This window comes from Mycobacterium sp. NGS16, assembly GCF_059813225.1.
The window spans coordinates 1-114123 of the sequence record NZ_JCALEE010000001.1 but is presented as its reverse complement, the minus strand read 5'-3'; the positions used below and the strand labels follow the sequence as shown (position 1 = coordinate 114123).

The following is a 114123-nucleotide window of genomic DNA, read 5'->3' as shown; positions in this document are numbered from 1 at the left end:
CATTCGGCGGCCTTGGCCAGTGGACCCGGCCCGGCGGCGCTGTTGTCGGCTGCCGGCGCATGGTCTTCGCTGAGCCTGGAGTACACCGCGATCGCCGAGGCGTTGCGGGCCTTGCTCGGCGCTGCCCAGGGGGCATGGCAGGGGCCCAGTGCGGAACGCTATGTCGCCGCGCATGTTCCGTACCTGGCATGGCTGTCCACGGCCAGCGCCGACAGCGCCGCGCTGGCGGCGCAGCACGAGACGGTGGCCGCCGCCTACGTCAGCGCGCTGGCGGCCATGCCCACGATGCCCGAACTGGCGGCCAACCACGCGATGCACGGGGTCCTGGTCGCCACGAATTTCTTTGGCGTCAATACCATTCCGATCGCGCTCAACGAGGCCGACTACGTGCGGATGTGGGTGCAGGCCGCCACCACCATGGCCACCTACGAAGCGGTGTCCGGGGCGGCGCTCGCGTCCGCCCCCCGCCCCGCCGCGGCACCACCGATCGTGCTGCAGGAGAAGGCCGATCACGACCACGACCACGACCACGACCACGACCACGACCACGACGGGATCCACGATGGCGAGTTGGATCCCTCCGATCCCGAGTGGTGGAAGGACTTCTTCGGTGAGCTCGGCGAATACGCCGACACCATCCTCACCGATCTGCTGACCGATCCGGCGGCGCTGCTGACCGATCTGCCGTTCATCCTGGCCGACCTGACCTTCCACGCCAGCCAGATCGCCTCGACGCTGAGCCAATTCGCGCCCGCCCTGCTGCAACCCACGCTGGGCCTGGTGATCGGCAACCTGGGATGGGCGGCCGGCCTGGCCGGACTGGCCGGCATTCAGCCCGGCCCGGCCGGTCTCGTCGCCGAGGGCCCGACCGCTGCCGAGCCGCTGGCCTGGCCGGGTGCCGCCAACCCGTCCACCACCGTCGCCAACACCGCCACGACGCCGGCCACGACGCCGGCGTCGATATCGGCCCCGACGAGCAGCGCAGCGCCCGCCTCGGCACCGCCGTCGGCTCCCCCGGCCGGCGGCAGCCCGGGGTTCTTCCCGCCGTACGTGATCGGGCCCGCCGGTACCGTCGGCCAGTCGAGTGCCAAGGCCCGCCGCTATGCCGCCAAGAAGGCGCCGAATCCGGATGACGCCGTTGAGGCGGCGGCCGCGGCCGCACGGGATCGGAATCGGGTCAAGTCCCGCCGGCGCCGACATGCCCGTGATGAGGCCAACGAGTTCGCCGACCTGGAGGTCACCAGCGTCTCGACGAGTGGGGCCGGTGCCCTGGGCTTCGCCGGGGCGCAAGCCCAACCGGATAGGACTGCTGCGGCAGGGCTGACGACATTGGCCGCTGACGGCTTCGGCGGCGGGCCGACGGTACCGCTCCTACCCGAAAGCTGGGACGAGACCAACGACGGTTGAGCGGCTCGGCCGAGCGTGAAGTTGGCTTCACCTTCGACCCCCAGCGTGAAACTAACTTCACGCTCGGCGGGCACGGGCGGCACGCACGCGACGGATGATGTCGCCTTCCCGGTCGCCCGCCAGCACTCGGACGACGATCCATCCGCAGCGCTGAAGTCGCTCATGACGCTTGGCGTCCTTGCGCCAGCGAATGGGATCCGTCCGATGCATGTCCCCGTCGTACTCGGCGGCGACTTTCAGCTCCGGCCAGCCCATATCCAGGAATGCGAACGGCTTCCAACCGCCGTCGTACACCGCGATCTGGGTGTGCGGTCGAGGCAAGCCGGCCCGGATGAGGGTGACCCGCAGCCAGCTTTCCTTCGGCGACTCCGCGCCGGCGTCGACCAGATCCAGCGACTCGCGTGCACGCACGATCCCGCGTCGTCCGCCGCAACGATCCATAATCCGTTGGACATCAACATCTTTGAAGCGACTGGCGCGAGCCAGCGCATCCAATCCCGCGACCGCTTCGGCGGGCCGATACCAGCAGGCCAGGTCCACGGCGGTGCGCGCCGGTGTGGTGACCGGAACTCCACCGATGACCTGGATCTCATCGAGCCGCAGCTCATCGCCGCGGATCACCAGGCCGGGAAGACGGTGCCGGTTGTCGTGGATGAGTTCGGCGGGCCTGTCGGCGTCTACCCACTCACTGCCGTGCAGAGCCGACGCGGAGAAGCCGGCGACCACACCTTGCCGCTTTGACCAGAGCCACGCCGCTCTGGCCCGGTCGACCGCGCTGATCTCGACGTCCCTGTGCAGATATACGTCACGAAACACCCGGACGTGGCCGGTGACCAGTTGCCCTGGTGTCACCAATCCGGCGTCGAGCGACTCACTGCCGATGAACGGATCTGCCACGGCGGCAGCGTCGCACCCGGGCCGCCAATCGTCATTTCACCCGCCCGAAGTTATCCACACCCTGCCGAACGTGAAGGTAGCTTCACGCTCGACCCCTGAGCGTGAAGCCAACTTCACGTTCGGCGAGAAGGGGTCAACCCAGGATCAGGCCCGACGTGGGCACGCCGGTGCCGGCGGTGACCAGCACGTGCTCGACGCCCTCGACCTGGTTGACCGACGTGCCGCGCAGCTGGCGCACCCCTTCGGCGATGCCGTTCATGCCGTGCACGTAGGCCTCGCCGAGTTGGCCGCCGTGGGTGTTGATCGGCAGCCGGCCGCCCAGCTCGATCGCCCCGCCGGCGATGAAGTCCTTGGCCTCCCCCTTACCGCAGAAACCCAGCTCCTCCAACTGGATCAGCGTGTACGGGGTGAAGTGGTCGTAGAGCACCGCGGTCTGGATGTCGGCCGGTGTCAGTCCGGACTGCGCCCACAACTGCTTGCCCACCAGGCCCATCTCGGGCAGCCCGAGCTCCTCGCGGTAGTAGGAGTACATGGTGAACTGGTCGGCGCCGGCGCCCTGCGCGGCCGCTTCGATGACCGCCGGACGGTGCTTGAGGTCGCGTGCCCGCTCGGGGGTGGTCACCACGATGGCCACCCCGCCGTCGGTCTCCTGGCAGCAGTCCAGCAGCCGCAGCGGCTCGGCGATCCAGCGCGAGTTCTGGTGATCCTCGATGGTGATCGGCTTGCCGTAGAAGTGGGCCTTGGGGTTGGTCGCCGCGTGCTTGCGGTCGGCGACCGATACCACACCGAAATCTGCACTGGTGGCCCCGTATTCGTGCATGTAGCGCTGGGCGATCATCGCCACCGACGCGGCGGGGGTGCTCAGGCCGTGCGGGTAGGACCAGCTGTACTCCACGCCACGGGAATCGGCGTTGACGGTCAGCCCGGTCATCACCTGGCCGAACCGGAATTCCGAGCGCTCGTTGAAAGCGCGGTAGGCCACCACGACTTCGGCCACCCCGGTCGCCACCGCCATGGCCGCCTGCTGCACGGTGGCCGCCGCGGCACCGCCGCCGTAACCGATCTGGGAGAAGAACGTCAGCTCACCGATGCCGGTAGCGCGCGCGACGGCGGTCTCCAGATTGGAGTCCATGGTGAAGGTCACCAACCCGTCGACGTCGGCCGGCGTCAGGCCCGCGTCGTCGAGCGCGTCGAGCACCGCCTCGGCGGCCAGGCGCAGTTCGCTGCGCCCGGATTCCTTGGAGAAGTCGGTTGCGCCGATCCCGGCGATGGCCGCCTTACCGGACAACATCACGCCTCCCCGATGGTCAGTGTGGCCGTGGCGATGACATGGTCGCCCAGGCTGTTGTTACCAACGACTTTCACCGTGACCAGGCCGTCCTCCACCGCGGTCACCTCACCGCTGAAGGTGACGGTGTCGTAGGCGTACCACGGCACGCCCAGTCGCAGCGCGATCGAGCGGATCACCGCGTTGGATCCGGCCCAGTCGGTGAGGTAACGCTGCACCAGGCCGGTGTCGGTGAGAATGTTGACGAAGATGTCCTTGGACCCCTTGGCCTGAGCCTTGTCCCGGTCGTGGTGCACGTCCTGGTAATCGCGGGTGGCGATCGCCGTGGAGACGATGAATGTCGGGTCGCCGTAGATCTTCAGTTCGGGCAGTGTGGTGCCCACTTCCACGGTCGGAGCGCTCATGCCCCGCCTCCTTCCACAGGCTCCCATGCATACAAGCTCCAGGCCGGACCGGCGTCACTGGCAGGGAAGTCGAGATAGGTTGCGCGAACCGGCATTCCGATCTTCACCGCAGCGGCGTCGACGCCGCGCAGCTCACCGAGCATCCGCACGCCCTGCTCGAGCTCGACCAGCGCGATCACAAACGGACATGCTCGGCCGGGGACTTTCGGGGCGTGGTGCACCACGTAGCTGAACACCGTTCCCTTACCGCTGGAAACGACGTAGTCGGTGGTCTCGGTCTTGTCCTTCCAGACCGCCGGCACCGGCGGGTGCTGCAGGCTGCCATCCGGACGGCGCTGGATGCGCAGCTCGTGGGCGGCCACCCCCTCCCAGAAGTACTGGGAATCCCTCGACCATGAGGGGCGCATCATCTTGTCCGGCTCGAGATCCTCGGGCACCGCGACGGACTCGGCGCGGTCTTTCGGCAGGAACTTCAAGATGCGCCAGTTCATGTCGGCGACATTCTCTTCGCCGACCCACCAGCGGATTTTCTGGGTGACGAAGTACCCCTCACCCAAGCCGGTCTGCTTGGGTCCCACGATGTCGGTCACCTCGGCGGTGACACTGACCTCTTCGCCCGGCCGCAGGTAGCGGTGGTAGGTCTGCTCGCAGTTGGTGGCCACCACGCCGACATAGCCTGCGCCGTCGAACAATTCCATGACCTTGCCGAGCGGGTCGTCTGCGGGACGCTCCCCGCCCAAGCCCATCATGGTCCACACCTGGATCATCGCCGGCGGAGCGACGATTCCGGGGTGGCCGGCCGCCTTGGCAGCTGCCTCGTCGATGTAGATCGGGTTCTTGTCGCCGATCGCATCAACCCAGTGCCGAATCATCGGCTGGTTCACCGGGTCCCGACCGGACCGTGGCTTGCTGCGGCCGGCCGCCAATATCTGCTCGATCCCCGAGCTCAGCTCGTTCATCGTGGCACCCGCGGAACCTTGAGACCTGAGGCGGCGATCATCTCGCGCATCACCTCGTTGACCCCACCGCCGAACGTGATGACCAGGTTGCGTTTGGCCTGCACATCCAGCCAGCGCAGCAGCTCGGCGGTGGCCGGGTCGGCCGGGTTGCCGTAGCAGCCGACGATCTCCTCGGCCAACCGGCCGGCGTACTGGATCCGCTCGGTGCCAAAGACTTTGGTGGCTGCCGCGTCGGCGACATCGATGATCTCGCCGGCCGCAGCGACCTGCCAGTTGAGCAACTCGTTGATGCGGAACATGGCGTGGATCTCGCCGAGGCCGCGCTTGACCGCGTCGTGGGAGATCGGGGTCACCCCGTCGCTGCCGGGCTTGGTGGCCCAGGCGTGCACCTTGTCGTAGATGGCGCCGAACCGGCCGGCCGGACCGAGCATCACGCGCTCGTTGTTGAGCTGGGTGGTGATCAGCTTCCAGCCGCCGTTCTCCTCGCCGACCAGCATGTCGACGGGCACCCGAACGTCGTTGTAGTAGGTCGCGTTGGTGTGATGCGCGCCATCGGACAGGATCATCGGCGTCCAGGAGTAACCCGGGTCCTTGGTGTCGACGATGAGGATCGAGATCCCCTTGTGCTTCACCGCGGTCGGGTCGGTGCGCACCGCCAGCCAGATGTAGTCGGCGTCGTGCGCGCCGGTGGTGAACACCTTCTGACCGTTGACGATGTAGTGGTCACCGTCGCGCACCGCGGTGGTGCGCAACGACGCCAGGTCGGTGCCGGCTTCCGGTTCGGTGTAGCCGATCGCGAAATGCACTTCCCCGGCCAGGATCGCCGGCAGGAACTTCTTCTTCTGCGCCTCGTTGCCATACACCTGCAAGGTCGGACCGACCGTCTGCAGCGTCACGGCCGGCAGCGGGATGTCGGCGCGCTGCGCCTCGTTGACGAAGATCTGCTGCTCGATCGGACCGAAGCCCAGGCCGCCGAACTCCTTGGGCCAGCCCACCCCGAGCTTGCCGTCGCGGCCCATCCGCCGGATCACGTCACGGTAGGCCTGGTTGTGCCGGTCGACGGCCATCGCCTTTTCCTCATCAGGGGTGATGAGGTTGGCGAAGTATTCCCGTAGTTCGGCTTGCAGCTTGCGCTGCTCGGGGGTCAGATCGACGAACATTGTGCTCCCACCAGGTCGAGACGGTGCGACCGTCCGCCCAGCAGGCGGTTCAGGTCCTTGATCGTGGAGTAGTAGCGGTCCATCGGGTAGTCCACGTCCATACCCATCCCGCCGTGCAGGTGATGGCAGAGCTGCATCACCGGGGGCGCCTGCGAGGTGATCCAGTAGCCGAGCACCCCGAGGTCGTCGGTGGCGTCCAGGCCGTTGGCCAGCCGCCACACCACCGACGTCGCGGCCAAGGTGATGGTGCGCGAGACGATGTAGACCTCCGAGAGCTGCGCGGCCACCGTCTGGAAGGTCGACAGCGGCCGGCCGAATTGCTCACGGCTGCCGACGTAATCGGCGGTCAGCCGCAGCGCACCGGCCACCAGCCCGGCGGCGTAGGCGCCGATCATGGCCAGCGCCAATTGGTTCACCCGATGCACCGAGGCGCTGTCGAGCACGGTGTCGACCTCGGCGTCGTCGAAGACGACCGTGTACTCGTCGCTGTGGTTGGCCGTCGGGGTCTTGTTCAGCGTCACCCCGGCCGCCGTCGGTGAGATCACCGCAACACCGGAATCAGCGGTGACCAGCATCCACTCGGCCTGCTCGGCGAAGGGCACCCCGATCTTGGTGCCGGACAAGCGATTACCGGTCAGCGTGACTGCGGGCTGCTCGGGGAGCGCGGCGGCCGGCTCGTCGAGCGCGGCGGTCAGCACCGCCCCTTTGGCCACGCCGGCCAGGTAGCGGTCCTGCTCGCCCTCGCTGGCCAGTTCCAGCAGCGGCACCAGGCCGAACCCGAGGGTGGCCAGTGCGGGGCTGACGGTCCCGTGCCGACCGATCTCGGTGAGCGCCGTGGCCACTTCCGACAAGCCGACCCCGTCACCGCCGAGCCGCTCCGGCACCGCGAGCGCGGTCACGCCGCCGGCGACCAGCGCCTCCCAGCTGTTGTCCCGGTCGAGCACCGACGTGACGACGTCGGCGACTGCCTGCTGTTCCGGATCTGGACTGAAGTCCACCGAATCTCCTTAAACCTAGTGGGCCACCGGGCATTTGCCGGTGTAGTCCATCTGCCAATGCTTGATGCCGTTGAGCCACCCGGACCGCAGCCGTTCCGGCTTGGCCAGCGGGGCCAGGTCCGGCACGTGGTCGGCGACTGCGTTGAAGATCAGGTCGATCGTCAGCCGGGCCAGGTGGGTGCCGATGCAGTAGTGCGCACCGGTGCCGCCGAACCCGACGTGCGGGTTCGGATCGCGCAGGATGTTGAACTCCTGCGGGTTGTCGAAGGCGTCCTCGTCGAAGTTGGCCGAGCGGTAGAACATCACTACCCGCTGGCCCTTCTTGATCTGCGCTCCGGACAGTTCGTAGTCTTCCAGCGCGGTGCGCTGGAAGCAGATCACCGGGGAGGCCCACCGCACGATCTCGTCGGCGGTAGTTGCCGGGCGCTCCTTTTTGAACAGCTCCCACTGCTCGGGGTGCTCGGAGAACGCGATCATGCCGTGGGTGATCGAGTTGCGGGTGGTCTCGTTGCCGGCCACCGCCAGCATCACCACGAAGAAACCGAACTCGTCGTCGGATAGCTTCTCGCCGTCGATGTCCGCGTTGATCAGGGTGGTGACGATGTCCTCGCCCGGGTTCTCCGCCTTGGCGGCGGCCAGTTGCATGGCGTACTGGATCAACTCGACCGACGAGGCCTGCGGGTCGATGTCGGCGTATTCCGGGTCCTCGCTGCCGGTCATCTCGTTGGACCACTGGAACAGCTTGTCCCGGTCTTCCTGCGGCACCCCGAGCAGCCCGGCGATCGCCTGCAGCGGCAGCTCGCAAGAGACCTGCTCGACAAAGTCCCCGGAGCCGGCCTCGGCGGCGGCTTTGACGATCGCCTGCGCACGCTCGTGGAGTTCGTCGCGCAGCCGCCCGATCGCTCGTGGGGTGAAGCCCCGAGAGATGATCCGGCGCAGCCGGGTGTGGTGCGGCGCATCCATGTTCAGCATCACGAACCGCTGAACCTCGATGTTCTCCCGAGCCATGTCGTCGGGAAACCGTGGGATCACACAGTTTTCGTAGCTTGAGAAGACATCGCTGCGCAGCGACACCTCTTTGACGTCGGCGAGCTTGGTGACCGCCCAGTAGCCCCCGTCGTTGAATCCGCCGCCCTTGCCGGGGGCTTGCTCGACCCAACAGACAGGCGCCGCCTTGCGCAGCCGCGCGAATTCCTCCTCCGGGATGCCTTGGACGATGACGTCAGGATTGAGGAAGTCGAATCCTGCGGGAAGTGTGGACATGGTGGAACTACCCTCCGTGTTCGTTCGGTGGTTCAGGCGGACTTGCCGGTGTAGTCGACCTGCCAGTGCTTGATCCCGTTGAGCCAGCCCGAACGCAGGCGTTCCGGGGCGGCCAGGGGCTTGAGGTTGGGAATCTGGTCGGCGATGGCGTTGAACATCAGGTTCACCGACATCCGGGCCAGGTGGGTGCCGATGCAGTAGTGCGCGCCGGTGCCGCCGAAGCCGACGTGCGGGTTGGGGTCCCGCAGGATGTTGAACTGCTGCGGGTCGTCGAAGACCTCGGGGTCGAAGTTGGCGGCGCGGTAGAACATCACCACCCGCTGGCCCTTCTTGATCTTCACCCCGGACAGCTCGTAATCGCGGGTGGCGGTGCGCTGGAACGACGTCACCGGGGTGGCCCACCGCACCACCTCGTCGGCGGTGGTCTCCGGGCGCTCGGACTTGAACAGCTCCCACTGCTCGGGGAACTCGGTGAACGCCATCATCCCCTGGGTGATCGAGTTACGCGTGGTCTCGCTGCCGGCCACCGCCAGCAGAATGATGAAGAACCCCAGCTCGTCGTCGTTGAGCTTCTCGCCGTCGATGTCCGCCTCGATCAACGTGGTGACGATGTCCTGGCCGGGGTTCTGCCGCTTCATCTCGGCCAGCTGCAGCCCGTAGGAGATGATCTCCATCGACGAGGTCTTCGGGTCGTAGTGGGCGTACTCCGGGTCGTCGTAGGACGTCATCTGGTTGGTCCAGTTGAACAACTTGCCGCGGTCCTCCTGCGGCACCCCCATCAGGCCGGCGATCGCCTGCAGCGGCAGCTCGGAGGCCACCTCCACCACGAAGTCACCGGTGCCCTTGGCGGCGGCCTCCTTGGCGATGGCCTGGGCGCGCTCCTGCAGTTCGTCGTGCAGCGGCAGGATGTGGCGGGGGGTGAAACCACGCGAGACGATCCGGCGCAGCCGGGTGTGCCGGGGCGCGTCCTGGTTGAGCATCAGCAGCCGGCCGACGTCGATGTTCTCCCGTTCGATGTCGTCGTTGTAGCGCGGGATGGCCCCATTGATCTCGCTGGAGAAGACGTCGTCGAGCCGGGACACCTCTTTGACGTCGTGGTGGCTGGTGATCGCCCAGTAGCCACCGTCTTTGAATCCGCCACTCTTGTCGTCCGGCTGCTCGATCCAGGTGATCGGGGCGGCGGCCCGCACTTGGGCGAACTCCGCATCCGGGAGCCGTTCGGCGTAGATCTCCGGGTCAGTGAAGTCGAACCCCGGCGGTAGTTTGATACTCGACATCGACGGACTCCCAAATGCAACGCGTTCTAGTAGCAGTAAAACATGGCCTCACCATAGACCAAAGGCGTCTTCACATCGTCGCTTGTCAGACTGTTGAAACGTGTTCTAGCCTGGCCGCATGGGTAAACCTGTCATCGTCGAAGCCACTCGTAGCCCCATCGGTAAACGTAACGGCTGGCTCTCCGGCCTGCACGCCACCGAACTGCTCGGGGCGGTGCAAAAGGCCCTGGTCACCAAGGCCGGTATCGACCCGGGCAGCGTCGAGCAGGTCATCAGCGGCTGCGTCACCCAGTACGGCGAGCAGGCCAACAACGTCGCCCGGCAGTCCTGGCTGATCGCGGGTCTGCCCGAGCACGTCGGCGCCACCAGCATCGACTGCCAGTGCGGCAGCGCGCAACAGGCCAACCACCTGATAGCCGGCCTGATCGCAACCGGCGCCATCGACATCGGCATCGCTTGCGGCATCGAGGCGATGAGCCGGGTGGGCCTGGGCGAGAACGGCGGCGGCGCCCGGGCGGCGTCCTGGGACATCGACCTGCCCAACCAGTTCGAGGCCGCCGAGCGGATCGCCAAGCGCCGCGGCATCACCCGCGCCGACGTGGACGCGTTCGGGTTGCGCTCGCAGCAGCTGGCCAAGCAGGCCTGGGCCGAGGGCCGGTTCGACCGGGAAATCTCCCCGATCGAGGCGCCGGTGATCGACGAGAACAAGCAGCCCACCGCCGAGTGGAACACCGTCAGCCGCGACCAGGGGCTGCGTGACACCACGCTCGAGGGGCTGGCCAAGCTGAACCCGGTGCTCGAGGGCGGCATCCACACCGCCGGCACGTCGTCGCAGATCTCCGACGGGGCGGCCGCGGTGCTGTGGATGGACGAAGACAAGGCCAAGGCGCTGGGCCTCAAGCCGCGCGCCCGGATCGTCAGCCAGGCCCTGGTCGGCGCCGAGCCCTACTACCACCTGGACGGCCCGGTGCAGTCCACCGCCAAGGTGCTGGAGAAGGCCGGCATGAAGATGGGAGACATCGACCTGGTCGAGATCAACGAGGCGTTCGCCTCGGTGGTGCTGTCCTGGGCCGCGGTACACAACCCGGACATGGATCGGGTCAACGTCAACGGCGGGGCGATCGCGCTGGGCCACCCGGTGGGTTCCACCGGCAGCCGGCTGATCACCACCGCGCTGCATGAGCTGGAGCGCACCGACTCCTCGACCGCGTTGATCACCATGTGTGCCGGCGGCGCGCTGTCCACCGGCACCATCATCGAGCGGATCTAAATGGCCCCCGTGCCAGAGACCGACCGCATCGCGGCCGCCCAGGCCTACATCGACGCGCTGGTCAGCCACGACGCCTCCGCGGTCCGGTTCTCCCCCGACTGCGTCCGCATCGAGGTCGGACTCAAGACCGGATTTTCCGGAAACCACTTGCGCCGCAGCCTCAATCGTGGGCCGCAGTTCCGGCTGATCTCGGCCGCCACTTTGCCGAAGTACAGCATCGACGGTGACGAGGTGCGCGCGGTCTACGACATCATCACCAAGCCGTCGCTGTTCGGCCGACGGATCTGCTCGCATGTCGACGAGGTCTTCGTCATTCCCGCCGACAGCCCCGACGGCACCGCCGTCATTCACCACATCCGGGCCGGGATCAAGCCGTTCGTGCAACGTTAGGGTGGTGCCGTGGAGACACCAGAGAAGCCGAAGTCGCTGGACTCACCGGTCACCGGCACCATCATCAAGTGGATGTCCCGGGCCAACACCTGGGCCTACAAGGCCACCGGCGGCCGGATCGGCGGCAAGTGGCGGCTGGGCACCAAGCATTTCGGGGAGGTCCCCGAAGTCGGGATCCTCACCACCACCGGGCGCAAGACCGGTCAGCCCCGTGAGTCCCCGTTGCTGTTCCTGCGCGAAGGCGACCGGGTGATCCTGGTGGCGTCGCAGGGCGGGCGCGCCACCAACCCGATGTGGTACCTGAACCTGAAGGCGAACCCGCAGGTGTCGTTCCGGATCCGCAACGAGGTGCTGACGTTGCGCGCCCGCGACGCCAGTGAGTCCGAGCGGGCCGCCTACTGGCCGAAGCTCGACGCGATGTATCCCGACTTCGTCAACTACCGCGCCTGGACCGACCGGGAGATCCCGATCGTCATCTGCGAGCCCTGATCCGCTATCGGGCCGGCCGGGGCTAAGCCCCGTAAACCGGCACCGGCTTGCGCGCCTTGGCCAGCAGATCGGTGACGACCGGCCCCAGCTCGGCGGGATCCCAGCGGGCGCCCTTGTCGGCCTGCGGGCCGTGCGCCCAGCCCTCGGCGACGCGGATCTTGCCGCCCTCGACCTCGAACACCTTGCCGGTGACGTCTTTGGATTCCACGCTGCCCAGCCACACCACCAGCGGGCTCACGTTCTCTGGGGCCATCGCGTCGAAGGCCTGGTCCTGGGTGTTCATCATGTCGGCGAACACGGTCTCGGTCATCCGGGTGCGCGCCGACGGGGCGATCGCGTTGACGGTGACGCCGTAGCGGCCCATCTCCGCAGAGGCGACCAGGGTCATCGCGGCGATACCGGCCTTGGCGGCGCTGTAGTTGGCCTGCCCGACGCTGCCCTGCAGGCCAGCCCCGGAACTGGTGTTGATGATCCGGGCGTCCACCGTCTCGCCGGCCTTGGACTTGGCCCGCCAATAGGCGGCGGCGTGCCGCATGGTGGCGAAGTGCCCCTTGAGGTGCACGGCGACGACGGCGTCGAACTCCTCTTCGCTGGTGTTGGCGAACATCCGGTCCCGGACGATGCCGGCGTTGTTGACCAGCACGTCCAGCCCACCGAAGGCGTCGACCGCGGTCTGGATCAACTGCTCGGCCTGGGCCCAGTCGGCCACGTTGGAGCCGTTGGCGACGGCTTCCCCCCCGGCGGCTTTGATCTCATCGACCACGGCCTGGGCGGCGCTGCCCCCACCGGCCGGTGACCCGTCGAGGCCGACGCCGATGTCGTTGACCACCACCCGGGCGCCCTCGGCGGCGAACGCCAGCGCGTGCGCCCGCCCGATTCCGCCGCCGGCTCCGGTGACGATGACCACGCGGCCGTCGAGAAGTCCCATCAGTGCTGTCTCCTTTTTTTGGGGTCGACTTACTTGTTCGCGCTGGATGCGTCGAGGTAGGCGGGGTTCTCGCCGCCACCGTGCACGGTAAGGCTGGCGCCAGTGACATAGGAAGCCAGATCGGAACTCAAAAATGCGGCTGTCCAACCGATTTCGGAGGGCTTGGCCAACCGGCCCAACGGCACGGTGGCGCCGACCGCGGCCACCGATTCGGCGTCGCCGTAGAACAGCTCGGACTGCTCGGTCTCGACCATGCCGACGACGATCGAGTTGATCCGCACCTTCGGCGCCCATTCGACGGCCAACGATGTGGTCAGGCTGTCCACCCCGGCCTTGGCCGCGCCGTAGGCCGCGGTGCCCGGTGACGGCCGACGGCCGCTGACACTGGTGATGTTGACGATCGAGCCCCCGCCGTCCTGGGTCTGCATGACCGCGTTGGCGTGCGTGGACACCAGCAGGGCACTGAGCAGATTCAGTTCGATGATCTTGCGACTGAAGTTGGCCGACGCATCGGCGGCAAATGCGAACGGGGACCCGCCGGCATTGTTGACCACGACGTCGATCCGGCCGTGGGTGGCCACGACCGCCTCGATCAGTCCCCGGACCGCGTCGTCGTCGCGCACGTCGCAGGCGTGGAACTCGTACGGCAGGCCCTCCACCGGGCGCCGGGCGCAGGTCACCACCGTCGTTCCCTGATCGGCGAAGACGGCGCTGATACCGGCGCCCACGCCGCGCACCCCGCCGGTCACCAGGACCACCTTGCCGGTCAAACCGAGGTTGATGGCGTCACGCATTGTGCTAGCGTACCAAGCAAGTGCTTGCTCAGGTACTGATGGCCCCCGACACGACAGGGAAAACCCGCCAATGCCGATCACATCCAAGACCGTCGAGCCCGGGATCGTCGCGGTCACCGTCGACTTCCCGCCCGTCAACGCGCTGCCGTCCCGAGCCTGGTTCGAGCTGGGTGACGTCATCACCGCCGCCGGCAACGACATGTCCACCCACGCGGTGATCCTGCGTGCCGAGGGCCGCGGCTTCAACGCCGGCGTGGACATCAAGGAGATGCAGCACACCGAGGGCTTCACCGCCCTGATCGACGCCAACCGCGGCTGCTTCGCCGCCTTCAAGGCCGTCTACGAGTGCGCGGTGCCGGTGATCGCCGCGGTCAATGGCTTCTGCGTCGGCGGCGGGATCGGCCTGGTCGGAAACGCCGACGTGATCGTGGCTTCCGACGACGCCAAGTTCGGCCTGCCGGAGGTGGAACGCGGCGCGCTGGGTGCGGCCACCCACCTGTCCCGGCTGGTGCCGCAGCACATGATGCGCCGGTTGTTCTACACCGCGGCCACCGTGGACGCGGCCACCTTGCACCAGTACGGCTCGGTGCACGAGGTGGTGCCGCGCGCCGAGCTCGACGAATCCGCCCTGCGGGTGGCCCGCGACATCGCCGCCAAGGACACCCGGGTGATCCGGGCCGCCAAAGAGGCGCTCAACCTCATCGACGTGCAGAAGGTCAACTCCAGCTACCGGATGGAGCAGGGCTTCACCTTCGAGCTCAACCTCGCCGGCGTCGCCGACGAACACCGCGACGCGTTCGCCGGTACCGAGAAGGGCGCCAAGAAATGAGCAAGCTGACCACACTCGACGACGCCGTCGCCGAGCTGCGCGACGGCATGACCATCGGCATCGGTGGCTGGGGGTCGCGGCGTAAGCCGATGGCGTTCGTCCGCGCCATCCTGCGCACCGACGTCAAGGACCTGACCGTGGTGACCTACGGCGGGCCGGATCTGGGGCTGCTGTGCTCGGCGGGCAAGGTGCGCCGGGCCTACTACGGCTTCGTCTCGCTGGACTCGCCGCCGTTCTACGACCCGTGGTTCGCGCGCGCCCGCACCACCGGCGCCATCGAGGCCCGCGAGATGGACGAGGGCATGCTGCGCTGCGGGCTGCAGGCCGCGGCCCAGCGGCTGCCGTTCCTGCCGATCCGGGCCGGTCTGGGCAGCTCGGTGATCGACTTCTGGGAGGGCGAGCTCAAGACCGTCACCTCGCCGTATCCCGTTGAGGGCGGCCACGAGACCCTGGTCGCGATGCCGGCGCTGAACCTGGACGCCGCGTTCGTGCACATGAACATCGGCGATGAGCGCGGCAACGCCGCCTACACCGGGATCGACCCGTACTTCGACGACCTGTTCTTGATGTCGGCGCAGCGCCGGTTCCTGTCGGTGGAGAAGATCGTGTCCACCGAGGAACTGATGGCCGCATCGATCCCGCAGACCCAGATCATCAACCGGATGATGGTCGATCGCGTGGTGGAGGCACCCAACGGAGCCCACTTCACCATTGGCGCAGCCGATTACGGCCGCGACGAGAAGTTCCAGCGGCACTACGCCGAGGCCGCCAAGTCCGACGAGACCTGGGCGGAGTTCAAGGCCACCTATCTGTCCGGTAGCGAAGACGACTACCAGGCGGCGGTTAAGGCATTCGGAGCGGAGGCCCAAGCATGACCGACTCACCCACTCGCGCCGAGATCTGCGCGGTCGCCTGTGCCGAGCTGTTCCGCGACGCCGGCGAGATCATGGCCTCACCCATGGCTACGGTGCCCTCGGTCGGCGCCCGGCTGGCCCGCCTGACCTTCTCCCCCGACCTGGTGCTCACCGACGGGGAGGCTCGCATCCTGGCCGACACCCCGGCGATCGGCAAGGTCGGGCCGCTGGAAGGCTGGATGCCGTTCAACCGGGTCTTCGAGACCCTGTCGTGGGGCCGGCGCCATGTGATCATGGGCGCCAACCAGATTGACCGCTACGGCAATCAGAACCTGAGCGCGTTCGGTCCGCTGCAGCAGCCCACCCGGCAGATGTTCGGGGTCCGCGGCGCCCCCGGCAACACCATCAACCACACCACCAGCTACTGGGTGGGCGCGCACTCGTCGCGGGTGTTCTGCGAGGCCGTCGACATCGTCTCCGGCATCGGCTACGACAAGGTCGACCCGGCCAACCCCGCGTTCCGGTTCTTCAACCTGGGTGGGGTGGTGACCAACCTCGGGGTGTTCGACTTCGGCGGCCCTTCGCATCAGATGCGCGCCGTCTCGCTGCACCCCGGCGTCACCGCCGACGAGGTCGCCGAGAACACCTCCTTCGAGGTGCACGGGCTGGCCGAGGCCGCCACGACCCGGCTGCCGGAGGTCGAGGAACTGCGGTTGATCCGTGAGGTCATCGACCCGAAATCGCTGCGGGACAAAGAAGTCCGGGCATGAGTCGGCTGAAGACCCCGCTGACCACACTGGTCGGCATCGAACATCCCGTCGTGCAGACCGGGATGGGCTGGGTGGCCGGCGCCCGATTGGTTTCGGCCACCGCCAACGCCGGCGGGCTGGGCATCCTGGCCTCGGCGACCATGACCATCGACGAACTGGCCGCTGCCATTTCGAAGGTCAAGGCCGCCACCGACAAGCCGTTCGGCGTCAACATCCGCGCCGACGCCTCCGACGCCGGCGACCGGGTGGATCTGATGATCCGCGAAGGCGTCAAGGTGGCGTCGTTCGCGCTGGCGCCCAAGGCCGAGCTGATCGCCAAGCTCAAAGAGGCCGGCTCGGTGGTGATCCCGTCGGTCGGTGCGGCCAAGCACGCCAAGAAGGTGGCGTCCTGGGGCGCCGACGCGGTGATCGTGCAGGGCGGCGAGGGCGGCGGGCACACCGGCCCGGTCGCCACCACGCTGCTGCTGCCGTCGGTGCTTGACGCCGTCGCCGGTACCGGGGTTCAGGTGATCGCCGCCGGCGGGTTCTTCGACGGCCGCGGCCTGGCCGCCGCGCTGTCTTACGGTGCGACCGGCGTCGCGATGGGCACCCGGTTCCTGCTCACCTCGGATTCGACCGTTCCGGACGCGGTCAAGCAGCGCTACCTTGCTGCGGATTTGAGCGGCACCGTCGTCTCGACCCGGGTCGACGGCATGCCGCACCGGGTGCTGCGTACCGAACTGGTGGAGAAGCTCGAAAGCGGTTCGCGGGCACGCGGTTTCAGCGCCGCCATCCGCAACGCGGCGAAGTTCAAGAAGATGTCGGGCATGTCGTGGCCGACCATGGTGCGGGACGGCCTGGCGATGCGACACGGCAAGGAACTCACCTGGTCACAGGTGCTGATGGCCGCCAACACCCCGATGCTCTTGAAGGCAGGCCTGGTAGAAGGCAACACCGAAGCCGGCGTGCTGGCCTCGGGCCAAGTCGCCGGCATCCTCGACAACCTGCCGTCGTGCGCGGAGCTGATCAGCTCGATCGTCGACGAAGCGGTCACCCACCTGCAGTCGGCCTCCTCGCTGATCACCTAACCTCGAGTCGGAATCTCACGACGCGACACGCGGTGGGTGCGTCACGAGATTCCGATTCGCGCCCCGGCCGGGCCATCCGGCCACGCGCATCGCGTCTTGCACCCGGGCGATCAACGTCGCCCGCCGGTAGCGCAGCAGCTCCGCGCTGACGCGGATGATCACCCAGCCGAGCTCGGCCAGCGCTGCCTGACGATCAATGTCTCGCTGCCGTTGCTTCGGGTCGGTCCAGTGCTGCGGGCCGTCGTACTCGATGCCGACCCTCAATTCCCGATACCCCATATCGAGCCGGCCCACGAATTCGCCGAACCCGTCATGGACCACGATCTGGGTCTCCGGCCACGGCAAGCCGGCGTCGATCAGCGCCAGCCGGGTACGGCTCTCCTGGGGCGACTCCGACCCGCTGTCGACCAGCGGCAGGATTCTCCGTAGCCCGTTGACACCACGGGCGCCGGGATGCGCGGCGATGACGGCCTCAACTTCAGCGATCCCGATGCCGGTGGCGTTGGCCAGCGCATCGAGGCGCTGCACGCCGGTCACCCGCGACCGCGTTCGGCGTCCGATGTCGAAAGCAGTCCGCGCTGCGGTGGTGACCGCAATGTCGTCGACGGTCGTCAACTCGCCGGGCTTGAGAACCTCATTGTGCGCGACAAGCTTCGGCGGCGCCTTCTGGTTGTCGTGGACCAGTTCAGCGGGCAGTGCTGCGTCCACCCACTTCGAGCCCAGCAGCGCCGCAGCGGAGTTACCCGCCACCACGCCGCGCCGCCGCGACCACAGCCACGCCGCCGTCGCGCGCTGCCGCGCGGTCAGCTCGATGCCCCACGGAACGTAGACGCCCGGGTAGACCGGCTGGTACAGCGTCCGCATCGTCCGCTCGGGAATGAGCCTGTCGGCCAATGCCTCGGGTCCCAGGAACGGCCAATCCAATTCGTCCACAGCCGAAGCGTGGCAGTCGGCGATAGCCGGTGCCGACACTTATCCACAGAGCCCGAGTCGGAATCTCACGACGCGACACGCTGTGGTGGCGTCGCGAGATTCCGACTCGAAGCAAAGGCCGTCGGGCTAGACCTCGACCACCATCAGGGTGTGCCCACTCGGGTCGCGGAAGAAGAACATCGGCGGGACCGGCGCCCCCATCCGGGCCACCTGTGCGTCGACGTCGACCCCGAGTTCACGCATCGCGGTGTGGGTGGCGTCGATATCGTCGGTGGTCAGCGTGATGCCCGTTTCCATCGGCACCACCGGCACGCCCTCTTGCGGCGGAGCCAGCGCGATACCGGTCGAGCCCTCGGGCGGGTAGACCTCGATCCACCGGTAGCCGCCGCCGAACTCCTCGTCGGTGCGCTTCTCAAAGCCAAGCGACTCGTAGAACACAACCGCCTTGTCCTGTTCGGGCGTCGCCACGCATACCAGGTTGATCGTCTTCAGGCCGATCTTGGTGGGACTCATCATGCTCCTTCTGGGTTGGGATTACTCGGTACCGTATGCTTGGGCGATCTCCGCAGAGCCCGCCCAGCGGCTGAAGGTGGGATACTGCGGCCAGCCGTCCGGAGATTCCTGCCATACCTCCTGGCGCCCGTAGGGCAGGACGTCCAGCAGGCCGAACACGTGGCCGAGCTGTTCGCAGCCCCGGCCGGTCGTGTGCCAGGTGCGATACACCGTGTCGCCATGGCGCAGAAAGACATTCAGTGCGAACTGGCCACCCGGCGGGGCGCCGACGTCGGCGCCGAACGGACTTCCGGCGGTGCTGTACCAGTCCATCCGGTTGCCGACCCGACGCTTGTAGGCGAGCGCTTCATCGATCGGGCCCTGGGTGACGATGACGAACCGTGCGTCGTAGTCGGCCAAAAACTCCAACCGGGTGAACTGCGAGGTGAACCCGGTACATCCCGGACACTGCCACTCCTGGCCGGGAAACCACATGTGGTGGTAGACGATCAGCTGGTGTTTGCCGTCGAAGACATCGGCCAGCCGCACCGGCCCGTTCTCGCCTTCGAGTACGTAGTCGGCCATGGCGACCATCGGCAGCCGGCGACGTTGCGCCGCGATCGCATCGAGTTCACGGGTGGCCGCCTTCTCCCGGACCCGCAGCGCATCCAGCTCCCGCTGCCACGTCGATTGGTCCACCACCGGCGGCAACCCCAAAGTCGTCGACACGAAAGCCTCCCGCGGAATGTGTACGGCGTCTACATTGAGTATGTTGACACCGTACACTTCGACTCGAGGGGGCTGTCAAGAGGTGGCTGGAACAAAGGCCGGTTATCACCATGGCGATCTGTGCGCAGCACTGATCGACGCCGGCTTGCAGCTCACCCGAACCGGCGGCCCGGAGGCACTGACCATCCGGGAGGCGACCCGGCGCGCCGGGGTGTCCCCCAACGCCGCCTACCGTCACTTCGCGGACCGCGAGGCGCTGCTCAGCGCCGTGGCAACAGCCATCCAGGACCGGATGGCCGCGCGCATGTTCCCATCGGTGAACCGGCGCGGGTCGGCACAGACCCGCGCGCTCAATCAGCTACGCGCAGTGGGCTTGGGCTATATCGAGTTCGCACTGGACGAGCCGGGGTGGTTCGCCGTGGCGTTCTTCGGCGGTTCAGCGAGCCTCGACGGAGGAGAGGCGAAGCTGGGACCGCCGCACAAATCCAGCGGTTCCGACCTCAGCGCACTCGGCGACGATCGGGTTCCACCGCCGTTTCGCGCCCTGGTGGATGCCCTCGACGCGATGACCGATGCCGGTGTGCTGCAACCGAACCGGCGCGCCGGTGCGGAGTGGCCGTGCTGGTCGGCGGTACACGGATTCGCCGAGCTGGCGCTGCATGGACCGCTGCGGGGCACCAGCCGCCGCGAGTTGGAAGCCCTGGCCCGACGCACCGTCGACGACGTCATCTCCGGGCTGGTGCATTAGCCCGCGTTCGTCAGTCGGTGGTGCTCGGCAGGTGGATCCCGTTGCCGACCGCGAGCACGAACGAAGTCAGGTCGTGGGTGAGGTCATCGATCGACCGCGGCGGGTCGGTGTCATGCAGGAAGTCAGCGACGGTCTCGAAACAGCCCCCCACGGTGGCGACCGCCATCGCCCGGTAGTCGACGCTGTCACCGGAGCGCGCCTTGCTACGCCAGAACGCCTCGAGGAAATCCGCCGCCCACTTGCGGTTCGCTCGCCGTTGCGCCTCAACCCGTGGCGAGATGCCGGTGCACTCCCTAAACGCCACCACCGCCACCCGCGGGTCGTCGACCAGCGCGTGGGCAAACGCGGCGAGGACGCGGCGCACGGTCGCCTCTTCGGGCTCACCGGGGGCCGCCCGCTGAAGCTGCTCTTCGACTTGCCGCTCGATGCCTTCACCGATCCCGTTCATCAGCGCCAGGTAGCAGTCTTCCTTGCTGTCGAACAGTTCGTAGAACGCCTTGTTACCGACATAGGCGGTCTGGCAGATTTGCTCGATCGAGGTGTTGACGTAGCCGTCCCGCGCAAACAGATCGAACGCCGCCGCCAAGATCTGATCGCGACGCTGTGCGCGGCGCTGGTCGGCGTCCAGTCCCCGAATTCTGCGGCCGCCAGGTGTGGGCGTTGCCATGATCGCTCCCATGGCGGAGAATTTTAGCTGCCGAGCCGTTCGATGATGGTGACGTTGGCCGTACCGCCGCCCTCACACATCGTCTGCAACCCATACCGGCCGCCCGTTCGCTCCAGCTCATGCAGCATCGTGGTGAACAATTTGGCGCCGGTCGCCCCCAGCGGGTGACCCAACGCGATCGCCCCGCCATTGGGGTTGACCTTTGCCGGGTCGATCGGGAACTCCTTCATCCAGGCCTGGACCACCGGCGCGAACGCCTCGTTGATCTCCACCACATCAATGTCGTCGATGCTCAACCCGGTCTTCTCCAGCGCGTAGCGGGTGGCCGGGATCGGGCCGGTCAGCATGAACACCGGGTCGTCGCCCCGGGCACTGATGTGGTGGATGCGGGCCCGCGGCGTCAGGCCGTGATCGGACACCGCCTGCTGGGAAGCGAGCAGCACCGCGCTGGCGCCGTCGGAGATCTGGCTGGCCAGTGCAGCGGTGAGTCGGCCACCTTCGACCAGAGGCTTCAACCCGGCCATCTTCTCCAGGGTCGATTCCCGCGGTCCCTCGTCGACGCGGAACGTCACACCGTCGACATCGACCGGGATGATCTCTCTGTCGAAGCGGCCCTCGGCGATGGCGGTGAACGCCCGCTCGTGGCTCTGCAGGGCGAAGCGTTCCATCTCCTCGCGCGACAGATCCCACTTCTCGGCGATCATCTCGGCACCGCGGAACTGCGAGATCTCCTGCTCGCCATAGCGTTCCAGCCACTTCTTGGACTCATTGGTCGGCGAGGTGAAACCGAACTGCTCGCCGACGATCATCGCCGAGGAGATCGGCACCCAGCTCATGTTCTGCACCCCGCCGGCCAGAATCAGGTCCGCCGTGCGGGACATGATGGCCTGAGCGCCGAAGGAGATCGCCTGCTGGGACGAACCGCACTGCCGGTCGACGGTAACCCCGGGAACGGCTTCGGGGTAGCCGGCCGCCAGCCACGCCAGCCGGCCGATGTTGCCGGCCTGGCCACCGATCGCGTCCACACAACCCGCGATCACGTCGTCGACGGCCGCAGGGTCGACGCCGACCCGGTCCAGGAGGCCGCGGAACGCCAGCGCGCCCAGGTCGACCGGGTGCACCCCGGCCAGCGACCCGTTGCGCTTACCGACGGCGGTGCGGGCAGCGTCGATGACGTATGCCTCAGAGATTTGTGCGGCCATTTGGGACTCCTTCACTGATTCCACCCAGCACGATAGCGAGGTATTGTCTGCCGACCTGTTCGGCGGTGAGCGGTCCGCCGGGCTGATACCAGCGCACCGACACCCAGGTGGTGTCGCGGATGAAGCGGTAGACCAGGTCGAGGTCGAGGTCCGGGCGAAAGCATCCGGCCTCGACGCCCTGCTGCAGCACGTCGATCCACATCTTGCGCTGCTGACGATTGCGCTCGTCGACGTAGGCGAAGCGCTCCTGCGACGACAGCCGCTTGGCTTCGTCCTGGTAGATGACGACCTGGGCGTGCCGGTGCTCGATGGCGTCGAACGACGCCAGGAACAGCCCTTCCAGGCGCGCCAGCGGATCGGATTCGGTGTCGATGATCTGCTGGTAGCGCCCGAAAAGCCAGTCGAGAAAGTCGCGCAGCACCTCGTCGACCATCTCCTCTTTGGAGGAGAAGTGGTGATACAGGCTGCCGGACAGAATCCCGGCGGCGTCGGCGATGTCGCGCACCGTGGTGGCACGCAGGCCGCGCTCGGCGATCATCGCCGCAGCCAGGTTCAGGAGTTCGTCACGGCGCGTCATGGGATCACGGGTGCTGGCTGGAAACCGAGATGATCTCGCCGGTGAGGTAGCTGGAGTAGTCGCTGGCCAGGAACGCGATGGTGGTGGCGATCTCCCACGGCTCGGCGGCCCGGCCGAACGCCTCGCCCTCGGCGAGCCGGTCCAGCAGTTCTGCGGAGCTGGTCTTCTCCAGGAACTTGTGCCGGGCGATGGACGGCGAGACGGCATTGATGCGCACCCCGTACTCGACCGCCTCGATCGCGGAGCAGCGGGTCAGGGCCATCACGCCGGCCTTGGCTGCGGCGTAGTGAGACTGGGAATGCTGTGCGCGCCAACCCAATACGCTGGCGTTGTTGACGATGACCCCGCCGTGGTCGACGCCACGGAAGTAACGCAGGGCAGCCCGGGTCGCCCGCATCACCGAGTTCAGCGTCACGTTCAGGACGCGGTCCCACTCGTCGTCGGTCATGTCGATCACCGGGGTCTGCCCGCCCAGGCCGGCGTTGTTGACCAGCACGTCGAGTCGGCCCATCTTCGCCACGGCGTCGGTGAACAGCGCATCCACGGCGGCGGTGGAGGTGACGTCGCAGACCACCGCCTCCACCCGGCCCAGGCCGAGGGCGGCCAGTTCGTCGCGGGTCTCACCGAGCCGGCGTTCGTGATAGTCGGAGACGACGACGTCGGCGCCCTCGAGCAGCGCCCGCCGCGCGGTGGTGGAGCCGATACCGGTACCGGCCGCCGCGGTCACCAGCACCGTCTTGCCCGCTAATAGGCCATGCCCGGCAATCTCTTCCGGCGCCTTGGACAGATCCGTTGCCGAGCTCATCCCTTTGCCTCCCGGGGTAGGCCGAGAACCCGCTCGGCGATGATGTTGCGCTGAATTTCGTTCGACCCGCCGTAGATGGTATCGGAGCGGGTGAACAGATAGAGCCGTTGCCACTCGTCGAACTCACCGTCGGCCAGCACCATCGAATCGCGCCCGATCACGTCCATGGCGAGCTCGCCCAGGTCGCGATGCCAGTTGGCCCACAACAGTTTCGAGACGTTGTCCTGGCCGGGCTGCTCGACGTCCATGGTGGCCATCGCGTAGGACCGCATCGCCCGCAGTCCGACCCAGGACCGGGCCAGCCGCTCACGGATCAGCGGGTCTTCGGCGGCGCCGTTGCGTGTCGCGAGTTCGGCCAGCGCGGAAAGCTCACGCGCATACCGGATCTGCTGGCCCAATGTCGACACGCCACGCTCGAAGGTGAGCGTGCCCATGGCGACCTTCCAACCGTCGCCGGGCTCCCCGACCACCAGGTCGGCATCGGTGACCGCGTCGTCGAAGAACACCTCGTTGAACTCCGAGGTGCCGGTCAGCTGCACGATCGGGCGGATTTCCACGCCGGGCTGATCCAGCGGCACCAGCAGGTACGACAGTCCGTTGTGCCGCTTGGAGCCCTTCGCGGTGCGGGCCACCACGAAGCACCACTGCGACAGGTGCGCCAGCGAGGTCCACACCTTCTGGCCGTTGATCACCCAGCGATCGCCGTCGAGCACCGCGGTGGTGGCCACATTGGCCAGGTCGCTGCCGGCGCCGGGCTCGGAGTAGCCCTGACACCACAGCTCGGTGACATTGCGGATGCCCGGCAGGAAACGCTGCTGCTGTTCGGCAGTGCCGAAGGCGATCAGCGTCGGCCCGAGCAGCTCCTCGCCGAGGTGATTGACCTTGTCCGGGGCGTCGGCGCGGGCGTACTCCTCGTAGAACGCCACCCGGTGGGCCACCGACAGTCCGCGTCCGCCGTGCTCCACCGGCCAGCCCAGGCAGGTCAGCCCGGCGTCGGCGAGATGGCGGTTCCACGCCATCCGCTCCTCGAAGGCCTCATGCTCGCGCCCAGGCCCGCCAAGGCCTTTGAGCTTGGCGAACTCCCCGACCAGGTTGTCGGCCAGCCATGCGCGGACCTCAGCCCTGAACTCCTCGACTGCTTGCACCCCTGTAGGCTAACCTACCAAGCACTTGCTCGGCTACGAGCCATCGAACCCAGGGAGCACTATGCCCAGCCAAGCGCGCACCACGCCCGCCGCGCTGGACCGCATCGCGGGTGCGCTCCCCGACCATGACGCGCTGATCGCCGAGGACAACCGGTTCACCTACGCCGAGCTGCGCGACGAGGTGCGCCGGGCCGCCGCCGCACTGATCGCGCTCGGCGTCGCCCCCGGCGAGCGGGTCGCATTGTGGTCGCCCAACACCTGGCATTGGGTGGTCGCCTGCCTGGGCACCCATTACGCCGGTGGCGTCCTGGTGCCGCTGAACACCCGCTACACCGCCTCGGAGGCCACCGACATCCTGGCCCGCAGCAAAGCCAAGGTGCTGCTCGGGATGGGCCGCTTCCTCAAGGCCGACCGCCTCGCCGAGCTCGACCGTGCCGAGCTGCCGGCGCTCGAGCATGTCGTCCGGATACCCGTGCAGGAAGGGGACGCGGCGGCGGCGGCATCCTGGGATGAGTTCATCGCCGCCGGGGCGTCGGTCTCCGATGACCAGATCGACGCGCGGGCTGCGTCCGTCGGCCCCGACGACCTGTCCGACATCCTGTTCACCTCGGGAACCACCGGCCGCAGCAAAGGCGTGCTCTGCGCGCACCGGCAGTCACTGGCCGGTCCGGCGGCGTGGGCGGCCTGCGGCCAGATGACCGCCGACGACCGCTACCTGTGCATCAACCCGTTCTTCCACAACTTCGGCTACAAGGCCGGGATCCTGGCCTGTCTGCAGACCGGGGCCACCTTGATCCCACAGCTGACTTTCGACCCGACCGACGCGTTGCGCGCCATCGAGGAGCACCAGATCACCGTGCTGCCTGGGCCGCCCACCATTTATCAGACCCTGCTGGATCACCCCGATCGTCAGCGCTATGACCTGAGCTCGCTGCGGTTCGCGGTCACCGGTGCGGCCACCGTCCCGGTCGTGCTGATCGAGCGGATGCAGACCGAGCTCGACATCGACATCGTGCTCACCGCATACGGTCTGACCGAGTCCGGCGGGTTCGCCACCATGTGCCGCGCCGACGACGACGCCGTCACCGTGGCCACCACGTGTGGGCGGCCGATCGCCGACTTCGAGCTGCGGATAGACGGTTCGGAAGCCGGGGAGGTGCTGCTGCGCAGCGCCAACATCATGCTCGGCTACCTCGACGACGCCGAGGCCACCGCCGCGGCCATCGACGCCGACGGGTGGCTGCACACCGGCGACGTCGGCACCGTCGACGCGGCGGGGAACCTGCGGATCACCGACCGGCTCAAGGACATGTACATCTCCGGCGGCTTCAACGTCTACCCCGCCGAGATCGAGCAGGTGCTGGCCCGCCTCGACGGGGTTGCCGACGTGGCGGTGATCGGGGTGCCCGACGAACGCCTTGGCGAAGTGGGACGGGCATTCATCGTGCGCCGGCCCGGGTCGGGCGAGGCCCTCGATGAACAAAGGGTGATCGCTTACGCCCGTGAACATCTGGCGAACTTCAAGGCACCGCGATCGGTGGTGTTCGCCGACTCCCTGCCGCGAAATCCCGGCGGCAAGGTGGTCAAGCATGAATTGAGAGAGTGGGCCTAGATGGACCTGACATTCGACGACGAGACCGAGGCCTTTCGCGCCGAGGTGCGTGACTTTTTGGCTGCGAACAAGGACAAGTTCCCTCTCCTGTCCTACGACACCGCCGAGGGTTTCGAGCAACACCGGCGGTGGGACAAGGTGCTGTACGACGCCGGGCTGTCGGTGATCGCCTGGCCGAAGCGCTACGGCGGGCGGGACGCCACCCTGCTGCAGTGGGTGGTGTTCGAGGAAGAGTATTTCCGCGCCGGGGCGCCCGGGCGGGCCAGCGCCAACGGCACCTCCATGCTGGCGCCGACGCTGTTCGCGCACGGCACCGAAGAACAGCTGGACCGGGTGCTGCCGAAGATGGCCAGCGGCGAAGAGATCTGGGCGCAGGCCTGGTCGGAGCCGGAGTCCGGCAGTGACCTCGCATCGCTGCGCTCGACGGCCACCAAGGTCGAAGGCGGCTGGAAACTCAACGGGCAGAAGATCTGGAGCTCGCGCGCCCCGTTCGGCGAGCGCGGCTTCGGGCTGTTCCGCTCCGACCCGGAGGCGCAGCGCCACCACGGGCTGACCTACTTCATGTTCGACCTCAATGCGCCCGGCATCACGGTGCGCGCCATCGAGCAGCTCGGCGGGGAGACCGGTTTCGGCGAGATCTTCCTCGACGACGTGTTCGTGCCGGACAACGACGTGATCGGCGTGCCGAACGAGGGCTGGCGCGCCGCGATGAGCACGTCGAGCAACGAGCGCGGCATGAGCCTGCGCAGCCCAGCCCGGTTCCTGGTGGGCGCCGAAAAGCTGGCGGCGCTGTGGAAGGAGCACGGCAGCGACCCGGCGTTCACCGATCGGGTCGCCGACGCCTGGATCAAGGCGCAGGCCTACCGCTTGCAGACGTTCGGCACCGTGACCCGACTGGCGGCCGGCGGTGAACTGGGCGCGGAGTCCTCGGTGACGAAGGTTTTCTGGTCCGAGCTGGACGTCGCGCTGCACCAGACCGGCCTGGACATCCGCGGCGCCGACGGCGAGCTGGCCGATGCCTGGACCCACGGCTACCTGTTCGCGCTCGGCGGCCCGATCTACGCCGGCACCAACGAGATTCAGCGCAATATCATCGCCGAGCGGCTGCTGGGCCTGCCCCGGGAGAAGAAATGAAATTCGATCTAGACCAAGAGCAGCGCGACTTCGCAGCCAGCATCGACGCTGCCCTCGGCGCCGCCGACGTACCCGGTGCGGTGCGCGCCTGGTCGGCCGGGAATACCGAGCCCGGCAAGCGGGTGTGGAGCCAGCTGGCCGAGCTGGGCGTCACCGCGCTGGCCGTGCCGGAGGAGTTCGACGGCATCGGCGCCCACCCGGTCGATCTGGTGCTGGCCATCGAAGCGCTGGGCCGCTGGTGTGTACCCGGGCCGGTGGTGGAATCCCTTGCGGTGGCACCGGTGCTGCTGGCCGGTGCCCCCGATGCCGCCGAGCGGCTGGCCGGGTTGGCCGCCGGGGAGCTGATCGCCACGGCGGCACTGCCGCCGCACGCCCCGCGGGCCGTCGACGCCCACGCCGCCGACCTCGTTCTACTGGCCGAGAACTCCCAGGCGGCCATCGCACAGATCGGCTCCGAGCACCGCTCGGTGGACCCGAGCCGCCGGGTGTTCGGCGTCACCGCGGCCGGCGACTCCTGGGAAGCGGACACCAGCCGCGCCTACGAGGTGGGCGCACTGGCCACCGCCGCGCAGCTGATCGGCGCCGGCCAGGCCATGCTGAATACGGCCGTCGACTACGCCAAGCAGCGCACTCAATTCGGCCGGGTGATCGGTGGCTACCAGGCGATCAAGCACAAACTGGCCGACGTGCACATCGCCCTGGAACTGGCCCGCCCGCTGGTGTACGGGGCGGCCTTGTCCCTGGCTGATGGCTCCGCCGACACCGCACGCGACGTCAGCGCGGCCAAGGTGGCCGCGTCCGATGCGGCATTGGCTGCCGCCCATTCCGCTTTGCAGACCCACGGTGCGATCGGCTTCACCAGCGAATGCGACCTGTCGCTGTGGCTGCTGCGCGTGCAGGCGCTGCGCCCCGCCTGGGGGGATGCGACCACCCATCGGCGGCGAGTGTTGGAGGCGATCTAAGTGGCCCACAACGAAGAACGCGAGCTGCTGCGCCAGACCGTCGCCGCGCTGGTCGACAAGCACGCCACCCCGGAAGCGGTCCGGACGGCGATGGAGTCCGAGCGCGGCTACGACGAGGCACTGTGGCAGCTGTTGTGCGAGCAGGTCGGTGCCGCCGCGCTGGTGGTGCCCGAGGAGCTCGGCGGGGCCGGTGGCCAACTAGCCGATGCCGCAGTGGTTCTCGAAGAGCTCGGGAAGGCACTGGTACCCACGCCGCTGCTGGGTACCGTGCTGGCCGAGCTGGCGCTGCTGGCCGCTGACGAGCCCGACGCCCAAGCCCTCGAGCAGCTAGCCGAAGGAGGGGCGATCGGGACGGTCGTCTTCGACGACGGTTATGCGGTCAACGGCGACCTCGCCGATATCGTTGTCGGCGCCCGGGACGGCCAATTGCAGCGCTGGACCGAATTCAGCGCTGAGCCGTTGACCACCATGGATCCGACCCGCCGGCTGGGCCGGATCACCGCCGCGCAGACCACCCCGATCGGAGCCGATCCGGGCATCGCCGACTACGCGGCGATCCTGCTGGCTGCCGAGCAGGTCGGCGCGGCCACCCGCTGCCTGGACCTGACCGTGCAGTACACCAAGGACCGGGTGCAGTTCGGCCGGCCGATCGGCAGCTTCCAGGCGCTCAAGCACCGTATGGCCGACCTGTACGTGGCGATCTCGGCCGCCCGCGCCGTCGTCGACGACGCCCTCACCGAGCCGTCGGCGACGTCGGCCGCACTGGCCAGAGTCGTTGCCAGCGAGGCGTTCTCCAAGGTGGCCGGCGAGGCGGTCCAGCTGCACGGCGGCATCGCGATCACCTGGGAAAGCGATATCCAGCTGTATTTCAAACGCGCGCACGGCAGTTCGCAGCTGCTCGGTCAGCCGGCCGAACACCTGCGCCGGTTAGAGGCCGAGGTTCTCTAAGGTCCCGTACGGTAGACACGTGTGCACCCGATTGGTTTACCTGGGACCCAACGGCAACATCATCACCGGGCGGTCGATGGACTGGAAGCTGGATCTGGCGACCAATCTGTGGGCGCTCCCGCGCGGCGTGCGGCGCGGCGGGCAGGCCGGGGCGAACTCCGTTGAGTGGACGGCGAAATATGGCAGCGTGGTGGCCACCGGCTACGACATCTGCACCACCGACGGCCTGAACGAGGCCGGGCTGTCGGCCAACCTGCTGTGGCTGGCCGAGTCGGAGTACCCCTGCTACGACGGTTCCCGGCCCGGGCTGTCGGTCGCGGTGTGGGCCCAGTACATGCTCGACAATTTCGCCACCGTGGCCGAGGCGGTTGCGACCTTGAGCACCGAACCGTTCGTCGTGGTGACCGACGGCGTACCCGGTGAGGACCGTCTGGCGACCCTGCATCTGTCGATGTCGGACGCCAGCGGTGACAGTGCGATCGTGGAATATGTTGGCGGCAAACAGACCATCCACCACAGCCGCGACTATCAGGTGATGACGAACTCCCCGGTCTTCGACCAGCAGCTTGCGGTCAACGCCTACTGGGAGCAGCTGGGCGGCACCGTCATGCTGCCGGGCACCAACCGGGCCGCTGACCGGTTCGCCCGAGCCTCGTTCTACGTCAACGCGATACCCAAATCCGAGGATCCGAAGATCGCGCTCGCGTCGGTGCTCAGCGTGGTGCGCAACGTGTCGGTGCCGTTCGGTATCACCACTCCTGACGAGCCCAACATCTCCTCGACGCGGTGGCGCACCGTCGCCCACCACGGCCACAAGCTGTATTGCTTCGAATCCGCGCTGACACCCAATGTGTTCTGGGTGGATCTGAAGAAGCTCGACTTCGTGCCGGGGGCCGCGGTGCGCAAGCTCGACCTCGGCTCCGATGACAGCAACGTCTTCGCCGGTGAGACGTCGGCGCGCTTTGCCGTCGCCGAACCGTTCACCTTCCTGGGCGTGGGCGCATGACCGCCCGTCTCGACCGCACGGCGCTGCGCGCCGGCATCCCGCCGTTTCACGTGATGGACGTGTGGCTGGCCGCCGCGCAGCGCCAGCGCAGCCATGGCGACCTGGTGAACCTGTCCGCCGGGCAGCCCAGCGTGGGCGCACCCGAGCCGGTGCGCTCGGCCGCCGCGGCGGCCCTGCAGGCCAACCAGCTCGGCTACACCGTTGCGCTGGGGATCCCGGAGCTGCGCGCGGCTATCGCCGGCTCCTACGCCGATCGCTACGGGCTCGACGTCGACGCTGACGACGTGGTGGTGACCACCGGGTCATCCGGCGGCTTCCTGCTGGCGTTTCTGGCCTGCTTCGACGTCGGCGACCGGGTGGCGATCGCCAGCCCCGGCTACCCGTGTTACCGCAACATCCTGACCGCCCTCGGCTGCGAGGTGATCGAGATCCCGTGCGGGCCGCAAACCCGCTTCCAGCCGACTGCTGAGATGCTCGCCGCGATCCCCGGGCCGCTGGCCGGGGTGATCGTCGCCAGCCCGGCCAACCCGACCGGGACCGTCCTGGAACCGGCGGAGCTGGCCGCGATCGCGACCTGGTGCGACGAGGCGGGCGTACGGCTGATCAGCGACGAGGTCTACCACGGGCTGGTCTATGAGGGCGCCCCGGAGACCAGCTGCGCCTGGCAGACCTCCCGCAACGCGGTGGTGGCCAACAGCTTTTCGAAGTACTTCGCGATGACCGGCTGGCGGCTGGGCTGGCTGCTGGTGCCGCCGGCGTTGCGACGCGCGGTGGACTGCCTGGCCGGCAACTTCACCATCTGCCCGCCGGTGCTGGCCCAGTACGCGGCGGTCGCGGCCTTCACGCCCGAGGCGATCGCCGAAGCGCAAGGCCACCTGCGGCATTACGCGGCCAACCGGGAACTGCTGCTGACCGGGCTGCGCGACATCGGTATCGACCGGTTGGCGCCCACCGACGGGGCGTTCTATGTCTACGCCGACGTCGCGGACTACACCGACGACTCCCTGGCGTTCTGCGCGCGGTTGCTCGCCGACACCGGTGTCGCCGTGGCGCCGGGTGTCGACTTCGACACCGAGCGCGGCAACACCTTCGTCCGGTTGTCGTTCGCCGGGCCGACCGCCGATATCTCCGAAGCGTTGCATCGAATCAGCGGCTGGCTCCCGCTCCGGTAGGTTTACCCACAAGCTCGACCTACCTGATCGAAGGGACCACAGCAATGCGCACAACCACGACGTCTCGCCTGGCGATCGGCGCGGCAGCCGTCGGCATCCTCGGCGCGGTGGCCGCCACGGTGACCTCCGGGTCCACGCCGCCGGCCGATGCCGCACCGGCGCCCTGCACCGCCGCCGGGCTGGCCAACACCGCCAGCGGCGTGCTGAGCCAGGCCGGTGGGTTCCTCAACGACCACCCCGAGGCCAACGACGTGCTGACGTCGGCGGCCACGATGCCGCCGGAGCAGGCCAAGTCCTCGGTGCAGGGCTACTTCATCGGCCACCTCGACCAGCTGTCGACCCTGCAGGGCATCGCCGCACCGCTGACCGACCTGAAGAACCAGTGCGGCATCACGGTCTCCCCGACCCAGCTGGCCACGCTGCTGGAGACCGTCAGCAAGTAGGTCGGGCCGATGGGCCTGTCGATCAGCGACCAGGAACGGGCCGCACTGGCCGACGCGGCCGGCTTCGGCCTGTTCGCCGCGATCACCGGGCGCCGGTCGCGCCGCTTCCCGGTCGGTGGCGCCATCCCGGCTGGCGCGCTGGCCTATACCAGCCGCCGGCCGGTGCAACCGCTGTCGGCAGTGGAGCGGGCGCTGCTGCTGTCACTGATGGGTGGGGTCACCGGCTGGCATGACGGTATCGCCCACCATCCCGGATACGCCCCCGCACTGCCCAACTACCCCGGCAGCGCCAGTGGCCGGGCGATGCCATCGGCGGCGGGCTTTCACACCAGCCAGCTGTTCTTCACCGACGACACCGGCTGCTATCTGTTGCCCACCCGCGATCAGCAACCACGAGAATTCGCCACCCTCGAGGATTGGATCGGCCATACTGCGGATTCGTATGTGCAGCTGTCGGATTCCCGCTTGGAGCTGCCCCGCGAAGAGCCCTATATGGAGGGTCACAACACCTGGATCGGCAATCACCCGGGCAGCCTGCTGGCGTTCGCGGTGGCCGACCTGGCCGAGCACCTGCTGGAGAACCTGTGGTTCTTCGCGGCCAACGGCTACCGCATCACCGACGACATCACCGGTCGTGCGATCCCCGGGCTGCAAGCATTCTCGGGTTTGGCGCACGCCGACGACCCGATCCCGCTGTCGTTCGTCGAGCAGTACAGCCTGACCGAGGCCAGCGCAGAGCTGTCCATCGCCGCCCACAATGGGGCGCTGGGGTTACAGGCGATGGGCTTGGGCGGCTGGATATTCGATGGGCTGGACCGGGTTTCGGTGCTGCGCGCGTTCGGGTTCGTCGCCGATGACGATCCGCGCTGGCCGTTGCCCAATGTGACCGGGCTGCCCGGCCATTTCGAGACGCTGAGCCCGCCGCATGTGCCGTCGGTGGCCGAGGGCGTGGCCAAGCTGGTGACCCGAAAGTTCGGTCCCGGCGGGCCGTCGCACCCGTCGACGCCGGGTCCGTGGTCGGATACGCCGCGGGTGCGCGGCTCGGCCCTGCCGCCGGACGGTATCGCCGAGCTGGTCACGCTGCAGGCGTCCTATATCTACGACACCTTCGGCAAGCTGCCCGGCAGCGTACCGACGGTGCATGCGCTGATGTACCTGCAGGCCCAGCATCTGGACACCGACTTCTACGACGAGTTCTTTCGCCCGGGCGGCTATCTGCGCACCCACGCCGAGCACCAGCAGCGCTGGCACTGAAGCTCTCCCGAGTCGGAATCTCACGACGCGACACGCCGGTTCGGCGTCGCCGGATTCCGACTCGGCGGGGGATTGGCTGCGGGGCTTACAGCCAGGTGTCGTCGGTGGTGGCGGTCAGGAACGCCTCCAGGTCGTCGCGCCACTGTGCGGGCGTGGTCTTCTCCGGCTCGATGCCGGTGTAGTCGCCGCGGTAGAACAGCAGCGGCCGGGGCTTGACTTCGGGTACATCGGAAAGCGATTGCACCGCACCGAAAACCACGAAGTGGTCGCCGCCGTCGTGCACCGAGGCCACCGTGCAGTCGATGTGAGCCAGCGACCGGGCCAGGATCGGCGAGCCCAGCGGGGACGGCGTCCAATCCACCCCGGCGAACTTGTCGGGTTCCCGGGAGCCGAACCGGGCGCAGACGTCCTTCTGCTCCTCGGCCAGGATGTTGACGCAGAACTTTCCGCTGGCCTCGATGGCCTGCCAGGACCGCGACATCTTGGTCGGGCAGAACAGCACCAGCGGCGGATCCAGTGACAACGCGGCGAACGACTGACAGGCGAACCCGATCGGCGCACCGTCGTGCACGGTGGTGATGATGGTGATGCCCGTGCAGAACTGGCCGAGTACGTTGCGGAACGCGCGCGGGTCGATCGGAAGCTCGTCGGTCACTATCGGCCGCTACTTCTCGATGCCCACCGTGAAGTCATGCCCCCACAGGCTGACCGCGGTGCTCTCCCGGGCCACCCAGTCGTCGTCGTCGACTTCCAGTCCCTCGCAACCGAATTCGATCTGAAAGCCGCTGGGCGACTTCATGTAGAACGACAGCATCTTGTCGTTGACGTGCCGGCCCAGGGTCGCGGCCATCGGCACCTTGCGGCGATACGCCCGGTCCAGGCAGAGCCCGACGTCGTCGGCCTCCCCCACCTCGACCATCAGGTGCACGATGCCGGTCGGCGTGGGCATCGGCAGAAACGCCAGGCTGTGGTGGCGGGGGTTGCAGCCGAAGAACCGCAACCACGCCGGGTCGCCGTCGGCCGGGCGGCCCACCATCTGCGGGGGCAGCCGCATCGAGTCACGCAGCCGGAAGCCGAGCACGTCACGGTAGAAGTGCAGCGCCTCGGCGTCGTCCTTGGTCGACAGCACCACGTGGCCCAGACCCTGTTCCTCGGTGACGAACCGGTGACCGTAGGGGCTGACCACCCGGCGGTGCTGCAGCGCCACGCCGTGGAACACCTCCAGGGTGTTGCCGGACGGGTCGGCGAAGGTGATCATCTCGACGACGCGGCGCTCGGCGAGTTCGGCGGCGTCCGCCTCCTTGTACGGCGTGCCCTCGACTTCCAGGCGCTGCCGGATGTCCTGCAGGCCTTCGGCGTTGGCGCACTCCCAGCCCGACGACAGCAGCCGGTCGGTGTCGCCGGGCACGATCACCAGCCGGGCGGGGAAGTCGTCCATCCGCAGGTACAGCGCACCCTCGGTCGCCCCGTCGCCCTCGACCATGCCGAGAACCTTCAGGCCGAACTCCCGCCAGGCCGCCATGTCGGTGGCCTGGATCCGCAGATACCCCAGCGAACGGATACTCATCGCGATACCTCCCGCAAGCTCGTCTATGTCCCGGGTCGGGGCCCGCTCAGACCATTGTGTCGCCGGGCGGCAACCCGAACTCGTGGTTACCGAAGATCATGTATGCCCGCTCCGGGTCGTTGGCCGCGTGCACCCGGCCGGCGTGCGCGTCGCGCCAGAACCGCTGCACCGGAGCGTCGTTGGAGAGCGCGGTGGCACCGGCCGCCTCGAAGAGCCGGTCGATGGAGGCGATGGCCCGACCGGTGGCGCGCACCTGGTCGCGCCGGGCGCGGGCCCGCAGCTCGAACGGAATCTCCTTGCCGGCCGCCAGCAGGGCGTACTCGTCGGCGACGTTGCCGATCAGCTGCCGCCAGCCGGCGTCGATGTCGCTGGCAGCCTCGGCGATCCGCACCTTGGCGAACGGGTCGTCCTTGGCCTTCTCCCCGGCGAACGCCGCCCGGACCCGTTTGCCCTGGTGCTCGACGTGCGCGGCGTAGGCGCCGTAGGCCATGCCCATGATCGGCGTCGAGATCGTGGTGGGGTGGATGGTGCCCCACGGCATCTTGTAGACCGGGGCGGTGTTGGTCTGGTAGCCGCCGGCGGTGCCGTCGTTCATGGCCCGGTAGGACAGGAAGCGGTGCCGGGGCACGAAGGCGTCCTTGACCACAACGGTGTTGCTGCCGGTTCCCCGCAGGCCGACCACGTGCCAGACGTCGTCGATGCGGTAGTCGGAGATCGGGATCAAGAAGCTGCCGAAGTCCACCGGCTTGCCGTCCTTGATCACCGGGCCGCCCAGGAAAGCCCAGGTGGCGTGGTCACAACCCGACGACCAGTTCCACGACCCGTTGACGATGTAGCCGTCGGCCGTCTCGGTGACGACGCCGGCGCCCATCGGTGCATACGACGACGAGATCCGGACGCTGGTGTCCTCGCCCCAGACGTCCTCCTGGGCCTGCTGGTCGAAGAGCGCCAGGTGCCAGTTGTGCACGCCGATGATCCCGGCGACCCACCCGGTGGAGCCGCAGGCGCTGGCCAGCCGGCGCACCGCCTCGTAGAAGATCGTCGGGTCGCACTGCATCCCGCCCCACTGTTCGGGCTGCAGCAGCCGGAAGAAGCCGATGTCCTCGAGCGCCTTGACGTTGGCGTCGGGCAGCCGGCGCAGGTCTTCGGCCTCCTGGGCGCGCTCGCGCAGCTGCGGAAGAAGGTCGTCGATGGCGGCCAGCACCGACTGGGCGTCACGCTGTTGAATGGACGTCACTAGATTGCCTCCCAGGAGTGAGCAGGTTAGCGGCCCGGTTTTTCAACCAGCCTAGAGTGAGATTAGAACACGTTCCGATTTGTGTCGAGCGGGGTGTTCCTGCGGCTGGTAGCGATACCGGGCCAGTTTTCTGTAACCTGTTCTAGTTATGACCAACGATGAGGGGCGGGCTGTGGCGGAGACCATTCCGGACGAACCACTGGGTAGTCACGTCCTGGAATTGCAGATCACCCAAGTCGTCGCCGAGACCGACGACGCGTGCTCGCTGGTGTTCGGCGTGCCGGACGGGCCCGACGATCCGGAGATCCCGGCGCAGCGGCTGAAGTACTCGCCCGGCCAGTTCCTGACGCTGCGGATCCCCAGCGATCGCACCGGCTCGGTGGCCCGCTGCTACTCGCTGTGCAGCTCCCCGTTCACCGACGACGCGCTGACCGTGACCGTCAAACGGACCGCGGACGGCTACGCGTCGAACTGGCTGTGCGACCATGCCCACCCGGGAATGCGGGTCCACGTGCTGGCGCCGTCGGGCACCTTCGTGCCCAAGTCACTGGACACCGATTTCCTGCTGCTGGCCGCCGGCAGCGGGATCACCCCGATGATGGCGATCTGCAAATCGGCGCTGTCGCAGGGCAGCGGCCAGGTGACCCTGGTCTATGCCAACCGCGACGAGCGTTCGGTGATCTTCGCCGCCGCGCTGCGCGAATTGGCCGCCAAGTACCCCGACCGGCTGACGGTCGTGCACTGGCTGGAGTCGGTGCAGGGCTTGCCGAGCACCGCCGCGCTGGCACAGCTGGCCGGCCCCTACACCGACCGCCAGGCCTTCATCTGCGGTCCGGGCCCGTTCATGCAGGCTTCCCGCGACGCCCTGGAGGCCTTGAACGTCCCAGCCGAGCAAGTCCACCTCGAGGTGTTCAAGTCGCTGGACAGCGATCCGTTCGCCGCGGTCAAGATCACCGATGCCCCCGAAGGGGCCGAGGGGGCCGCCCAGCCGCCCGCGACCGTCACCGTGGAACTCGACGGCGAGACCCATGAGGTGCAATGGCCCCGCCACGTGAAGCTGCTGGACTTGCTGCTCGACAAGGGTCTCGACGCCCCGTTCTCCTGCCGGGAGGGGCACTGCGGCGCCTGCGCCTGCGTTCTCAAGAACGGCAAGGTCACCATGGAGGTCAACGACGTGTTGGAGCCGCAGGACCTCGCCGAGGGCCTGGTCCTGGCCTGCCAGGCCCATCCGGAGACGGATTCGGTGGAAGTAACCTACGACGAGTGATCTCGGGTCTAGGTTGGTGCGACATGAAGCGGTTGCTGATGATGCCGGCGGCGTTGACGCTGCTGGCCGTGCTGATCCCGCCCGCACCAGCGTCGGCGGCCAGTGACACCAAGACCTCGTTGTTCCCGGTGAACGAGTTTGATCAACTGCAGACCCACAGCTGGGTCGACTGCGCCGCCCCGCCGCTGTGCCGGTTCACCGTCGGGGTGCAACTGCAGACGCCGGACGGCATGACCGGGTTCCCGCCCGACCTGTGGGCCCGCCAGAGCACCGAGATCCGCTCGTCGAAGCGGACGGCCTACCTGGATGTGCACACCGACGGCGGGGAGGGCTGGTTCAAAGACCGCGGCGGCCCCGGAACGAAGGTGTTCAAAGACGGCACCGGGGCGGTGATCCAGTCGATGTACTTCGGCGAAGGGCCGCCGGAGAAGTACCAGACCAACGGCAGCATCGACGTGCTCGAGTACTCCACCGGCCGGCCCAAGACCGATGCCAATGTGATCGTCTGCACCCATGTGCAGGTGGTCTACAGCGGGGTCAACCTGACCACGCCGTCCACCTGCGCGCAGACGGTGTTCTGACCCCGGCCTTAGCCGGCAGTTCGCAGCACCACGAACGATTGCCCGGGCACCTGCATCATTTCCTCGTCGAACCGCGGTGCGCCCCAGGCCAGCACCACCTCGCCGGACGCCGGCACACTGACCGGGGCGTCGTTCAGGTTGCAGGCGAGCACAAGTCGGCCGCGGCGCATGGTGATCCATCGCTGGTCCTCGTCGTAGTCGACCTGCAAGTCGCCCAACCACGGATCGGCCAGATCCGCGTCGCTGCGTAGCCGGATCAGCGCGTTGTAGACCCCGAGCAGTTGCAGATGCCCCTGCCCGGCGACCTCGTCCCAGTCCAGCTTCGACCGCTGGAAGGTCGCCGGGTCCTGCGGGTCCGGAATCTCGGCGGCGTCCCAGCCGTGCTCGGCAAACTCGGCTTTGCGGCCTTCGGCGGTGGCGCGGGCGATCTGCGGGTCCTCATGCGAGCTGAAGAACTGGAAAGGGGTAAGCGCACCCCATTCCTCTCCCATGAAAAGCATTGCGGTGTAGGGCGAGAAAAGCACCAGCGCCGCTTTGACCGCGAGCTGCCCGGCCGCCAGGTTCTGCGATGGGCGATCCCCCAGCGCCCGGTTGCCGACCTGATCGTGCGTGCAGGTATAGGCCAACAGCCGGGTGGCTGGAATCTGCGCGATCGGCAGCGGACGGCCGTGCCGCCGGCGCCGAAACGACGAATAAGTGCCCGCGTGGAAGAACCCGTTGCGCAACGTGGTCGCCAGGGTCGCCATGCTGCCGAAATCAGCGTAGTAACCCTGCCGCTCGCCGGACACCGCGGTGTGAATGGCGTGATGGATGTCGTCATCCCATTGCGCGGTGATCCCGTAGCCCCCGTCTTGGCGCCGGGTGATGGTGCGCGGATCATTGCGGTCGCTTTCGGCGATCAGCGACAGCGGGCGGCCCAATTGTGTGGCGAGCGCGTCGGTTTCGGCGGCCAGCTCTTCGAGAATGTGGATCGCGGTGGTGTCCACCAGCGCGTGCACGGCGTCCAGCCGTAGCCCGTCGGCGTGGAAGACCCGCATCCAGCGCAGCGCGCAATCGATGATGTAGCGGCGGACCTCGTCGGAGTCCGGGCCGTCGATGTTGACGGCATTGCCCCACGGGTTGCGCGCTTCGGCCAGGTACGGCCCGAAGCGCGGCAGGTAGTTCCCGGACGGGCCGAAGTGGTTGAAGACGGCGTCGATCAGCACACCCAGGCCGCGGCCGTGACAGGCATCGATGAAGCGCGCCAGCCCATCTGGGCCGCCGTAGGGCTCATGCACCGCGTACCACAGCACGCCGTCGTATCCCCAGCCGTGGGTCCCGGAGAACGCATTGACCGGCATCAGTTCCACGAAGTCGACGCCCAGACCGACCAGGTGGTCCAGCTTCTCGATGGCGGAATCGAAGGTCCCGGCCGGGGTGAAGGTGCCGATGTGCAGCTCGTAGATCACCGCACCCTCGACGCCGCGCCCCGCCCAGTTGTCGTCGGTCCAGGTGAGCCCGGTGTCGTCCCATAACGCGGAACGCGCATGCACGCCGTCGGGCTGGCGCGCCGACCGGGGATCCGGAAGGACCTGCGGGTCGTCGTCGAGTAGATACCCGTAGCGGGCATCCGGCGCCACCTCCAGCGTTGTGTGCCACCACCCGTCTCGGCCACGGTTCATCGGGTGCGACACCCCGTCGACATCGAGGGCGACGACGGCCGGCGTGGGCGCCCAGACGGCGAAGTCAGTCATCGACCCGCTCCAACAGGGCCACGGGTAGTTCGGCGAACAGCTCGGCGGCCCGCACCGGTCCGCTGTGTCGCCCGCCGGAGAGGGCGTCGGCCCAGATGCCCGCCGGCAGCGCAACGTCAGTACCGCGCCAGCCGCTCTCGGGCAGGCGCACCGTCCAACGGCTGACCGCCACCACCACGTCCTGGCCCCGGCCGAACGCGACGACATGTTCGGCGGCCGGGCCCGACGCCGGGATGGGGTGATAACCGCCGTGCAGGAAGGTGTCGGGACGCGCCCGCCGCATGCGCAGCGCTGCCGCGACCACCCGCATTTTCGGGTCCCGTAAGGAGGTGAGCGCCTCGCGGCGCGCGGCGTAGTCGACCGGCCGTCGGTTGTCCGGGTCGACCAGGCTGTCGTCGAACAGTTCGGTGCCCTGATACACGTCGGGGATGCCGGGAACGGTCAACGCCAAGAGCTTTTGGCCCAGGATGTCGGTTTCGATGTGCGGACGCAGTTCGGTGACGAGCTCGGTCAGTTGCTGCGCGACGGGCCCGTCGAGTATGCCGTCGAGCCAACGGTGGACCGCGGCCTCGAACTCGGTGTCGGGATCGTGCCACGAGGTGCGTCGAGCCGCTTCGCGCACGGCCTTTTCGGCATACGCGTGCAGCCGCTCGCGCAGTGCGGTGTTGACCCGGCCGTCGACAGGCCACACCCCGAAGATGTTCTGCCACAGGAAGAGCCCGGTAGCCAGATCAGGCGATGGGACACTGGACTCCCAACGGGCGACGAACTCGGCCCATAACGACGGCACCTGCGACAGCACGCCGATGCGGGCCCGCACGTCCTCGCCGCGTTTGGTGTCGTGCGTGGACAGGGTGGTCATGGTGTGCGGCCAGCGTCGAGCCCTGGTAGCGGCCCGCTGATGAAACTCGGCGGCCCCCACGCCGAAACGTTGCGGGTCCCCGCCGACTTCGTTGAGCGATACCAGCCGTGCGTCACGGTAGAACATGCAGTCTTCGGTTGCCTTGGCCGTCACCGCCCCGCACAGCTGTTGCAGCCGCACCGCGGATTCGCGGTCATCGGCGATCGCGGCAGCGACCAGCTCAAGCGGTTGGGCGAGTTCGGGTTTCTCTGCGCAGGTTTCGGCCAGCGCCATGGGCAGCCGCGCCGCCAAGCCCGGGTAGTCACTGCGATAGACGCCGACCTGACCGAGCAGTGCCACGATGGCCTCCGATAGCAGCGGATGGTCGGCACCGGTAGCGTTCACCATGCAACGGCGCAGCCGCGCCAGCTCGCTGCCCAGCGTCTCGGCAGCGGCGATCTCTTTCTGTTCGATCAACAACATCGGCATCGCGCGATAGTCGACACCGACGGTTTCAAACAACTCGGTCAGCGCCGCCTCACCAGTCGGGTCGATGAACAGCCCGCCGATCTCCCGCAGGACGTCGTACCCGGTGGAGCCGGCCACCGGCATGGTCGATTCCAGCGGTTCGTCCACGGCCAGAATCTTTTCGACGACGATCCAGGCGTCCGGACCCACCAGCGTACGCAGCCATTGCAGATATCCACACGGATCCGACAGCCCGTCCGGGTGATCGACCCGCACGCCGTCGATGAGACGGGCGTCGATCCAGCGTGACAGCTCGGCGTGCCAGGCGTCGAAGACCGCCCGGTCTTCTTGGCGCAGGCCGGCCAGCGAGGTGATCGAAAAGAAGCGCCGGTACCCGCACGTGCCGTTGCGCCACCCGACCAGCCGATAATGCTGTCGGTCGTGGACCTGTGCACCGCTACCGCTTCCGGTCCCGGGAGCAATCGGAAAGACGAGATCACCCAACCGCAGCACCTCCCCGTCGACGGCCAGGTCGGCGACGTCGGCGTCGGATCCCAACACCGGCAGGATGATCCGGCCATCGCCGAGCTCCCAGTCGATGTCGAAGAACGCCGAGTACGGCGAGGACCGGCCGTGCTTGAGCACGTCCCACCACCACGGGTTCTGCTCCGGCCGGGCCACGCCGACGTGATTGGGCACGATGTCGATGACCAGACCGATTCCGCGGGCGTGTGCGGCCGCCGACAGTCGGGCCAGGCCCTGCGGACCGCCGAGTTCAGCAGAGACCGTCGTCGGATCGACGACGTCGTAACCATGCGCCGACCCGCGTACCGCGGTCATGACCGGTGAGAGGTAAAGATGCGAGATTCCGAGTTCGTCGAAGTAGTCGAGTAGCTGCTCGGCGTCGGCGAAGGTGAATGCGAAACCGCTTTCCGGGCCCCGCAGCTGTAACCGATATGTGGACAGCACCGGGCGCGTCATGCGTTAGCGCACTTTCCGCAAGACGAGCAGCGAACGAGCCGGCACCGGGATCTCGCCGCCGGCCTGCACCGGCTGTTCGTCCGGGGACACCGGCGAGGCGGTGTCCAATTCGACGGTCCACTCTTGCGCGTAATCCCCTCCGGGAACGGCGAACCCGACCGTCTCCTCGTGCGCATTGAAGCACAGTACAAATGAGTCATCCACCACCCGTTGGCCGCGCACATCGGGCTCGCGGATCGCCTCACCGTTGAGGAACACCATGATGCACTTGTCGAAGCCGTTGTCCCAATCGTCTTGGCTCATCTCCTGGCCGGCCGGGGTGAACCACGCGATGTCACCGATCTCGTCACCGTGGCGGACCGGGCGTCCTTCAAAGAACCGCCGACGCCGAAACACCGGGTGGTCCTTTCGCAGCTGCGTCACCCGGCGGGTGAACGCCAGCAGATCGGAATTCTTCTCGGCCAGCGACCAATCCATCCAGGCGAGTTCGGAGTCCTGGCAGTAGGCGTTGTTGTTGCCGTGCTGGGTGCGGCCCATTTCGTCGCCGTGGGCGATCATCGGGGTGCCTTGGGACAGCATCAGGGTGGCCATGATGTTGCGCATCTGGCGGGCCCGTAGTGCCAGGATGTCCGGGTCGTCGCTGGGGCCTTCCACACCGCAGTTCCACGACCGATTGTGGCTCTCGCCGTCGGTGTTGTCGTCACCGTTGGCCTCGTTGTGTTTTTCGTTGTAGGAGACCAGGTCATGCAGCGTGAATCCGTCGTGGGCGACGACGAAGTTGATGCTGGCTCCGGGCCGGCGCCCGGTGGCCTCATACAGGTCCGACGAACCCGTGAGCCGAGAGGCGAACTCGCCCAGCGTCTCCGGCTCGCCGCGCCAGTAATCACGCACGGTGTCGCGGTACTTTCCGTTCCATTCGGTCCACAGGCCGGGGAAATTGCCGACCTGGTAACCGCCTTCGCCGACGTCCCACGGCTCGGCGATCAGCTTGACCTGGCTGACCACCGGGTCCTGCTGGATCAGGTCGAAGAAAGCCGAAAGGCGGTCGACGTCATAGAATTCGCGAGCCAATGTCGATGCCAGGTCGAAGCGGAAACCGTCGACGTGCATCTCGGTCACCCAGTATCTCAGTGAATCCATGATCAATTGCAGTGCATGCGGGTGGCGCGCGTTGAGGCTGTTTCCGGTGCCGGTGTAATCCATATACATGCTGCGGTCGTCGTCGACCAGCCGATAGTAAGCGGCGTTGTCGATCCCCCGGAAGTTGATGGTCGGGCCGAGGTGGTTGCCTTCGGCGGTGTGGTTGTAGACCACATCGAGGATCACCTCGATACCGGCTTCGTGGAAGGTGCGCACCATCGTCTTGAATTCCGCGACCGCTGCACCCGGCTGCTGGTTCGCCGCATACGCGCTGTGCGGGGCGAAGAAGCCGAACGTGTTGTAGCCCCAGTAGTTTCGCAGGCCCAGCTGCAACAGGCGGTCGTCGTGCATGAATTGGTGTACCGGCATCAGCTCGATAGCCGTGACATTGAGCGCCTTGAGGTGGTCGATGACGGCCGGGTGAGCCAATCCGGCGTAGGTACCGCGCAGCTCCTCCGGGATGCCCGGATGGGTCTGGGTCATGCCCTTGACATGCGTCTCGTAGATGATCGTCTCGTTGTAGGGCGTCTTCGGTGGCCGATCGGCTGCCCAGTCGAAGTACGGGTTGATCACCACGCTGGTCATGGTGTGTCCGAGCGAATCGACTCTCGGCAGGGTTTCGGCTCGCGGTGGGTCGTCACCGGCTGCCATGTCGTAGGAGAACAGCGCCTGAGAAAAGTCGAAGTCGCCGGCGAACGCGCGGCCGTACGGGTCGAGCAACAGCTTGCTGGAATCGCAGCGGTGTCCGGCCGGCGGGTCGAACGGTCCGTGCACCCGGTAGCCGTAATGCTGCCCCGGGGACACCGTCGGCAGGTAGGCGTGCCAGACGTACCCGTCCACTTCCTCGAGCGGGATACAGGTCTGGTCACCGCTCTCGTCGATCAGGCACAGGTCGACCTTCTCGGCGATCTCGGAGAACAGCGCGAAATTGGTTCCTCCGCCGTCGTAGGCGGCGCCCAGCGGCGCGCTGTTGCCCGGCCAGCTGGTGGGCGACGTCGGTGGGGTATCGGCTGGCTCCCTGACACCGGTGCCATCCCTTGCCGGATCTCGGGTAATGCCCATGTTCACCCAATCTCGTCAGGACTTTCGATAGTTCGACACCTTCGGCCGGGGTGTGGCTACCCGCCTGTCGGGCGGTCAAACTATCGCTGCCTACGACACTACGGTCAGCGCACCACAGACCGCCGCTTTCGCCGACGGCCGAGGCGGGTATAGCCGTTGTCGTGACCAGCTCGCCCGAACCCGTGCCCGACGACCTGCGCCGGCTGGCCGCGGCACACGGTGTTGCCACCGCCTACCGCAACGAGCGTCGCGAGGTGGTGCACGTCGATGCCGACGTCGTGATCCGGGTGCTGCGGCTGCTCGAGGTCGAGGCCCGCAGCACAACCGACCGCCGTGGCGAGTTGAAGAGGCTCGCAGAACGCGAGCACGCGGGTATATCGCCTCCGACGGCCGCGGTACGGGTCACCGGTGGGCCGCTCCCGTTTCCCGGGGCCGTTGCCCTGGCGGGCGAGGACGGCGAGCGTATCGCGGTGCGCGATGAACTGCCGGCCGGCCTGAGGCCGGGGTGGTATCAACTTGCGCTGCGCAACGACCAGCAGATCACCCTGGTGGCGGCCCCGGCTCAGGTCCCGTCGGCGCCCGCGACCTGGGGCTGGATGCTGCAGTTGTACGCGTTGCGGTCCGCCCGCTCGTGGGGCGTCGGCGATCTGGCCGATCTGCGGGACTGGGTGACGTGGACTGCCGCCGAGCACGCAGCCGGGGCGGTGCTGCTCAACCCGCTGCACGCCCCCGGGCCGACGCATCCGGTGCAGCCGTCGCCGTACACGCCGTCGAGCCGGCGGTTCGCCAACCCGCTGGCGCTGTGCATCGGCGACCTCGACGCGTATCGGCGCGCCGACCCGGACACCCGAGCGGAAGTCGATGCGCTGCGGGTCGCTGCGGACACCGCGCGAATCGACTACGACCTGGTCTGGGCGGCTAAACGCGCGGCGCTGGAATTGCTTTGGCGGGCAGAGGGCCGCCCCTGCCCACTGGACGAGTCGCCGGCCGGCGCGGCGTTGCGGGACTGGTCGACCTACTGCGCGCTGGCCGAGCGCCATGGCGCTCGGTGGACGGCGTGGCCGGCGCCGCTGCACGACGCGGCCGGCCCCGCGGTGGCAGCGGCGCGGCGCGACCTCGCCCCGCGGGTCGCGTTTCATGCCTGGGTGCAGCAGCGCTGCGCCGAGCAGCTGCTGGCGGTGCAGGCCGCCGCACACGGCTCGGGCATGGCGCTGGGGGTGCTGCACGACTTGGCCGTGGGCGTCGACGCCGACGGCGCGGACGCCTGGGCGCTCGCCGACGTGCTGGCCGGTGCAGCGAGCGTCGGGGCGCCGCCGGATACGTTCAGCCCGCTCGGCCAGGACTGGGGGCTACCGCCCTGGCGGCCGGACCGGCTGGCCGCCACCGGCTACAGCGCGCTGCGCGACATGTTGCGGGCCGTCCTGGCCCACGCCGACGGGGTGCGGATCGATCACGTCGCCGGGTTATGGCGGTTGTGGTGGATCCCGCCCGGTGAGGGTCCCGAGCGCGGCACCTACGTGCACTACGACGACGATGTCATGCTCGCGGTGTTGGCGCTGGAGGCCCATCGCGCCAATGCCGTCGTCATCGGCGAAGACCTGGGCACCGTCGAACCGGAAGTCACCCGGGCACTGGCCGACAACGGGATGCTGGGGTGCGCGGTCTCCTGGTTCACCCGCGACGAATCAGCACCCGGCCAGCCGTTGCTTCCGGCCGCGAAATGGCCGGCTCCGGTCGCCGCCAGCATCTCCACCCACGACCTGCCCACCGCCGCCGGATTCTTGGGCGCCGAGCACGTGCGGGCACGCGCCGAGCGGGGACTGCTCGACGACGTGGCCGCCGCACAAGCGGCCGCGGACAAGGAACGCGCCGAGTGGCTGGCGCTGTTGAGGGCCGAAGGCCTGCTTGAGCCCGGTGAAGGCCAAGGCACCGGCGACAGCGAGAAGATCATCGCCGCCATGCACCGCTTCCTGGCGGCCACCCCGAGCCGGCTCAAACTGGTCTCCCCCTACGACGTGCTGGCCGACCCGTGTCAGCCCAATCTGCCGGGAACCGTCGATGAATATCCGAACTGGCGACTGCCGCTGTCGGAGACTCTTGAGCAGCTGCGCACCGACCCGAGAGTCGCCCGCACCGTAGCGTTGTTCTCGGCCGGGCACGGCCGCGAACAAGCATCCGTCAAGTAATCGCGTCCCGAATGGGGTACAAGTCGAGACATGGCCGCCGACGTTGACGACGAGTTTGGTCAAGACCTCCCAGACCCCGCAGCGGGTAGCCATGTCGAGGACGGCGTCGTGGAGCACCCCACCGCCGACGACTTCGGCGACGCCGCGGCCCCGCCGGCGGACCCGGTCTGGTTCAAGCGTGCGGTGTTCTATGAGGTGCTGGTCCGGGCCTTCTACGACTCCAACGGGGACGGCATCGGTGACCTGCGCGGCCTGACCGAGCGACTGGACTACCTGCAGTGGCTCGGCGTCGATTGCCTGTGGCTGCCGCCGTTCTACGATTCGCCGCTGCGCGATGGCGGCTACGACATCCGGGACTTCTACAAAGTGCTGCCGGAGTTCGGTACGGTCGACGATTTCGTCGAACTGGTCGACGCCGCACACCGGCGCGGCATCCGGATCATCACTGATCTGGTGATGAACCACACCTCCGACAGCCATCCCTGGTTTCAGCAGTCGCGCCATGACCCGGAGGGTCCCTACGGCGACTACTACGTGTGGAGCGATACCAGCGAGCGCTACGCCGGAGCCCGGATCATCTTCGTCGACACCGAGGAGTCCAACTGGACGTTCGATCCGGTCCGCCGGCAGTTCTACTGGCACCGGTTCTTCTCGCATCAGCCCGACCTGAACTACGAGAATCCCGCGGTCCAGGAAGCGATGCTCGACGTGCTTCGGTTCTGGCTGAACCTGGGCATCGACGGTTTTCGGTTGGACGCGGTGCCCTACCTGTTCGAGCGAGAAGGAACCAACTGCGAAAACCTTCCCGAGACACACGATTTCCTCAAACGCTGCCGCAAGGTCGTCGACGACGAGTTCCCGGGCCGGGTGCTGCTGGCCGAGGCCAATCAATGGCCCACCGACGTCGTCGAGTATTTCGGCGATCCCGCGACCGGGGGGGACGAGTGCCACATGGCATTTCACTTCCCGTTGATGCCACGCATTTTCATGGCGGTACGCCGCGAGTCGCGCTTCCCGATTTCGGAGATCATGGCGCAGACGCCACCAATCCCCCAGCTGGCGCAGTGGGGCATCTTCCTGCGCAACCACGACGAGCTGACGCTGGAGATGGTCACCGACGACGAGCGCGACTACATGTACGCCGAATACGCGAAAGATCCGCGGATGAAGGCGAATGTGGGGATTCGGCGCCGGCTGGCCCCGCTGCTGGACAAGGACCGCAACCAGATCGAGTTGTTCACCGCACTGTTGCTGTCGTTACCCGGCTCGCCGATTCTCTACTACGGTGACGAGATCGGCATGGGTGACATCATCTGGCTGGGTGACCGCGACGCGGTGCGCACCCCGATGCAGTGGACACCCGACCGCAACGCCGGTTTCTCCACCGCGAATCCGGGCCGGCTCTACCTGCCCCCCATTCAGGACGCCGTCTACGGCCATCAGTCGGTCAATGTCGAAGCACAACGCGACACTTCGACGTCTCTGCTCAACTGGACCCGCACCATGCTCGCCGTTCGGCGCCGGTACGACGCCTTCGCCCTCGGCGAGTTCCGCGAACTGGGCGGCTCCAATCCGTCGGTGCTGGCCTACGTGCGGGAGATTCCGGGTGACGACGGGAATACGGTCCTATGCGTCAACAACCTGTCGCGGTTTCCCCAGCCCATCGAGCTGAATCTGCAGCACTGGGATGGCCACACGCCGGTGGAATTGACTGGGTCAGTGGAGTTTCCGCGGATCGGAAAGCTCCCCTACCTGCTCACCCTGCCCGGCCACGGCTTCTACTGGTTTCAACTGTGCGGGCCAAAGGAGGAGATGTCATGACTCGTGACACCGGCGACCCAGCGGGCCTGCCGTGGGCGGAATGGCTGCCGACCCGACGCTGGTACGCAGGGCGTAACCGGCAGCTGGCCGGCGCAGACCCCACCCTGGTGGTGGAGTTGGGTGACGGGCTGGATCTGGTGCTGATCGACGTCGCCTACACCGAAGGCCCCACCGAGCGCTACCAGGTGCTGGTCAGCTGGGATGTCGACCTGCCCCCGGAATACGCCCAGATCGCGACGATCGGAACTCACCGTGGGCACACCGCCTACGACGCGCTGTATGACGCTGGGGCAGTCCAGGCATTGTTGTCGCTGATCGATTCGTCGGCCGAACGCGGCGACGTCAGCTTCACACCGGAGGCAGGGGTGTCGCTGCCGGCCCGGGCGGATTCTCGGGTATCGGAAGCCGAGCAGAGCAACACCAGCGTGATCATCGAGGAGGAAGTGGTCCTCAAGGTGTTCCGCCGGCTCAAAGAAGGCATCAATCCCGACATCGAGTTGAACTCGGCGCTGGGCCAGGCCGGCAATCCGCACGTACCGCGACTGTTGGGCTCCTATCAGATCGAGTTGCCCGGCGACTCCCGCGCGGCGCCCTACGCGCTGGGGATGGTCAGCGAATACGCGGCGAACTCGGCCGAGGGTTGGGCGATGGCAACGGCCAGCGTGCGTGACCTGTTCGCCGAAGCCGACCTGTACGCCCACGAAGTCGGTGGCGACTTCGCCGGCGAGTCTTATCGACTCGGGGAAGCCGTCGCCTCGGTGCACCGCGCCCTCGCTGACAGTCTGGGGACATCCGAAGCGGTCTTCCCGGCGCAGGCTCTGCTGTCTCGGTTGACCGCGACGGCGGCGACGGTGCCGGAAGTGCGCCCGCACGTGGCCGCCATCGAAGCGCGATTTCAGGAGCTGGCTGGGGAGAAGATCACCGTGCAGCGAGTTCACGGCGATCTGCATCTGGGCCAGGTGCTGCGCACCCCGAACGGTTGGCTGCTCATCGATTTCGAGGGCGAACCGGGTGCACCGTTGGCGGAGCGCCGCCACCCGGATTCACCGCTGCGGGACGTCGCGGGGGTGCTGCGCTCCTATGAGTACGCCGCATACGGGAAATTGGCCGACCTGTCGCGGGACGGGCAAGACCGGCAACTGGCCACCCGCGCCCGCGAATGGCTGGACCGCTGTCGCAGCGCCTTCTGCGAAGGCTACGGCGCGGAATCCGGTTCCGACCCTCGTGATTACGCCGCGCTGCTGGCCGCCTACGAACTCGACAAGGCGGTCTATGAGGCCGGCTATGAAGCCCGGCACCGGCCGGCGTGGCTGCCGATTCCGCTGCGAGCACTGACCCAGCTCACGGCGTGATCGCGAGCGCGGCGGAGCCGGGCGAAGCGGGTCACGCCCATCAGCCCGGCGTGATCGCGAGCGCGGCGGAGCCGGGCGAAGCGGGTCACGCCCATCAGCCCGGCGTGACAGTGGGTTCCAGCCACAGCGCCGAGAGCGGGGGCAGAACCAGCACCGCGGAGGCCGGCCGGCCGTGGCGGGGTTCGTCCACGGCGTCCACGCCACCGAGGTTGCCGGCGCCGCCGCCGCAGTAGTCGACGGCATCGGTGTTGAGTAGCTCGCGCCACCGGCCGACGAACGGCAGGCCGAGGTGGTAGCCGGTGTGCGCCACCCCGGAGAAGTTGAACACCGCGGCCAGCGCGGAGCCGTCCGCCCCGTAACGCAGGAAGCTCAGTACGTTGTTGGCCGAGTCGTTGGCGTCGATCCAGGAATAGCCGGCCGGGCTGATGTCTTGGCTCCACAATGCGGGGTGTTCACGGTAGACGGTGTTGAGATCGCGTGTCAGGCGCAGGATTCCGGCGGAGAATCCGGCCGCCTCGCCTTCGAGCTGGAACCAGTCCAATCCGCGCTCCTCGGACCATTCCGCGCGCTGACCGAACTCCTGGCCCATGAACAGCAGCTGCTTGCCGGGGTGGGCCCACTGGTAGGCCAGCAGAGTGCGTACCCCGGCGGCCTTGGCGTGATCGTCGCCGGGCATACGGCTCCATAGCGTGCCCTTGCCGTGTACCACTTCGTCGTGGCTGATCGGCAGCACGAAGTTCTCGCTGTAGGCGTAGAGCATTGAGAAGGTCATCTCGTGGTGGTGGTAGGAGCGGTGCACCGGGTCATGCCCGAGATAGGCGAGGGTGTCGTGCATCCAGCCCATGTTCCACTTCATCGAAAAGCCCAGGCCGCCAAGGCTGGTCGGCCGGGAAACTCCCGGCCATGAGGTCGATTCCTCGGCGATGGTGGCGATACCGGGCGCCGACTTGTGTGCGGTGGCGTTCATCTCCTGCAGGAACTGCACCGCCTCCAGGTTCTCTCGGCCGCCGTAGATGTTGGGCGTCCAGCCGCCCTCGGGTCGCGAGTAGTCCAGGTAAAGCATCGACGCCACCGCATCGACGCGTAGCCCGTCGATGTGGAACTCGGTGAGCCAGTACAGCGCGTTGGCGACCAGGAAATTACGCACCTCGGGGCGGCCGAAGTCGAACACGTAGGTGCCCCAGTCGAGTTGTTCGCCGCGGCGCGGATCGGCGTGCTCATACAGCGCGGTGCCATCGAATCGGCCCAGCGCCCAGGCGTCTTTCGGGAAGTGTGCCGGCACCCAGTCGACGATGACGCCGATGCCGGCGCCGTGCAGCGCGTCGACCAGCGCACGGAAGTCGTCGGGCGTGCCGAACCGGGCCGTCGGCGCATAGTAGGAGGTGACCTGATAGCCCCATGACCCGCCGAACGGATGCTCGGCGACCGGAAGAAGTTCGACGTGGGTGAACCCTTGTGCCACCACGTATTCGGTCAGCTCGGCGGCGAGCTGCCGGTAACTCAGGCCGGGACGCCAGGATCCGAGGTGAACTTCGTAAATGCTCATCGCTTCGAACAGCGGGTTCCCGGCAGCGCGGCGGCTCATCCAGTCGCCGTCGGTCCAGGTGTACTCGCTGGTGGTCACGCGGGAGGCGGTCTGCGGCGGCGTTTCGGCCGAGAACGCCATCGGATCAGCCCGCTCGGTGACGACATCGTCGGCGCCGTGGACCCGGAACTTGTACAGGCCACCGATCGGGAAGCCCGGCCAAAACAGTTCCCACACACCGGAGGAGCCCAGTGCCCGCATCGGCGCACCGATGCCGTCCCAGCCGGTGATGTCACTGATCAGACCGACCCCCTTGGCGTTGGGCGCCCACACCGCGAACGACACCCCGGTCACCGTCCCGTCCGGGGTGGTGAACGTGCGGGGATGGGCGCCGAGCACCTCCCATAGCCGTTCGTGGCGGCCCTCGCCGAACAGGTGCAGGTCGATCTCGCCCAGCGTGGGCAGGAAGCGGTATCCGTCGGCGACGATCTGGGGTTCCGCGGCGCCGGGGTAGTCGATCTGCAGCCGGTAGTCGATCAGGTCGGCGAACGGCAAGGTCGCGGCGAACAACCCGTTACCCAGGGGTTGCATCGGCACCCGGTCGCCACCCACCCAGACCGTCGCGGCCTCCGCGCCCGGCCGCAGCGTGCGGATCACGGTGCGTTCACCGTCGTCGTGGGCACCGAGGATCGCATGCGGATCGTGATGCGCGCCGGACAGCAACCGGTCGACGTCCTCGGGTTTCACCGCCGGCCCACGGCTGGGCGTGTGCTTGCTTCGTGTCATCGAGTCCTCACCTCCGATGCACCAGGCTGGCTCGCGCGTCGGCATGAATCACCGGCATATTGACGATATGGGCGACCGCCCGGCTCGGCTCGAGTCGGACGTAATTGTCCTGCCCCCACTGGTATTCCTCCCCGCTGATCTCGTCGCGCACCCAGAACCGCTCGTAGGGCTCCATCCCCAACGCCGGCAGGTCCAGCGATAATGTCGCCTCCTCGGCAGTGAACGCGTTGAGCGTCACCACCACCAGCACGGTGTCGCCGGTGACCGGGTCGAATTTGCTGTAGGCCAGCAGCGCATCGTTGTCGACGTGATGAAAACGCAAGGTACGCAGTTGCTGCAGGGCGGGGTGTTGCCGGCGAATGGCGTTGAGACGGGCGATGAACGGCTCCAACGATCTGCCCTCGCGCATCGCGGCGGCGAAATCACGTGGCCGCAGTTCGTACTTCTCCGAATGAAGGTATTCTTCGCTTCCCTCGTGCAGCGCCTGGTGTTCGAACAACTCATAGCCGGAGTACACCCCCCACGAGGGGCCCATCGTCGCCGCCAGCACCGCCCGGATCGCGAACATGCCGGGGCCGTGATGCTGCAGGCTGGCATGCAGGATGTCGGGGGTGTTGACGAACAGATTCGGGCGGCGGAAATCAGCGAACTCGGCGATCTCTTCGGCGAATTCGGTCAGTTCGGCCTTGGATGTGCGCCAGGTGAAGTAGGTGTAGGACTGGGTGAAGCCGAGCTTGGCCAGGCCGTACTGGCGCACCGGCGGAGTGAACGCCTCGGACAAGAACAATACATCGGGATCGGCGGACTTGATCTTCGCGATCAGCCAGGCCCAGAAGCCGGGCGGTTTGGTGTGCGGATTGTCGACCCGAAACACCTTGACCCCGTGGTTGATCCAGTGCTGCACCACCCGCAGCACCTCGGCATACAAGCCGGCCGGGTCGTTGTCGAAGTTCAACGGGTAGATGTCCTGATATTTCTTCGGCGGGTTCTCCGCGTAGGCGATCGTCCCGTCCGGTAACTCGGTGAACCACTGGCGGTGCTGGTTGACCCACGGGTGATCGGGAGCGCACTGCAACGCCAGATCCAGGGCGACCTCTAACCCGAGTTCGCCTGCTCGGGCGACGAACCGGTCGAAATCGTCGAGCGTGCCCAACCCGGGATGCACGGCGTCATGACCGCCTTCGTCGCTGCCGATCGCCCACGGCGAGCCGACGTCACCCGGTTCGGCGACCGCGCTGTTGTTGCGGCCCTTTCGGTGCACCTTCCCGATCGGATGGATCGGCGGCAGATACACCACATCGAATCCCATCTCGGCGATCCGCGGTAACGCCGCCGCCGCGGTGGCGAGCGTGCCGTGCACCGGATTGCCGGCGGCGTCTCGCCCGCCGGTGGAGCGGGGAAACATCTCATACCAGGCGCCGAACCGGGCCAGCGGTCGATCCACCCAGACGTGAAACTGTTGGCCGCGAGTGAGCTGGTCACGCAGGGGGTGCGCGGCGAGCAGCTCGCAGACCTCATCGGACAACGCCGGCGCCGAGCGGGTTGCCGGGTCGCCGGGTTCGCGCAGCGCCGCAGCAGCCGCCAGCAACGGCTCACGCTCGCGGGCCGGCATCCCCGCGGCGGCACGGGCGAACAATTCCGCGCCGCTCAACAGATCGTTGGACAGCTCGGCCTCGCCTTGCCCGACGTCCAGCTTGGCAAGCACCGCATCGCGCCAGGTGCGGATCGAATCGGTCCAGCCCTCCACCCGAAACACCCACAAACCGACCCGGTCCGGGACGAACTGGCCGTGAAACACATACGGTTGTGCACCGGTCGCCATCGGAAACTGCAACGGTTTGGCCCGAGGCGCCACGGCGACGGGGGTCTGCTTGTCGGCGCGGATGCCCGGCGGTTCGGCGAGCCTCGAGGGAGGAGAGGCGAGGCTGGGACCGCCGCATGAACCGGACGGCTGCGGATAATCCGGTCCCAGGTAGCGCACGGCCAGGGTCGCCGCGACGACCTCGTGTCCCTCACGCCAGACGTCGGCAGCGACCGGCACTACCTCCCCGACCACCGCCTTGGCGGGATGCCTGCCGCAGGACACAACCGGCGTAACGCCATCGACCTCGATTCGGCCCGGCACCCACTCCTCCGTTCGTCGGCTGCGATTCGGTGAGTGGGTACCCGCGCCGACCGAAAGCTACCCCCGGGGCAGCCCCAGCAGCCGCTCGGCAGCCAAGGTGAGCAGGATCTGCTCGGTGCCACCGGCGATCGACAGGCAACGGGTGTTGAGGAAGTCGTGCACCTCGCGGCCGGCCACAGCGCCGGCCCCGTCGGTCAGATCCATCCGGTACTCGGCCAGCTCCTGGCGGTAGCGCACCCCGATCAGTTTGCGCACCGAGGACTCCGAGCCGGGGTCCTGGCCGCCGACGGCGAGCTGGGCGATGCGTTGATCCAGCAGCGAGCCCGCCTGCGCGGCGATGATCAGCCGGGCCAGCCGGTCCTGGCTGGCGGTGTCCGGTTCCCGATCCGCCAGGGTTTTCAGCAGTTCTTCCATCGGGTTGCCCAGCGCGGTGCCGCCGGCGATCGCGACCCGTTCGTTGGCCAGCGTGGTGCGGGCAAGCCGCCAGCCGTCGTTGACGCCGCCGACCACCAGCTCGTCGGGAACGAACACGTCGTCGAGGAAGACCTCGTTGAACAGGGCCTCCCCGGTGATCTCCCGCAGCGGCCGGATGTCGATGCCCTCGGCGGCCATGTCGACCAGGAAGTAGGTGATGCCTTTGTGTTTGGGCGCTTCGGCGTCTGTTCTGGCCAGGCACACGCCCCACTGCGAATCGTGGGCCCGCGAGGTCCACACCTTCTGCCCGGTCAGGCGCCAGCCGCCGTCGACCTTCACCGCCTTGGTGCGCAGCGCCGCCAGATCCGAGCCGGCGCCCGGCTCGGAGAACAGCTGGCACCAGAACACCTCGCCGGTCAGGGTGGCCGGGATGAACCGCTCGATCTGCTCGGGCGTGCCGTGCTCGAGAATGGTCGGCGCCGCCCACCAGCCGACCACCAGGTCGGGGCGTTGGACGCCGGCCGCAGCGAGTTCCTGATCGATCACCAGCTGCTCGGCGGGACCGGCCGCACGTCCGTACGGCGCCGGCCAGTGCGGCGCCAGCAGGCCCGACTCGGCCAGCGCCACCTGGCGCTGCTCCAGGGGCAGCGCCGCGATGCGGGCCACCTCCGCGGCGATCTCGGTCCGCACGTCGGACATCGCATCGTCCTGGCCGAGGTCGACCTCCAGCCGGCGCCGCACCCCGGCCCGGGTCAGCGCGGCGGTGCGGCGCAGCCAGCGCTCCGATCCGCCCAGGGCCTGGCCGATCCCGTAGGCCCGGCGCAGGTACAGGTGTGCGTCGTGCTCCCAGGTGATGCCGATGCCGCCGAGCACCTGGATGCAGTCCTTGGCGTTGGCCTTGGCGGCGTCGATGCAGATGGCGGCGGCTACCGCGGCCGCGATCGCGAACTGTTGGTCGTCAGAGTCGGCGGCGGCGCGCGCGGCATCACTGGCGGCCACCGCCGCCTGGTCGGCCCGACACAGCATCTCGGCACACAGGTGCTTGACGGCCTGGAAACTGCCGATCGGCTTGCCGAATTGCTCGCGCACCTTGGCGTACTCGACCGCGGTGTCCAGCGCCCAGCGGGCGACGCCGGCCGCCTCCGCGGACAGCACCGTGACTACCAGGTTCTCCACCCGGCCGCCCGACTCGAGCACCACTGCCGGCGCGGCGGTCAATGTCACCTTCGCCAGCGGCCGGGAGAAGTCGGTGGCGGTCAGCGGCTCGACCTGCACCCCGTCGGCACCGGCGTCCACCAGCACCCAGTTCTCGCCGGCCGGCAGCACCAGCAGCCCGTCGGCGGTCGCACCCAGCACCCGTTCGGCGGTGCCGGACACCTGCGCGCCCGCGACGTCGAGGTGCAGGTCGGCGTCGATCGCGACCCCGGCGACACGTTCGCCGCCGGCCAGAGCCTCGGCCAGCGGCGCATCGGTGACCACCAGGGTGGCCAGCGCGGTGGTCGCGACCGGCCCCGGAACCAGTGCCCTGGCGGCCTCGTCGACCATCGCACACAGGTCTTCGAGCCGGCCACCGGCGCCGCCGTACTCCTCGGGTACGGCCACCCCGAACAGGCCCAGGTCGGCCAGGCGAGCGAAAACCGGCTTCCAGGCGTCGGGTTGGCCCTGTTCGACCGCACGGATCGCCTCGGCGGTGCCGGCTGCGGCGGCCCAGTCGCGCACCAGCTCGCGAGCGGCGAGCTGTTCGTCGTTGATAGTCACGGACACCCTGGGCTCCTCGGGGTTATAACGGTGTTGAACTTCGCGAGTGAGGAAGTCCACCCCGCTCACTAGAACGTGTTCTAATAGTGCCAGCGCCCGAGCGTCAAGTCGAACCGTTGTGGCAGGACATGTCGCATCCTGTGCGTGTTGGGAGTGAGAGATTCAGCTGCGCGATGCGTATCGTTACTGGCGAGTAGGCCGATCAAAGGAGCTGCCCACCACATGTCGTCACCAGCCGACAGCAATCCAGCCCGCGGGTCGAGCACCCAGCCCCGCGAGGTCACCAGCGTGGCTGTGCTGACCGAATCCGACCTCGGCTCCGAGGCGCAGCGCGAACGCCGCAAGCGCATCCTGGATGCGACGCTGGCGATCGCCTCCAAGGGCGGCTATGACGCGGTGCAGATGCGTGCGGTGGCCGACCGCGCCGACGTGGCCGTCGGCACCTTGTACCGGTACTTCCCGTCGAAGGTCCACCTGCTGGTCTCGGCGATGGGCCGGGAGATCGCCCGCGTGGAGACCAAGACCGATCCGGCGACCTACGCCGAAATGACCCGGCACCAGCGGCTCAACCTGGTGGTCAACAAGCTCAACCGCGCCATGCAGCGCAACCCGCTGCTCACCGAAGCCATGACCCGGGCGTACGTCTTCGCCGACGCGTCGGCGGCCGGTGAGGTCGACCACGTCCAGAAACTGATCGACTCGATGTTCGCCGGGGCGATGAGCGACGGCGAACCGACCGAGGAGCAGTACCACATCTCGCGGGTGATCTCGGATGTCTGGTTGTCCAACCTGCTCGCCTGGCTGACCCGGCGGGCGTCGGCCACCGACTTCAGCACCCGGCTGGATCTGGCGGTCCGGTTGCTGATCGGCGACGACGACAGCCCCAAGGTCTAACCCGACGCCCCGATGCGCCTCAAGCCCGGCCGCCCCGACCTCGGCGGGTATGCGCACCGGTTCACCGTCCCGGCCGCGGCCCCGGATACACCGTTGTCGGTGACGTGGCTCGGGGTGTCCAGCATGCTGATCGACGACGGGTCATCGGCGTTGATGACCGACGGCTTCTTCTCCCGGCCGGGCCTGTTTCGGGTGGCGCTCGGCAAGCTGGCGCCGTCGCCGGCCCGCATCGACGGCTGCCTGGCCCGCGTCGGCGTGCAGCAGCTGGCGGCGGTCATCGCGGTCCACACCCACTTCGACCACGTGCTGGATTCGGCGGTGGTCGCCGACCGCACCGGCGCGGTGTTGGTCGGCGGGGAGTCGGCAGCCAACGTCGGACGCGGCCATGGCCTGGCCGAAGACCGTCTCGTCATCGCCACCCCGGGCCGGCCGCTCACGTTGGGCTCCTACGACGTCACCCTGCTCGAGTCACGGCATTGCCCGCCGGACCGCTATCCCGGACGGATCACCGCACCGGTCACACCGCCGGCGCCGACTGGGGCGTACAAGTGCGGTGAGGCGTGGTCGGTGCTGGTTTCGCACCGGCCCACCGGCCGAAGCCTGTTGATCGTCGGCAGCGCCGGCTTCATCCCCGGCGCACTGGCCCGGCAGCGCGCAGAGGTGGTGTATCTGGGTGTGGGCCAGCTCGGTTTGCAGCCCCGCCGCTACCTGGTGGACTACTGGTCGGAGACGGTGCGCGCGGTCGGCGCCAAGACTGTGGTGTTGACCCACTGGGACGACTTCTTCCGGCCGCTGTCAAAGCCGTTGCGCGCCTTACCGTATGCCGGCGATGACTTGGATGTCTCGATGCGGATTCTCAGCGAGTTGGCCGAGACTGACGGCGTCGCCCTGCACCTGCCCACGGTGTGGCAGCGCGAAGACCCGTGGACCTGAAGCCGGCCCTTGCGCTGCTGCTGCTCGCCGTGGTGCTGGGCTTCGCGGTGGCCCGGCCCCGCGGCTGGCCCGAGGTGTTCGCGGCGGTGCCGGCCGCTGCCGTCCTGGTTGCGACCGGCGCGATCTCGGTGCACGACGCGGCCGCCGAAGCGGCCACCCTGCTGCGTGTCGTCGCGTTCCTGGGTGCCGTGCTGGTGCTGGCGCAGCTCTGCGACGACGAGGGCCTGTTCGAGGCCGCCGGCGCGGCCATGGCACGCGCCGACATCGGGCCGCCGCACCATCTGCTGCGCCGGGTCTTTGTCATCGCTGCCGGTCTGACCGCGGTGCTGAGCCTGGACGCCACGGTGGTGCTGCTGACCCCGGTGGTGCTGATGATGGCCCGCCGGCGGCAGGCACCGATGCGCCCGCACGCGTATGCGACCGCGCACCTGGCCAACACCGCGTCGCTGCTGCTGCCGGTGTCCAACTTGACCAACCTGCTGGCGTTCCACGAGGCCGGCTTGTCCTTCGTGAGGTTCACCGCGCTCATGGCGGCACCGTGGCTGGCCGCGACGGCGGTGGTCTACCTGATCTTCCGGTGGTTCTTCCGCGCCGACCTGCGCGCGGCACCGGAGCACCGCCACGCCGGCCCGCCGCCGCCGGTACCGGTGTTCGTACTGGTGGTGCTGGGCCTGACGCTGGCCGGTTTCGTGGTCGCCGAGACGTTCGGTGCCGCCCCGGCGTGGGCGGCCGTCGCCGGGGCAGTCGTGTTGGCCGTACGCGGTTTGGCGCTGCGGCGCAGCACCCCGGCCGGCATCCTGCGGGCCGCCAATGTGGGTTTCCTGGTGTTCGTGCTGGCCTTGGGCGTGGTGGTGCGCGCTGTGGTCGACAACGGGCTCGGTGACCGGATGAGCACCGTGTTGCCGGCAGGCTCGGGGCTGGTGGCGCTGTTGGGTATCGCGGCGGTGGCCGCGGTGTTGGCCAATGTGGTCAACAATCTGCCCGCCACGCTGGTGCTGACGCCGCTGGTGGCACCGGCCGGCCCGGTGCCGGTGCTGGCCGTGTTGATCGGGGTCAACATCGGACCCAACCTGACCTACGCCGGCTCGCTGTCGAACCTGCTGTGGCGCCGGGTGCTGCGCAGGTATCGGGTTCCGGCCGGCGTCGGCGAGTACACCCGGCTGGGCTTGTGCACGGTTCCCGTGTCGCTGGCGGCGGCGGTGCTGGCCTTGTGGGCCGGCGCCCGGCTGTTGGGCGCCTAGCCTGGCCGATAGGCCGGCGGCAGCGGCATGCCGAGTTCGGCCATGACGGCACGCAGCCTTGCCGGGTAGTCGGTGATGAGACCCTCGACGCCCGAGTCGATCAGCGCGCGCATGGTCTCAACGTCGTTGACCGTCCACGGGATCACCTTGAGCCCCGCCCGGTGTGCCCGCTCGACGAATGCCCGATCCACCACCGAGTAGACCGGGGACACGGTATCAGCGCCGGCCGCCACCGCCCCGGCGATCGGATCCGATCCGTGTTCCCATAGCGCGACAAGGGGAATCGCGGGCGCAGCGGCGCGCACCAGCGGCAGGGCACGCCAGTCGAAGCTCTGGATCGCGACGACATCCAGCTTGCCGCCGGCCCGCACCGCCGCCAGCACGACATCGACGAGCTGTTGTGGGCTCTCGGCATCGACCTTCGTCTCGATGTTGTACCGCACTTCGGCGTGGTACGAGTCGACCAGCGCGAATACCTGCGGCAGGGTCGCGATCACGTTGCCGGGCACCGCTTCTGCTTCGGGGAACTGCGGCAGCAGCCGGCCGCAGTCCAGGGTGCGAACTTGCGCCAAGCTGAGGTCGCCCACCCGCTTGCCCACATACGGGTACTGCGGATCGCCGGCAACGGCAGGGCCGGTGTCGGCGCACTTGGAGGCCTCGATCACCGCATCGTGCCAGACCAGCGGCTGCGCGTCCCTGGTCAGCACGATATCCAATTCCAATGTGCTGACACCTGTTTCAAGGGCGTTGGCGAAGGCGCGCAGTGAATTCTCGGTGGCTTCGCCCCGGCCGCCGCGGTGCGCCTGCACATCGAACAGTTCCGGCGAGGCGTGCGCGGCTGACACCGTTGTCGCAACCGCCACCGCCGTCACCGCAGCAGCGGCCCAGCGGATCACCGCCGTTGACGCGCGATCTCGGCCAGCACCACCCCGGCGGCCACCGACGCGTTGAGCGACTCGGTCGGCCCGGCCATCGGAATCGACACGATCGCATCGCAGTTCTGCCGGACCAGCCGGGACAGGCCCTTGCCCTCGGAGCCGACAACCAGCACCATCGGGCCGGCGCCATCCAAGTCGTCGACCACGGTGTCGCCGCCGGCGTCCAAACCGACCACCTGCAGACCGCGATCGGCCCACGCCTTGAGGGTTTGGTTCAGATTGGAGGCGCGTGCGACCGGAATACGCGCTGCTGCACCGGCACTGGTACGCCAGGCCACCGCGGTGACCGACGCGGAGCGACGCTGCGGGATGAGGACGCCGTGCCCGCCGAATGCCGCCACCGACCGCACGATTGCCCCGAGGTTGCGCGGATCAGAGATGTTGTCCAGCGCGACCAGCAGCGCAGGCGCGACATCTTCGCGCGCGGCGGCGAGCAGGTCGTCGGGATGGGCGTAGTTGTACGGCGGAACCTGCAAGGCGATGCCCTGGTGCAGGCCGTTGGTGGTCATCTTGTCCAGGTCCGACCGGGGGACCTCCAAGATGGGCAACCCCGAATCTGCTGCCCGGGTGACGGATTCGGTCAAGCGCTCGTCTGCTTCGGCGCCGAGCGCCACATACAGCGCGGTGGCCGGGATCCCGGCCCGCAGGCATTCCAGCACCGGGTTGCGGCCCAGTACGGTTTCAGTTTCGTCGGTGCGCTTGCTGGCCCGGTAGGCCCGCTGCTTAGCGGCGCGCTTGGCGGCTTTTGCGGCCGGGTGGTACTCCCGCTTGTGTGCGGGCGGGGTGGCACCACGGCCCTCGAGCCCGCGGCGGCGTTGACCGCCGGAGCCGACGGTGGGGCCCTTCTTGGTCCCGGGTTTGCGTACCGCGCCCTTGCGCTTGGAGTTGCCGGCCATCTAGCCCGCCCCGTCCACCATCAGCGACCACTGCGGGCCGTCGCCGGTGTCGGTGACGTCGATGCCGGCGTCTTTGAGCCTGCCGCGGATCTCGTCGGCCAGCTGCCAATCCCGTTCGGCGCGAGCAGTTTCGCGGCGTTGCAGTTCCGCACGCACCAGCACGTCGACCGCCGCCAGCGCCGCCGACGTCTCGTCGCGCGATTCCCAGCGTTCGTCGAGGGGGTCGCAGCCCAACACGCCCATCATCGCCCGGATGGCGCCGGCGGCGGCCAGCGCGCCGTCGTGATCGCCGGCGTCGAGGGCGCGGTTGCCCTCCGCGCGGGTTCGATGTACCTCGGCCAGAGCGATCGGCACCGACAGGTCGTCGTCGAGTGCGGCGGCGAACCGGGGCGTCCAGTCACCGGGCAGCACCGCACCCACTCGGCTACACACCCGGTGCAGAAAGTCCTCGATACCGACGTAGGCGTTGACGGCGTCCTGCAGGGCGGTCTCGGAGAACTCCAGCATCGAACGGTAGTGCGCGCTACCGAGGTAGTAGCGCAGTTCGGCGGGCCGGACCCGTTGCAGTACCGCCGATATTGACAGCACATTGCCCAGCGACTTGCTCATCTTCTCGCCACCCAAGGTGACCCAGCCGTTGTGCAGCCAGTAGTTGGCGAACCCGTCACCGGCGGCGCGGCTCTGGGCGATCTCGTTCTCATGGTGGGGGAAGATGAGATCCATTCCACCGCAGTGAATGTCGAACTCGGGACCGAGGTAGGACCGGGCCATCGCCGAACACTCCAGATGCCAGCCCGGGCGGCCGGGGCCCCACGGCGTCGGCCAGCTGGGTTCACCAGGTTTGGCGCCTTTCCACAGCGTGAAGTCCCGCGGGTCGCGTTTGCCGGTGGCCAGCCCCTCGCCCTGGTGCACATCGTCGATCTTGTGACCGGACAGCTGGCCGTACTCGGGGTAGCTGAGCACGTCGAAGTAGACGTCGCCACCACCGGTATAGGCGTGGCCGGAGGCGATCAGCCGCTCGATCAGCTCGACCATCTGGGTGATGTGCCCGGTGGCGCGCGGCTCGGCCGAGGGCGGCAGCACGCCCAGCGCCTCGTAGGCGGCGGTGAACTCGCGCTCATGAGTGGCGGCCCACTCCCACCAGGGCCGGCCCGCCGCAGCGGCCTTGTTGAGGATCTTGTCGTCGATGTCGGTTACGTTGCGCACGAAGGCGACGTCGTAGCCGCGTGCGGTCAGCCACCGGCGCAGCACGTCGAACGCCACACCGCTGCGGATGTGGCCGATATGCGGCGGGGCCTGCACGGTCGCACCGCACAGATAAATCGACACGTGGCCGGGCCGCAGCGGAACGAAGTCACGAACGGCGCCGGTTGCCGTGTCGTGCAGCCGCAGGCTGGGGCGATCGGTCACGACGGGCCAGCTTACCGGGCGGGAAGGGCACGGCCGTCGTGGCCGCTGCTCCGCGATCGACGAACCCGGCTCTATCAGGCAATTACCAGGCGCGGACACCTCTTGCCACATGTGTGGACAGGTGCGCACCGGTCGCATATATTGCCAAAGTGACCAGACTTCTGGCGGCAGCCTCCGGGACCATCCTGGCTGTGGCCGCAATAGCCTCAGCAGCAACGGCATACGCCGATGAGCCAAACGACCACGGCGGGCAGGTTTCGACCCAGCCTGCGCCTGGGGCGAACCTGGCCGGGGCCGTTCAGCCGGCCGGCCCGGGCAGTGCAGGTCCGGCCGATGCCGGGGCGATAGGTCCGGTCGGCGGCATCGCGAACCCGGGCGCTGCGGGCACGGCACATCCGGGCAACGAGGGCGCGGCGAATCCCGACGGCACGGCACGGCCGGCCGAGGAGGAACCGGCACACCCGGGTGACGACGGTGTGGCGGCCGCGCCGGCCGCTGCAGGCGGGATGAACTCGATGGGTGCCTCCATCGGCACCTCGATGGCGATGATGGCCCCGATGATGGCGATGTATGTGCCGATGTTGGGCGCACCGATGCTGTTGTCGGGCTTGGGCGGTCTCGGTGCCGCTCCGAGCACCGGCGCGCAAGCCGCTGCGGCCGCGGCTTCAGATCTGGCCGGTTCGGCGGCGGCCACCGATCTGCCCGGTTCGGCCGCGGCGACCGACGCTTTGGGTCTGCCGTCGTCGGTTGCCTCGGACCTGTCCAATCTGGATCTGACCCCCAACTTCGATGCTGGGGATCTCGCGGGGACGACTACCGACGCGTTGGCCAGCTCGGTCCCCAGCGACTTGCCGCTCGACGCGCCGCTGCCGACCGATTTGCCCGACCTTGATGTGACCCCGCTGACGGACTCACTGGGCGACGTGCTGCCGGGTGTCGCCGAAGCCGGCGCGGGTGTCGGCACCGAGGCTGCCGGGAGCGGCGTGTGCCTGGGCCTCGCCATCATCGGCCTCTGCTAGCGCCCGCGGCGCGAACTACCCCGGTACCACCAGTGCGGTAGCGACTGCGGCGAGGCCCTCGCCGCGGCCGGTCAGTCCCAGCCCGTCGGTGGTGGTCGCCGACACCGACACCGGTGCACCCAGCAGGCCGGACAGCAGCTGCTGCGCCGCGCCGCGGCGCGGCCCGACCTTCGGCCGGTTCCCGATGACCTGCACCGCGGCATTGCCGATGGTGAAGCCGCTGTCGTGGAGCAGGCCGCGCACATGGCCGAGCATCACAGCACCGGTTACCCGTGCCCAGCGTGGATCGTCGACGCCGAAAACCGTGCCCAGGTCCCCCAGCCCTGCCGCTGACAGCAGCGCGTCGCACAGGGCGTGTACGGCGACGTCGCCGTCGGAGTGCCCGGCGCAGCCGTCGGCGTCGGGGAAAAGCAGCCCAAGCAGCCAGCAGGGCCGCCCCGGCTCGATCGGATGCACATCGGTGCCCAGCCCCACCCGCGGCAACACCGTCACCGGCTCACCACCGCCTCGGCGAGCACCGCGTCCAATTTGGTGGTGATCTTGAAGGCCAACGGGTCGCCGTCCACGATCTGAACCTGGCCACCGATGTGCTCGACCATCGACGCGTCGTCGGTGAACTGTATTCCGCCTCCAGCCTGCTGATAGGCACGCCGCAGCAGGTCGGCGGCGAACCCCTGCGGCGTCTGCACCGCCCGCAGGCCGGCGCGCTCCGGTGTGCCCAGCACCACCCCGTTGGCGTCGACCGCCTTGATGGTGTCGGGGACCGGCAGCGCCGGGACCACCGCGCGGTGCCCGGCCCGTAGCGCCTCGACCACGCGGACCACCAGGTCCGGCGGGGTCAACGGACGTGCGGCGTCGTGGACCAAGACGAAATCGGCTTCGCCGGCGTTCTCCAGCGCAAGCCGGACCGAATCGTCGCGGTTCGCGCCCCCGGCGACCACGGTGGCCGAGCCGCCGAGGATCAGTTTCGCCTCATCGGTCCGATCGGGGGGGACCGCGACGACCACCTGGTCGACGACACCGGATTCCCGCAGACCCGCCACGGCGCGCTCGACCAAAGTCTGCCCGCCGAGCAGAACGAATGCTTTCGGGACGTCGGCCCCCAGCCGCACACCCGAGCCCGCGGCCGGAACCACGGCTACTGTGCTTGCCACCGATACCCCGGTGGCTCAGGACGCCGCGGCCAGCACCTCGTCGAGGATGGTCTCGGCTTTGGCATCGTCGGTGTTCTCGGCCAGCGCCAGCTCGCCGACCAGGATCTGACGGGCCTTGGCCAACATCCGCTTCTCGCCGGCGGACAGGCCACGTTCCTGGTCGCGGCGCCACAGGTCACGGACGACTTCAGCTACCTTGTGCACGTCACCGGAGGCCAGCTTCTCCAGATTGGCCTTGTACCGGCGCGACCAGTTGGTCGGCTCCTCGGTGTGCGGTGCGCGCAACACCTGGAAGACCTTGTCCAGGCCTTCCTGCCCGACTACGTCACGCACGCCGACATATTCGGCATTCTCTGCGGGAACTCGAACGGTGAGGTCACCCTGAGCCACCTTGAGGACCAGATAGTCCTTCTGCTCGCCTTTGATGGTCCGGGTTTCAATCGCCTCGATTAACGCTGCACCGTGGTGTGGATAGACGACGGTGTCTCCGACCTTAAAGATCATCTGATTTGAGCCCCTTTCGCTACCCCATGCTAACACGTCGCTCAGACACCGGACGATCAACGGTGCAGGTCAGGGGCATCGCAGCCCCGGGCGGGGGCTTGACAGCAAGGATAAAGCGTGCATGACGTGGGCCACTTCGGGCCGGTCCGGGGCGGTCGATCACTCCTATGCGGCACGCCCCAACCCTGAGCTATCGCCGCTCTGGGCGTGCTACTACAGTGCATAGTCACAAACCGCAGCGCCCAGCAGGAGGCCTCACGTGAACCGCTTCAACAGGCTCGTTACCGCGTTGGCCGTCGCCGCGGCACTGGCCGGGTGCGGGACCGGCCAGATCTCCCAGACGGCCGACCAGGCGTCCGCGGTCAACGGCGCCTCGGCCACCGCGGGTGACCTGGCGCTGCGGGACGTGCGCATCCAGGCGGTGCAGGCCGGCGACGCGCTGGAGGCCGGCCAGACCGTGGACCTGGTGTTCGTCGCCAGCAACCAGTCGATGGACACCGGCGATGAACTCACCGGGATCACCAGCTCGGTCGGCAAGGTGTCGGTGACCGGCGGCAAGTCGATTCCCGCCGGCGGCGTGCTGGTCGTCAGTGCCCCGGCCGGCCCCGACCTGCCGACGGCACCGGCCTCCAAAGCGCTGCCCGAGGTCTCCAATGCCAGCACCGCGGCGGCCACGGTGACCCTGGACAAGGCGATCTCGAACGGGTTGACCTACGACTTCACCTTCGACTTCAAAAAGGCGGGCCCGATCCGGGTGGCCGTGCCGATCTCGGCCGGCGCACTGTCGCACCACTGACGCCTCGCGTCGTACGCCGCCGCTGTCGGACCCACCGGATACCGTCAGCGGGTGGCTAAAACCCCCAGGGCTCGATCGCTGTATCGCTGTTCGGAATGCGGCAACACCTGCGCGAAATGGCTGGGCCGCTGCCCGGAATGCGGCAGCTGGGGCGGCATCGACCCGGTGGCGGAGTCGGCCGCTCCGTTGAACGGACTGCGGCCGGCGGCGCCGGCCCGTCCCGCGGTTCCGATCAGCTCCATCGCACCCGGCCGCGCCCGTCACCAACCGACCGGCGTGGCCGAACTCGACCGGGTGCTCGGCGGCGGCGTGGTCCCCGGGTCGGTCACACTGCTGGCCGGTGACCCCGGCGTCGGCAAGTCCACGCTGCTACTCGAAGTGGCGCACCGGTGGGCGCTGGCCGGACGGCGGGCGCTCTACATCTCCGGCGAGGAGTCCGGCGGGCAGATCCGGCTGCGCGCCGAACGCACCGGGTGCAGTCACGACGAGATCTACCTGGCGGCCGAATCCGACCTGCAGACGGTGCTGGGTCACATCGAAGCGGTCCGGCCGACGCTGATGGTGGTGGACTCGGTACAGACGATCGCCGCCGCCGACACCGACGGCGTGGCCGGCGGGGTCACCCAGGTGCGTGCCGTCACGGCCGCGTTGACCGCAGCCGCCAAGGCCGGCGACGTGGCGCTGATCCTGATCGGTCATGTGACCAAGGACGGCGCGATCGCCGGCCCGCGTTCACTGGAACACCTCGTCGACGTCGTGCTGCATTTCGATGGCGACCGCAACTCGGTGCTGCGGATGGTGCGGGCCGTGAAGAACCGCTTCGGCGCCACCGACGAGGTGGGCTGTTTCCTGTTGCGCGACAGCGGGATCGAAGGTGTCGCCGACCCGTCAGGGCTGTTTTTGGAACAGCGCAGCGAACCGGTACCCGGCACCGCGATCACCGTCGCACTCGACGGCAAACGCCCGCTGATCGGCGAGGTGCAGGCGCTGCTGGCAGACCCTGTGGGCGGGTCGCCGCGCCGGGCGGTCAGCGGCATCGACCACGCCCGGGCCGCCATGATCACCGCGGTGCTCGGCAAGCACGCACAGCTGCCGATCGCAGCCGCCGACATCTACCTGTCCACCGTGGGCGGTATGCGCTTGACCGACCCGTCGACCGATCTGGCCGTGGCCATCGCGCTGGCATCGGCGTATTCGGGTCTGCCGCTGTCGGCGAGCACGGTGGTGCTGGGCGAAGTGGGGCTGGCCGGCGACCTGCGCCCCGTCAGTGGCATGGACCGCCGACTGGCCGAGGCGGCCCGGCTCGGGTTCACTACCGCGCTGACACCGCCGGGCGCCCCGGCCGCCGTCGGCGATCTGCGCACGGTTGCGGCGGCCAATATCGTTGCGGCGCTGCACCATATGGTCGGCCTCGCCGACCAACGCGCCGGCAGAGCGGCGCCGCTGCAACTACTGGACCGGGGTTAGGGCGATCAGTTACCCGGCGGCAGCGCTTCGGGTGCCGGGAGGTTCTCGACCGGGGGTGGGGCGTCCGGGGAGGGCTCGGCCAATATGAACGGCACCGGCGCCGATCTCAGATTGCCCAGTTGAACAACGAGGTTGTAGGTGCCCGGGCCGATCGGCTGCCGTGGCAGTGGGCATTGCGGCGCCGAACCCATTCCCGTCCAGGTCACCGTGGTTGTCACCTGTTCGCCGGGATCGAAGGTCTTGACCAGGGTCTCGTTTGACGGCGCGCAGTCCAGGTTCGACCACAGCCGCTGGTTGTCCAGTGAGTAGACATAGGCGGCCAGCACCGCCGCGCCCACATCCCGCTTGCAGGCGACCAGGCCGATGTTGGTGACCACCATGGTGAACTGGGGCTGCTCCCCCACCATGTACTGCGGACCGGTGATGCCCTTGACCGCCAGCGTGGAGTCAGGGCAGTCGTCACCCGCCTTGAGCACCGGCGGCGGGATCACCGCCGCAGTCGGGGTCGGCGACGGCGGTGGCGCCTGCTCGGCGGGCGGCACCACGGGCGTCTTGGCCTCTTCCGGCGAGGCGCCTTGCGACTTGGGGTGCTGCTGCGCGGCGGCCGTCTTCTGGGCGTCACCGTTCTCGGCGCCCGCGCTGCCGTGCATCACAGCGAAGATGATGGCCACGATCAGCCCGATCACGGCGACCGCGATGCCCAGCGCCAAGCCCCGGCGTCGCCAGTAGATCTGCGAAGGCAGCGGACCCTGCGGTTCCAAATCGAGCACGTTCTCACGGTAGGACGTGCTCACGCCGAGTTGTCCGACCCTTCCCGGCGTGTCGTTGCCGCGTTGTGACCTCGCCCGAGTATTCAGCGTGCGGCGCGGCGGCGCGTGCGCCGATCCGGGCCGGCCACCAGAACCAGCGGCCCAGCAGTCGCACCATCGATGGCATCACGAAGGTCCGCACGATCAGGGTGTCCAGTAACAGCCCGACGCAGACCGTCACACCGACCTGCGCGATGCTCAAGACGGTGCTACCCACCAGCGCCAACATCGTGACGCCGAAGATGATGCCTGCGGTGGTCACCACCCCGCCGGTACCGGCGAAGGCCCGGACCATCCCGGTGCCGATGCCGGCCCGGGCCTCCTCTTTGATCCGCAACGCCAGCAGCAGGTTGTAATCGGTGCCGACGGCCACCAACGCGATGAACGCCATCGGCGCCACGGCCCAGTGCAGTGGGCGGCCGAACAGGTGCTGCCAGAGCAGCACACAGACCCCCAGCGCCGACGCATACGACACGATGACGGTGCCGACCACCACCAGGGCGGCCACCGGACTGCGCAGCATCACCGCGACGATCGCGAAGATCAACGCCAGTGTCGCGGTGACCAGCAACACGATGTCGCCACGGACCAGCGCCTGCAGATCCCGGGTGGCCGGCCCCACCCCGGCCAGGTGCACCGACACCGGGGTCAGCGTTCCCTCCTTGGTCGCCTCCCGCACCGCGGTCTCGATGAGCTCCGCGCGCTGGGCCCCGTCGGCCCCCCATTCCTGTCCGTCGCCGTAGACCAGTAGCAAGGTCGCCCGGCCATCCGGTGACATCAGCGTGCGGAGCACTTCGGCGTACCTCGGGTCGGACAGCGCGCGGGCGGGCAGATAGAAACCGCCCGCCGCGCTGCCCTGGAAATCGCCTGCGACCGCGCGCAGGTACGCGGTGAGTTCATGCAACTGCGACGGCAACGCATCCACCACGGCACGCAACTCGCCGGTTGCGGCCCGGGCTTGGTCCAGCACCTCACGCATCGACGCCACAGCGGCCGGCAGCCCGGCCAACGCGGCCGTCGCGGTACCGGATCCCGACGCCAGTTTAACTGCGCCATCGGCCAATTCGGCCGAACTGCGGGCGACGTCGTCGACCGGCCCGACAACCCGGGCCGCCACCGAGCAGATCGGGTTGACCGCACAATCCGGGGTGTTGTCGACGAACCCCCGCAGCGGATCGAGATATCCCGACAGCGCGTCGACGTCGCGCCGCAGGCCGTCCATCCCCGAGCGCATATCGACAGCGGCCGAATCGATTTCACGCAGACCGGAGGCGCCGCCGGCCAGCCCGCCACCCAGCTGATCCATCGCCGCGGACACCTGCGACAACACGGCATCCACATCGCTCACCCGCGACAACCACTCGGCCAGCGCATCGACACCGGCGCCCAGCTGTTCGCCGAGCAGCCCGGACTGATGACTCAACGTCGCCTCATCCGGTACCGCGCCCGCCGGACGGCTCGCCGATTGCACACCTCGCACCCCGGGGATCGCCATGAGCGCCCGGCTGACTCGTTCGACGGCGAGCAGACCGGCCGGGTTGCGCAGATCGTGATCGGCCTCGACGGTGACCATATCGGGCAGCAATTGATTCGCCGCGAAATGCCGGTCCATCGCGGCGTAGCCACGATTGGATTCGACACCTGCCGGGGTCGCCGACGGCTCGTTCCAGCCGGTCTGCATGCCGATCAACGGCACCGTCAAGACCAGGACCAGCCCCACACTCGCCGCCATGATCGGGCCGGGCCAGCGTGCGACTACGACCCCGAGCCGACGCCACCGGCGAGCGATCAGCGACCGGCGAGGTTCCAGCAGGCCTCGCCGGCCGGCCAACGCGATCAGCGCAGGAGTCAAAGTCAGTGCTGCCGCCAGGACCACCAGAATCCCTATGCCGCAGGGTATTCCGGCGCTACGGAACATGCTGATCCGGGCCAGGCTCAAACACGCCAACGCCGCGGCGATGGTCAGCCCGGAGCCGACGATGACCGGGGCGACACCGCGGTAGGCGGCGGCCAGGGCGTCCGCGGGATCGATCCCGCGGCGGCGGCCCTCGTGGTAGCGACCGATCAGAAAGATCGCGTAGTCGGTGCCGGCGCCCAGGATCATCGCCGCGAGCAGCGCCACGGTGAACAGCGACACCTCGACGAGACCATGCTCACCGAGCAGAGCGACCAGCGGCCGGGCCAGCGCCAGCGCCAGGCCCACCGAGATCAGCGGGACCGCCGCGGCCACCGGCGAACGGTAGACGAGCAACAGCAGCAGCATGATCACCAGCACGGTCACCGCGGTGATCGCGAGCATCTGGTGGTCGATCGCCGCGAACTCGTCGACCAGGGTGGCGCCGGGCCCGGTGACGAACACCTGCAGGCCGGCGGGCGGGCCGAGCCGGGCCACCGCATCGCGGACCGCGGTGACCGACTCGGCGGCCGCCGACGTGCCCAGCGCCCCGGACAGCCGCACCATCATATTGACCGCCCGCTGGTCGCGACTCTGCGGCGCCGACGAGGTGAGCGGTGCCGTCCACAGGTCGGTGACGGCCTGCACGTGACGGGAATCGGCTCGCAGCGCGGCCACCAGCGCCTCGTAGTAGTGCCGATCCGCCGGCCGCAGCGATTGATCACGTTCCAGCACAACATAGTTGAGGTTGTTGCTGGGCGCGTCGCCGAACAGTTGCGCAGCCCGGCCGGCCGCGATGTTGTTGGCTGCGTCGGCGGGCATGAACGATCCGGAGTGCGACGCCACCACCCGTTCCAGCTGCGGCACGGCCAGATTGGCCAGACCGGCCGCGGCGATCCACGCCAGCACCACCGCGACCGCCCAGCGCTGGGTGAACCGGGCGACGAAGTCGGCCAGCTCAGGCAATGGTCTGCAATCCGAAGGGCACACCGTCGAACAGTTCCTCGAGCCTCGGTTCACGGTGCTGCAGCGCTCGGACCCGCACCGATCGCGCCGCGGCGGCATCCAAAAGGGCGCGAAGGCCCGGTTGTTGGGCGGCCAGTTCGGCTCTGGCCAGCTCGGCCGGCACACCGTCGTAGTGGGCCTGGTCGAGTTTTGCCGCCAATGCGGTCATCCAGCGCTGCTGCAATGCCAGCAGCAGGCTCTCCTCGCTGCCGAACAGCCGCTCGATGTCTGGGGCGTTGCCGTTGAAATGCAGTGCCGAATCAGGTGCTTCGGCGGCGCGGTCGATCAGGTCGGCCATAAACGCCATCCGCTGGTGAAACTGGTTCCACGTCATGTCAGCAACGCTAGGAATCATCACCGGGCTCGACATCGTGCCGCGGTTCGGTTTTGGTTCTCCCACTCCGGGCGCAGTGCGTCTCCACCCGCAGAAGGATGTGCGCGGGCGGACATGCCTTCTACGATGAGCCGATGTTGGGTGAGGTGGCCGGGTTTGTGCGCGATCGGATCCGGCAGCGCGCTGGGCTCATCCCAACCGGCTACTCCTGGTCGTTCGTCCTGCTGGTCGACGGCTGCATGGTGGTGAGCCTGGTCGCATCGGCCCTACAACGCACCCGCGCCGACATTCCCGCTTCCGCCGCCGCGGCGCTGCTCGCGCTCGCACCGTTGGCGCTGTTCTTTGCGGCCGGAGTCAAGTTCCTGCCCGGCTTGGTGTGGGCGACTTCGTTCGCGGCCACCGCCATTCTGCTGTTCGCGACCTCTACGCCGGTCGACGGCGATCTCGCCCCGGCCTTGCTGGTGGTGACACTGGGGGCGTTCGCGGCACTCGGTCCATCGCTGTACGGACCGCTTGCGCTTGTGTCGGCGGTGGCCCTGCTGGCGGCGGCGTCGGCGTTGCACCGCCTCGACGCGCTGCCGCTCTATCTGGGCATGGCCGCAATGGGCTGGCTGGTGGGGATTCTGACCCGGATCCAGGCGCAGCTGCTCGTCACCCAACAGGAGCTGCAGGCCGATCTGGCCGAGCACGCGGCCGCCGACGAACGGCGCCGCATCGCCCGCGAGGTGCATGACGTCATCGCGCATTCGCTGTCCATCACCCTGCTGCACGTCACCGGGGCCCGGCATGCCCTGCAGCAGGACCGCGACGTCGACGACGCGGTCGACGCACTCACCGATGCCGAGCGACTGGGCCGCCAGGCGATGGCCGATATCCGCCGCACGGTCGGGTTGTTGGAGGACGGTCCGGCGGGCACCGCCCCGGAACCGGCCATTGCCGACCTGGCGGATTTGATCGCCGATTACGCCCAGGCCGGGCTGAAAGTCACGCTGCGCAGCGAGGGGTCGAGCGATCCGGTGTCGGCGGCCACCGGGCTGGCGCTGTACCGCATCGCCCAGGAGTCGCTGGCCAATATCGCTAAGCATGCACCTGAGTCCAAAGCCACGGTGGCCCTTACTGTTTCGCCCGCCACCGCGCTACTGTCCATTGTCAATGAGATGCCGGTCGCGGTGGCCTCAGCATCTCGGGACGGTCGCGGGCTGGCCGGGATGCGCCAGCGTGTCGAGCTGCTCGGCGGCACCATCGATGCCGGGCCGTGCCCGCAAGGGTGGTCGGTGCGCGCCGAGATCCCGTTGACCGACCCGGGCTCGCGGTTGCGGCGGTGCCCGCTCTGACATGGCCGGCCCCGAGATCTCCGTGCTGCTGGTCGACGACCAGGACCTGGTCCGCTCCGGGCTGCGCCGGATTCTGCGTCGCAAGGACGGGTTCGTCGTCACCGGCGAATGCGCCGACGGTGACGAGGTTCCCGACGCGGTCGCCGAGCACCGCCCGGATGTGGTGGTAATGGATCTGCGGATGAAGCGCCTCGACGGGATCGAAGCCACCCGCGGACTTACCGCCACCCCGGGCTCGCCGCCGGTCCTGGCACTGACCACGTTCAATGAGGATGAGCTGCTGTCGGCGGCGTTGCGGGCCGGCGCATCCGGGTTCGTCCTCAAGGACTCGCCGGCGGAGGAGTTGATCCGCGCCGTGCGCGCGGTCGCCGGAGGCGACGGCTACCTCGACCAGGCAGTCACCGCCCGGGTATTGAGCACCTACCGCAACGTCACCGTCGAACATCGCGCGCAGGCCGTCACCGAGCTGACCGCACGCGAGCGTGATGTGCTCCGGTTGATCGCCCAGGGGCGGTCCAACGGTGAGATCGCCGACGACCTGTTCATCTCCGAGGTGACGGTGAAAAGTCACATCGGCCGCATCTTCGCCAAGCTCGACCTGCGCGACCGCGCCGCGGCCATCGTTTACGCCTACGACCACGGCGTCGTCACGCCGCGCTACGGCGGCTGAGCTGGGCTGGCTGTGCGGCTCGCCCCCTCGCCGCTGCGCGGCTGGGGGTACCCGCAGAGCCGGCTCGTCCCTGGCCCGCCTCGTCGCCGTCTACGCCGGCTGATCGCGGCGGTTCCAGCTTCGCCTCTGCTTCGTCGAGCCTCGCTGAACCGCCCTAGTCGCCGATGTCACCGAGGTGATCGCGGGCCTGCACCCGCCCGTCGGCCAGGTGGTAGGTCGCGCCGACGATCGCCAGCCTCCCGGCCGCGATCTGGTCGGCGATCACCGTGGACCGAGCGGCCAACTGCGCCACTGTCTCGTTGACGTGGCGGGTCTCGAACTCGTCGACGGCGCTCAGCCCGTCCCGCCGGCCCAGCAGGATCGACGGGGTCACCCGCTCAACGATGTCACGCAGGTAGCCGCCCGGCACGGCGCCGCCGTCCAGCGCCGACAGCGTCGCCTTGACCGCGCCGCAGCTGTCGTGACCGAGCACCACGATCAGCGGCACGTCGAGCACTGCCACCCCGAACTCGATGGAACCCAACACCGCCGAGTCGATGACGTGGCCGGCGGTGCGCACCACGAACATGTCGCCCAGACCCTGGTCGAAGATCAGTTCGGCGGCCACCCGGCTGTCACCGCAGCCGAACACCACCGCGGTCGGCTTCTGGCCATTGGCCAGGGCGGCGCGGCGCGCGACATCCTGGCTGGGATGGAGGGGTTCGCCGGCGACGAAGCGCTCGTTACCCTCCTTGAGTGCCTTCCACGCGGATATCGGGTTCGAGTTCGGCATACCCGACATTGTGCACGGCCGGCCGATGAGCATCGACGCGGGCAACCTACTCGGCTGGTTCGACGTCGCCGAACGCGACCTGCCGTGGCGGGCCGACGGTGTGACGCCGTGGCAGATCCTGGTCAGCGAGTTCATGCTGCAGCAGACCCCGGTGGCGCGGGTGCTGCCGATCTGGTCGGACTGGGTGGTGCGCTGGCCGACACCGTCGGCAACGGCGGCCGCGACCCCCGCCGAGGTGCTGCGGGCCTGGGGAAAGCTCGGCTATCCGCGCCGGGCCAAACGACTCCATGAATGCGCGACGGTGATCGCCCGTGACTTCGCCGACGTGGTCCCCGACGACGTCGAGGTCTTGGAACAACTGCCGGGGATCGGCAGCTATACCGCGCGGGCGGTGGCCTGTTTCGCTTACCGCAAACCGGTTCCGGTCGTCGACACCAATGTGCGCCGGGTGGTGGCCCGCGCCGTTCAGGGACGCGCCGACGCCGGGACGCCGTCGGCGAAACGCGACCATGCCGACGTCGCCGCCCTGCTGCCCGATGCCGCGCGGGCCGCCCGATTCTCGGCCGCCTTGATGGAATTGGGCGCCACGGTGTGCACGGCGCGGGCACCACGCTGCGCCGCCTGCCCCTTGCGTTCCTGCGCGTGGCGAGACCGTGGATTCCCGCCCGGCAGCGCCGCCAAACGGCCCGCCCAACGCTATGCCGGCACCGACCGCCAGGTGCGCGGACGCCTGTTGGATGTGTTGCGGGACAACGCGTTTCCGGTCACGAGAGCAGAACTGGACGTGGCCTGGCCGATCGATGAAGTTCAGCGAGAACGCGCCCTGGCCTCGCTGCTGGACGACGGGCTGGTCGAACGGCTCGCCGACGACCGCTTCGCGCTGCCCGGTCAGGACAGAAACGACTCGACGGCCTCGCGGTAGACCTGCGGCGCCTCGTCGTGCACCAAATGACCGGCGTCGGGGACGCGCAGGTAAGTGCTGGCCGAAGCGATGCGGTGCATTTCGCGCATCTGCCCGGGCGGCGTCACCGAGTTGCCGGCTTCGATGAGCAGCGACGGCGCCTGCACGGCGCGCCACTGCTCCCAATAGTCGCGGGTGCCCCACTCCGCGGCGATCTGCACCCAGCGCGCGGGTTGACCGTGCAGCCGCCAGCCGGTCTCGGTGCGGTCGAAGGCCTCCAGGAAGTACCGCCCGGCGATCTCGCCGAATTCGGCCACCACCTGCTCTGCCCGGGTGAACTCGACCGGCAGGGCATGCACCCACGGTTCCCAGGCTCCGGTGGTCCGGCCACGGAAGTCCGGCGCCATGTCCTCGACCACCAGCGCGGAGACCAGCTCCGGATGGCGGGCCGCCAGGCACCACGAATGCAGCGCGCCCATCGAGTGGCCCACCAGGCGCACCGGGCCTGGTAGCTGCTGCACCGCGACCGCCAGATCGGCCACGAAGCTTTCCGTGGCGATCGGATGCGGGTCGACCACGTCACGGCCACGATGCCACGGTGCGTCATAGGTGTAGACCGCCCCGAGCCGGGTCAGCCACACCCACTGCCGCGGCCAGGTGCTGCCGCGGCCCATAAGCCCGTGTACCAGCACCAGCGGCGCCCCGTGCCCACCGCGATAGGTCAGCAACTCACTCGACGCGGTATCCACCCGGGGCACGGTAGCCTAGGCCGCATGGCAGTGGTGAAGATCAACGCAATCGAGGTGCCCCCGGGCGCCGGTCCGGAACTGGAGAAGCGGTTCGCCAACCGTGCACACACGGTGGACTCTTCGCCGGGTTTCCTGGGCTTCCAGCTGCTGCGCCCGGTCAAGGGCGACGACCGCTACTTCGTGGTCACCAAGTGGGAGTCCGACGAGGCGTTCCAGGCCTGGGCGACCGGACGCAGCGCCGAGGCGCACGCCCAGAGCAGCAAAAACCCCGTCGCCACCGGTGCCAGCCTGTTGGAATTCGAGGTCGTGCTGGACGTTGCCGGAACCGCCGCACAGGCCTAGCCCCGTGCGGCGTCACCTGGCGGCATGGACAGCCACGGTAGGCCTGGCAGCCATCGCCGCGTCAGCCGCCGGCTGCGCCCCCTCCCCCGCAGCGCCGTCGGACCCGGACGCCGGCGGGGTGGCGATCTCCACCAAGACCCCGCCTGGTCTGCGCGCCAAGCAGACCATGGACATGCTGAACTCCGATTGGCCGATCGGCCCGGTCGGGGTGGCCACCCTGGCAGCGCCGGACAAGGTCGACCAGGTCGTCACGACCATGGAATCGCTCTGGTGGGACCGGCCGTTCCGGCTCGACGGCGTCGATATCCGCGCGGGCGCGGCCACTCTGCACCTGACGACCTCCTACGGTGCCCGCCAGGACATCCGGATCCGCACCGACGACAACGGGATGGTGGACCTGTTCAAAGCCACCACCGAGACGCCACCCATTCATTCCTGGCAGGACATCGACGCGGTGTTGAGCCGGACCGGCGCCCGCTACTCCTATCAGGCCTCACGCATCGAGGGCGGGGTGTGCAAACCGGTGGCCGGCACCAACGCCAGCCAGTCGCTGCCGCTGGCGTCGATCTTCAAGCTGTACGTGCTGCTGGCGGTGGCCAACGAGGTGAAGGCCGGCACGGTGTCCTGGGACGACCCGCTGACCATCACTGGCCGGGCCAAGGTGGTCGGGTCGTCCGGGCTGGAGGAGCTACCCGAGGGCGCCCACGTATCGGTGCGCAAGGCGGCCGAGAAGATGATCGCCACCAGCGACAACATGGCGACCGATCTGCTGATCGGGCACGTCGGCACTCGTGCCGTCGAACGGGCGCTGGTCGCGGCCGGGCACCACGATCCGGCCAGCATGACACCGTTCCCCACCATGTACGAACTGTTCTCGGTGGGCTGGGGCAAACCGGACCTGCGTGAGCAGTGGCAGCACGGTTCAGCCCAGGAGCGGGCAAAGCTGTTGCAACAGGCCAACTCCCGGCCGTATGAGCCGGATCCGGTGCGCGCGCACATCCCGGCATCGGCCTATGGCGCCGAGTGGTACGGCAGCGCCGAGGACATCTGCCGGGTGCACGTCGCGCTGCAAGCCGGTGCGGTGGGCAAGGCCGCACCGGTCAAGGAGATCCTGTCCGCAGTCCGCGGCATCGACCTGAGCCACGCCGACTGGCCCTACATCGGCGCCAAAGCCGGCGGGCTGCCCGGCGATCTGACCTTCAGCTGGTACGCCGTCGACGCGACCGGCCAGCCCTGGGTGGTCAGCTTCCAGCTCAACTGGCCGCGTGACCACGGCAAGAGCGTCGGCAGCTGGATGCTGCAGATCGCCAAGCAGGCTTTCGGCCTGCTGCCGGTGGGGCGCTAGGGCCTGAAACGGAATCTGGCGACGCGACCCGCCAGGTCAGCGTCGCCAGATTCCGACTCGCCGAGGATTAATCGCCGGCCGGCGCACCCGCCTGAGCGAGGTCCGCCTCGACCGGCTTCTGGCTGCCGGCGAAGGTGAAGACCGCATTCTCGTGCGCGCCCTCGCCGTCCCAGTTCTCCACGTCGACGGTGACCAGCTGGCCGGGGCCGACCTCTTCGAACAGGATCTTCTCGGAGAGCTGGTCCTCGATCTCGCGCTGGATGGTGCGCCGCAGCGGACGCGCGCCCAGCACCGGGTCGAAACCGCGCTTGGCCAGCAAAGCCTTGGCCTTGTCGGTCAGCGCGATGTCCATGTCCTTGGCCCGCAGCTGCTTGGCCACCCGCCCGATCAGCAGATCGACCATCTCGATGATCTCTTCCTTGGACAGCTGGTGGAAGACGATGATGTCGTCGATGCGGTTGAGGAACTCCGGACGGAAGTGCTTCTTGAGCTCGTCGTTGACCTTGAGCTTCATCCGCTCGTAGTTGTTCTCCCCGCCGCCCTGGGTGAAGCCCAGCCCGACCGCCTTGGAGATGTCGGAGGTGCCCAGGTTGGAGGTGAAGATCAGCACGCAGTTCTTGAAGTCCACCGTGCGGCCTTGGCCGTCGGTGAGGCGGCCGTCCTCCAGCACCTGCAACAGGCTGTTGTAGATCTCCTGGTGCGCCTTCTCGATCTCGTCGAACAGCACCACCGAGAACGGCTTGCGCCGCACCTTCTCGGTCAGCTGGCCGCCCTCCTCGTAGCCGACGTAGCCGGGCGGAGCACCGAACAGCCTAGAGGCGGTGAACCGGTCGTGGAACTCGCCCATGTCGATCTGGATGAGCGCGTCGTCGTCGCCGAAGAGGAACTCCGCCAGTGCCTTGGACAGCTCGGTCTTACCGACCCCGGACGGCCCGGCGAAGATGAACGAACCGGACGGGCGCTTCGGGTCCTTCAGCCCGGCGCGGGTGCGGCGGATGGCCTTCGAGACCGCGTTGACCGCGTCGTTCTGGCCGATGATCCGCTTGTGCAGCTCGTCTTCCATCCGCAGCAGGCGGGTGGTCTCGGCCTCGGTCAGCTTGAACACCGGGATACCGGTCCAGTTGCCCAGCACCTCGGCGATCTGCTCGTCGTCGACTTCCGCGACCACATCCAGATCACCGGAACGCCACTGCTTTTCACGCTCGGCCCGCTGCGCCACCAGTTGCTTCTCCCGGTCCCGCAGGCTGGCGGCCTTCTCGAAGTCCTGCGCGTCGATCGCGGACTCCTTCTCGCGGCGTGCGTCGGCGATCTTCTCGTCGAACTCGCGCAGGTCCGGCGGTGCGGTCATCCGGCGGATCCGCATCCGGGCACCGGCCTCGTCGATCAAGTCGATCGCCTTGTCCGGCAGGAACCGGTCGTTGATGTAGCGGTCGGCCAAGGTGGCCGCCGCCACGATGGCCGAGTCGCTGATCGAAACCCGGTGGTGGGCTTCGTAGCGGTCCCGCAGGCCCTTGAGGATCTCGATGGTGTGCTCGACGGTGGGCTCACCGACCTGCACCGGCTGGAACCGGCGCTCCAGTGCGGCGTCCTTCTCGATGTACTTGCGGTACTCGTCGAGGGTGGTGGCGCCGATCGTCTGCAGCTCGCCGCGGGCCAGCTTGGGCTTGAGGATCGAGGCCGCGTCGATGGCGCCCTCGGCCGCGCCCGCCCCGACCAGGGTGTGCAGCTCGTCGATGAACAAGATGATGTCGCCGCGGGTGTTGATCTCCTTGAGGACCTTCTTCAGCCGCTCCTCGAAGTCACCGCGGTACCGGCTGCCGGCCACCAGCGAACCCAGGTCCAGGGTGTAGAGCTGCTTGTCCTTCAGCGTCTCGGGGACCTCGCCGGCCACGATCGCCTGCGCCAGCCCCTCCACGACCGCGGTCTTGCCGACGCCGGGCTCGCCGATCAGCACCGGGTTGTTCTTGGTGCGCCGGGACAGCACCTGCATGACCCGCTCGATTTCCTTCTCCCGGCCGATCACCGGGTCGAGCTTGCCCTCCATCGCCGCGGCAGTGAGGTTGCGGCCGAACTGGTCGAGCACCAACGAGGTCGACGGCGAGCCGGACTCCCCGCCGCGGCCGCCGGTGCCGGCCTCGGCGGTCTCCTTGCCCTGGTAGCCGCTGAGCAGCTGGATGACCTGCTGGCGCACCCGGGTCAGGTCGGCGCCCAACTTGACCAGCACCTGGGCCGCGACGCCCTCGCCCTCGCGGATCAGGCCGAGCAGGATGTGCTCGGTGCCGATGTAGTTGTGGCCGAGCTGCAGCGCCTCACGCAGGCTCAGCTCGAGCACCTTCTTGGCACGGGGGGTGAAGGGGATGTGCCCGGACGGCGCCTGCTGGCCCTGGCCGATGATCTCTTCGACCTGGCTGCGCACCCCCTCTAAGGAGATGCCCAGCGACTCCAGCGACTTGGCGGCCACGCCCTCGCCCTCGTGGATCAGGCCAAGCAGGATGTGCTCGGTCCCGATGTAGTTGTGGTTGAGCATCCGCGCCTCTTCCTGCGCGAGGACGACAACCCTGCGGGCCCGGTCGGTAAATCTTTCGAACATCGGCGGCTACCTGCTCTCCCTCACCATCGGTACATGGTCGGCCTCGGCTCGGCCTCGCGTACCTGCCGTCCACTGTAGTGGGCGGCCGAGCGCGCTGTGACCTGCCGGGCAATGCGTACCGAATCGACTACTTGCGGTGGCAGACCCCGAAAGGCCTGGCACCCGATGCAAGGGAGTAACGCCGTGACCGCCGAATGCGTTCCGATCGATCACCCGGTTCGCCAGGAGCGAAAAGCCGGGGTTGCTGCGGCGGTTCCAGCTTCGGCTCAGGTGGCAGCGTGGAATGCGTCGATGATATCGGCCGGGATGCGGCCGCGGGTCGACACGTTGTGGCCGTTGCGGCGAGCCCACTCGCGGATCGCGGCGCTCTGTTCCCGGTCGATCGTGCCGCGGCGGCCGCCGCCGGACCGTCCGCGCCGGCGCCCCCCGACCCGACGGCCCGCGTCGGCCCACTTCTTCAACTCAGCGCGCAGTTTCGCGGCATTCTTGCTCGAAAGGTCGATCTCATAGGTCACCCCGTCCAGCCCGAATTCGACTGTTTCGTCGGCGGCACCCTCACCATCGAAATCATCGATCAAGGTGACGGTCACTTTTTTCGCCATTGGTAGCCCCTCAGTTAGCTTTCCTGCGCGCAAACTGTGCGCAAGCCGTATTCGACCTCGCGGACCAATGTGCCATAAAAATAGGCGCGCTTCAACACAACAGGCAGGCGGGAGTTCAGTTGCCGTGACGCCGAACAATCGGGAACAAAACCGTGTCCCTAATTGACAGGCCCGTTAGGACCATCAGCAGGCGGTCGATACCCATTCCGGTGCCGGTGCACGGCGGCATCGCGTGTTCCATCGCCGCCAGGAAGTCTTCGTCAAGCGCCATCGCCTCGTCGTCGCCGGCCGCCGCGGCACGGGCTTGGGCCGCAAAGCGTTCGCGCTGCACCACCGGATCGACGAGCTCGGAGTAGCCGGTGGCCAGCTCGACGCCGCGCATGTACAGATCCCACTTCTCGGTGACTCCGTCGATACTGCGGTGTTGGCGGGTCAGCGGCGTCGTCTCCACCGGGAAATCCCGGACGAACGTGGGTGCGCTCAGGTCATTGCCCACCGCATGTTCCCACAACTCTTCAACCAGCTTCCCGTGCCCATAGCCACGGTCTCTGGGAATTTCAACTCCGCGATCGTCGGCGATGGCCCATAACCGATCGACCGAGGTTGCCGGTGTGATCTCCTCGCCGATCGCCTGCGACAGTGACGGATACATTTCTACCGTCGCCCATTCACCGTCAATGTCGTAGATGCTGCCGTCGGGCAACGGCAGTTGACGGGTCCCGATCACCTCGTCGGCGACCTCTTGAATAATCTCCCGGGTGGCCACCGCCGAGTCATCGTAGGTGCCATAGGCCTGGTAGGTCTCCAGCATCGAGAACTCCGGCGAATGGGTGGAATCGGCACCTTCGTTGCGGAACACCCGATTCAGTTCGAAGACCCGGTCGAACCCGCCGACGACGCAGCGTTTCAGGAACAGCTCGGGCGCGATCCGCAGGTAAAGGTCGGCGTCGAGCGCGTTGGAGTGGGTGACGAACGGCCGGGCGGCCGCTCCCCCGGCCAGGGTCTGCAACATCGGCGTCTCGACTTCGAGGAATCCGCGGCGCTCCAACGCGGAGCGGATGGCCCGAATCACGAGGATCCGCTGGCGGGCGACGGTGCGCGCCTCCGGGCGGACGATCAGGTCGACGTAACGCTGCCGAACCCGGGATTCCTCGCTCATCTCCTTGTGCGCGACGGGCAGGGGCCGCAACGATTTGGACGCCATCTGCCAGTCATCGGCCAGCACCGACAGTTCGCCGCGCCGCGAGCTGATCACCTCGCCGTGCACGAAAACGATGTCGCCGAGGTCGACGTCGGCTTTCCACGCCTCCAGCTCCTGCTCGCCGACGCTGGCCAGGCTGATCATCACCTGCAACTGGGTGCCGTCGCCCTCCTGCAGGGTGGCGAAGCACAGCTTGCCGGAGTTGCGGGCGAACACCACCCGGCCGGCGACGCCGACGACGTCGCCGGTGGCGGTATCGGCGGCTAGATCGGGGTAGCTGGTCCGGATCTCGGCGAGCGTGTGGGTGCGATCCACCGCGACCGGGTAAGGGTCGCGGCCTTGTGCCAGCAGCCGTGCCCGTTTGTCGCGGCGGATCCGAAACTGCTCGGGGAGGTCGGAATCCTCAGGTTGCGACTGCTGTGGGGTATCGGCGGAGCTCACGACGTGCCAGCTTAATCAACCGGCAGGAGCTCAGCGCGCGGGCCGCAGCCTGCCCCGTTGACTGTCCCGGTTGCGTTCGAAAACCAACCGCAACCCATCGAGGGTGAGGTTGGCGTCGTAGTGGTCGACCGTTTCCAGGTCGGCGAGCAACAGTGGAGCGGTGTGGCCGGTGGCTACCACGGTGGTGTCGGCTAACCCGGGTGCGTCGTCGCGAACCCGGCGAACCAGCCCGTCGACCAGCCCCGCGAACCCGAACACCGCACCGGCCTGCATGCATTCGACGGTGTTCTTGCCGATCACCGAGCGCGGGCGGGTGAGTTCCACCCGGCGCAGCCCCGCCGAGCGGGCCGCGGCGGCATCCGAGGAGATCTGGACGCCGGGTGCGATGGCGCCGCCCAGGAATTCTCCCTTGGCCGACACCACGTCGACGCAGATCGACGAACCGAAGTCGACGACGATGGCCGCCGAGTTGAATTTGTGGAAAGCGGCCAGGCAGTTGACGATCCGGTCGGCGCCGACTTCCTTGGGATTGTCGACCAACAGTGGGATCCCGGTGCGCACGCCCGGCTCGATCAACACCGACGGCACCGAGGGCCAGTACTGATCGAGCATCACTCGTACTTCGTGCAGCACCGACGGCACAGTGGACAGCGCGGCAGCGCCGGTGAGCTGTTCGCCGTCGTCGCCGATCAGGCCGTCCAGCGTCAGGGCCAGCTCGTCAGCGGTGATCTCCGCTTCGGTACGAATCCGCCACTGCTGCACGACGTTTCCGTGCTCACCCGACCCGGCGATCAGACCGATGACGGTGTGGGTGTTACGGACGTCGATCGCCAGCAGCACGGCTATCCCACGCTTCTGGGCGAGAGCAGGTCCGCTACGTCATCCGGCACGAACGCCGGGTCGGTGCCGAGGTCGACCTGCTTGTTGTCGGAGTCGACGAACACGATCCGGGGCTGGTAGCGGCGAGCCTCGGCGTCTTCCATCGTGCCGTAGGCGATCAGGATCACCAGGTCACCGGGGTGCACCAGATGTGCTGCGGCACCGTTGATTCCGATAACGCCGCTGCCCCGCTTCCCGGTGATGGCGTAGGTGACCAACCGATTGCCGTTGTCGATGTCGACGATCGTCACCTGCTCGCCCTCGATCAGGTCAGCGGCCTCCATCAGATCAGCGTCGATGGTCACCGATCCCACGTAGTGCAGGTCGGCGTGGGTGACCGTGGCACGGTGAATCTTCGACTTGAGCATCGTCCGAAACATCAATTCCTCCGGTTTTGTGCGGCGGTTGACACGTGATATCCATCCGAACCGACCGGCGCCACGGTGGCGTCGGTGGAAAGTCCGAGGGTGATGGCGGCATTGTCGATCAGCCGGGTGGCACCGACACGGGCGGCGATCAGCAGCCGCGCCGAGCCTTCGGCGGGCGCCGGCCCGAGGTCGACGCCGCGAACCTGCACGTAGTCGGCGTCGACCGCCGGTACCGCGGACAGCACCGCGCCGGCGGCTTGCAGCGCCGCGGCCGCCCCGGCCGACGCCGCGCGCTCGCCTGCGGCAAGGGCCGCCGACAGCGCGGTCGCAGCCTCGCGCTGCGCCGGGTCGAGGTAGCGATTGCGCGAGGACATCGCCAGACCGTCGGGTTCCCGCACCGTCGGCACCCCCACCACGGTGACGTCCAGGTTGAGGTCGGCAACCATCTGCCGCACCAGCACCAGCTGCTGATAATCCTTCTCGCCGAAGAACACCCGGTCGGGCCGCACGATGGACAGCAGTTTGGCCACCACAGTGAGCATCCCGGCGAAGTGCGTCGGGCGGGCGGCGCCTTCGAGCTCGGCTCCCAGCGGACCCGGGTGCACGGAGGTGCGCGGACCGTCGGGATACATCGCCGCGGCGGGCGGGGCGAAGGCCAGCTCGACGCCTTCGGCCCGCAGCAGGTCCAGGTCCGCATCGAGGGTGCGCGGATAGGCCTCGAGGTCCTCACCGGCACCGAACTGCAGCGGGTTGACGAAGATCGACACCACCACCACCGAGCCGGGCACTTTACGTGCGGCCCGCACCAGCGCCAGGTGGCCGTCGTGCAGGGCCCCCATGGTCGGCACCAGCATCACCCGGCGACCGGTCGACCGCAGGGCGCGGGTGACGCGGGCGATCTCCTCCGGCCGGGCGTACACGTTGAGCTCACCGGCGGTGAAGGCGGGGGTGTTCGGGTTCACCGGGCCAGCACCGTCAGCACGTCGGCGGCGGCGTCTGCGCGATGCGCCGTGCGCAGCGCGTTGGTGCGGTAGGCCTCGGCCAGATCGGGGTCCACGGCGGCCAGCGCCTGCAGGTGCCGGGCCACGGTGGCCGAGTCGCCCCGGGCCACCGGCCCGGTCAGCGCGGCCCGGCCGTCGCGCAAGGTGTTGGCCAGCGCGGCCCGCACCAATGGGCCCAGCACCCGTTCGGCGACGCCGTCGGGGTCCGGTACTTCGCTGGCGCCGAGGCGACCGGGCAGCGCCGCCCGCAACGCCGCCAGGGCGTCGTCGATCACGGTGACCACGTGGTTGCCGCCGTGACAGAGCGCGGCGTGGTAGAGCGTGCGGGCGGATTCGTCGACCCGGAACGGCTCGGCGCCGATCTCCAGCGTCAGCGCCTCGGCGATGGCGTAGCCGATCTCGTCGGCTGCGGTGATACCGAAGCAGCTGTTGGGCAGCCGGTCGATGTCCTCATCCCCGCCGGTGAAGGTCATCGCGGGGTGGATCGCCAGCGGCAAACAACCCTGCTCGGTCAGCGGCGCCAGCACACCGATCCCGGTGGCCCCGGACGTGTGCACCACGATCGTCCCGGCGCGCACCGCGCCCGTGGCGGCCAAGCCGGACACGATGCCGGCCAGTTCGGTATCGGGAACAGCCAACAGCAGCAATTCCGCATCGCCGGCGACATCGTGGGCGGGACGTACCAGGGTGTCGGGCAGTCGCCGCCGGGCGCGCTGCCGCGACTCTTCGGAGATGGCGCTGCACGCCACCACGACATGGTCGGCGCGCTCCAAGGCGACGCCCAAAGCGGTGCCGACCCGGCCGGCCGAGATGACGCCAACCTTGAGTCGGGCGGGCCGCAGTCCGTCGAACTGCACCATCGCAGACGACCTCACAAGTTCTCTTGGTTCGTTCCAGTCCCGCGCTGCGGGTACCGGACGGTCGCGGCAGAGTCTATCCCGCTCGGCCCCCGCCCGGCGAGTGACGTTCGTCGCAGGCGGTTGTTAGTCCTCGCGGCGGCGCCGCCGGCGGCCCTCGGTGGGGGCGGGCTGCAAACGGGCCAGCAACTCGGCCACCGATTGGCCCCCGGTGTTCGGGGCGCCCTCGGGTCCCGGCTCCGCGCCGGCGGAATGCCGTGCCGTACCGGCGGAAGCGCTCGCGGGCTCCGCCTGGGCCGGCTGAGTATGGCTGTCGACCGCGTCCGCCGCCGCATGCCGGGAGCGCGCCCGCCGGCGGCCCTCGCCGTCGGGGCGTGCCGTCTCGGCGCCGTTCACCGGGCCGTCGGTCGGCGACGCGGGGCCGGCGTGGCGGCCGTGCCGGGACGGCGCTTCGGCGCTGCGCTCGGGCGCGGTGGCTGCGTGCTCGCCGGCGTGCCTCGGCTCGGCGGCACCGTGCCGACCGGAGTCCGCGGGAGCGTCCGCGGACCAGTGACTGCCGGGGGGGCCCGGCGGTAGCCATTCCCCTTCGGCGCCAAGGGGTTTCCAGGGCGGGGTGGGGGCTGACGCGGACGGCGATGCGACTCTGGGTTGCGGTGGTGGTGGCGGCGGCGGTTCCGGGCGGGACTCGGGCTCCGTGCGGGGCTCGGGTGCCACGAACGGCTGCGGCGGCTGGTCCCAACGGGCCGCGGGTTGCGGGGTTTCGTCGGCGGCGCGGCGCGGGGCTTCGTCGGCGGCGCGGCGGTGCGAACCCCGGTACGGAGGCTCGGCCGGCGGCTTCGGCACCGGGGGTGGCGGCGCCTGAGGTGTCTGAGGTCTCGGTGGCTCCTGAGACTCCTGGGGCGCCTGCGGCATGGGGAATCCGCCGGTCGGGATCCGTACCTCCGGGACATCGATGATCGGGTTCTCGGCGGTCTGGCTGACCGAGTCCTCGGGGTAGAACGGCGCGGCGGCCGGCGTGACCCGGGTGACGGGCTCCCCGCCGGATCGGGCCCAGTCGCTGTAAGCGCGAACCGTGGTGCGCTCGGGCTCCAACGCCGGCCGGTGGCTCAGGTCGGCGTCGAAGAGGATCTCCAGGTTGGTGCGCAGCGCGGCCAGCTCGGCACGCAACGCGGCGACCTCGTCGGCGGCCTGGGCCCGCAGCTCCGATGCCAACTCGCGGCGCAGCTGCGACTCCACCGTCAGCTCGTACTCGCGCCGCGCGGAGATCTCCCGATCCAGTTGCAGGTCGTAGACAAGCTTCAGGTCCCGGGCCCGGGCCTGGTCGACGTCGCTTTGCCGCCGGTAGATCACCGAGACGAATGCCGCAGCGACCGCGGCCCACAGCGCCACGATGACCGCGAGCTTCAACAGCTCCACCCGGCTGGTGAACACCAGTGCCGAACTCGCTGCGATCGCAAGGATCAGCAACGCTGTCATCAACGTCCAGCCGGGCCTGCGCGCACCACGCCGACCTGGGGCGCGGGACAGGACCGAATTCATCTGCGCCGCTCCACCTCGTCGCTTTGTTCGTCGTTGCCGGCCCGCATTGCCCGACTGTACCTGTACGAGGTCACTTGGCGTGTCGCCCGGCTCCGGCGATTCTCACCCGTGTTGATCTGGACTCAACGGCCCGGACTGGCCGGGATCCTGCGGCGACTTGCAGCAGTTCTGCAACCACAGTGCGGCGACGAGCAAAGCCAGCGCGCTGGCCGCGGCAACCACGGCACCGCCGGTGTCCTCGGCGGCCACGGCTAGCGCGGCCCGGTGCGGCAGCAGGTAGCCCAGCACGCCCAACCAGAAGCCCAGCACCAGCGCGCCCATCCAGGCCGAGGCCTTGGCCACCACCACGGTGCGCGCCACCGCCAGCGGGTGCAGCCAGCCGGATCCGGTTCCGATCTGGCCGTCGTCGATCTTGCCGCGAACATAGCGGCCCCACGCCGCCTCGGCGATCGCCACGGCCAGCAGCGAAATCCCGGTCCACACGGTGATCGGCGGGAACCATCGGTACAACAGCTGCACCGCCAGGTAGCTGACGACGGCGGCGACCGCCGCTGCCGCGGTCACATCTCGTTTGCGGGTCGGACCCATCAGCGCTGCAGCACCAGATCGGTCCGGCGAAGCCCGTGGCGGTCGGCGGGGTCCAGTTCCGCCAGCAGCTCGGCCACTGCACATCGCCGGCCGGCGACGGTCAGCTGCGCCTCCGGTTCGACCTGCAGCCACGGAACCATCACGAAGGCGCGCAGGTGGGCCAGCGGATGCGGCAGGGTCAGCCCCTTGTCGCGGGAGAGCAGCTCGGTCGATTCGCCGGCCGCGATGTCGCGGCAGCTGATCACGTCGACGTCGAGGGTTCGCGGCCCCCAGCGCTCGCCGCGCACCCGATCTGCCGCCTGTTCGAGCTCCTGCGCCCGCCGCAGCCAACCGTGTTCGTCGATCTCCGGGTCCGCCACGATCAGTACCGCGTTGAGGAAGCGGCCCTGGTCGACCACGCCCCACGGCTCGGTCTCGTAGACCGGCGACACCGCACGCACCGCGGCGCCGAATCCGTCGACGGCCGATTGCAGCCGGGCCAGCCGATCACCCAGGTTGGACCCGATAGACAACACCGCTTCAGTCATGGTGCCGCTCTCCTCGTCGCTGGCGTCCGGCATCGTCGCCGGCGCGCGTCATGCCGGCACCACCGTGCCGCGCCGGTCGCGCCGCGAGCGCCGCGCCACCACCGCCACGTCGGCGAAGGTCAGTGGGATCGGGGCATGCGGCTTGTGCAGTGTCACCTCGACGGCCTGCACCCGCACGTCGCTCATGACCTCCTCGGCGATCTCGGCGGCCACGGTCTCGATGAGGTCGCGGGCCGGGCCGGCGACGATATCCGCGGCCCGCTGCGCCAGCACCCCGTAGTCGTAGGTGTCCGCCAGGGCATCGCTGGCGGCCGCGGCAGACAGGTCCATCCAGACCGTGATGTCGACGAGGAAATCCTGGCCGTCGGCGCGCTCATGAGAGAACACCCCGTGGTTGCCGCGAACCTTCAGACCGCGCAACTCGATTCGATCAGTCATCGCTCGTGCCTCCTTGGCCCCGGGCTGCAGTCCAGGCTTCGACGACCCTAAGCGCGTCGACAGAGCCCCGCACGTCGTGCACCCGCACACCCCAGGCCCCGTGCAGGCCGGCCAGCGCCGAGATCACCGCGGTGGCCGTCTCCCGCTCGTCGGGCGGCCGCGGCGTGCCATCCGCCCCGGACAGCAGCGTACCGAGAAAACGCTTGCGCGACGCCCCGACCAGGACCGGTATCCCGGTGTCGACCAGCTGCGGCAGCCCGTTCAGCAGGGCCCAATTGTGTTGCGCCGTTTTGGCGAAGCCCAGTCCCGGATCGATGATCAGCTTCCCCGGATCCACGCCGGCGGCGACGGCGGCATCCACAGAGGCGAGTAGATCGTGGCGGACCTCGGCGACGACGTCGCGGTAGTCCGGTACCCGATGCGGGTGTTCGGGATCGACCGGACGCCAGTGCATCAACACCCAGCGGGCACCCGAGGAGGCCAGCAGGGGCGCCATCGCCGGATCCGCCTGTCCGCCGGAGACGTCGTTGACGATCCCGGCACCGCAGTCCAGCGCGGCCCGCGCCACTTCCGCGTTCATCGTGTCGATACTGACTGTGATGCCCTGGGCAGCAATTCCTTTCACTACCGGAATGACCCGCTGCGCTTCGGCGCGGGGATCGGCACGCACTGCCCCGGGCCGGGTCGATTCGCCGCCGACATCGATGACCGCCGCCCCCTGGGCTGCCAGCGCCAAGCCGTGTTCGACGGCACGGTCGGCGTCCAGGTAGCGCCCGCCATCGGAGAACGAGTCGGCGGTGACGTTGACCACCCCGACGACCTGGGCGCGTGTCGGGATCACTTCCGCCGGATGAGTTCCAGAGCTTCGGCGCGTGACGCGCTGTCGGATTTGAACTGGCCACGCACCGCCGACGTGGTGGTGATCGCGCCGGGTTTGCGCACGCCCCGCATCGCCATGCACAGGTGTTCGGCCTCGACCACCACGATGACACCGCGCGGGTTGAGTTTGCGCATCAAGGCGTCAGCGACCTGACCGGTCAACCGCTCCTGCACCTGCGGCCGCTTGGCGTAGAGGTCGACCACTCGCGCCAGCTTGGACAGGCCGGTGATCCGGCCGTCGTCGCCGGGGATGTAGCCGACGTGCGCGACGCCGTGGAACGAGACCAGATGGTGCTCGCAGGTCGAGTACAGCGGGATCTCCTTGACCAGCACCAGTTCGTCGTGCTGCTCGTCGAAGGTGGTCTCCAGCACCGTGTCCGGATCGGTGTAGAGCCCGGCGAACATCTCCTGGTACGCCCGCGCCACCCGCGCCGGGGTGTCGAGCAGACCCGGACGGTCCGGATCTTCGCCCACGGCGTACAACAGCTCACGCACCGCAGCCTCGGCGCGCGCCTGATCGAAGACTGTCGAAGCCATCGACGATCCCACTTTCTCAATCGCCGGATGGCGGTTCGGACCGGTTCTTCTCGGCGCCGCGCTGGTGGCCGTCACCCTCGCCGGGCGGTGCCGGCGGTGGCGGCGGGTACCCCTGATAGGGCGGGTAGGGCTGGGCGGGCGGGTAGCCATGCTGCGGCCACTGCTGGGGCGGGTACCAGTAGCCGGCCTGCTGCGGCTGATTCGGTGCCGGCGGCCAACCGGGAGCGTGCCAGCCGGCCGGGGCGCCGTAGTCGGGCTGGGTGCCCGCCGGCACCTCGTCGCCGGTCGGTGAGCCGTTGCTGCCGTTGGCGGCACGACCGGCGGCCTCGGCGGATCTGGCGGCCTCCCGCGAGGCCTGTGCGATGGCGGCCTTGAACGCCGGCTCCGGCATCGGTTGCGGCCACGGTTCGCCGCGTTCGATGGCCAGCTCGCCGGGGGTCTTGATCGGCGGCTTGTCCGACGGGACCCGGCCGCCGAAGTCGTCGAACATGGTCAGCCGGGGCCGCTTGGCCACGTCGCCGAAGATCTTCTCCAGGTCGGCGCGGTGCAGCGTCTCCTTCTCCAGCAGCTCGCCGGCCAGGGTGTCGAGCACATCGCGGTATTCGGTGAGGATCTCCCAGGCCTCGGTGTGGGCCGCCTCGATGAGCTTGCGCACCTCGTCGTCGATGTCGCGGGCCACCTCGTGGGAGTAGTCCGGCGATGTGCCCATGGTGCGGCCCAGGAACGGGTCGCCGTGTTCGGTGCCGTAGCGCACCGCGCCGAGCTTGGCGCTCATGCCGTACTCGGTCACCATCGCCCGGGCCACCTGGGTGGCCTTCTCGATGTCGGAGACCGCGCCGGTGGTCGGCTCGTGGAACACCAGCTCCTCGGCGGCACGTCCGCCCATGGCGAACACCAGCTGCGCGATCATCTCTGAACGGGTGCGCAGCCCCTTGTCCTCCTCGGGCACCGCCACCGCGTGCCCGCCGGTGCGGCCGCGGGCCAGGATGGTGACCTTGTAGACCGGGTCGATGTCGGGCATCGCCCAGGCCGCCAAGGTGTGCCCGCCCTCGTGGTAGGCGGTGATCTTCTTCTCGTGTTCGCTGATGATCCGGCTCTTGCGGCGCGGACCACCGATCACCCGGTCGACGGCTTCTTCCAGGGCGGCGCCGGTGATGACGGTGCCGTTCTCCCGCGCGGTCAGCAGCGCGGCCTCGTTGATCACGTTGGCCAGGTCGGCCCCGGACATGCCGACGGTGCGCTTGGCCAGCCCGTCCAGATCGGCGTCGGGAGCGATCGGCTTGCCCTTGGAATGCACCCTTAAGACGGCGCGACGGCCGGCGATGTCGGGGTTGGTCACCGGGATCTGGCGGTCGAACCGGCCGGGGCGCAGCAGGGCCGGGTCCAGGATGTCGGGCCGGTTGGTGGCCGCGATCAAGATGACGCCGGCGCGCTCACCGAACCCGTCCATCTCGACCAGCAGTTGGTTGAGGGTCTGCTCACGCTCGTCGTGCCCGCCGCCCAGACCGGCGCCGCGCTGGCGGCCGACCGCGTCGATCTCGTCGACGAACACGATGCAGGGACTGTTCTGTTTGGCCTGCTCGAACAGGTCCCGCACCCGGGAGGCGCCCACCCCGACGAACATCTCCACGAAGTCCGAGCCGGAGATGGTGAAAAACGGCACGCCCGCCTCCCCGGCCACCGCCCGGGCCAGCAGCGTCTTGCCGGTGCCGGGCGGGCCGTAGAGCAGCACGCCCTTGGGGATCTTGGCGCCCAGTGCCTGATACCGGCCGGGGTTTTGCAGGAAGTCCTTGATCTCGTAGAGCTCCTCGACCGCCTCATCGACGCCCGCGACGTCGGCGAAGGTGGTCTTGGGCATGTCCTTGCCCAACTGCTTGGCCCGCGACTTGCCGAATCCGAAGCCCATCCGGGCGCCGCCCTGCATCCGGGAGAACATCACGAACAGCCCGATCAGCAACAGCATCGGCAGCAGGTAGATCAGCAGCGAGCCCAGCACGCTGCCCTGGTTGACGACGGTGTTGATCTCCGCCTTCTTGGCCGTCAGCGCGGTGTAGAGCGGGACCGCGTACCCGGTCGGGTACTTGGCGATCAGCTTGTCGACCTTCTCGGCCTTGCCCGGCTTGGCCGCCTTGGCGCCCTTGTCGGACACCTCGACGCTGGTCAGCGGGTTCTTCAGGACCAGCCGCAGCTGCTGCTCACGGTCGTCGATCTGGGCGCTCTTGACGTTGCCGCTGTGGATCTGGGCCACCGCGACCGAGGTGTCGACCGGTTTGTATCCGCGGGTGTCGTCACTGAAATAGAAGAACGACCAACCGAGCAGCAGCACCACTGCGATCGCGGTGATGGTGCGGATCACGTTTTTGCGATTCATCAGGCATCGGCCGAACTCGGCCCCAAATCCTTCCAGTACATGCAGCTGGGCATGTTCAGGCTACCGTCCCGCGTGTTAAGGCCGGGCAATCCCATCTCCGCGGGACGCCGGTTGTGCTTTGGTGAGATCGTGGTCGGTATAACCCAGCGCATTGTCGATACCAACGGCGTGACCCTGCGGGTCACCGAGGCCGGTGAGCGCGGCGCCCCGGTGGTGCTGCTGGCACACGGCTTTCCGGAACTGGCCTACTCCTGGCGACATCAGATCCCGGCGCTGGCCGACGCCGGCTTTCATGTGCTGGCCCCCGATCAGCGCGGCTACGGCGGCTCGACGCGCCCGAAGGAGGTCGAGGCCTACGACATGGCCGCATTGACCGGCGACCTGGTCGGCCTGCTCGACGACATCGGCGCCGACCGTGCGGTCTGGATCGGTCACGACTGGGGCGCCCCGGTGGCGTGGAGCGCCGCACAACTGCACCCCGATCGGGTGTCCGCTGTGGTGGGGCTCAGCGTCCCGCCGGTGCCGCGCCCCCAGATTCCGCCGACGGCCGCGTTCCGCAGCATCTTCGGTGAGAACTTCTTCTACATGCTCTATTTCCAGCAACCCGGGGTCGCCGATGCGGAACTGGACTCCGACCCGGCGCGCACCATGCGCCGGATGATCGGCGGCCTGCGCCCGGCCGACGCCGACGCGGGCGCGCGGATGGCGGCGCCCGGGCCGATGGGCTTCATCGAGCGGCTGCCCGAGCCGGCCGCCCTGCCGGACTGGATCAGCACCGACGAGCTGGACCACTACATCGCCGAGTTCACCCGGACCGGTTTCACGGGCGGGCTGAACTGGTACCGCAACCTCGACCGCAATTGGGAGATCATGGCGACTGCGCCCTCGGCCACCATCGACGTGCCGGCCCTGTTCATCGCCGGAACCGCCGACCCGGTGCTGGCTTTCACCCGCCGCGACCGGGCCACCGAACTGGTGACCGGTCCCTACCGGGAGGTGATGATCGACGGCGCCGGCCACTGGCTGCAGCAGGAACGGCCCTACGAGGTCAATGCGGCGCTGCTGGAGTTCCTGGCGGCCGTGCCGTCTGGACGGGTGTCATGACGACCGCGCCGCTGCGTTTCGGGGTCTTCATCACCCCGTTTCACGCGCTCGGTCAATCCCCTACGGTCGCGCTGGAATACGACCTAGAACGGGTGGTCGCCCTGGACCGGCTGGGTTTCGACGAAGCCTGGTTCGGCGAACACCACTCGGGTGGCTACGAGCTGATCGCCTGCCCCGAGGTGTTCATCGCCGCGGCCGCCGAACGCACCAAACACATCCGGCTCGGTACCGGCGTGGTCTCGCTGCCCTATCACCACCCGCTGATGGTGGCCGACCGCTGGGTGCTGCTGGACCACCTGACCCGCGGCCGGGTGATGTTCGGCGCCGGGCCGGGCGCCCTGCCCACCGACGCCCACATGATGGGTATCGACCCCGTCGAGCAGCGCCGGATGATGCAGGAGTCCCTGGAGGCGATCCTGGCGTTGTTCCGGGCCGAGCCCGGCGAATTGATCACCCGCCACTCGGACTGGTTCACCTTGCGTGACGCCGCCCTGCACATCCGGCCCTACACCTGGCCGTACCCGGAGGTCTCTACGGCGGCCATGGTTTCCCCGTCGGGCCCGCGGCTGGCCGGTGCGCTGGGCACCTCGCTGCTGTCGCTGTCGATGTCGATCCCGGGCGGCTTTGCCGCCATCGAAAGCGCCTGGGAGGTGGTGCGTGAGCAGGCCGCCAAGGCCGGCCGCGACGAACCCGACCGGGCGGACTGGCGGGTGCTGAGCATCATGCACGTCGCCGACACCCGCGATCAGGCCCTGGAGGACTGCACCTACGGCCTGCAGGATTTCGCGAACTACTTCGGCGCCGCGGGGTTCGTCCCACTGGCCAGCTCGGTCGAGGGCGAATCGCAGTCACCGCGGGAGTTCGTCGAGGCCTACGCTGCGGCCGGCAGCTGCTGCATCGGCACTCCCGACGACGCGATCGAACACATCACCGACCTGCTGGAGCGCTCCGGCGGTTTCGGCACCCTGCTGTTCCTCGGCCACGACTGGGCGTCTCCGGCGGCCACCTACCACAGCTACGAACTGTTGGCCCGCAAGGTGATTCCGCACTTCAAGGGGCAGCTCAGCGCGCCCCGGGCATCGCACGAATGGGCCAAGGGCATGCGCGACACGTTGTTCGGCCGAGCTGGCGAGGCGATCAAGAACGCCGTCGTGGAACATACGAGCGAAACCGGGCCGCGTTGATGCGGGCCGCGGTGCTGCGCGACGGGCGCATGGTCTACCGCGACGACGTTCCGGAGCCGACGCCCGGCCCGGGCCAGGTGCTGGTCGAGGTGACCGCGTGCGGGATCTGCGGTTCGGACCTGCACTTCGCCGCGCACGGCGATCAGGTGCTGGCCGCAACACAATCCATGTCGGGCAGCCCGTCGGCCAGCGCATCGGTCGACCTGGGCGCCGACATCTTCATGGGACACGAGTTCAGCGCGCGGGTGCTGGAGGCCGGGCCCGGTACCGACACCTTTGCCGCGGGGACGCCGGTGACGTCGATTCCGGTTCTGCTGGCCGCCAAAGGTATTGAGCCGATCGTGTACTCCAACACCACCATCGGCGGCTACGCCGAGAAGATGCTGCTTTCGGCTCCGCTGCTACTGGCGATCCCCAACGGTCTGGATCACCGCCACGCCGCGCTGACCGAACCCATGGCGGTGGGACTGCACGCGGTCAACAAGTCCGGCATCACCCCCGGCGAGACTGCGCTGGTGCTGGGTTGCGGCCCGATCGGGCTGGCGATCATCGCCGCGCTGCGCACCCGCGGCGTGGAAGACGTTGTGGCTGCCGATTATTCGCGGGCCCGTCGTGACCTCGCGACGGTGATGGGGGCGCACCGGTCACTGGACCCGGCGCAGGGCTCGCCGTTCGACACGGTCACACCGAAGGTGATCTTCGAAGCGGTCGGCGTGCCGGGCATCATCGACGACGTGCTGCGGCGCGCGCCGGTCGGCAGCCGGCTGGTCGTCGCCGGGGTCTGCATGGAACCCGATACCGTGCACCCGTTCTTCGGTATCACCAAGGAGATCAGCGTGCAGTTCGTGTTCGCCTACGAGCCGGCGGAATTCGCCGCGTCGCTGCAGGCCATCGCCGAGGGACGAATCGATGTGGCGCCGTTGATCACCGGCGAAGTCGGGCTCGACGGTGTCGGGGCGGCGTTCGACGATCTGGCTGACCCCGACCGGCACTGCAAGATCCTGGTCACACCTTAGGTCAATCACCGGCGGCAGCCCGCCGCTAGGGGAAGGCGCCGGCGTCGCGGAGCCGCTTCGACCACCCGCCGACCAGCTCGACCAATTCGCCCAGATCATCACCGAGGTTGGCGAGGATCGGGACGCAGACCGCGTCGGTGGCCGTCTCGACCGACTCGCGGCACGCCCGTCCGGCATCGGTGAGGACGCCGCCGCGGACCAGGCCCCGCTGCGCCAGCCGGTCCTCACCGGCACTGAGTTCGTCGTCGGCCCAGGCCCGGCTCCGGACGTAGCTGCGCGGCGGGAATCCTCGGTATAGCTCGGTGATCAGACCGATCTCGACACCGTCGAATCCTGCTGCCGTCCAAGCGTTCACGTGCGCGTCACCGCGGTATTCACGCAGTTGGTCGGCCAGCTGCCAGGCGTCGGTGAGCGGGTCGCCGACCAGCCCCTCGGCCACCAGCCCGGCGAACAGCGGCTTACCGGCCACCGAGAGCCCGTCGACCGCGCGGCGCAGCAGCGCTAGGGCGCGATCAAGACCGTCGGGGGCCGCACCGAGGACCCGGCGCAGCTGGGCCACCGAGCCCTCGGTGCGGGCCGCGCGGATGGTCGGCGCGTCGGTGAGCGTCCAGCCGTAGGCGACCGACGGCACCACCACCGCCGGGTTGAACACCGCGAATGCCGCGGCTACCACCTCGCCGGGCGCCTGCCCCAGCGCCGAGCCGCGGCTGCAGAAGTAGGCCGGCCCGTCCGGCCTCTCGACACCACGCGACGTTGCGCGACTGGGCGCAAAACCCAGCGCCGCGTAGCCGCGGTGACACTCCGGGGCGAAGTACACCTGCCCGGCGAAGGCTTCGATCGCGCTGGACAGTGCCCGGGCGGGCGCAACGGTCATCGCCTCAGTGTGCCGCATCGTACTTCCGCGCAGACCGGTAATCGTCTCCGCTAGGGTGCCACTCATGCCGACACGCAGCGCCCGGAAGGTCCTCCGCTGGTCGATGACGCTGGCCCTGGCCGGCCTGGCTGGCGTCGCGACGGCCGGCTGCGACGCGGCGCCGGGCGGCGTCGGCGCTGACCTGCCCCGGCAGGTGACCGTCGTCGGATCCGGTGAGGTGCAGGGTGTTCCGGACACGTTGACCACCGAAGCGGGCATCGAGTTCATCGCCGGCGACGTCACCAGCGCGATGAATCAGACCAGCGAGCGCCAGCAGGCGGTGATCGATGCACTGCTGGACGCCGGGGTGGACCGCAAGGACATCAGCACCACCGGCGTCAGCCTGCAGCCGCAGTACGGTGGCTCCGAGTCGGGTGGGTCGTCGAGCATCACCGGGTACCGGGCCGGCAACACGATCCGGGTCAAGGTCGAGCGGGACTCGGCCTCCCAGGTGCTGGCGGTGATCGTGCGGGCCGGCGGCGACGCCACCCGGATCAACGGGGTGAGCTACTCCATCGAGGACGATTCGCAGCTGGTGCGCGATGCCCGCGAGCGGGCCTTCAACGACGCCAAGGACCGCGCCGAGCAGTACGCGCACCTGTCAGGCCTGCACCTGGGCCGGGTGATCTCGATCTCGGAGGTGGCCGGCGGCACGCCGCCGCCGACGCCGGTGGGGATGCCGGCGCCCCGCGCGATGGCCGCCGCGCCCCCGATGGAGCCCGGCCAGCAGACCGTGGGCTTCTCGGTGACCGCGACCTGGGAGCTGCTCTAAGGCGACCGCGCGTCGGCGGACCCCAAGCCGGTTTCAGCTCTGATACACCCGCGGATCCAGGGTGCCGATGTAGGGCAGGTCGCGGTAGCGCTCGATGTAATCCAGGCCGTAGCCGACCACGAAGTCGTTCGGGATGTCGAAGCCCACGTAGGCGATGTCCACACCGGCGCGCGCCGCGTCGGGTTTGCGCAGCAGCGTGCAGACCCGCAGCGACCGGGGCCGCCGGGCGGCCAGATTGCGCAGCAACCACGACAAGGTCAGGCCGGAGTCGACGACGTCCTCGACGATCAGCACGTCACGGTTGCTGATGTCGCGGTCGAGGTCCTTGAGGATGCGCACCACCCCCGACGACGACGTGGACGACCCGTAGGAGCTGACCGCCATGAACTCGAACTGAGTGGGCAGCGGGATCGCCCGGGCCAGGTCGGTGACGAACAGCACCGCGCCCTTGAGCACGGTGATCAGCAGCAGGTCTGAGCTTTCGGCGCGGTCGCGACCCTCGGCGTAGTCGGCGGCGATCTGCGCACCGAGCTCGGCGGTGCGGGTCCGGATCTGCTGCTCGGTCAGCAGCACCGATTTGATGTCCCCCGCGTACGACTCGGGTGTCTCCCCCGGCGAGAACGCAGCCACCAGCACAGCGTGCCATGGGTGATGTTCGACAACCAACTCCCACCGCGCAAAATCACGCCGGATGCTCAGGTCGGTTCCCGGCGCAGCCGCAACAGGCCGTCGCCGCGGACCGCGAACAGCCGCGCGCCGCGCAGTTCGGAGCCGACCGCCACGCCGCCCTGTCCGCGCCACTGCATGACCAGTCGCTCCACCGCACGGATCTGCAGGTCGGTCAGCCCGCGGCCGCCGCCGGCCAGCAGCCAGCGCCGGATCACCGCGCGACGCACCGGCCCGGGCAGCGCCGCCAGCTGGGCGGTGTCCAGGACGGCCGGCCCGGCACCGGCCGTGGCTTCGGGCAGCGCCTGGTCGGCCAGCGCATCGATGAGCTCGGTGTTCTCCCGCAGCGCGGTCGCGGTGCGGGCCAGGGCCTCGGCCACCCCGCCGCCGAGCACGTCTTCCAGCAGCGGCAGCACCTCGGCGCGCAGCCGCGCCCGGGTGAAGCGCCGATCGCTGTTGTGCGGATCGAGCCAGGGGGTCAAGCCCAGCTCGGCGCAGGCGTCCCGGGTCAGCTCGCGGCGCACCCCCAGCAGCGGCCGGCACCACGGCGGGTCGTAGGGACGCATCCCGGCCATCGAGCGCGGCCCCGAGCCGCGGCCCAGCCCCAACAGCACCGTCTCGGCCTGATCGTCCAGGGTGTGGCCCAGCAGCACTGAGGCCTCCTCGCGGGCGCCGTCCAGGGCGGCGTAGCGGGCGGTGCGCGCCGCCCCCTCCGGACCACCCTCGGCCCCGACGGTCACCGAGATAACCTGCGCGGCAACGCATCCCAATTCGAGGGCCTGGCGGCGTGCGAGATCGGCCACCTGCGCCGAACCGGCTTGCAGGCCGTGGTCGACGATGAGCGCGGTGGTGGGCCGCTCGGCCGCGGCAACGGCGGTCAGGGCCAGCGAGTCCGGCCCACCGGACAGCGCCACACACCAGCGGGCCGCATCGGGCAACTGCTGCTCGGCGAACCCCACCAGCGCGGCACGCAGCCGGGCTACAGCACCCGATCGATCCACCGCTGCGGCTCTTCGATCTCGGCGGGCAGCGGCAGGGCCTCCGGCCCCGACCAGACCGCGTTGAACCGGTCCATGCCGACCCGGCCGACCACGGCGTCGACGAACGCCTTGCCGCGGGTGTACTGGCTGAGCTTGGCGTCCAGGCCCATCAGCGCCCGTAACAACCGTTGCAGCGGCGGCTGGCTGCGCTGACGACGTTCCTCGAAGCGGCTCCGGATCGTCGCCACCGACGGCACCGCCGCCGGCCCGACCGCGTCCATCACGTGGTCGGCGTGCCCCTCGAGCAGCGTGCCCAGCGTCAGCAGCTGGTCCAGGGCGGCGCGCTGCTCCTCGGACTGCACGGCGCGCACCAGCCCCAGGATTCCCGATGGCCCGGCGTCGTCACGGCGGCCCCGCAGATAGTCGGTCAGCCGGCCCACCACCTCGAGAACGTCCGGGCTGGCATCGCCGGTCAGCACCGCCAGTGCGTCCGACATGTAGCCGGGCAGCCACGGATTCACCGAGAACTGCACCCGGTGCGTGACCTCGTGCAGGCACACCCACAACCGGAAGTCGGCCGGGGTCACCCGCAACTGCCGCTCGATGGCGATCACGTTGGGATACACCAGCAAAAGCGCCCCACCCTCGGCGCAGAAGGGGTCGTACTGGCCGAGGATGCCCGAGGAGACGAACGCCAGCAGCGCACCGGTCTGCGCCCCGGCCAGCCGGCCGCTGATGAACCCGACGGACTTCTCGGTGCCGCCGGTCATCAACCGCATCGACTCGGCGGCGGCAGCGATCCACTGCGGCCGATCCAGGACGCGCGCCTCGGGCACCGGGCCGCCGACACCCAGCCCGGTCACCTCACGCACCAGCGGTTCGGCAGCCGCAGCGCTGCGGTGCAGGTCGCCGATCACCTGCTCGCGGGTGTAGTCGGTCATCGGCGGCGCCGGACGCGCCAGCCAGCTGCCGACCGTCGCGGCGAACCCCCAGTCCACCGCACGCCCGATGTCGAGCTCGGTCATCCGCATCCGCAGGTCCGCAGCACCGCGGCCAGCGCGTCGATCGCGGTGCGCCCGGTCGGCCCGGCATCGTTGGAGATGAACGCGAACGTCAGCACCCGGCGGTCGCGGTCGGTCACGATCCCGGCCAGCGCGTTGGTGCGGGTCAGCGAGCCGGTCTTGGCGCGCAGCCAGCCGGCCGCCCCGCGCCCGGTCTTCGGGTTGAGGAACCGATCGGACAAGGTGCCGCTGCCACCGGCGACCGGCAGCATGTCCAGCAGTGGCCGCAGTTCCGGCTGGTCCGGACCGGCCGCCGCCTGTACCACCGCGTCCAGCGTGCGCGCCGTCAACCGGTCGTCGACGGACAGCCCGCTGGAGTCCATCAGCGTGGCCCCGCTGACCGCGATGTGGGCGGTGGCCAGCCGGTTGGTCACCGCGTCGACGGCACCGGCGAAAGACCGCGGCCGGCCCATCGCCGCCGCCACCTCCCGGCCGATGCACTCGGCCATCACGTTGTCCGAGGCGTTCATCATCTCGCCCAGCCGCACCACCAGCGGCGCCGAGGAGACCGAGCCCAGTTCGCGTCCGGTCACCGACGCGGTCGCGATGCTGACCTTGTCGGTGTCGACACCGAGCGCAGCGGCCAGCGCCTGCCCGGCGTCCAGCGCCGGGGTCAGCGAGCGCCGGGACTCCACGGTGGTCGGCTGGATGCGGCCGCCGTCGACCATCACCGACTCGATCGGGGCGATGTCGCCGCCGTCGATGTCGTCGGGATCCCAGCCCGGTGCCATGCTCGGGCCGCTGAACGCCGACGTGTCGACCTGGATCTCGGTGGGCGTCACCCCGCTGCGGCGGACCTGGTCGGCCAGGTCGCTGACCCGGGCCGCCTCCCGGTACCAGGTGTCCTGCCCGACGTCGGCGGTGGACAGGGTCGGGTCGCCGCCGCCGACCAGCACCACCACGCCGGGCTGGTCACCGGTGATCACCCGGGTGGTGACCCGGGCGCCGAGGTCGAGCGCCAGCAGCGCGGCCGCGGCGGTGAGCACCTTGTTGGTCGACGCCGGCTGCATCGGCAGGTCTTCCTGCTGCGTCCACAGCGCCTTGCCGGTCAGCGCGTCGGTGATCCGGCCGGTGAGCCGGCCCAGGTTGGGGTCGGCCAGCGCAGCCGACATCGCTGCCGCCAGGGCGCTGCCGGTCGGGATCGGGGCGTCGTCGCCGACCGGCACCACCCCTGGTTGGGCGGTCGCCATCGGCGCCGGCGGCACGGCGTGTGCACCGGCACCGGACTCGTCGGGGAGCACGACCACGGCCACTGCCACCACGGCGGCGGCCAGCGCCAGTACCGCGGCCGCAATGCCCAGATGGGTCCTGCTGTGTCGCCACCGAGTGGAGTCCATGTCTCTCCTGCCTGTCGGGGCCAATTGTGCCGGACGGGCAGGGTCGGAGCATGATTCCGGCCCGCTCTAGACTGTGCGGCGTGCAATTCGACGTGACCATCGAAATCCCCAAGGGCCAGCGCAACAAGTACGAGGTCGACCACGCCACCGGGCGGGTCAAACTCGACCGCTACCTGTACACGCCGATGGGCTACCCCACCGACTACGGCTTCATCGAGGACACCCTCGGCGAGGACGGCGACCCGCTGGACGCCATGGTGCTGCTGCCCCAGTCGGTGTTCCCCGGGGTGATCGTCGAGGCGCGCCCGGTCGGCATGTTCCGGATGACCGACGAGGCCGGCGGCGACGACAAGGTGCTGTGCGTGCCGGCCGGTGACCACCGCTGGGACCACATCGCCGACATCGGCGACGTTGCGTCGCACGAACTGGACGCGATCAAGCACTTCTTCGTGCACTACAAGGACCTCGAGCCGGGCAAGTTCGTCAAGGCCGCCGACTGGGTGGGCCGCGCCGAGGCCGAAGCCGAGGTCTCCCGTTCGATCGAACGGTTCAAGACTTCGGGTCACTGATCCGGCGGTTCAGCGCTTAATCCGGGCGCCGGGCGAACACCTGCAGCAGCAGACCGAGCTGGGCGTCGAACACCGCCCGCGGTTGCGTCAGCGTGTCGGCGCCGTACCCGCCGAACACTTCCAGGCTGATCGCGCCGACTACGGCGGCCCACAGCAGGAAGCATTTCGCGACGACCGCGTCGTCGCCGGCGAAGCTGAATTCCTCGCGAACCCGGCCGAAATCCGCTGACAACGGTTGCGCCGCAACGCGGTTCGCCGAGGCGATCGCTCCGGCGGTGATGCCGTCGGCGACCGCGTCGAAGAACGCGCGTACGACTCGGGTGCCCGGGGCGACGGTGCGTTCAGCCGGCGCGTGATAACCCGGAACCGGGCTGCCGTACAGCAACGCCCAGCGGGCCGGATGCTCCAGCGCCCAGTCCCGCGCGGCGTGGGCGATCGCGACGATGTCGTCGTGCCACGACGGCGCCGTCGCCGAGGTGCGGGCGGCGTCGACCGTGTCGGCCAGATCGGAATAGGCGTCCACCAGCAGCAGCGTGAGCAACTCGTCGCGACTGCTCACGTAGCGGTAGACCGCCGACGAGACCAGGCCCACCTCGCGCGCGACGGCACGCAGTGACAGCCCCGCCGCCCCGTGGGTCAACAGATGGCGTCGCCCGACCTCGATGATCTGCGCCTCGATTCGCTCCCGCGACTCCTGTCGTTTGCCCACCGGGCGAGTCTGCCAGATTCGCGAGCACTGCTCTTGTTTTTGCCGGCCGGCCGTGTCAGGATCACGGTCAAACGAGAGCACTGCTCTCATAACGGAGGGACCGGAGATGACCATCCGATACGCCCCGCCGAGCGCCCCGGCCCGATTCGCCAACGCGATCATCCGCCGGCTCGCCGAAGCGGGCATCAGCATCGCCGGCACCCGCGCGCTCGCCGTCCGCGGCCGCAAGACCGGAAAGCGCCGCGGCGTCGTGGTCAACGTGTTGACCGTCGACGGGGTGGACTACCTCGTCGCGCCGCGCGGCGACACCGAGTGGGTCCGTAATCTGCGGGCCGCCGGCCAGGTGCAGCTCGGACCGCGGTGGCGTCCCACCCTGGCCCGGGCCACCGAAGTCGCCGACGACGTCAAGCCGGCGTTGCTGCGCGCCTACCTGCAACGGTGGTACTGGCAGGTCAAAGGGCACATGGCGGGACTGACACCGCAGTCCAGCGATGACGACCTGCGTCGTGCGGCGCCCTCGCTCCCGGTCTTCTCACTCCGGTGACGAGCTGGCCTGAATTCCGCGGGTCCGGTACAAGCTGGCCGCGGTCGTCAGCACCAGGACGGCCACGATGACCGCCAGACTCGCCGGTGTGGGGATCTCCGGGACGTTGAAGTTGCGGCCGCCGTGGATGAACCACACCTCGTTGGTGCGCAGCGCGTGCAACACCATCCGCACCCCGATGAACCCCAGGATCAGGGCCAGGCCCTTGGACAGATACACGAACCGGTTCAGCAGCTTGCCGAGGATGAAGTAGAGCTGGCGCAGCCCCATCAGGGCGAATACGTTGGCGGTGAACACCAGATACGGCTGGCGGGTCAGGCCGTAGATGGCCGGAATGGAGTCCATCGCGAACACCAGATCGGTGGTGCCCAGCGCCAGCGCCACCAGGAACATCGGGGTGACGGCCCAGGACCCGCTGGAGTCCCGGACGAAGAACCGCACCCCGGCCCAGCGGTCGGTGGCGTTGAAGTGGGTGCGGGCGAACCGCACCACGAAGTTGTTGCCGCCCTCTCCCCCGCCGCCGTGGTCGCCGCCGCCGTGATCGCCGTGGCGGAGCAATTTGATCGCGGTATAGGCCATGAACGCGCCGAACAGATAGAACGTCCAGGACAACCGTTGCACGGCCACCCCGCCCAGCGCGATGAACACCGCCCGAAACGACAGCGCCAGCACGATGCCGACGAACAGCGCTTCCTGCCGGTACTTCCTGGGCACGTTGAAGCTGTTGATGATGATCACGAAGACGAACAGATTGTCCACCGACAGGCTGTACTCGGTGAGCCAGCCGGCGAAGAACTGCATGCCGTACTTCGCGCCGTGGTACCACCACACCCAGACGCCGAACGCCACTGCGAGGCTGATGTAGAACGTCAGCCGGGTCGCGACCTCGCGGATCGACGGCTCATGGACCCGGCGGGCGACCAGGAACAAGTCGAATCCGAGTACCGCGGCCAGCCCCGCGAACGTCACCAGCCATTCCAACAGCGACGGGTCCACTGGTGGGCCTCCCGTCGTTGAGCGTTGTCGGTGGGGCTGGGGCCACCTGGATTCAAGGGACGTCCGACCGTACCCCGCACCCCGCTTAGTATTTTCGCCGTGGTGACCGATATCGGGGGTACCGGAGTCCCCAGCGGGCTGCCCGCCGGCCCCGTCACCCGCGCCAGTGTGGCCCGGGTCGGCACCGCGACACTGCTCAGCGCCCTGTGCGGCTACGCCGTGCTGTACCTGGCGGCACGCGACCTGGACCCGGCCGGCTTCTCGGTGTTCAGCGTGTTCTGGGGGGCCTTCGGCCTGGTCGCCGGCGCCGCCAATGGCCTGTTGCAGGAAACCACCCGGGAGGTCCGCTTCGCCCGGGACGTCGGACCCTCGGCGCGGCACACCCGGCCGCTGTGGGTGGCCGGGCTGGCCGGCGTGGTCGCGGCCGGGCTGGTCGCCGGGAGCTCGCCGCTGTGGAGCAACCATGTGTTCGTCGAGGCGCGCTGGCTATCGGTGGGGCTGCTGTGCTTCGGGCTGGCCAACTTCGCCGTGCACGCCACCCTGCTCGGCACGCTGGCCGGCACCAACCGGTGGACCCAGTACGGGGCGTTGATGGTGACCGACGCGGCGATCCGGGTGGCGGTCGCCGCCGCGACGTTCGTCATCGGCTGGGGTCTGATCGGGTTCTTGTGGGCCACCGTCGCCGGCGCGGTGGCCTGGCTGCTGCTGCTGGCCACCTCTGCCGCGGCCCGGTCGGCAGCGCGGCTGCTGACCCCGGTCGGCACCGCGGACTTCCTGCGCGGAGCGGCGCATTCGATCACCGCGGCCGGCGCCAGCGCGATCCTGGTGATGGGTTTTCCGGTGCTGTTGCAGGCCACCTCCGGCGAACTGGGCGCCGAGGGCGGCGTGGTGATCCTGGCGGTGACCGTGACACGGGCACCGCTGCTGGTGCCGCTGACCGCCTTGCAGGGCAACCTGATCGCGCACTTCGTCGATCAGCGCGGGCGGCGGCTACGGGCGCTGAGCACGCCGGCGATCACCATCGCCGCGCTGGGCGCCGCCGGCGCGGTGGCCGCCGGTCTGGTCGGTCCGTGGCTGCTGCGCACGGTGTTCGGCGCGGACTACACCACCGGCGGACTGCTGCTGGCCGGCCTGACCGCCGGGGCGACCGCGATCGCGTTGTTGACGCTCACGGGTGCGGCAACAGTGGCCGCGGCGCTGCACCGCGCTTACGCGCTGGGCTGGGTGGGCGCGACGGTGGCATCCACGCTGCTGTTGCTGCTGCCGCTGGACCTGTCGACTCGAACCGTGGTCGCGCTGCTGTGCGGACCGCTGGTGGGAATCGGTGTGCATCTGACCGCGCTGCGCGCGGCTCCCTGAGTCGCGGCACGGCCCGGCTACGCCGGTGCAGGCGTGCCCACGTGTATTTTTTAGGCATCGATACCAGGTCAACCAGCCGTTACCCCGACGTCTGGATCATCGTCCCGGCCTTCGGTGAGGCAGCCGTCATCGGCGACGTGATCGCCGGCATCCGGTCGGTTTTCTCGTCGGTGGTCTGCGTGGATGACGGCAGCACCGACGACACCGCCGCGATCGCCCGGCGCGCCGGCGCCTACGTCGTGCGCCATCCGGTCAATCTCGGTCAGGGCGCGGCCATCCAGACCGGGGTGGAATTCGCCCGCCGGCAACCCAGCGCCCGGCTGTTCGCCACCTTCGACGCCGACGGCCAGCACCAGGTCGCCGACGTGGTGCGCATGATCGAGCGTCTCGACACCGCGGACCTCGACATCGTGATCGGCAGCCGGTTCGCCGCACCCCAGGCAGCCAGCGCGGTCCCGCCACTCAAACGCCTGGTGTTGCAGACCGCGGTGTTGCTGAATCCGAGGATCCGCCGGCTGGGGCTCTCCGACGCCCACAACGGCCTGCGGGTGTTCAACCGGCGAGTCGCCGACCGGCTCGACCTGACCATGACCGGGATGAGCCACGCCGGGGAGTTCATCGCGCTGATCGCCGAAAACGGTTGGCGGGTCGGCGAAGAGCCGGTCGAAGTGCTCTACACCGACTACTCCAAGTCGAAGGGCCAGCCGCTGCTCAACGGCGTCAACATCATGTTCGACGGAATGCTGCGCAAGAGGATGTCGCGATGAACTGGATCAAGGTGCTGCTGATCGCCGCGGTGATCGCACTGTTGATCTACCTGCTGCTGTCACGGCGGTCCGCGCAGTCCCGGGCCTGGGTGAAGGTCGGTTACCTGGTGTTCGTGGTCGCCGGCATCTATGCGGTGCTGCGCCCGGACGACACCACCGTGGTGGCCAACTGGGTCGGGGTGCGCCGCGGCACCGACCTGATGCTCTATGTCCTGATCATCGCGTTCGCGTTCACCACCTTGAGCACCTACATGCGGTTCCGCGACCTGGAACTGCGCTTCGCCCGGCTGGCCCGGGTGGTGGCGCTGGCCGACGCCCAACCGCCGCAGGAACCGCCTGAATCACAGTAATTCGGCGGCAGTTGGCCGACCCGTAACAATCGGTTTGCCCGCCGTCCTGCTGCAGCCGTCACTCTGGGGCTCATGAAGGCGACCGAAATCCTGGCGGATCCACTGGTCGAAGTCACCGCACAGCTCCTGACCGTGCCGGTCATCGAGTTGTACGCCCTGCTGTGGCGCGCCGGCGTGCTGGAGGTGCACCATGCCGCGCCGAGGTACCCGGACGCCGATCTGCGGCCGCTGCGCCCGGCCGGCTGATTCGGTGACGAGGCGCGCCTCAGCGCACCACTTCCAGTTTCGGCTTCTTGGCGGCGGTCTTCGCCGTGGCTTTCTTGTCCGGGGTCTTCTTGGCCGGGGTCTTTTGAGCCGGGGTCTTTTGAGCCGGGGTCTTTTTGGCCGGGGTCTTCTTCGGGGTGGCTTTCTTGGCCGGAGCCTTCTTTGCGGCAGCCTTCGTCGCGGTCTTCTGCGCGGGGGCCGCTGCCAGCTGCGTGACGGGGGCCTCGAGGGAAGCCTGCGCCGGGGTGTCGGTCGCGTGCGTCGTCCACCGGCTCGCCACGGCCACCGCGGCGGTGGCCGCCGCGGCCGTGCCCAGAGCCTGTGCCCAACCGATCGGGCCGACCGGCGTGCAGCCGAGCAGCTGGCTGACGCCCGGGGTGGTGACGATCGCGGCGAACACCGCGAACGACCCGGCCGCGGTGAGCAGCACCAGCGGCGCCCGGGAATCGACCACGGTTTGGCCCAGTTCGGTGGAGACCAACGAGATCAGCGCCACCGTGGAGGCCCGCTGCGGCGTGCCGGTCACCGAGGCCATTCCCCAGGCGGCGGTGCCCGCAGCCGCCGTGACCCCGCCACGGAACGCCACGGCACGCCAGAGTTTCCGCTCGTCGAGACCGCGGACCGCGCCGCCGATCGGGCCCGCCGGGGTGCTGACCGCAACCGCGGTGGCCGGCAACGCGTCGGTCAACGTGTTCATCAGCAGCAGCTGCCGGGTGTTCAGCGGCGAGTTGCCGGTGACCGCCGTGCCGATGACCGAGAAGATCACTTCGCCGGCATTGCCACCGAGCAGCCCCGAGATCGCCCGCTGCACGCCGTTCCACAGCCGGCGGCCCTCGTCGATCGCATCGATCAGCGCCCCGATCTTGCCGTCGGTGAGCACCACGTCGGCGGTGGCGTGCGCCGAGTCGCTGCCGTGGGCGACGACACCGAGCCCGACGGTCGCGGCGCGAATCGCGGCGGCGTCATTGGCGCCGTCACCCACCATCGCCGACACTCGGCCGGCGCGCTCGAGGGTCTGGACGATCTGCACTTTGTTCTCCGGCGACATCCGGGCGAAGATCACCCGCTCGCAGACCACACGCTCTTGTTCCTTGCGGTCCAATGCATTCCACTCCGAGCCGGTGATGACCTGCTCGGCGTCGACGGTGACACCCATCTCGGCGGCGATCGCGGTCGCCGTGATCGGGTGGTCGCCGGTGATCATCCGGATGTCCACCCCGCGGGCAGCCAGATCGGCCAGCAGCTGCGGGGCATCGGCCCGGGGGGTGTCGGCCAAGCCGAGGAAGCCGATCAGCGTCAACCCCGAACCGGCCACCTCGACGATTCGCTCGGACTCCGCCACGACCGTGCGCGCCTGCGCGGCGGTCAGCGTGCCCTGCGCCACCGCGATCACCCGCAGACCCTGGGCCGCCATCGCTGCCACCTGCTGCTGCGCCTCCCCACCGGCGTTGCCGCAAGCCGCCAGCACCACCTCCGGTGCGCCCTTGACTAGCAGCTCCGTTCCCAGCACGGAGGCTGAGAACGCCCGGCCCGACCGGAACGGCAGGTGAGCGTCGGGTTCGATCCAGCTGCGGGCGCCGGGCGCGGCCGCCGCGCCCTCGACAATGGCCTGGTCGGTGGCGTGCGCGTGCGCCGCGCCGTCGGGTGCCGGTGCCGCCTGCGCCGCGGTGCCGAGCACGTCATCGGCGGAATACCCGGGCAGCGGGCGTACCGTGGTGACCCGCAGCCGGTTCTCCGACAGCGTTCCAGTCTTGTCGAAGCACACCACGTCGACCCGGCCGAGCGCCTCCACCGAGCGCGGGATCCGCACCAGCGCACCGGATTTGCTCAGCCGCTGCGACGACGAGTGCTGAGCCAGGGTCGCCATCAGCGGCATCCCCTCCGGGACCGCGGCGATCGCCACCGCGATCGCATTGCCCAGCGCCTGACGCAGTCCGCCCTGGCGCAGCAGGCCCAGCGCGCCGACCGCCACACCGCCGGCGGCACTGACCGGGAAGGTCCGGTACATCAGCTGCGACAGGTGGTGCTGCAAGCCGACCTCGGGTAGCTCCCCGGAGGCCAGTTCGGAGGCCCGGCGGGTCTGGGTGTCGGCGCCCACGGCGGTCACCATGGCCAGCGCCTTCCCGGCGATCACGGTGGTGCCCGCATAGAGCATGGAGCTGCGCTCGGCCAGTTCGGCGCCCGGCGTGGGTTCGAGCTGCTTGCCGACCGACAGCGATTCGCCGGTCAGCGACGACTCGTCGACCTCGACGTCGGTCTCCTCGATCAGGCGGGCGTCGGCGGGTACCACCTCGTTGCTGCGCACCTCGATCACGTCACCGGGCAGCAGTTGTTCGGCGACGATCTCGTGGTAGTGCCGCGTGCCGTCGGCACCGGTCAGCACGACACGGGCCGGCGGGGCCTGCTGGGCCAGCAGGATGTTCAACCGGCTCTCGGCCCGCAGCCGCTGGTAGGCCGCCAGCATGGCGTTGCCGGTGAGCACCGTGCCGACCATGACGGCGTCGATCGGCGAACCCAACATGGCGGTCGCCGCCGAACACAGCGCCAGGATCGGGGTCATCGGGTCCGACAATTCGGCGCGCACGGCGTGCACAAACGGCCAGAACATGCCCTGCGACGCCGTCTCGGCCGGTGCCCGCTCAGTAAGCGGTATCAGCTGCTCCGGGGTCAGCAGTTCGCGCACCTGCTCGACCGACATGGCGTGCCACTCGTAGGCCGGGGCGGGCTTGGGCGCCTGAGCGCGCAGCACCCGTCGAGCGAGCAGATATCCCGACAGCATGCCGGCGCCTGCGCCGACGGTCACCGGGCCAGGACCGCGGCCTTGCCCGGCCCCCAGACCGGGAATCGTCGCCCGGACGCCGCGAACCAGCAGCAGCCCGGCGATCGTGGAGGCGCCGATCGAGATCGCGACACCGCGCTCGCTGGCCTCCCGCGCCGCCGGGAGCGCACGCAGCACCTGCCATGCGCCGGCCAGGTCGGCCAGCAGCAGATCTGCGTAGAAGGGGGGTGCGGTGTCTGCGTCGGCCTCCGGCATGACACCCAGCGCCACGTCGGCCGACGCCAGCGCCTGCGCCGCAGCGCAGGACAGCACCGCGACGGTGCGACCGGCCTGCTGCAGGTCGGTGACCGCCGCGGCCAACGCCGCGTCGAGGCCGCCGTCGGCGGGCCGGATGTCGTCGAAGCCGGGGCGCAGCTCGCCGAGGATGTCGGTGTCCACCGTGACCAGTTCTGCTCCAGAAGCCCGCGCTTCGAGCACCACCGCCGAGGCCAGCGCGTGGTGCGCCGGCAGAATGAGCGCCTCTACCGCGTCCGTGCGACGGGAGCTCATGCGCGGTACCCGGTGCCAGCCCGGGCGCAGGCCCGGCTTGTCGAGCAGGCTCTGCGCGTGGCGCCAGGCCAGCGGCAGCTCGTGTTCGCCGGCGCCGCGGATCTGCATCACCCGGCGCTGTTCACCGGCCAGCACCCGCGGGTCGATGAGCACCGTGTCGATCTTGTCGAGTCGGCGCAGGGCCTCCGGCCGCAGCGGCAGCGCCCCGTGCGCGTCGGCCAGCCCCTGGCCCAGGGTCGCCGCGAACGACTCGCAGCTGGTGCGCACCGCTTTTGGTGAAGCCGCCAGGATCGCACTGGAGGTCATGTCCAGGTTGCGGGTGAGCGCGCCCACCACACCGGCCCCGACCACCTGGGCCAGCGCCGTGCGTTTCATGTGGCGTTCGACCGCGCCGTCCGGCCGCGGGATCGGCCGTTGAGCGGCATACACCTCGGGGTGGTCGGCATAGCGGGCCAGCTCGGGCTCGTAGCGGCTCCACGCCAACGCGCCGGCGCGCGACTCGGCGGCCTTGAGGCCCTCCACCATCAGGTCCACCGCGAGGATCGCCGGGGACATGGTGATGACGTGCGAGCCGAGCGAGGCCAGCGAGAGCACCGTGTCGGTCTTTGCCGGCCCGATCCGGCTTTCCAACAGGTTCCGGACCAGCGGCTGGTAGCGGGCCACCGACGCCGCGGCATCGAAGATCTTCGGCGCGGCCGGCCAGCGCAGCACACTGCCCGCGGTCGCGATCGCCAGTCCCACGGCGTTGGCGCCGACCATCGCGCCCTTGGCGGCCAGCAGCAGCCCGTCGCCCGGCAGTGCCGCGGTCTCGGTCGCGCTCAGCTCGGCGCCCCGCTCGACGGCCTCCACTGCGGCGCACAGGTCGGCCAGCGATGTCGCCTGGCCATTCTCGTCGTCGATCCCGACGACCACCCGCGACAGCGGACGGTTCAGCCGCACCGAGGTGACTCCGGGCCGGTCCTGCAAGGCTTCCACCACCGCGGCCCCGAGATCTCCGTGACCGCCCTGCTCATCGAGCCCGCGGACTTCGATCCAGGCACGGCCGGCACCGCGCCAGCTACGCCGGCTGGTCAGGTCGGAGCGTTCGCCGGCCAGGATTTTGGCGCCTTCGCGCAAGGGGATGGCGGCGAGGTCGAGGCTGGCCCCCAGAACCGACGTTGCCGCCGAGCCGACGGCGTCCAGACCGACACGGCCGATCGAGAACACGTCCATGGATTGCCTCCAGCGTCATTGATGCGCTGGAGGTCTCTTCCGCCGATCACCGGCCCACAGCACCGGTCGTCCGATGACGGGCGACGAGATGACGACACTGCAGCGAAGGAATACTCCCCTCCGTCGAGGAAGTATGCCACACAAGTTCAGGCGGACTTCACCTGCCGGAAATATGCCACCGTGCGCGCCACCCCGTCGGCCAGCTCGACCTGCGGCTGCCAACCCAGTACCTGGCGCGCCCGGTCGATGTCCAGACAGGACCGCTTCAGGTCGCCCAGCCGGGGCGGGTGGAACTCCGGGTCGTCGGGTGCGCCGACCGCGGCGGCCACCGCCGAATGCAGTTGCCGGTCCGAGGTTTCCACCCCGGTGCCGACGTTGAACCGCTGCCCGTCGCCGTCCGGGCCGGCCGCTCGCACGAAGGCGTCCACCACGTCGTCGACGAACACGTAGTCGCGGGTGTTGGAGCCGTCCCCGAAGACCTTGGTGGGCCTGCCCTCGAGCAGTGCCTGGGCGAAGATCGCCACCACGCCGGCCTCGCCGTGCGGATCTTGGCGGGGGCCGTAGACGTTGGCCGGCGCGATGTGCGAACACTGCAGGCCGTAGAGGTGCCGGAAGGTGTTGAGGTAGATCTCCCCGGCCACCTTGCCGGCGGCGTACGGCGACGCCGGGTCGGTGGGCTCGTCTTCACTGGTCGGGTAGCGCGGGGGGGTGCCGTAGATCGACCCGCCCGAGGAGGTGTGCACGAGCTTGCGAACCCCGGCGGCGCGGGCCGCTTCGGCCAGCCGGATCGTCCCGAGCACATTCACCGAGGCATCGAACTGTGGGTCCGCCACCGAATGGCGCACGTCGATCTGGGCGGCCAGGTGAAAGATCACCTCGGGGCGATACCGCGCCAGCAGCTCACCCAGGTCGGCGGTGACGATGTCGGCCTCGACGAAGCTGAAGTCGGCGTCGCCGGTCAGGTGCTCGATGTTGGTCGCCCGCCCGGTCGCGAAATTGTCCAGCCCGACCACCGGGTGCCCGTCCGCCCGCAGGCGGTCGACCAGCGTCGATCCGATGAATCCGGCTGCTCCGGTGACCAGTGCTCGCACCGGGCCACCATACCGGCAGGTAAGAAAGACCAATGCGCACCCGGATGACCGCCCCGCCCTGGGTCTTACTCGTGGCGGTGGCGCTGATCGGCGCGCAGCTGGTGGTCCGGGCGGTGGTGGCGTTCGGCGGCTACTTCTACTGGGACGACCTGATCCTGATCGGCCGGGCCGGCACCCACGACCTGTGGTCACCGGCATATCTGTTCGACGACCACGACGGTCACGTGATGCCCGGAGCGTATCTGGTCGCCGGGGCGCTGAGCCGGGTGTGGCCGTTGCAGTGGGCGGCGCCGGCGGCCAGCCTGGTGGTGCTGCAGCTGCTGGCATCGTTGGCGCTGCTGCGGGCGCTGTGGGTGATTCTGGGCTGGCGACCGGTGCTGCTGATCCCGCTGACGTTCGCGCTGTTCTGCCCGCTGGGCCTGCCGGCGTTCGCGTGGTGGGCGGCGGCCCTGAACTCGCTGCCCATGCTGTCGGCGCTGGCCTGGGTGTGCGCCGACGCGATTCTGTTGGCGCGCACCGGAAACCGGCGCTACGCGCTCACCGGCACGCTGACCTACGCCGGCGGTCTGCTGTTCTTCGAGAAGGCCGCGGTGATCCCGTTCGTGGCGTTCACCGTGGCGGCGCTGCTGCGGTATGTGGCCGGTGAGCGACCGGGGGGCGCGCTCGCGCAGGCCTGGCGGGCCGGGGCCCGGCTGTGGGCGGCGACGCTGGTGGTGACCGCGGCGTGGATCGGGGTCTACCTGGCGGTGGTCAACCAGAAGCGGTGGAGCTTCGACCTGCACATGACCCGCGAGCTGCTGCTGCGCTCGATCACCCACGGCATCGTCCCGGGCCTGGCCGGTGGCCCGTGGACGTGGGCGCGGTGGGCGCCGGCCTCGCCGTGGGCGCTGCCGGGCCCGCTGGTGATGACGCTGGGCTGGCTGGTGCTGGCGGGGCTGTTGGCGGTGTCGCTGGTGCGCAAGCACCGGCTGATGCCGGTGTGGCTGGTCGCGGCCGGCTACGCCGCGGCCTGCCAGGTGCCGATCTATCTGATGCGCTCCTCGGCGTTCACCGCGCTGGAACTGGCGCAGACCCTGCGCTACCTGGCCGACCTGGTCGTGGTGCTGGCGATGCTGGCCGCGGTCGGGTTGTGTGCGCCCAACCGGGAGTCATCGCGGTGGCTGAACGCCTCGCCGTTGCGCACCGTGGCGGTGACCGGCCTGGCGGTGGCCTTCACCGCCAGCAGCCTGTACTCGACGGTGACGTTCCTGGCCCGGTGGCGCGACGACCCGGCCCGCTCCTATCTGCAGAACGCCCGCGGGGCCCTGTCCGCGGCCCGCGCCGACTCGGATGCGCCACTGCTCGATCAAGAGGTCGACCCGCTGGTGCTGCAGCGCGTCGTCTACCCGGAGAACCTGGCCAGTCACCTGTTCGCACTGGTGCGTGACCGGCCGGAGTTCGCTTCGGCGACAACGCGGTTACGGATGCTCACCAGCGCGGGGACGCTGACCGACGCGCAGGTGACCTGGGTTCGGTCGATTGTGCCCGGGCCGGTGCCGCGCTGCGGGTATCTGGTGCAGCCGGACCTGCCGGCCACCCTGGGGCTCGATGGCCCGCTGCTGCCGGCCGACTGGACGGCCGAGATCAACTACCTGGCCAACGTCGACGGGTCGATGACGCTGGCGCTCTCCGACGGCCCCCAGGTGCGGGTGCGGGTGCGCCCCGGACTCAATCGGGTCTACGTGCGGCTTCCCGGCGCCGGCTACCGCCTCACCGCACGCGCCGATACCGCGGCCCTGTCGGTGTGTATCGCCGCCGGCCCCGTCGGCTATGTCGCGCCGCGGTAGGGCGATCGGAGAAGCGCAGATATGCGTTTCGTATGAGTCTCGGCGCTGAAGTTGCCCGGCCGGTGCGGCCGAAAATACCTTCGGATATCGGCGATTTGAGGAGTAGCCGATGAATTTTGCAGCGTTGCCGCCT

The 114123-nt window shown here is 68.9% G+C and carries 105 protein-coding genes (1 of these 105 only partly in view); 44 read left to right on the top strand and 61 right to left on the bottom strand.

Annotated elements, in window-relative coordinates:
• Positions 1–1407: the 3' portion of a PPE family protein gene (locus AC5Y4Q_RS00525; RefSeq protein ID WP_499958273.1), read on the top strand. It extends 21 nt beyond the left edge of the window; 1407 of the gene's 1428 nt are visible here — the last part of the coding sequence; its start codon lies beyond the left edge, outside the window; its stop codon occupies positions 1405–1407.
• A gap of 57 nt (positions 1408–1464) precedes the next feature.
• On the opposite strand, the gene AC5Y4Q_RS00520 is transcribed toward AC5Y4Q_RS00525, so the two are convergent.
• The 8 genes from AC5Y4Q_RS00520 to AC5Y4Q_RS00485 all read right to left on the bottom strand — a co-directional run bounded on the left by AC5Y4Q_RS00520 (position 1465) and on the right by AC5Y4Q_RS00485 (position 9653).
• Positions 1465–2304, bottom strand: coding sequence for a type IV toxin-antitoxin system AbiEi family antitoxin (locus tag AC5Y4Q_RS00520; protein ID WP_064922078.1), 840 nt, complete (start codon positions 2302–2304; stop codon positions 1465–1467).
• Between the two features lie 133 nt (positions 2305–2437).
• Complete coding sequence (gene ltp2, locus AC5Y4Q_RS00515) at positions 2438–3595, bottom strand: 17-hydroxy-3-oxo-4-pregnene-20-carboxyl-CoA lyase (protein ID WP_064922079.1); 1158 nt, start codon at positions 3593–3595, stop codon at positions 2438–2440.
• Entirely contained in the window at positions 3595–3996 is a 402-nt protein-coding gene (locus tag AC5Y4Q_RS00510) for a MaoC family dehydratase (RefSeq protein WP_064922080.1), read from the bottom strand. Before AC5Y4Q_RS00510 ends, ltp2 begins: the two co-directional genes overlap by 1 nt.
• The gene (locus AC5Y4Q_RS00505) at positions 3993–4955 is read right to left on the bottom strand and encodes a bifunctional MaoC family dehydratase N-terminal/OB-fold nucleic acid binding domain-containing protein (protein WP_064922081.1); all 963 of its coding nucleotides are present in this window, start codon (positions 4953–4955) and stop codon (positions 3993–3995) included. Before AC5Y4Q_RS00505 ends, AC5Y4Q_RS00510 begins: the two co-directional genes overlap by 4 nt.
• Entirely contained in the window at positions 4952–6115 is a 1164-nt protein-coding gene (gene fadE29 / locus AC5Y4Q_RS00500; protein ID WP_499957519.1) for an acyl-CoA dehydrogenase FadE29, read from the bottom strand. The genes AC5Y4Q_RS00505 and fadE29 overlap by 4 nt, the downstream gene beginning before the upstream one ends.
• A complete protein-coding gene (locus tag AC5Y4Q_RS00495; protein ID WP_499957517.1) occupies positions 6100–7113 on the bottom strand; it encodes an acyl-CoA dehydrogenase family protein in 1014 nt (337 codons plus the stop codon). Before AC5Y4Q_RS00495 ends, fadE29 begins: the two co-directional genes overlap by 16 nt.
• Before the next feature lie 15 nt (positions 7114–7128).
• Positions 7129–8376 carry a cytochrome P450 gene (locus AC5Y4Q_RS00490; RefSeq protein ID WP_064922084.1) on the bottom strand — a complete coding sequence of 416 codons (1248 nt, stop codon included), beginning with the start codon at positions 8374–8376 and terminating at the stop codon, positions 7129–7131.
• A 32-nt stretch (positions 8377–8408) separates the two neighbouring features.
• The gene (locus tag AC5Y4Q_RS00485; protein WP_064922085.1) at positions 8409–9653 is read right to left on the bottom strand and encodes a cytochrome P450; all 1245 of its coding nucleotides are present in this window, start codon (positions 9651–9653) and stop codon (positions 8409–8411) included.
• Positions 9654–9771: 118 nt separating this feature from the next.
• On the opposite strand from AC5Y4Q_RS00485, the gene AC5Y4Q_RS00480 reads away from it, so the two are divergent.
• From AC5Y4Q_RS00480 to AC5Y4Q_RS00470, 3 genes are all read left to right on the top strand, one after another.
• A complete protein-coding gene (locus AC5Y4Q_RS00480; RefSeq protein WP_064922086.1) occupies positions 9772–10923 on the top strand; it encodes a steroid 3-ketoacyl-CoA thiolase in 1152 nt (383 codons plus the stop codon).
• Positions 10924–11313, top strand: coding sequence for a DUF8021 domain-containing protein (locus AC5Y4Q_RS00475; protein ID WP_064922087.1), 390 nt, complete (start codon positions 10924–10926; stop codon positions 11311–11313).
• Positions 11314–11385: 72 nt separating this feature from the next.
• Positions 11386–11802, top strand: coding sequence for a nitroreductase family deazaflavin-dependent oxidoreductase (locus AC5Y4Q_RS00470; protein WP_125224937.1), 417 nt, complete (start codon positions 11386–11388; stop codon positions 11800–11802).
• A 22-nt stretch (positions 11803–11824) separates the two neighbouring features.
• Here AC5Y4Q_RS00470 and AC5Y4Q_RS00465 read toward each other — a convergent pair whose 3' ends face one another.
• On the bottom strand, positions 11825–12730 hold the full coding sequence (locus tag AC5Y4Q_RS00465) for an SDR family oxidoreductase (RefSeq protein WP_125224932.1): 906 nt from the start codon (positions 12728–12730) through the stop codon (positions 11825–11827).
• Between the two features lie 29 nt (positions 12731–12759).
• Positions 12760–13524 (bottom strand): SDR family oxidoreductase, encoded by a 765-nt coding sequence (locus AC5Y4Q_RS00460; RefSeq protein ID WP_125224931.1) that lies wholly within the window; start codon positions 13522–13524, stop codon positions 12760–12762.
• A 70-nt stretch (positions 13525–13594) separates the two neighbouring features.
• Between AC5Y4Q_RS00460 and echA20 the strand changes: the two genes are divergently transcribed.
• The 4 genes from echA20 to ipdC are packed head-to-tail and all read left to right on the top strand — an operon-like array spanning position 13595 to position 17044.
• Positions 13595–14353, top strand: coding sequence for a (7aS)-7a-methyl-1,5-dioxo-2,3,5,6,7,7a-hexahydro-1H-indene-carboxyl-CoA hydrolase (gene echA20, locus AC5Y4Q_RS00455; RefSeq protein WP_064922091.1), 759 nt, complete (start codon positions 13595–13597; stop codon positions 14351–14353).
• On the top strand, positions 14350–15228 hold the full coding sequence (ipdA, locus tag AC5Y4Q_RS00450; protein WP_064922092.1) for a cholesterol ring-cleaving hydrolase subunit IpdA: 879 nt from the start codon (positions 14350–14352) through the stop codon (positions 15226–15228). Before echA20 ends, ipdA begins: the two co-directional genes overlap by 4 nt.
• The gene (gene ipdB / locus AC5Y4Q_RS00445; protein WP_064922093.1) at positions 15225–15977 is read left to right on the top strand and encodes a cholesterol ring-cleaving hydrolase subunit IpdB; all 753 of its coding nucleotides are present in this window, start codon (positions 15225–15227) and stop codon (positions 15975–15977) included. The genes ipdA and ipdB overlap by 4 nt, the downstream gene beginning before the upstream one ends.
• Positions 15974–17044, top strand: coding sequence for a (3aS,4S,5R,7aS)-5-hydroxy-7a-methyl-1-oxo-octahydro-1H-indene-4-carboxyl-CoA dehydrogenase (ipdC, locus tag AC5Y4Q_RS00440; protein WP_064922094.1), 1071 nt, complete (start codon positions 15974–15976; stop codon positions 17042–17044). Before ipdB ends, ipdC begins: the two co-directional genes overlap by 4 nt.
• A gap of 15 nt (positions 17045–17059) precedes the next feature.
• Here the strand turns inward: ipdC and AC5Y4Q_RS00435 are convergent, their stop codons facing one another.
• The 3 genes from AC5Y4Q_RS00435 to AC5Y4Q_RS00425 all read right to left on the bottom strand — a co-directional run bounded on the left by AC5Y4Q_RS00435 (position 17060) and on the right by AC5Y4Q_RS00425 (position 19198).
• Entirely contained in the window at positions 17060–17977 is a 918-nt protein-coding gene (locus AC5Y4Q_RS00435; protein WP_064922095.1) for an endonuclease domain-containing protein, read from the bottom strand.
• A 126-nt stretch (positions 17978–18103) separates the two neighbouring features.
• Complete coding sequence (locus tag AC5Y4Q_RS00430) at positions 18104–18490, bottom strand: VOC family protein (RefSeq protein WP_328589401.1); 387 nt, start codon at positions 18488–18490, stop codon at positions 18104–18106.
• 21 nt (positions 18491–18511) lie between these two features.
• Positions 18512–19198 carry a DUF899 domain-containing protein gene (locus AC5Y4Q_RS00425; RefSeq protein WP_064922115.1) on the bottom strand — a complete coding sequence of 229 codons (687 nt, stop codon included), beginning with the start codon at positions 19196–19198 and terminating at the stop codon, positions 18512–18514.
• Positions 19199–19280: 82 nt separating this feature from the next.
• On the opposite strand from AC5Y4Q_RS00425, the gene AC5Y4Q_RS00420 reads away from it, so the two are divergent.
• Complete coding sequence (locus AC5Y4Q_RS00420) at positions 19281–19946, top strand: TetR/AcrR family transcriptional regulator (RefSeq protein WP_125224929.1); 666 nt, start codon at positions 19281–19283, stop codon at positions 19944–19946.
• 10 nt (positions 19947–19956) lie between these two features.
• Here the strand turns inward: AC5Y4Q_RS00420 and AC5Y4Q_RS00415 are convergent, their stop codons facing one another.
• The 5 genes from AC5Y4Q_RS00415 to ipdE1 are packed head-to-tail and all read right to left on the bottom strand — an operon-like array spanning position 19957 to position 24342.
• Positions 19957–20613, bottom strand: coding sequence for a TetR/AcrR family transcriptional regulator (locus tag AC5Y4Q_RS00415; protein ID WP_234786540.1), 657 nt, complete (start codon positions 20611–20613; stop codon positions 19957–19959).
• Positions 20614–20636: 23 nt separating this feature from the next.
• Entirely contained in the window at positions 20637–21803 is a 1167-nt protein-coding gene (gene fadA6, locus AC5Y4Q_RS00410; RefSeq protein ID WP_064922116.1) for a steroid 3-ketoacyl-CoA thiolase FadA6, read from the bottom strand.
• Positions 21796–22392: a TetR family transcriptional regulator KstR2 gene (gene kstR2 / locus AC5Y4Q_RS00405; RefSeq protein ID WP_064922099.1), complete on the bottom strand. Its 597-nt coding sequence runs from the start codon at positions 22390–22392 to the stop codon at positions 21796–21798. The genes fadA6 and kstR2 overlap by 8 nt, the downstream gene beginning before the upstream one ends.
• Before the next feature lie 4 nt (positions 22393–22396).
• A complete protein-coding gene (gene ipdF / locus AC5Y4Q_RS00400) occupies positions 22397–23197 on the bottom strand; it encodes a (5R,7aS)-5-hydroxy-7a-methyl-1-oxo-2,3,5,6,7,7a-hexahydro-1H-indene-carboxyl-CoA reductase (protein ID WP_064922100.1) in 801 nt (266 codons plus the stop codon).
• A complete protein-coding gene (gene ipdE1 / locus AC5Y4Q_RS00395; protein ID WP_125224928.1) occupies positions 23194–24342 on the bottom strand; it encodes an acyl-CoA dehydrogenase IpdE1 in 1149 nt (382 codons plus the stop codon). The genes ipdF and ipdE1 overlap by 4 nt, the downstream gene beginning before the upstream one ends.
• A gap of 61 nt (positions 24343–24403) precedes the next feature.
• On the opposite strand from ipdE1, the gene fadD3 reads away from it, so the two are divergent.
• The 8 genes from fadD3 to AC5Y4Q_RS00355 are packed head-to-tail and all read left to right on the top strand — an operon-like array spanning position 24404 to position 32873.
• Entirely contained in the window at positions 24404–25954 is a 1551-nt protein-coding gene (fadD3, locus tag AC5Y4Q_RS00390; protein WP_499957507.1) for a 3-((3aS,4S,7aS)-7a-methyl-1,5-dioxo-octahydro-1H-inden-4-yl)propanoate--CoA ligase FadD3, read from the top strand.
• Positions 25955–27088: an acyl-CoA dehydrogenase family protein gene (locus AC5Y4Q_RS00385; RefSeq protein WP_499957505.1), complete on the top strand. Its 1134-nt coding sequence runs from the start codon at positions 25955–25957 to the stop codon at positions 27086–27088.
• Positions 27085–28050 (top strand): acyl-CoA dehydrogenase family protein, encoded by a 966-nt coding sequence (locus AC5Y4Q_RS00380; RefSeq protein WP_125224926.1) that lies wholly within the window; start codon positions 27085–27087, stop codon positions 28048–28050. The genes AC5Y4Q_RS00385 and AC5Y4Q_RS00380 overlap by 4 nt, the downstream gene beginning before the upstream one ends.
• Positions 28051–28998: an acyl-CoA dehydrogenase IpdE2 gene (gene ipdE2, locus AC5Y4Q_RS00375; protein WP_064922105.1), complete on the top strand. Its 948-nt coding sequence runs from the start codon at positions 28051–28053 to the stop codon at positions 28996–28998.
• A gap of 19 nt (positions 28999–29017) precedes the next feature.
• Complete coding sequence (locus tag AC5Y4Q_RS00370) at positions 29018–30004, top strand: linear amide C-N hydrolase (RefSeq protein WP_064922106.1); 987 nt, start codon at positions 29018–29020, stop codon at positions 30002–30004.
• Entirely contained in the window at positions 30001–31176 is a 1176-nt protein-coding gene (locus tag AC5Y4Q_RS00365) for a pyridoxal phosphate-dependent aminotransferase (RefSeq protein WP_499957500.1), read from the top strand. Before AC5Y4Q_RS00370 ends, AC5Y4Q_RS00365 begins: the two co-directional genes overlap by 4 nt.
• A gap of 44 nt (positions 31177–31220) precedes the next feature.
• The gene (locus AC5Y4Q_RS00360; protein WP_064922108.1) at positions 31221–31619 is read left to right on the top strand and encodes a heme-binding protein; all 399 of its coding nucleotides are present in this window, start codon (positions 31221–31223) and stop codon (positions 31617–31619) included.
• 9 nt (positions 31620–31628) lie between these two features.
• The gene (locus AC5Y4Q_RS00355) at positions 31629–32873 is read left to right on the top strand and encodes a hypothetical protein (protein ID WP_499957497.1); all 1245 of its coding nucleotides are present in this window, start codon (positions 31629–31631) and stop codon (positions 32871–32873) included.
• A gap of 85 nt (positions 32874–32958) precedes the next feature.
• Here AC5Y4Q_RS00355 and hsaB read toward each other — a convergent pair whose 3' ends face one another.
• The 3 genes from hsaB to hsaA are packed head-to-tail and all read right to left on the bottom strand — an operon-like array spanning position 32959 to position 35677.
• On the bottom strand, positions 32959–33510 hold the full coding sequence (gene hsaB / locus AC5Y4Q_RS00350) for a 3-hydroxy-9,10-secoandrosta-1,3,5(10)-triene-9,17-dione monooxygenase reductase subunit (RefSeq protein WP_207515998.1): 552 nt from the start codon (positions 33508–33510) through the stop codon (positions 32959–32961).
• Positions 33511–33537: 27 nt separating this feature from the next.
• Positions 33538–34440 carry an iron-dependent extradiol dioxygenase HsaC gene (hsaC, locus tag AC5Y4Q_RS00345; RefSeq protein ID WP_064922111.1) on the bottom strand — a complete coding sequence of 301 codons (903 nt, stop codon included), beginning with the start codon at positions 34438–34440 and terminating at the stop codon, positions 33538–33540.
• A gap of 46 nt (positions 34441–34486) precedes the next feature.
• Positions 34487–35677, bottom strand: coding sequence for a 3-hydroxy-9,10-secoandrosta-1,3,5(10)-triene-9,17-dione monooxygenase oxygenase subunit (gene hsaA, locus AC5Y4Q_RS00340; RefSeq protein WP_499957493.1), 1191 nt, complete (start codon positions 35675–35677; stop codon positions 34487–34489).
• Between the two features lie 172 nt (positions 35678–35849).
• Here hsaA and AC5Y4Q_RS00335 point away from each other — a divergent pair, with 172 nt between their 5' ends.
• Both AC5Y4Q_RS00335 and AC5Y4Q_RS00330 read left to right on the top strand, forming a co-directional pair.
• The gene (locus AC5Y4Q_RS00335) at positions 35850–36944 is read left to right on the top strand and encodes a ferredoxin--NADP reductase (protein ID WP_125224936.1); all 1095 of its coding nucleotides are present in this window, start codon (positions 35850–35852) and stop codon (positions 36942–36944) included.
• A gap of 23 nt (positions 36945–36967) precedes the next feature.
• Positions 36968–37525: a hypothetical protein gene (locus AC5Y4Q_RS00330; protein WP_064923833.1), complete on the top strand. Its 558-nt coding sequence runs from the start codon at positions 36968–36970 to the stop codon at positions 37523–37525.
• A gap of 8 nt (positions 37526–37533) precedes the next feature.
• Here AC5Y4Q_RS00330 and treZ read toward each other — a convergent pair whose 3' ends face one another.
• From treZ to glgX, 3 genes are read right to left on the bottom strand one after another with little or no spacing between them, the layout of a single operon-like run.
• Positions 37534–39258: a malto-oligosyltrehalose trehalohydrolase gene (treZ, locus tag AC5Y4Q_RS00325; protein ID WP_499957491.1), complete on the bottom strand. Its 1725-nt coding sequence runs from the start codon at positions 39256–39258 to the stop codon at positions 37534–37536.
• Positions 39251–41548, bottom strand: coding sequence for a malto-oligosyltrehalose synthase (gene treY / locus AC5Y4Q_RS00320; protein ID WP_499957489.1), 2298 nt, complete (start codon positions 41546–41548; stop codon positions 39251–39253). The genes treZ and treY overlap by 8 nt, the downstream gene beginning before the upstream one ends.
• A 3-nt stretch (positions 41549–41551) precedes the next feature.
• Positions 41552–43750: a glycogen debranching protein GlgX gene (gene glgX, locus AC5Y4Q_RS00315; RefSeq protein WP_064923836.1), complete on the bottom strand. Its 2199-nt coding sequence runs from the start codon at positions 43748–43750 to the stop codon at positions 41552–41554.
• Positions 43751–43911: 161 nt separating this feature from the next.
• On the opposite strand from glgX, the gene malQ reads away from it, so the two are divergent.
• From malQ to AC5Y4Q_RS00300, 3 genes are read left to right on the top strand one after another with little or no spacing between them, the layout of a single operon-like run.
• Entirely contained in the window at positions 43912–45936 is a 2025-nt protein-coding gene (gene malQ, locus AC5Y4Q_RS00310) for a 4-alpha-glucanotransferase (protein WP_499957486.1), read from the top strand.
• 30 nt (positions 45937–45966) lie between these two features.
• The gene (gene treS, locus AC5Y4Q_RS00305) at positions 45967–47757 is read left to right on the top strand and encodes a maltose alpha-D-glucosyltransferase (protein WP_064923837.1); all 1791 of its coding nucleotides are present in this window, start codon (positions 45967–45969) and stop codon (positions 47755–47757) included.
• Positions 47754–49109, top strand: coding sequence for a maltokinase N-terminal cap-like domain-containing protein (locus AC5Y4Q_RS00300; protein ID WP_065019337.1), 1356 nt, complete (start codon positions 47754–47756; stop codon positions 49107–49109). The genes treS and AC5Y4Q_RS00300 overlap by 4 nt, the downstream gene beginning before the upstream one ends.
• Before the next feature lie 94 nt (positions 49110–49203).
• On the opposite strand, the gene glgB is transcribed toward AC5Y4Q_RS00300, so the two are convergent.
• The 3 genes from glgB to AC5Y4Q_RS00285 are packed head-to-tail and all read right to left on the bottom strand — an operon-like array spanning position 49204 to position 55723.
• On the bottom strand, positions 49204–51420 hold the full coding sequence (glgB, locus tag AC5Y4Q_RS00295; RefSeq protein ID WP_125224917.1) for a 1,4-alpha-glucan branching protein GlgB: 2217 nt from the start codon (positions 51418–51420) through the stop codon (positions 49204–49206).
• 7 nt (positions 51421–51427) lie between these two features.
• Positions 51428–53545, bottom strand: a complete 2118-nt coding sequence (locus AC5Y4Q_RS00290) for an alpha-1,4-glucan--maltose-1-phosphate maltosyltransferase (protein WP_125224916.1) — start codon at positions 53543–53545, stop codon at positions 51428–51430.
• A 57-nt stretch (positions 53546–53602) separates the two neighbouring features.
• Positions 53603–55723 (bottom strand): acyl-CoA dehydrogenase family protein, encoded by a 2121-nt coding sequence (locus AC5Y4Q_RS00285; protein WP_064923840.1) that lies wholly within the window; start codon positions 55721–55723, stop codon positions 53603–53605.
• Positions 55724–56005: 282 nt separating this feature from the next.
• Here AC5Y4Q_RS00285 and kstR point away from each other — a divergent pair, with 282 nt between their 5' ends.
• The 3 genes from kstR to AC5Y4Q_RS00270 are packed head-to-tail and all read left to right on the top strand — an operon-like array spanning position 56006 to position 58785.
• The gene (gene kstR / locus AC5Y4Q_RS00280) at positions 56006–56611 is read left to right on the top strand and encodes a cholesterol catabolism transcriptional regulator KstR (protein WP_499958270.1); all 606 of its coding nucleotides are present in this window, start codon (positions 56006–56008) and stop codon (positions 56609–56611) included.
• Between the two features lie 12 nt (positions 56612–56623).
• A complete protein-coding gene (locus tag AC5Y4Q_RS00275; protein ID WP_125224915.1) occupies positions 56624–57544 on the top strand; it encodes an MBL fold metallo-hydrolase in 921 nt (306 codons plus the stop codon).
• A complete protein-coding gene (locus AC5Y4Q_RS00270; protein ID WP_125224935.1) occupies positions 57541–58785 on the top strand; it encodes an SLC13 family permease in 1245 nt (414 codons plus the stop codon). Before AC5Y4Q_RS00275 ends, AC5Y4Q_RS00270 begins: the two co-directional genes overlap by 4 nt.
• Here the strand turns inward: AC5Y4Q_RS00270 and AC5Y4Q_RS00265 are convergent.
• Genes AC5Y4Q_RS00265 through cysS form a run of 3 tightly spaced genes read right to left on the bottom strand, consistent with a single transcriptional unit; the run spans position 58782 to position 62029 of the window.
• Entirely contained in the window at positions 58782–59681 is a 900-nt protein-coding gene (locus AC5Y4Q_RS00265; protein ID WP_125224914.1) for a glycerophosphodiester phosphodiesterase, read from the bottom strand. The genes AC5Y4Q_RS00270 and AC5Y4Q_RS00265 overlap by 4 nt on opposite strands.
• Positions 59678–60619: a 23S rRNA (guanosine(2251)-2'-O)-methyltransferase RlmB gene (gene rlmB / locus AC5Y4Q_RS00260; RefSeq protein ID WP_064924364.1), complete on the bottom strand. Its 942-nt coding sequence runs from the start codon at positions 60617–60619 to the stop codon at positions 59678–59680. Before rlmB ends, AC5Y4Q_RS00265 begins: the two co-directional genes overlap by 4 nt.
• Entirely contained in the window at positions 60620–62029 is a 1410-nt protein-coding gene (gene cysS, locus AC5Y4Q_RS00255) for a cysteine--tRNA ligase (RefSeq protein WP_064924363.1), read from the bottom strand.
• A 149-nt stretch (positions 62030–62178) separates the two neighbouring features.
• Here cysS and AC5Y4Q_RS00250 point away from each other — a divergent pair, with 149 nt between their 5' ends.
• Entirely contained in the window at positions 62179–63048 is an 870-nt protein-coding gene (locus tag AC5Y4Q_RS00250) for a hypothetical protein (RefSeq protein ID WP_125224913.1), read from the top strand.
• Positions 63049–63063: 15 nt separating this feature from the next.
• Here the strand turns inward: AC5Y4Q_RS00250 and ispF are convergent, their stop codons facing one another.
• Genes ispF through carD form a run of 3 tightly spaced genes read right to left on the bottom strand, consistent with a single transcriptional unit; the run spans position 63064 to position 64706 of the window.
• Positions 63064–63540 (bottom strand): 2-C-methyl-D-erythritol 2,4-cyclodiphosphate synthase, encoded by a 477-nt coding sequence (gene ispF, locus AC5Y4Q_RS00245; protein WP_125224912.1) that lies wholly within the window; start codon positions 63538–63540, stop codon positions 63064–63066.
• A complete protein-coding gene (gene ispD, locus AC5Y4Q_RS00240; RefSeq protein WP_064924360.1) occupies positions 63537–64202 on the bottom strand; it encodes a 2-C-methyl-D-erythritol 4-phosphate cytidylyltransferase in 666 nt (221 codons plus the stop codon). The genes ispF and ispD overlap by 4 nt, the downstream gene beginning before the upstream one ends.
• Before the next feature lie 15 nt (positions 64203–64217).
• Entirely contained in the window at positions 64218–64706 is a 489-nt protein-coding gene (carD, locus tag AC5Y4Q_RS00235; RefSeq protein ID WP_013830798.1) for an RNA polymerase-binding transcription factor CarD, read from the bottom strand.
• 259 nt (positions 64707–64965) lie between these two features.
• Between carD and AC5Y4Q_RS00230 the strand changes: the two genes are divergently transcribed.
• Both AC5Y4Q_RS00230 and radA read left to right on the top strand, forming a co-directional pair.
• Positions 64966–65502 carry a copper chaperone PCu(A)C domain-containing protein gene (locus AC5Y4Q_RS00230; RefSeq protein WP_064924359.1) on the top strand — a complete coding sequence of 179 codons (537 nt, stop codon included), beginning with the start codon at positions 64966–64968 and terminating at the stop codon, positions 65500–65502.
• 51 nt (positions 65503–65553) lie between these two features.
• The gene (gene radA / locus AC5Y4Q_RS00225; protein WP_064924358.1) at positions 65554–66969 is read left to right on the top strand and encodes a DNA repair protein RadA; all 1416 of its coding nucleotides are present in this window, start codon (positions 65554–65556) and stop codon (positions 66967–66969) included.
• 5 nt (positions 66970–66974) lie between these two features.
• Here radA and AC5Y4Q_RS00220 read toward each other — a convergent pair whose 3' ends face one another.
• The 3 genes from AC5Y4Q_RS00220 to AC5Y4Q_RS00210 are packed head-to-tail and all read right to left on the bottom strand — an operon-like array spanning position 66975 to position 71011.
• Positions 66975–67739 carry a hypothetical protein gene (locus AC5Y4Q_RS00220; RefSeq protein ID WP_064924365.1) on the bottom strand — a complete coding sequence of 255 codons (765 nt, stop codon included), beginning with the start codon at positions 67737–67739 and terminating at the stop codon, positions 66975–66977.
• Between the two features lie 4 nt (positions 67740–67743).
• Positions 67744–70638 (bottom strand): MMPL/RND family transporter, encoded by a 2895-nt coding sequence (locus AC5Y4Q_RS00215; RefSeq protein WP_499957474.1) that lies wholly within the window; start codon positions 70636–70638, stop codon positions 67744–67746.
• The gene (locus tag AC5Y4Q_RS00210) at positions 70631–71011 is read right to left on the bottom strand and encodes a hypothetical protein (protein ID WP_064923736.1); all 381 of its coding nucleotides are present in this window, start codon (positions 71009–71011) and stop codon (positions 70631–70633) included. The genes AC5Y4Q_RS00215 and AC5Y4Q_RS00210 overlap by 8 nt, the downstream gene beginning before the upstream one ends.
• Before the next feature lie 134 nt (positions 71012–71145).
• On the opposite strand from AC5Y4Q_RS00210, the gene AC5Y4Q_RS00205 reads away from it, so the two are divergent.
• Together AC5Y4Q_RS00205 and AC5Y4Q_RS00200 are read left to right on the top strand one after the other, a co-directional pair.
• Complete coding sequence (locus AC5Y4Q_RS00205; protein ID WP_499957471.1) at positions 71146–72345, top strand: sensor histidine kinase; 1200 nt, start codon at positions 71146–71148, stop codon at positions 72343–72345.
• 1 nt (position 72346) lies between these two features.
• A complete protein-coding gene (locus AC5Y4Q_RS00200; protein WP_065019326.1) occupies positions 72347–73015 on the top strand; it encodes a response regulator transcription factor in 669 nt (222 codons plus the stop codon).
• 154 nt (positions 73016–73169) lie between these two features.
• Here the strand turns inward: AC5Y4Q_RS00200 and AC5Y4Q_RS00195 are convergent, their stop codons facing one another.
• Positions 73170–73787 carry a carbonic anhydrase gene (locus tag AC5Y4Q_RS00195; protein ID WP_064923733.1) on the bottom strand — a complete coding sequence of 206 codons (618 nt, stop codon included), beginning with the start codon at positions 73785–73787 and terminating at the stop codon, positions 73170–73172.
• Positions 73788–73812: 25 nt separating this feature from the next.
• On the opposite strand from AC5Y4Q_RS00195, the gene AC5Y4Q_RS00190 reads away from it, so the two are divergent.
• Complete coding sequence (locus tag AC5Y4Q_RS00190) at positions 73813–74709, top strand: HhH-GPD family protein (RefSeq protein WP_065019338.1); 897 nt, start codon at positions 73813–73815, stop codon at positions 74707–74709.
• Here the strand turns inward: AC5Y4Q_RS00190 and AC5Y4Q_RS00185 are convergent.
• Positions 74676–75437 carry an alpha/beta fold hydrolase gene (locus AC5Y4Q_RS00185; protein ID WP_065019325.1) on the bottom strand — a complete coding sequence of 254 codons (762 nt, stop codon included), beginning with the start codon at positions 75435–75437 and terminating at the stop codon, positions 74676–74678. The two genes, AC5Y4Q_RS00190 and AC5Y4Q_RS00185, sit on opposite strands and share 34 nt — an antisense overlap.
• 24 nt (positions 75438–75461) lie before the next feature.
• On the opposite strand from AC5Y4Q_RS00185, the gene AC5Y4Q_RS00180 reads away from it, so the two are divergent.
• Positions 75462–75779, top strand: a complete 318-nt coding sequence (locus tag AC5Y4Q_RS00180) for an antibiotic biosynthesis monooxygenase family protein (protein ID WP_064923727.1) — start codon at positions 75462–75464, stop codon at positions 75777–75779.
• Positions 75780–75783: 4 nt separating this feature from the next.
• Complete coding sequence (locus tag AC5Y4Q_RS00175) at positions 75784–77124, top strand: serine hydrolase (RefSeq protein ID WP_185746605.1); 1341 nt, start codon at positions 75784–75786, stop codon at positions 77122–77124.
• A 67-nt stretch (positions 77125–77191) separates the two neighbouring features.
• Here the strand turns inward: AC5Y4Q_RS00175 and clpC1 are convergent, their stop codons facing one another.
• The 14 genes from clpC1 to ftsH all read right to left on the bottom strand — a co-directional run bounded on the left by clpC1 (position 77192) and on the right by ftsH (position 91942).
• Positions 77192–79714: an ATP-dependent protease ATP-binding subunit ClpC gene (clpC1, locus tag AC5Y4Q_RS00170; protein WP_064923725.1), complete on the bottom strand. Its 2523-nt coding sequence runs from the start codon at positions 79712–79714 to the stop codon at positions 77192–77194.
• Positions 79715–79980: 266 nt separating this feature from the next.
• A complete protein-coding gene (gene lsr2, locus AC5Y4Q_RS00165) occupies positions 79981–80316 on the bottom strand; it encodes a histone-like nucleoid-structuring protein Lsr2 (RefSeq protein WP_064923724.1) in 336 nt (111 codons plus the stop codon).
• Positions 80317–80431: 115 nt separating this feature from the next.
• Complete coding sequence (gene lysS / locus AC5Y4Q_RS00160) at positions 80432–81958, bottom strand: lysine--tRNA ligase (protein WP_125224908.1); 1527 nt, start codon at positions 81956–81958, stop codon at positions 80432–80434.
• Positions 81959–81988: 30 nt separating this feature from the next.
• Positions 81989–82798, bottom strand: coding sequence for a type III pantothenate kinase (locus AC5Y4Q_RS00155; protein ID WP_064923722.1), 810 nt, complete (start codon positions 82796–82798; stop codon positions 81989–81991).
• A 2-nt stretch (positions 82799–82800) separates the two neighbouring features.
• A complete protein-coding gene (panD, locus tag AC5Y4Q_RS00150; RefSeq protein ID WP_064923721.1) occupies positions 82801–83217 on the bottom strand; it encodes an aspartate 1-decarboxylase in 417 nt (138 codons plus the stop codon).
• On the bottom strand, positions 83217–84167 hold the full coding sequence (gene panC / locus AC5Y4Q_RS00145; RefSeq protein WP_499957459.1) for a pantoate--beta-alanine ligase: 951 nt from the start codon (positions 84165–84167) through the stop codon (positions 83217–83219). Before panC ends, panD begins: the two co-directional genes overlap by 1 nt.
• Positions 84164–85066 carry a Rossmann-like and DUF2520 domain-containing protein gene (locus AC5Y4Q_RS00140; protein ID WP_499957457.1) on the bottom strand — a complete coding sequence of 301 codons (903 nt, stop codon included), beginning with the start codon at positions 85064–85066 and terminating at the stop codon, positions 84164–84166. Before AC5Y4Q_RS00140 ends, panC begins: the two co-directional genes overlap by 4 nt.
• Positions 85067–85189: 123 nt before the next feature.
• A complete protein-coding gene (locus AC5Y4Q_RS00135) occupies positions 85190–86602 on the bottom strand; it encodes a DUF6779 domain-containing protein (RefSeq protein ID WP_499957455.1) in 1413 nt (470 codons plus the stop codon).
• Positions 86603–86704: 102 nt separating this feature from the next.
• On the bottom strand, positions 86705–87190 hold the full coding sequence (locus AC5Y4Q_RS00130) for a DUF3180 domain-containing protein (RefSeq protein WP_064923717.1): 486 nt from the start codon (positions 87188–87190) through the stop codon (positions 86705–86707).
• Positions 87190–87717 (bottom strand): 2-amino-4-hydroxy-6-hydroxymethyldihydropteridine diphosphokinase, encoded by a 528-nt coding sequence (gene folK / locus AC5Y4Q_RS00125; protein ID WP_499957453.1) that lies wholly within the window; start codon positions 87715–87717, stop codon positions 87190–87192. The genes AC5Y4Q_RS00130 and folK overlap by 1 nt, the downstream gene beginning before the upstream one ends.
• A 48-nt stretch (positions 87718–87765) precedes the next feature.
• Positions 87766–88155 (bottom strand): dihydroneopterin aldolase, encoded by a 390-nt coding sequence (folB, locus tag AC5Y4Q_RS00120; protein ID WP_499957451.1) that lies wholly within the window; start codon positions 88153–88155, stop codon positions 87766–87768.
• Complete coding sequence (folP, locus tag AC5Y4Q_RS00115) at positions 88148–88996, bottom strand: dihydropteroate synthase (protein ID WP_064923715.1); 849 nt, start codon at positions 88994–88996, stop codon at positions 88148–88150. The genes folB and folP overlap by 8 nt, the downstream gene beginning before the upstream one ends.
• Entirely contained in the window at positions 88993–89571 is a 579-nt protein-coding gene (gene folE / locus AC5Y4Q_RS00110) for a GTP cyclohydrolase I FolE (RefSeq protein WP_064923714.1), read from the bottom strand. The genes folP and folE overlap by 4 nt, the downstream gene beginning before the upstream one ends.
• Before the next feature lie 16 nt (positions 89572–89587).
• Positions 89588–91942 carry an ATP-dependent zinc metalloprotease FtsH gene (gene ftsH, locus AC5Y4Q_RS00105; RefSeq protein ID WP_064923713.1) on the bottom strand — a complete coding sequence of 785 codons (2355 nt, stop codon included), beginning with the start codon at positions 91940–91942 and terminating at the stop codon, positions 89588–89590.
• Between the two features lie 111 nt (positions 91943–92053).
• Between ftsH and AC5Y4Q_RS00100 the strand changes: the two genes are divergently transcribed.
• Genes AC5Y4Q_RS00100 through AC5Y4Q_RS00090 form a run of 3 tightly spaced genes read left to right on the top strand, consistent with a single transcriptional unit; the run spans position 92054 to position 95246 of the window.
• A complete protein-coding gene (locus AC5Y4Q_RS00100; protein ID WP_499958267.1) occupies positions 92054–93046 on the top strand; it encodes an alpha/beta fold hydrolase in 993 nt (330 codons plus the stop codon).
• Positions 93043–94230: an LLM class flavin-dependent oxidoreductase gene (locus AC5Y4Q_RS00095; protein ID WP_064923712.1), complete on the top strand. Its 1188-nt coding sequence runs from the start codon at positions 93043–93045 to the stop codon at positions 94228–94230. The genes AC5Y4Q_RS00100 and AC5Y4Q_RS00095 overlap by 4 nt, the downstream gene beginning before the upstream one ends.
• Complete coding sequence (locus AC5Y4Q_RS00090; protein ID WP_065019031.1) at positions 94230–95246, top strand: zinc-binding dehydrogenase; 1017 nt, start codon at positions 94230–94232, stop codon at positions 95244–95246. Before AC5Y4Q_RS00095 ends, AC5Y4Q_RS00090 begins: the two co-directional genes overlap by 1 nt.
• Before the next feature lie 25 nt (positions 95247–95271).
• Here AC5Y4Q_RS00090 and AC5Y4Q_RS00085 read toward each other — a convergent pair whose 3' ends face one another.
• Positions 95272–96120 (bottom strand): SCO6745 family protein, encoded by an 849-nt coding sequence (locus AC5Y4Q_RS00085; RefSeq protein ID WP_065019039.1) that lies wholly within the window; start codon positions 96118–96120, stop codon positions 95272–95274.
• Positions 96121–96184: 64 nt separating this feature from the next.
• Between AC5Y4Q_RS00085 and AC5Y4Q_RS00080 the strand changes: the two genes are divergently transcribed.
• The gene (locus AC5Y4Q_RS00080) at positions 96185–96931 is read left to right on the top strand and encodes an SIMPL domain-containing protein (RefSeq protein WP_064923709.1); all 747 of its coding nucleotides are present in this window, start codon (positions 96185–96187) and stop codon (positions 96929–96931) included.
• Positions 96932–96964: 33 nt separating this feature from the next.
• Here AC5Y4Q_RS00080 and hpt read toward each other — a convergent pair whose 3' ends face one another.
• From hpt to dacB, 4 genes are read right to left on the bottom strand one after another with little or no spacing between them, the layout of a single operon-like run.
• Positions 96965–97597: a hypoxanthine phosphoribosyltransferase gene (hpt, locus tag AC5Y4Q_RS00075; protein ID WP_064923708.1), complete on the bottom strand. Its 633-nt coding sequence runs from the start codon at positions 97595–97597 to the stop codon at positions 96965–96967.
• 29 nt (positions 97598–97626) lie between these two features.
• On the bottom strand, positions 97627–98598 hold the full coding sequence (gene tilS / locus AC5Y4Q_RS00070) for a tRNA lysidine(34) synthetase TilS (RefSeq protein WP_499957445.1): 972 nt from the start codon (positions 98596–98598) through the stop codon (positions 97627–97629).
• Positions 98577–99602, bottom strand: a complete 1026-nt coding sequence (locus AC5Y4Q_RS00065) for a zinc-dependent metalloprotease (RefSeq protein ID WP_499957443.1) — start codon at positions 99600–99602, stop codon at positions 98577–98579. Before AC5Y4Q_RS00065 ends, tilS begins: the two co-directional genes overlap by 22 nt.
• Positions 99599–100975 (bottom strand): D-alanyl-D-alanine carboxypeptidase/D-alanyl-D-alanine endopeptidase, encoded by a 1377-nt coding sequence (gene dacB, locus AC5Y4Q_RS00060; protein ID WP_499957441.1) that lies wholly within the window; start codon positions 100973–100975, stop codon positions 99599–99601. Before dacB ends, AC5Y4Q_RS00065 begins: the two co-directional genes overlap by 4 nt.
• Before the next feature lie 80 nt (positions 100976–101055).
• Between dacB and AC5Y4Q_RS00055 the strand changes: the two genes are divergently transcribed.
• On the top strand, positions 101056–101544 hold the full coding sequence (locus AC5Y4Q_RS00055) for an inorganic diphosphatase (protein ID WP_064924447.1): 489 nt from the start codon (positions 101056–101058) through the stop codon (positions 101542–101544).
• Between the two features lie 16 nt (positions 101545–101560).
• Here AC5Y4Q_RS00055 and AC5Y4Q_RS00050 read toward each other — a convergent pair whose 3' ends face one another.
• A complete protein-coding gene (locus AC5Y4Q_RS00050; RefSeq protein WP_065019028.1) occupies positions 101561–102253 on the bottom strand; it encodes a TetR/AcrR family transcriptional regulator in 693 nt (230 codons plus the stop codon).
• A 106-nt stretch (positions 102254–102359) separates the two neighbouring features.
• On the opposite strand from AC5Y4Q_RS00050, the gene AC5Y4Q_RS00045 reads away from it, so the two are divergent.
• Positions 102360–102797, top strand: coding sequence for a nitroreductase/quinone reductase family protein (locus AC5Y4Q_RS00045; protein WP_125225863.1), 438 nt, complete (start codon positions 102360–102362; stop codon positions 102795–102797).
• Here AC5Y4Q_RS00045 and AC5Y4Q_RS00040 read toward each other — a convergent pair.
• Positions 102786–103793, bottom strand: coding sequence for a TerC/Alx family metal homeostasis membrane protein (locus tag AC5Y4Q_RS00040; RefSeq protein WP_064924450.1), 1008 nt, complete (start codon positions 103791–103793; stop codon positions 102786–102788). The genes AC5Y4Q_RS00045 and AC5Y4Q_RS00040 overlap by 12 nt on opposite strands.
• 102 nt (positions 103794–103895) lie before the next feature.
• On the opposite strand from AC5Y4Q_RS00040, the gene AC5Y4Q_RS00035 reads away from it, so the two are divergent.
• From AC5Y4Q_RS00035 to AC5Y4Q_RS00020, 4 genes are all read left to right on the top strand, one after another.
• Positions 103896–105152 carry an MATE family efflux transporter gene (locus tag AC5Y4Q_RS00035; RefSeq protein WP_064924455.1) on the top strand — a complete coding sequence of 419 codons (1257 nt, stop codon included), beginning with the start codon at positions 103896–103898 and terminating at the stop codon, positions 105150–105152.
• 41 nt (positions 105153–105193) lie between these two features.
• Entirely contained in the window at positions 105194–105919 is a 726-nt protein-coding gene (ppgS, locus tag AC5Y4Q_RS00030) for a polyprenyl-phospho-N-acetylgalactosaminyl synthase PpgS (RefSeq protein WP_065019025.1), read from the top strand.
• Complete coding sequence (locus AC5Y4Q_RS00025) at positions 105916–106269, top strand: DUF2304 domain-containing protein (RefSeq protein WP_064924452.1); 354 nt, start codon at positions 105916–105918, stop codon at positions 106267–106269. Before ppgS ends, AC5Y4Q_RS00025 begins: the two co-directional genes overlap by 4 nt.
• A gap of 72 nt (positions 106270–106341) precedes the next feature.
• Positions 106342–106515: an Rv1535 domain-containing protein gene (locus AC5Y4Q_RS00020; protein WP_165604299.1), complete on the top strand. Its 174-nt coding sequence runs from the start codon at positions 106342–106344 to the stop codon at positions 106513–106515.
• Between the two features lie 19 nt (positions 106516–106534).
• Here the strand turns inward: AC5Y4Q_RS00020 and AC5Y4Q_RS00015 are convergent, their stop codons facing one another.
• Together AC5Y4Q_RS00015 and AC5Y4Q_RS00010 are read right to left on the bottom strand one after the other, a co-directional pair.
• A complete protein-coding gene (locus AC5Y4Q_RS00015; RefSeq protein ID WP_499957437.1) occupies positions 106535–111073 on the bottom strand; it encodes a cation-translocating P-type ATPase in 4539 nt (1512 codons plus the stop codon).
• Positions 111074–111219: 146 nt separating this feature from the next.
• Positions 111220–112164: an NAD-dependent epimerase/dehydratase family protein gene (locus AC5Y4Q_RS00010; RefSeq protein WP_125225866.1), complete on the bottom strand. Its 945-nt coding sequence runs from the start codon at positions 112162–112164 to the stop codon at positions 111220–111222.
• A gap of 44 nt (positions 112165–112208) precedes the next feature.
• On the opposite strand from AC5Y4Q_RS00010, the gene AC5Y4Q_RS00005 reads away from it, so the two are divergent.
• Positions 112209–113990: a hypothetical protein gene (locus tag AC5Y4Q_RS00005; protein WP_499957433.1), complete on the top strand. Its 1782-nt coding sequence runs from the start codon at positions 112209–112211 to the stop codon at positions 113988–113990.
• The last annotated feature ends 133 nt before the right edge of the window (positions 113991–114123 follow it).

Bases quoted from the DNA above. Each gene is read 5' to 3' on its own strand.
- ltp2 (WP_064922079.1), bottom strand. From the start codon at position 3,595: ATGTTGTCCGGTAAGGCGGCCATCGCCGGGATCGGCGCAACCGACTTC.
- AC5Y4Q_RS00510 (WP_064922080.1), bottom strand. From the start codon at position 3,996: ATGAGCGCTCCGACCGTGGAAGTGGGCACCACACTGCCCGAACTGAAG.
- AC5Y4Q_RS00505 (WP_064922081.1), bottom strand. From the start codon at position 4,955: ATGAACGAGCTGAGCTCGGGGATCGAGCAGATATTGGCGGCCGGCCGC.
- fadE29 (WP_499957519.1), bottom strand. From the start codon at position 6,115: ATGTTCGTCGATCTGACCCCCGAGCAGCGCAAGCTGCAAGCCGAACTA.
- AC5Y4Q_RS00490 (WP_064922084.1), bottom strand. From the start codon at position 8,376: ATGTCCACACTTCCCGCAGGATTCGACTTCCTCAATCCTGACGTCATC.
- AC5Y4Q_RS00485 (WP_064922085.1), bottom strand. From the start codon at position 9,653: ATGTCGAGTATCAAACTACCGCCGGGGTTCGACTTCACTGACCCGGAG.
- AC5Y4Q_RS00480 (WP_064922086.1), top strand. From the start codon at position 9,772: ATGGGTAAACCTGTCATCGTCGAAGCCACTCGTAGCCCCATCGGTAAA.
- AC5Y4Q_RS00475 (WP_064922087.1), top strand. From the start codon at position 10,924: ATGGCCCCCGTGCCAGAGACCGACCGCATCGCGGCCGCCCAGGCCTAC.
- AC5Y4Q_RS00470 (WP_125224937.1), top strand. From the start codon at position 11,386: ATGTCCCGGGCCAACACCTGGGCCTACAAGGCCACCGGCGGCCGGATC.
- AC5Y4Q_RS00465 (WP_125224932.1), bottom strand. From the start codon at position 12,730: ATGGGACTTCTCGACGGCCGCGTGGTCATCGTCACCGGAGCCGGCGGC.
- AC5Y4Q_RS00460 (WP_125224931.1), bottom strand. From the start codon at position 13,524: ATGCGTGACGCCATCAACCTCGGTTTGACCGGCAAGGTGGTCCTGGTG.
- echA20 (WP_064922091.1), top strand. From the start codon at position 13,595: ATGCCGATCACATCCAAGACCGTCGAGCCCGGGATCGTCGCGGTCACC.
- ipdA (WP_064922092.1), top strand. From the start codon at position 14,350: ATGAGCAAGCTGACCACACTCGACGACGCCGTCGCCGAGCTGCGCGAC.
- ipdB (WP_064922093.1), top strand. From the start codon at position 15,225: ATGACCGACTCACCCACTCGCGCCGAGATCTGCGCGGTCGCCTGTGCC.
- ipdC (WP_064922094.1), top strand. From the start codon at position 15,974: ATGAGTCGGCTGAAGACCCCGCTGACCACACTGGTCGGCATCGAACAT.
- AC5Y4Q_RS00430 (WP_328589401.1), bottom strand. From the start codon at position 18,490: ATGAGTCCCACCAAGATCGGCCTGAAGACGATCAACCTGGTATGCGTG.
- AC5Y4Q_RS00415 (WP_234786540.1), bottom strand. From the start codon at position 20,613: ATGGCAACGCCCACACCTGGCGGCCGCAGAATTCGGGGACTGGACGCC.
- kstR2 (WP_064922099.1), bottom strand. From the start codon at position 22,392: ATGACGCGCCGTGACGAACTCCTGAACCTGGCTGCGGCGATGATCGCC.
- ipdF (WP_064922100.1), bottom strand. From the start codon at position 23,197: ATGAGCTCGGCAACGGATCTGTCCAAGGCGCCGGAAGAGATTGCCGGG.
- fadD3 (WP_499957507.1), top strand. From the start codon at position 24,404: ATGCCCAGCCAAGCGCGCACCACGCCCGCCGCGCTGGACCGCATCGCG.
- AC5Y4Q_RS00385 (WP_499957505.1), top strand. From the start codon at position 25,955: ATGGACCTGACATTCGACGACGAGACCGAGGCCTTTCGCGCCGAGGTG.
- AC5Y4Q_RS00380 (WP_125224926.1), top strand. From the start codon at position 27,085: ATGAAATTCGATCTAGACCAAGAGCAGCGCGACTTCGCAGCCAGCATC.
- AC5Y4Q_RS00365 (WP_499957500.1), top strand. From the start codon at position 30,001: ATGACCGCCCGTCTCGACCGCACGGCGCTGCGCGCCGGCATCCCGCCG.
- AC5Y4Q_RS00360 (WP_064922108.1), top strand. From the start codon at position 31,221: ATGCGCACAACCACGACGTCTCGCCTGGCGATCGGCGCGGCAGCCGTC.
- AC5Y4Q_RS00355 (WP_499957497.1), top strand. From the start codon at position 31,629: ATGGGCCTGTCGATCAGCGACCAGGAACGGGCCGCACTGGCCGACGCG.
- hsaC (WP_064922111.1), bottom strand. From the start codon at position 34,440: ATGAGTATCCGTTCGCTGGGGTATCTGCGGATCCAGGCCACCGACATG.
- AC5Y4Q_RS00330 (WP_064923833.1), top strand. From the start codon at position 36,968: ATGAAGCGGTTGCTGATGATGCCGGCGGCGTTGACGCTGCTGGCCGTG.
- treZ (WP_499957491.1), bottom strand. From the start codon at position 39,258: ATGACTGACTTCGCCGTCTGGGCGCCCACGCCGGCCGTCGTCGCCCTC.
- treY (WP_499957489.1), bottom strand. From the start codon at position 41,548: ATGACGCGCCCGGTGCTGTCCACATATCGGTTACAGCTGCGGGGCCCG.
- glgX (WP_064923836.1), bottom strand. From the start codon at position 43,750: ATGGGCATTACCCGAGATCCGGCAAGGGATGGCACCGGTGTCAGGGAG.
- treS (WP_064923837.1), top strand. From the start codon at position 45,967: ATGGCCGCCGACGTTGACGACGAGTTTGGTCAAGACCTCCCAGACCCC.
- AC5Y4Q_RS00300 (WP_065019337.1), top strand. From the start codon at position 47,754: ATGACTCGTGACACCGGCGACCCAGCGGGCCTGCCGTGGGCGGAATGG.
- glgB (WP_125224917.1), bottom strand. From the start codon at position 51,420: ATGACACGAAGCAAGCACACGCCCAGCCGTGGGCCGGCGGTGAAACCC.
- AC5Y4Q_RS00275 (WP_125224915.1), top strand. From the start codon at position 56,624: ATGCGCCTCAAGCCCGGCCGCCCCGACCTCGGCGGGTATGCGCACCGG.
- rlmB (WP_064924364.1), bottom strand. From the start codon at position 60,619: ATGGCCGGCAACTCCAAGCGCAAGGGCGCGGTACGCAAACCCGGGACC.
- carD (WP_013830798.1), bottom strand. From the start codon at position 64,706: ATGATCTTTAAGGTCGGAGACACCGTCGTCTATCCACACCACGGTGCA.
- AC5Y4Q_RS00210 (WP_064923736.1), bottom strand. From the start codon at position 71,011: ATGACGTGGAACCAGTTTCACCAGCGGATGGCGTTTATGGCCGACCTG.
- AC5Y4Q_RS00205 (WP_499957471.1), top strand. From the start codon at position 71,146: ATGTTGGGTGAGGTGGCCGGGTTTGTGCGCGATCGGATCCGGCAGCGC.
- AC5Y4Q_RS00200 (WP_065019326.1), top strand. From the start codon at position 72,347: ATGGCCGGCCCCGAGATCTCCGTGCTGCTGGTCGACGACCAGGACCTG.
- AC5Y4Q_RS00195 (WP_064923733.1), bottom strand. From the start codon at position 73,787: ATGCCGAACTCGAACCCGATATCCGCGTGGAAGGCACTCAAGGAGGGT.
- AC5Y4Q_RS00190 (WP_065019338.1), top strand. From the start codon at position 73,813: ATGAGCATCGACGCGGGCAACCTACTCGGCTGGTTCGACGTCGCCGAA.
- AC5Y4Q_RS00180 (WP_064923727.1), top strand. From the start codon at position 75,462: ATGGCAGTGGTGAAGATCAACGCAATCGAGGTGCCCCCGGGCGCCGGT.
- clpC1 (WP_064923725.1), bottom strand. From the start codon at position 79,714: ATGTTCGAAAGATTTACCGACCGGGCCCGCAGGGTTGTCGTCCTCGCG.
- lsr2 (WP_064923724.1), bottom strand. From the start codon at position 80,316: ATGGCGAAAAAAGTGACCGTCACCTTGATCGATGATTTCGATGGTGAG.
- panD (WP_064923721.1), bottom strand. From the start codon at position 83,217: ATGTTTCGGACGATGCTCAAGTCGAAGATTCACCGTGCCACGGTCACC.
- AC5Y4Q_RS00140 (WP_499957457.1), bottom strand. From the start codon at position 85,066: ATGGTGCAGTTCGACGGACTGCGGCCCGCCCGACTCAAGGTTGGCGTC.
- AC5Y4Q_RS00135 (WP_499957455.1), bottom strand. From the start codon at position 86,602: ATGAATTCGGTCCTGTCCCGCGCCCCAGGTCGGCGTGGTGCGCGCAGG.
- AC5Y4Q_RS00130 (WP_064923717.1), bottom strand. From the start codon at position 87,190: ATGGGTCCGACCCGCAAACGAGATGTGACCGCGGCAGCGGCGGTCGCC.
- folK (WP_499957453.1), bottom strand. From the start codon at position 87,717: ATGACTGAAGCGGTGTTGTCTATCGGGTCCAACCTGGGTGATCGGCTG.
- folB (WP_499957451.1), bottom strand. From the start codon at position 88,155: ATGACTGATCGAATCGAGTTGCGCGGTCTGAAGGTTCGCGGCAACCAC.
- folE (WP_064923714.1), bottom strand. From the start codon at position 89,571: ATGGCTTCGACAGTCTTCGATCAGGCGCGCGCCGAGGCTGCGGTGCGT.
- ftsH (WP_064923713.1), bottom strand. From the start codon at position 91,942: ATGAATCGCAAAAACGTGATCCGCACCATCACCGCGATCGCAGTGGTG.
- AC5Y4Q_RS00095 (WP_064923712.1), top strand. From the start codon at position 93,043: ATGACGACCGCGCCGCTGCGTTTCGGGGTCTTCATCACCCCGTTTCAC.
- AC5Y4Q_RS00090 (WP_065019031.1), top strand. From the start codon at position 94,230: ATGCGGGCCGCGGTGCTGCGCGACGGGCGCATGGTCTACCGCGACGAC.
- AC5Y4Q_RS00085 (WP_065019039.1), bottom strand. From the start codon at position 96,120: ATGACCGTTGCGCCCGCCCGGGCACTGTCCAGCGCGATCGAAGCCTTC.
- AC5Y4Q_RS00080 (WP_064923709.1), top strand. From the start codon at position 96,185: ATGCCGACACGCAGCGCCCGGAAGGTCCTCCGCTGGTCGATGACGCTG.
- AC5Y4Q_RS00065 (WP_499957443.1), bottom strand. From the start codon at position 99,602: ATGACCGAGCTCGACATCGGGCGTGCGGTGGACTGGGGGTTCGCCGCG.
- dacB (WP_499957441.1), bottom strand. From the start codon at position 100,975: ATGGACTCCACTCGGTGGCGACACAGCAGGACCCATCTGGGCATTGCG.
- AC5Y4Q_RS00045 (WP_125225863.1), top strand. From the start codon at position 102,360: ATGACCATCCGATACGCCCCGCCGAGCGCCCCGGCCCGATTCGCCAAC.
- AC5Y4Q_RS00025 (WP_064924452.1), top strand. From the start codon at position 105,916: ATGAACTGGATCAAGGTGCTGCTGATCGCCGCGGTGATCGCACTGTTG.
- AC5Y4Q_RS00020 (WP_165604299.1), top strand. From the start codon at position 106,342: ATGAAGGCGACCGAAATCCTGGCGGATCCACTGGTCGAAGTCACCGCA.
- AC5Y4Q_RS00015 (WP_499957437.1), bottom strand. From the start codon at position 111,073: ATGGACGTGTTCTCGATCGGCCGTGTCGGTCTGGACGCCGTCGGCTCG.
- AC5Y4Q_RS00005 (WP_499957433.1), top strand. From the start codon at position 112,209: ATGACCGCCCCGCCCTGGGTCTTACTCGTGGCGGTGGCGCTGATCGGC.